The sequence below is a fragment of the Hyphomicrobium sp. B1 genome (assembly GCF_049532635.1).
Lineage (GTDB): Bacteria > Pseudomonadota > Alphaproteobacteria > Rhizobiales > Hyphomicrobiaceae > Hyphomicrobium_B.
In genome coordinates, this window is sequence record NZ_CP134871.1 from 1,234,747 (window position 1) to 1,349,414 (window position 114,668).

The 114,668-nt window shown below is 59.2% G+C and carries 106 protein-coding genes and 1 tRNA gene (2 of these 107 only partly in view); 41 read left to right on the plus strand and 66 right to left on the minus strand.

Features of this window, described 5'->3' with window-relative positions:
- The 6 genes from hsdR to RLW55_RS06085 all read right to left on the minus strand — a co-directional run.
- On the minus strand, positions 1-2,517 hold the 5' portion of the coding sequence (gene hsdR, locus RLW55_RS06060) for a type I restriction-modification system endonuclease (RefSeq protein ID WP_423415876.1). 885 nt of this gene lie to the left of the window's left edge; the window shows 2,517 of its 3,402 coding nt (coding positions 1-2,517); the start codon lies at positions 2,515-2,517; the stop codon falls past the left edge of the window.
- 112 nt (positions 2,518-2,629) lie between these two features.
- Positions 2,630-4,288: an ATP-binding protein gene (locus RLW55_RS06065; protein WP_423415877.1), complete on the minus strand. Its 1,659-nt coding sequence runs from the start codon at positions 4,286-4,288 to the stop codon at positions 2,630-2,632.
- A 175-nt stretch (positions 4,289-4,463) separates the two neighbouring features.
- The gene (locus RLW55_RS06070; RefSeq protein ID WP_423415878.1) at positions 4,464-5,897 is read right to left on the minus strand and encodes a Fic family protein; all 1,434 of its coding nucleotides are present in this window, start codon (positions 5,895-5,897) and stop codon (positions 4,464-4,466) included.
- A 139-nt stretch (positions 5,898-6,036) separates the two neighbouring features.
- Entirely contained in the window at positions 6,037-6,579 is a 543-nt protein-coding gene (locus RLW55_RS06075) for a hypothetical protein (protein ID WP_423415879.1), read from the minus strand.
- A 40-nt stretch (positions 6,580-6,619) separates the two neighbouring features.
- On the minus strand, positions 6,620-7,483 hold the full coding sequence (locus RLW55_RS06080) for a MobA/MobL family protein (protein ID WP_423415880.1): 864 nt from the start codon (positions 7,481-7,483) through the stop codon (positions 6,620-6,622).
- Complete coding sequence (locus RLW55_RS06085) at positions 7,483-7,953, minus strand: hypothetical protein (RefSeq protein ID WP_423415881.1); 471 nt, start codon at positions 7,951-7,953, stop codon at positions 7,483-7,485. The genes RLW55_RS06080 and RLW55_RS06085 overlap by 1 nt, the downstream gene beginning before the upstream one ends.
- 370 nt (positions 7,954-8,323) lie before the next feature.
- On the opposite strand from RLW55_RS06085, the gene RLW55_RS06090 reads away from it, so the two are divergent.
- Positions 8,324-10,060, plus strand: a complete 1,737-nt coding sequence (locus tag RLW55_RS06090) for a type IV secretory system conjugative DNA transfer family protein (RefSeq protein WP_423415882.1) — start codon at positions 8,324-8,326, stop codon at positions 10,058-10,060.
- Between the two features lie 9 nt (positions 10,061-10,069).
- A complete protein-coding gene (locus RLW55_RS06095; RefSeq protein WP_423415883.1) occupies positions 10,070-11,317 on the plus strand; it encodes a M48 family metalloprotease in 1,248 nt (415 codons plus the stop codon).
- Positions 11,318-11,339: 22 nt separating this feature from the next.
- Here RLW55_RS06095 and RLW55_RS06100 read toward each other — a convergent pair whose 3' ends face one another.
- The 3 genes from RLW55_RS06100 to RLW55_RS06110 form a co-directional block, all read right to left on the minus strand.
- A complete protein-coding gene (locus tag RLW55_RS06100) occupies positions 11,340-12,350 on the minus strand; it encodes a hypothetical protein (RefSeq protein WP_423415884.1) in 1,011 nt (336 codons plus the stop codon).
- A 2-nt stretch (positions 12,351-12,352) separates the two neighbouring features.
- Positions 12,353-12,994: a hypothetical protein gene (locus RLW55_RS06105; protein ID WP_423415885.1), complete on the minus strand. Its 642-nt coding sequence runs from the start codon at positions 12,992-12,994 to the stop codon at positions 12,353-12,355.
- A 251-nt stretch (positions 12,995-13,245) separates the two neighbouring features.
- Entirely contained in the window at positions 13,246-13,449 is a 204-nt protein-coding gene (locus RLW55_RS06110) for a hypothetical protein (protein WP_423415886.1), read from the minus strand.
- 362 nt (positions 13,450-13,811) lie between these two features.
- Between RLW55_RS06110 and RLW55_RS06115 the strand changes: the two genes are divergently transcribed.
- Positions 13,812-14,015, plus strand: a complete 204-nt coding sequence (locus RLW55_RS06115; protein ID WP_423416385.1) for a helix-turn-helix transcriptional regulator — start codon at positions 13,812-13,814, stop codon at positions 14,013-14,015.
- Positions 14,016-14,037: 22 nt separating this feature from the next.
- On the opposite strand, the gene RLW55_RS06120 is transcribed toward RLW55_RS06115, so the two are convergent.
- From RLW55_RS06120 to RLW55_RS06135, 4 genes are all read right to left on the minus strand, one after another.
- The gene (locus RLW55_RS06120; RefSeq protein WP_423415887.1) at positions 14,038-14,502 is read right to left on the minus strand and encodes a GIY-YIG nuclease family protein; all 465 of its coding nucleotides are present in this window, start codon (positions 14,500-14,502) and stop codon (positions 14,038-14,040) included.
- Positions 14,503-15,101: 599 nt separating this feature from the next.
- Complete coding sequence (locus RLW55_RS06125; protein ID WP_423415888.1) at positions 15,102-16,139, minus strand: replication protein RepA; 1,038 nt, start codon at positions 16,137-16,139, stop codon at positions 15,102-15,104.
- A 60-nt stretch (positions 16,140-16,199) separates the two neighbouring features.
- Positions 16,200-16,604, minus strand: a complete 405-nt coding sequence (locus RLW55_RS06130) for a hypothetical protein (RefSeq protein WP_423415889.1) — start codon at positions 16,602-16,604, stop codon at positions 16,200-16,202.
- Positions 16,601-17,305 carry a ParA family protein gene (locus RLW55_RS06135; protein WP_423415890.1) on the minus strand — a complete coding sequence of 235 codons (705 nt, stop codon included), beginning with the start codon at positions 17,303-17,305 and terminating at the stop codon, positions 16,601-16,603. The genes RLW55_RS06130 and RLW55_RS06135 overlap by 4 nt, the downstream gene beginning before the upstream one ends.
- Positions 17,306-17,799: 494 nt before the next feature.
- Here RLW55_RS06135 and rhuM point away from each other — a divergent pair, with 494 nt between their 5' ends.
- Positions 17,800-18,816 carry a RhuM family protein gene (gene rhuM, locus RLW55_RS06140; protein WP_423415891.1) on the plus strand — a complete coding sequence of 339 codons (1,017 nt, stop codon included), beginning with the start codon at positions 17,800-17,802 and terminating at the stop codon, positions 18,814-18,816.
- Position 18,817: 1 nt separating this feature from the next.
- On the opposite strand, the gene RLW55_RS06145 is transcribed toward rhuM, so the two are convergent.
- Entirely contained in the window at positions 18,818-20,098 is a 1,281-nt protein-coding gene (locus RLW55_RS06145) for a tyrosine-type recombinase/integrase (protein ID WP_423415892.1), read from the minus strand.
- Positions 20,099-20,248: 150 nt separating this feature from the next.
- Here RLW55_RS06145 and RLW55_RS06150 point away from each other — a divergent pair.
- Positions 20,249-20,320: transfer RNA gene (locus RLW55_RS06150), tRNA-Ser, on the plus strand.
- A gap of 404 nt (positions 20,321-20,724) precedes the next feature.
- On the opposite strand, the gene RLW55_RS06155 is transcribed toward RLW55_RS06150, so the two are convergent.
- The 5 genes from RLW55_RS06155 to RLW55_RS06175 form a co-directional block, all read right to left on the minus strand.
- Positions 20,725-21,744, minus strand: a complete 1,020-nt coding sequence (locus RLW55_RS06155; RefSeq protein ID WP_423415893.1) for an O-fucosyltransferase family protein — start codon at positions 21,742-21,744, stop codon at positions 20,725-20,727.
- 24 nt (positions 21,745-21,768) lie between these two features.
- Positions 21,769-22,770, minus strand: coding sequence for a hypothetical protein (locus RLW55_RS06160; protein WP_423415894.1), 1,002 nt, complete (start codon positions 22,768-22,770; stop codon positions 21,769-21,771).
- A 382-nt stretch (positions 22,771-23,152) separates the two neighbouring features.
- Positions 23,153-23,296, minus strand: a complete 144-nt coding sequence (locus RLW55_RS06165) for a hypothetical protein (protein WP_423415895.1) — start codon at positions 23,294-23,296, stop codon at positions 23,153-23,155.
- A 263-nt stretch (positions 23,297-23,559) separates the two neighbouring features.
- A complete protein-coding gene (locus tag RLW55_RS06170) occupies positions 23,560-25,854 on the minus strand; it encodes a heavy metal translocating P-type ATPase (protein ID WP_423415896.1) in 2,295 nt (764 codons plus the stop codon).
- Positions 25,855-26,043: 189 nt separating this feature from the next.
- Positions 26,044-27,045 (minus strand): cytochrome-c peroxidase, encoded by a 1,002-nt coding sequence (locus RLW55_RS06175; protein WP_423415897.1) that lies wholly within the window; start codon positions 27,043-27,045, stop codon positions 26,044-26,046.
- 15 nt (positions 27,046-27,060) lie between these two features.
- Here RLW55_RS06175 and RLW55_RS06180 point away from each other — a divergent pair, with 15 nt between their 5' ends.
- The 12 genes from RLW55_RS06180 (at position 27,061) to RLW55_RS06235 (ending at position 39,388) form a co-directional block, all read left to right on the plus strand.
- Positions 27,061-27,330, plus strand: a complete 270-nt coding sequence (locus RLW55_RS06180) for a VIT1/CCC1 transporter family protein (RefSeq protein WP_423415898.1) — start codon at positions 27,061-27,063, stop codon at positions 27,328-27,330.
- Positions 27,331-27,881: 551 nt separating this feature from the next.
- On the plus strand, positions 27,882-29,054 hold the full coding sequence (locus tag RLW55_RS06185; protein ID WP_423415899.1) for an MlaE family lipid ABC transporter permease subunit: 1,173 nt from the start codon (positions 27,882-27,884) through the stop codon (positions 29,052-29,054).
- A gap of 5 nt (positions 29,055-29,059) precedes the next feature.
- The gene (locus RLW55_RS06190; protein ID WP_414464581.1) at positions 29,060-29,851 is read left to right on the plus strand and encodes an ABC transporter ATP-binding protein; all 792 of its coding nucleotides are present in this window, start codon (positions 29,060-29,062) and stop codon (positions 29,849-29,851) included.
- 9 nt (positions 29,852-29,860) lie between these two features.
- Entirely contained in the window at positions 29,861-30,982 is a 1,122-nt protein-coding gene (locus RLW55_RS06195) for an ABC-type transport auxiliary lipoprotein family protein (protein ID WP_409561459.1), read from the plus strand.
- 766 nt (positions 30,983-31,748) lie between these two features.
- Positions 31,749-32,066, plus strand: a complete 318-nt coding sequence (locus RLW55_RS06200; protein ID WP_423415900.1) for a hypothetical protein — start codon at positions 31,749-31,751, stop codon at positions 32,064-32,066.
- A 1-nt stretch (position 32,067) separates the two neighbouring features.
- Entirely contained in the window at positions 32,068-32,436 is a 369-nt protein-coding gene (locus RLW55_RS06205) for a response regulator (RefSeq protein ID WP_409561457.1), read from the plus strand.
- The gene (locus RLW55_RS06210) at positions 32,433-34,409 is read left to right on the plus strand and encodes a chemotaxis protein CheA (RefSeq protein ID WP_423415901.1); all 1,977 of its coding nucleotides are present in this window, start codon (positions 32,433-32,435) and stop codon (positions 34,407-34,409) included. Before RLW55_RS06205 ends, RLW55_RS06210 begins: the two co-directional genes overlap by 4 nt.
- 33 nt (positions 34,410-34,442) lie before the next feature.
- On the plus strand, positions 34,443-34,919 hold the full coding sequence (locus RLW55_RS06215; protein WP_409561455.1) for a chemotaxis protein CheW: 477 nt from the start codon (positions 34,443-34,445) through the stop codon (positions 34,917-34,919).
- Positions 34,920-35,061: 142 nt separating this feature from the next.
- On the plus strand, positions 35,062-36,915 hold the full coding sequence (locus RLW55_RS06220; protein WP_423415902.1) for a methyl-accepting chemotaxis protein: 1,854 nt from the start codon (positions 35,062-35,064) through the stop codon (positions 36,913-36,915).
- On the plus strand, positions 36,915-37,400 hold the full coding sequence (locus tag RLW55_RS06225) for a chemotaxis protein CheW (RefSeq protein WP_423415903.1): 486 nt from the start codon (positions 36,915-36,917) through the stop codon (positions 37,398-37,400). Before RLW55_RS06220 ends, RLW55_RS06225 begins: the two co-directional genes overlap by 1 nt.
- 23 nt (positions 37,401-37,423) lie before the next feature.
- A complete protein-coding gene (locus tag RLW55_RS06230; protein WP_409561452.1) occupies positions 37,424-38,293 on the plus strand; it encodes a CheR family methyltransferase in 870 nt (289 codons plus the stop codon).
- On the plus strand, positions 38,294-39,388 hold the full coding sequence (locus RLW55_RS06235) for a protein-glutamate methylesterase/protein-glutamine glutaminase (RefSeq protein ID WP_423415904.1): 1,095 nt from the start codon (positions 38,294-38,296) through the stop codon (positions 39,386-39,388).
- Here RLW55_RS06235 and RLW55_RS06240 read toward each other — a convergent pair.
- Entirely contained in the window at positions 39,385-40,632 is a 1,248-nt protein-coding gene (locus RLW55_RS06240; protein WP_423415905.1) for a hypothetical protein, read from the minus strand. The genes RLW55_RS06235 and RLW55_RS06240 overlap by 4 nt on opposite strands.
- Positions 40,633-40,656: 24 nt before the next feature.
- On the opposite strand from RLW55_RS06240, the gene RLW55_RS06245 reads away from it, so the two are divergent.
- A complete protein-coding gene (locus RLW55_RS06245; protein WP_423415906.1) occupies positions 40,657-41,013 on the plus strand; it encodes a hypothetical protein in 357 nt (118 codons plus the stop codon).
- Between the two features lie 87 nt (positions 41,014-41,100).
- Here RLW55_RS06245 and RLW55_RS06250 read toward each other — a convergent pair whose 3' ends face one another.
- Both RLW55_RS06250 and RLW55_RS06255 read right to left on the minus strand, forming a co-directional pair.
- Positions 41,101-42,456, minus strand: a complete 1,356-nt coding sequence (locus RLW55_RS06250; RefSeq protein WP_423415907.1) for a putative bifunctional diguanylate cyclase/phosphodiesterase — start codon at positions 42,454-42,456, stop codon at positions 41,101-41,103.
- Positions 42,453-42,815, minus strand: a complete 363-nt coding sequence (locus RLW55_RS06255) for a response regulator (RefSeq protein ID WP_409561447.1) — start codon at positions 42,813-42,815, stop codon at positions 42,453-42,455. The genes RLW55_RS06250 and RLW55_RS06255 overlap by 4 nt, the downstream gene beginning before the upstream one ends.
- A gap of 896 nt (positions 42,816-43,711) precedes the next feature.
- Here RLW55_RS06255 and RLW55_RS06260 point away from each other — a divergent pair.
- The gene (locus RLW55_RS06260) at positions 43,712-44,002 is read left to right on the plus strand and encodes a PilZ domain-containing protein (RefSeq protein ID WP_409561446.1); all 291 of its coding nucleotides are present in this window, start codon (positions 43,712-43,714) and stop codon (positions 44,000-44,002) included.
- Between the two features lie 13 nt (positions 44,003-44,015).
- Here the strand turns inward: RLW55_RS06260 and RLW55_RS06265 are convergent, their stop codons facing one another.
- The gene (locus tag RLW55_RS06265) at positions 44,016-45,407 is read right to left on the minus strand and encodes a virulence factor family protein (RefSeq protein WP_423415908.1); all 1,392 of its coding nucleotides are present in this window, start codon (positions 45,405-45,407) and stop codon (positions 44,016-44,018) included.
- Positions 45,383-48,022 carry a bifunctional lysylphosphatidylglycerol flippase/synthetase MprF gene (gene mprF / locus RLW55_RS06270; protein ID WP_423415909.1) on the minus strand — a complete coding sequence of 880 codons (2,640 nt, stop codon included), beginning with the start codon at positions 48,020-48,022 and terminating at the stop codon, positions 45,383-45,385. Before mprF ends, RLW55_RS06265 begins: the two co-directional genes overlap by 25 nt.
- Before the next feature lie 640 nt (positions 48,023-48,662).
- Here mprF and RLW55_RS06275 point away from each other — a divergent pair.
- From RLW55_RS06275 to RLW55_RS06285, 3 genes are all read left to right on the plus strand, one after another.
- Positions 48,663-49,022, plus strand: a complete 360-nt coding sequence (locus tag RLW55_RS06275; protein WP_423415910.1) for a hypothetical protein — start codon at positions 48,663-48,665, stop codon at positions 49,020-49,022.
- Between the two features lie 211 nt (positions 49,023-49,233).
- Positions 49,234-50,322, plus strand: a complete 1,089-nt coding sequence (locus RLW55_RS06280; protein ID WP_423415911.1) for a helix-turn-helix transcriptional regulator — start codon at positions 49,234-49,236, stop codon at positions 50,320-50,322.
- Positions 50,323-50,493: 171 nt separating this feature from the next.
- Complete coding sequence (locus tag RLW55_RS06285; protein WP_409561441.1) at positions 50,494-50,763, plus strand: hypothetical protein; 270 nt, start codon at positions 50,494-50,496, stop codon at positions 50,761-50,763.
- Between the two features lie 555 nt (positions 50,764-51,318).
- On the opposite strand, the gene RLW55_RS06290 is transcribed toward RLW55_RS06285, so the two are convergent.
- From RLW55_RS06290 to RLW55_RS06310, 5 genes are all read right to left on the minus strand, one after another.
- Positions 51,319-52,221, minus strand: a complete 903-nt coding sequence (locus RLW55_RS06290; protein WP_423415912.1) for a CsgG/HfaB family protein — start codon at positions 52,219-52,221, stop codon at positions 51,319-51,321.
- Between the two features lie 22 nt (positions 52,222-52,243).
- Positions 52,244-52,609: a curli assembly protein CsgF gene (locus tag RLW55_RS06295; RefSeq protein ID WP_414464216.1), complete on the minus strand. Its 366-nt coding sequence runs from the start codon at positions 52,607-52,609 to the stop codon at positions 52,244-52,246.
- A 24-nt stretch (positions 52,610-52,633) separates the two neighbouring features.
- The gene (locus RLW55_RS06300; protein WP_409561438.1) at positions 52,634-53,146 is read right to left on the minus strand and encodes a hypothetical protein; all 513 of its coding nucleotides are present in this window, start codon (positions 53,144-53,146) and stop codon (positions 52,634-52,636) included.
- Positions 53,131-53,373 (minus strand): curli-like amyloid fiber formation chaperone CsgH, encoded by a 243-nt coding sequence (csgH, locus tag RLW55_RS06305; RefSeq protein WP_423415913.1) that lies wholly within the window; start codon positions 53,371-53,373, stop codon positions 53,131-53,133. The genes RLW55_RS06300 and csgH overlap by 16 nt, the downstream gene beginning before the upstream one ends.
- 298 nt (positions 53,374-53,671) lie before the next feature.
- Positions 53,672-54,880, minus strand: a complete 1,209-nt coding sequence (locus tag RLW55_RS06310) for a hypothetical protein (protein ID WP_423415914.1) — start codon at positions 54,878-54,880, stop codon at positions 53,672-53,674.
- A gap of 385 nt (positions 54,881-55,265) precedes the next feature.
- Here RLW55_RS06310 and RLW55_RS06315 point away from each other — a divergent pair, with 385 nt between their 5' ends.
- The 3 genes from RLW55_RS06315 (at position 55,266) to RLW55_RS06325 (ending at position 56,587) form a co-directional block, all read left to right on the plus strand.
- Complete coding sequence (locus tag RLW55_RS06315; protein ID WP_409561435.1) at positions 55,266-55,709, plus strand: YeeE/YedE family protein; 444 nt, start codon at positions 55,266-55,268, stop codon at positions 55,707-55,709.
- Positions 55,706-56,116: a YeeE/YedE family protein gene (locus RLW55_RS06320; protein ID WP_013950064.1), complete on the plus strand. Its 411-nt coding sequence runs from the start codon at positions 55,706-55,708 to the stop codon at positions 56,114-56,116. The genes RLW55_RS06315 and RLW55_RS06320 overlap by 4 nt, the downstream gene beginning before the upstream one ends.
- 186 nt (positions 56,117-56,302) lie before the next feature.
- The gene (locus tag RLW55_RS06325) at positions 56,303-56,587 is read left to right on the plus strand and encodes a hypothetical protein (protein ID WP_409561434.1); all 285 of its coding nucleotides are present in this window, start codon (positions 56,303-56,305) and stop codon (positions 56,585-56,587) included.
- A 53-nt stretch (positions 56,588-56,640) separates the two neighbouring features.
- Here RLW55_RS06325 and RLW55_RS06330 read toward each other — a convergent pair whose 3' ends face one another.
- From RLW55_RS06330 to RLW55_RS06340, 3 genes are all read right to left on the minus strand, one after another.
- Complete coding sequence (locus RLW55_RS06330) at positions 56,641-57,828, minus strand: efflux RND transporter periplasmic adaptor subunit (RefSeq protein ID WP_423415915.1); 1,188 nt, start codon at positions 57,826-57,828, stop codon at positions 56,641-56,643.
- Positions 57,829-57,842: 14 nt separating this feature from the next.
- Positions 57,843-61,004, minus strand: a complete 3,162-nt coding sequence (locus RLW55_RS06335; RefSeq protein WP_423415916.1) for an efflux RND transporter permease subunit — start codon at positions 61,002-61,004, stop codon at positions 57,843-57,845.
- A gap of 433 nt (positions 61,005-61,437) precedes the next feature.
- A complete protein-coding gene (locus RLW55_RS06340) occupies positions 61,438-61,989 on the minus strand; it encodes an NYN domain-containing protein (RefSeq protein ID WP_423415917.1) in 552 nt (183 codons plus the stop codon).
- 522 nt (positions 61,990-62,511) lie between these two features.
- On the opposite strand from RLW55_RS06340, the gene RLW55_RS06345 reads away from it, so the two are divergent.
- The 3 genes from RLW55_RS06345 (at position 62,512) to RLW55_RS06355 (ending at position 65,953) form a co-directional block, all read left to right on the plus strand.
- Entirely contained in the window at positions 62,512-63,777 is a 1,266-nt protein-coding gene (locus RLW55_RS06345; RefSeq protein ID WP_409561430.1) for a multidrug effflux MFS transporter, read from the plus strand.
- Between the two features lie 135 nt (positions 63,778-63,912).
- Positions 63,913-64,590 carry a winged helix-turn-helix domain-containing protein gene (locus RLW55_RS06350; RefSeq protein WP_409561429.1) on the plus strand — a complete coding sequence of 226 codons (678 nt, stop codon included), beginning with the start codon at positions 63,913-63,915 and terminating at the stop codon, positions 64,588-64,590.
- Positions 64,577-65,953, plus strand: a complete 1,377-nt coding sequence (locus RLW55_RS06355; RefSeq protein ID WP_414464209.1) for a sensor histidine kinase — start codon at positions 64,577-64,579, stop codon at positions 65,951-65,953. Before RLW55_RS06350 ends, RLW55_RS06355 begins: the two co-directional genes overlap by 14 nt.
- Before the next feature lie 95 nt (positions 65,954-66,048).
- Here RLW55_RS06355 and hutX read toward each other — a convergent pair whose 3' ends face one another.
- From hutX to RLW55_RS06405, 10 genes are all read right to left on the minus strand, one after another.
- Complete coding sequence (gene hutX, locus RLW55_RS06360) at positions 66,049-66,570, minus strand: heme utilization cystosolic carrier protein HutX (RefSeq protein ID WP_423415918.1); 522 nt, start codon at positions 66,568-66,570, stop codon at positions 66,049-66,051.
- A 5-nt stretch (positions 66,571-66,575) separates the two neighbouring features.
- Entirely contained in the window at positions 66,576-66,923 is a 348-nt protein-coding gene (locus RLW55_RS06365; protein WP_409561426.1) for an antibiotic biosynthesis monooxygenase family protein, read from the minus strand.
- Between the two features lie 214 nt (positions 66,924-67,137).
- Complete coding sequence (locus tag RLW55_RS06370; RefSeq protein ID WP_409561425.1) at positions 67,138-67,539, minus strand: bleomycin resistance protein; 402 nt, start codon at positions 67,537-67,539, stop codon at positions 67,138-67,140.
- Complete coding sequence (locus RLW55_RS06375; protein ID WP_423415919.1) at positions 67,536-68,357, minus strand: heme ABC transporter ATP-binding protein; 822 nt, start codon at positions 68,355-68,357, stop codon at positions 67,536-67,538. Before RLW55_RS06375 ends, RLW55_RS06370 begins: the two co-directional genes overlap by 4 nt.
- Positions 68,358-68,361: 4 nt before the next feature.
- Positions 68,362-69,447: a FecCD family ABC transporter permease gene (locus RLW55_RS06380; protein ID WP_423415920.1), complete on the minus strand. Its 1,086-nt coding sequence runs from the start codon at positions 69,445-69,447 to the stop codon at positions 68,362-68,364.
- Entirely contained in the window at positions 69,444-70,349 is a 906-nt protein-coding gene (locus tag RLW55_RS06385; RefSeq protein WP_423415921.1) for a heme/hemin ABC transporter substrate-binding protein, read from the minus strand. Before RLW55_RS06385 ends, RLW55_RS06380 begins: the two co-directional genes overlap by 4 nt.
- Positions 70,350-70,384: 35 nt before the next feature.
- Positions 70,385-70,612 carry a hemin uptake protein HemP gene (gene hemP, locus RLW55_RS06390; protein ID WP_423415922.1) on the minus strand — a complete coding sequence of 76 codons (228 nt, stop codon included), beginning with the start codon at positions 70,610-70,612 and terminating at the stop codon, positions 70,385-70,387.
- Positions 70,613-70,661: 49 nt separating this feature from the next.
- Positions 70,662-71,222: a hypothetical protein gene (locus RLW55_RS06395; protein ID WP_423415923.1), complete on the minus strand. Its 561-nt coding sequence runs from the start codon at positions 71,220-71,222 to the stop codon at positions 70,662-70,664.
- Between the two features lie 96 nt (positions 71,223-71,318).
- A complete protein-coding gene (locus RLW55_RS06400) occupies positions 71,319-71,504 on the minus strand; it encodes a hypothetical protein (protein WP_409561419.1) in 186 nt (61 codons plus the stop codon).
- A 71-nt stretch (positions 71,505-71,575) separates the two neighbouring features.
- A complete protein-coding gene (locus RLW55_RS06405; RefSeq protein WP_423415924.1) occupies positions 71,576-72,676 on the minus strand; it encodes a zinc-binding metallopeptidase family protein in 1,101 nt (366 codons plus the stop codon).
- 317 nt (positions 72,677-72,993) lie between these two features.
- Between RLW55_RS06405 and RLW55_RS06410 the strand changes: the two genes are divergently transcribed.
- The 5 genes from RLW55_RS06410 (at position 72,994) to RLW55_RS06430 (ending at position 81,165) form a co-directional block, all read left to right on the plus strand.
- Positions 72,994-76,296, plus strand: coding sequence for a DUF2126 domain-containing protein (locus RLW55_RS06410; RefSeq protein ID WP_409561417.1), 3,303 nt, complete (start codon positions 72,994-72,996; stop codon positions 76,294-76,296).
- Positions 76,297-76,438: 142 nt separating this feature from the next.
- A complete protein-coding gene (locus RLW55_RS06415) occupies positions 76,439-79,009 on the plus strand; it encodes a circularly permuted type 2 ATP-grasp protein (RefSeq protein ID WP_423415925.1) in 2,571 nt (856 codons plus the stop codon).
- Positions 79,006-79,896 (plus strand): transglutaminase family protein, encoded by an 891-nt coding sequence (locus RLW55_RS06420; protein ID WP_423415926.1) that lies wholly within the window; start codon positions 79,006-79,008, stop codon positions 79,894-79,896. The genes RLW55_RS06415 and RLW55_RS06420 overlap by 4 nt, the downstream gene beginning before the upstream one ends.
- Before the next feature lie 112 nt (positions 79,897-80,008).
- Positions 80,009-80,590 carry a cytochrome b gene (locus RLW55_RS06425; protein WP_409561414.1) on the plus strand — a complete coding sequence of 194 codons (582 nt, stop codon included), beginning with the start codon at positions 80,009-80,011 and terminating at the stop codon, positions 80,588-80,590.
- Complete coding sequence (locus RLW55_RS06430) at positions 80,587-81,165, plus strand: YceI family protein (RefSeq protein ID WP_409561413.1); 579 nt, start codon at positions 80,587-80,589, stop codon at positions 81,163-81,165. Before RLW55_RS06425 ends, RLW55_RS06430 begins: the two co-directional genes overlap by 4 nt.
- Before the next feature lie 10 nt (positions 81,166-81,175).
- On the opposite strand, the gene RLW55_RS06435 is transcribed toward RLW55_RS06430, so the two are convergent.
- The 9 genes from RLW55_RS06435 to RLW55_RS06475 form a co-directional block, all read right to left on the minus strand.
- Positions 81,176-82,156 (minus strand): beta-ketoacyl-ACP synthase III, encoded by a 981-nt coding sequence (locus tag RLW55_RS06435; protein ID WP_423415927.1) that lies wholly within the window; start codon positions 82,154-82,156, stop codon positions 81,176-81,178.
- On the minus strand, positions 82,153-83,412 hold the full coding sequence (locus tag RLW55_RS06440; RefSeq protein WP_414464194.1) for an adenosylmethionine--8-amino-7-oxononanoate transaminase: 1,260 nt from the start codon (positions 83,410-83,412) through the stop codon (positions 82,153-82,155). The genes RLW55_RS06435 and RLW55_RS06440 overlap by 4 nt, the downstream gene beginning before the upstream one ends.
- Positions 83,409-84,056 carry a dethiobiotin synthase gene (bioD, locus tag RLW55_RS06445; RefSeq protein ID WP_409561410.1) on the minus strand — a complete coding sequence of 216 codons (648 nt, stop codon included), beginning with the start codon at positions 84,054-84,056 and terminating at the stop codon, positions 83,409-83,411. Before bioD ends, RLW55_RS06440 begins: the two co-directional genes overlap by 4 nt.
- Positions 84,053-85,186: an 8-amino-7-oxononanoate synthase gene (locus RLW55_RS06450; RefSeq protein ID WP_423415928.1), complete on the minus strand. Its 1,134-nt coding sequence runs from the start codon at positions 85,184-85,186 to the stop codon at positions 84,053-84,055. Before RLW55_RS06450 ends, bioD begins: the two co-directional genes overlap by 4 nt.
- On the minus strand, positions 85,170-86,240 hold the full coding sequence (gene bioB / locus RLW55_RS06455; RefSeq protein ID WP_423415929.1) for a biotin synthase BioB: 1,071 nt from the start codon (positions 86,238-86,240) through the stop codon (positions 85,170-85,172). Before bioB ends, RLW55_RS06450 begins: the two co-directional genes overlap by 17 nt.
- A 134-nt stretch (positions 86,241-86,374) precedes the next feature.
- Positions 86,375-86,827, minus strand: coding sequence for a DUF1178 family protein (locus tag RLW55_RS06460; protein WP_013950034.1), 453 nt, complete (start codon positions 86,825-86,827; stop codon positions 86,375-86,377).
- Entirely contained in the window at positions 86,824-87,702 is an 879-nt protein-coding gene (locus RLW55_RS06465; RefSeq protein ID WP_423415930.1) for a carbon-nitrogen hydrolase family protein, read from the minus strand. Before RLW55_RS06465 ends, RLW55_RS06460 begins: the two co-directional genes overlap by 4 nt.
- 1 nt (position 87,703) lies before the next feature.
- Positions 87,704-87,964 carry a glutaredoxin 3 gene (gene grxC, locus RLW55_RS06470; protein ID WP_013950032.1) on the minus strand — a complete coding sequence of 87 codons (261 nt, stop codon included), beginning with the start codon at positions 87,962-87,964 and terminating at the stop codon, positions 87,704-87,706.
- 135 nt (positions 87,965-88,099) lie between these two features.
- The gene (locus RLW55_RS06475) at positions 88,100-88,900 is read right to left on the minus strand and encodes a ComF family protein (protein ID WP_423415931.1); all 801 of its coding nucleotides are present in this window, start codon (positions 88,898-88,900) and stop codon (positions 88,100-88,102) included.
- 80 nt (positions 88,901-88,980) lie between these two features.
- Between RLW55_RS06475 and RLW55_RS06480 the strand changes: the two genes are divergently transcribed.
- The gene (locus tag RLW55_RS06480; protein ID WP_423415932.1) at positions 88,981-89,889 is read left to right on the plus strand and encodes a methyltransferase domain-containing protein; all 909 of its coding nucleotides are present in this window, start codon (positions 88,981-88,983) and stop codon (positions 89,887-89,889) included.
- On the opposite strand, the gene mutT is transcribed toward RLW55_RS06480, so the two are convergent.
- The 4 genes from mutT to RLW55_RS06500 form a co-directional block, all read right to left on the minus strand.
- The gene (gene mutT, locus RLW55_RS06485) at positions 89,834-90,265 is read right to left on the minus strand and encodes an 8-oxo-dGTP diphosphatase MutT (RefSeq protein ID WP_423415933.1); all 432 of its coding nucleotides are present in this window, start codon (positions 90,263-90,265) and stop codon (positions 89,834-89,836) included. The two genes, RLW55_RS06480 and mutT, sit on opposite strands and share 56 nt — an antisense overlap.
- Entirely contained in the window at positions 90,262-90,921 is a 660-nt protein-coding gene (locus RLW55_RS06490) for a thiopurine S-methyltransferase (RefSeq protein ID WP_423415934.1), read from the minus strand. The genes mutT and RLW55_RS06490 overlap by 4 nt, the downstream gene beginning before the upstream one ends.
- Before the next feature lie 58 nt (positions 90,922-90,979).
- Positions 90,980-92,227, minus strand: a complete 1,248-nt coding sequence (gene argJ / locus RLW55_RS06495; RefSeq protein WP_423415935.1) for a bifunctional glutamate N-acetyltransferase/amino-acid acetyltransferase ArgJ — start codon at positions 92,225-92,227, stop codon at positions 90,980-90,982.
- Between the two features lie 94 nt (positions 92,228-92,321).
- Positions 92,322-93,242 (minus strand): peptidylprolyl isomerase, encoded by a 921-nt coding sequence (locus tag RLW55_RS06500; protein WP_409561401.1) that lies wholly within the window; start codon positions 93,240-93,242, stop codon positions 92,322-92,324.
- A 411-nt stretch (positions 93,243-93,653) separates the two neighbouring features.
- Here RLW55_RS06500 and secA point away from each other — a divergent pair, with 411 nt between their 5' ends.
- Complete coding sequence (secA, locus tag RLW55_RS06505) at positions 93,654-96,608, plus strand: preprotein translocase subunit SecA (RefSeq protein ID WP_409561400.1); 2,955 nt, start codon at positions 93,654-93,656, stop codon at positions 96,606-96,608.
- Between the two features lie 56 nt (positions 96,609-96,664).
- Here secA and RLW55_RS06510 read toward each other — a convergent pair whose 3' ends face one another.
- The 10 genes from RLW55_RS06510 to RLW55_RS06555 form a co-directional block, all read right to left on the minus strand.
- Positions 96,665-96,838, minus strand: a complete 174-nt coding sequence (locus RLW55_RS06510) for a hypothetical protein (protein WP_409561399.1) — start codon at positions 96,836-96,838, stop codon at positions 96,665-96,667.
- A gap of 218 nt (positions 96,839-97,056) precedes the next feature.
- On the minus strand, positions 97,057-97,638 hold the full coding sequence (locus RLW55_RS06515; RefSeq protein ID WP_409561398.1) for a TIGR00645 family protein: 582 nt from the start codon (positions 97,636-97,638) through the stop codon (positions 97,057-97,059).
- Between the two features lie 136 nt (positions 97,639-97,774).
- Entirely contained in the window at positions 97,775-98,779 is a 1,005-nt protein-coding gene (locus tag RLW55_RS06520; RefSeq protein WP_423415936.1) for a L,D-transpeptidase family protein, read from the minus strand.
- A 109-nt stretch (positions 98,780-98,888) separates the two neighbouring features.
- The gene (locus RLW55_RS06525) at positions 98,889-99,731 is read right to left on the minus strand and encodes a L,D-transpeptidase family protein (protein WP_409561396.1); all 843 of its coding nucleotides are present in this window, start codon (positions 99,729-99,731) and stop codon (positions 98,889-98,891) included.
- A 76-nt stretch (positions 99,732-99,807) separates the two neighbouring features.
- Positions 99,808-100,767 carry a L,D-transpeptidase family protein gene (locus RLW55_RS06530; RefSeq protein WP_423415937.1) on the minus strand — a complete coding sequence of 320 codons (960 nt, stop codon included), beginning with the start codon at positions 100,765-100,767 and terminating at the stop codon, positions 99,808-99,810.
- 175 nt (positions 100,768-100,942) lie between these two features.
- The gene (locus tag RLW55_RS06535; protein WP_024274928.1) at positions 100,943-101,890 is read right to left on the minus strand and encodes an acetyl-CoA carboxylase carboxyltransferase subunit alpha; all 948 of its coding nucleotides are present in this window, start codon (positions 101,888-101,890) and stop codon (positions 100,943-100,945) included.
- Between the two features lie 154 nt (positions 101,891-102,044).
- Positions 102,045-103,577: a peptide MFS transporter gene (locus RLW55_RS06540; RefSeq protein WP_409561394.1), complete on the minus strand. Its 1,533-nt coding sequence runs from the start codon at positions 103,575-103,577 to the stop codon at positions 102,045-102,047.
- A gap of 411 nt (positions 103,578-103,988) precedes the next feature.
- Complete coding sequence (locus RLW55_RS06545; RefSeq protein WP_414464183.1) at positions 103,989-104,921, minus strand: site-specific tyrosine recombinase XerD; 933 nt, start codon at positions 104,919-104,921, stop codon at positions 103,989-103,991.
- A 9-nt stretch (positions 104,922-104,930) separates the two neighbouring features.
- A complete protein-coding gene (locus RLW55_RS06550) occupies positions 104,931-106,838 on the minus strand; it encodes a hypothetical protein (RefSeq protein ID WP_423415938.1) in 1,908 nt (635 codons plus the stop codon).
- A gap of 4 nt (positions 106,839-106,842) precedes the next feature.
- On the minus strand, positions 106,843-106,986 hold the full coding sequence (locus RLW55_RS06555; protein WP_172636520.1) for a hypothetical protein: 144 nt from the start codon (positions 106,984-106,986) through the stop codon (positions 106,843-106,845).
- Between the two features lie 249 nt (positions 106,987-107,235).
- Between RLW55_RS06555 and aroB the strand changes: the two genes are divergently transcribed.
- A complete protein-coding gene (aroB, locus tag RLW55_RS06560) occupies positions 107,236-108,930 on the plus strand; it encodes a 3-dehydroquinate synthase (RefSeq protein WP_423415939.1) in 1,695 nt (564 codons plus the stop codon).
- A 79-nt stretch (positions 108,931-109,009) separates the two neighbouring features.
- Positions 109,010-110,317: an HlyC/CorC family transporter gene (locus RLW55_RS06565; RefSeq protein WP_423415940.1), complete on the plus strand. Its 1,308-nt coding sequence runs from the start codon at positions 109,010-109,012 to the stop codon at positions 110,315-110,317.
- A 7-nt stretch (positions 110,318-110,324) separates the two neighbouring features.
- Here RLW55_RS06565 and RLW55_RS06570 read toward each other — a convergent pair whose 3' ends face one another.
- Positions 110,325-110,621 (minus strand): BolA family protein, encoded by a 297-nt coding sequence (locus RLW55_RS06570; RefSeq protein WP_409561389.1) that lies wholly within the window; start codon positions 110,619-110,621, stop codon positions 110,325-110,327.
- Between the two features lie 153 nt (positions 110,622-110,774).
- Between RLW55_RS06570 and RLW55_RS06575 the strand changes: the two genes are divergently transcribed.
- The 4 genes from RLW55_RS06575 to RLW55_RS06590 form a co-directional block, all read left to right on the plus strand.
- Positions 110,775-111,401 (plus strand): J domain-containing protein, encoded by a 627-nt coding sequence (locus RLW55_RS06575; protein WP_414464180.1) that lies wholly within the window; start codon positions 110,775-110,777, stop codon positions 111,399-111,401.
- 94 nt (positions 111,402-111,495) lie between these two features.
- Positions 111,496-112,497 (plus strand): cobaltochelatase subunit CobS, encoded by a 1,002-nt coding sequence (gene cobS, locus RLW55_RS06580; protein WP_024274921.1) that lies wholly within the window; start codon positions 111,496-111,498, stop codon positions 112,495-112,497.
- Positions 112,498-112,543: 46 nt separating this feature from the next.
- The gene (gene cobT / locus RLW55_RS06585) at positions 112,544-114,436 is read left to right on the plus strand and encodes a cobaltochelatase subunit CobT (protein WP_409561387.1); all 1,893 of its coding nucleotides are present in this window, start codon (positions 112,544-112,546) and stop codon (positions 114,434-114,436) included.
- A 9-nt stretch (positions 114,437-114,445) separates the two neighbouring features.
- Positions 114,446-114,668, plus strand: partial view of an esterase-like activity of phytase family protein gene (locus RLW55_RS06590; protein WP_423415941.1) — the beginning only. It continues 848 nt past the right edge of the window; only the first 223 of its 1,071 coding nucleotides appear in the window; its start codon is at positions 114,446-114,448; its stop codon lies beyond the right edge, outside the window.

A 114,668-nucleotide genomic window follows, 5' to 3' on the forward strand; every position in this document is an offset into this window, starting at 1 on the left:
CTGCTCCAAGTTCTTGTAGAGGTCCACCGCGTCGAAGATGCGGAACACGTCCTTGCTCTTGCCCGGTCCGTAAAGATCCGCGCACAACCGCGTCGCCCGACCAAGCATCTGCTCATAAAGGATGCGGCTGTTCACGCGGCGCAGGAACACGAGATCGGTGATGCTCGGCACATCCACACCGGTCGTCAGCAAATCGACAGTTACGGCAATGCGCGGATTGCTGTCATTGCGGTAACTGCGGATGAGATCCTGGACGCGGTCAACACTACCGGTGATCTTGCGGATCGCCGCATCCGAGATCGGAATGCCCGCCTTCTCGTAGGCCTTCTTCAATTCGGCGACCACGATGTCGGCATGACCATCGGTGGCGGCGAAGATCAGCGTCTTCCCCGGAAAACTCGGATCAATGTGCTTCACCAACTCTTCGCACACGACCTGGTTGAAGGGTTGGGTGATGACCTGCTTGTTGAAATGCTCGACATCAAATTTCAGCTCATCGGGCGCACTCGCCAAATCAATCTGACCGGTCGCTGTGTTGAATAGCTCCAGCTGGTCGCCAGCCTTGAAAACGATGCCCTTGTCGCTCAGCTGGGTTTTGATTTGGTAAGGCGGCTCATGGTCGACGAGATACCCATCAATGACGGCCTCGCGATACGAGTAGGTGAAGATGGGATCGCCGAAGATCTGCGACGTATGGAGCGCCGGCGTCGCCGTCAGGCCAATTTTCACCGCATCGAAGTGTTCAAGCACCCGTCGGTATTTGGAGATGTAGTCATCCTCATTGCGGAACTCGAGCTCCTGCTCGGATAGCTCGCGGTCCAGCGTGTAGCCACGATGGCATTCATCGACGAGCATCAAATCATATTGGTCAATCGGCGGGACATCCTTGGGATCGCTCGCATAGAGCAACCGCTTCACCAGACCCTGGATGGTGCAGATGTGAACTTGCGTCTCGGCATCGGGCAAAACATCCTCGAGGCCTTTCAGCCCATAAATCGACGCAAAGGCTTTCCCGCTCACAACTTTCGTTGTGGTGAATTCCGCCTCGGTCTGATTGCCGAGCGCGCTCCGGTCAACGACAAAGCAAATGCGCCGGAACCGCTTGGCCGCAAGCAAGCGGTAAAGCAGCGCAATGGCCAGCTTGGTCTTGCCCGTGCCCGTTGCCATGGCGGCGAGCAACTGCCGACGGCCTGCTCCAATCCCCTTCTCCAGCGCCTCGATGGCTTTCTGCTGGTACGGCCGCAGCGGAAACCCGAAATTGAAGGGTTCCGACTTCAAACGCTCATCGGCGGCCGCGCGATCGAGCTCGAATTCAGCCTTCAGGCCATCCGGCGTGTACCAATCCGGCAAAGCCCGCCCGAGATTGGTGGGCTTGCGCGCATCGCGGAACCAGATGCCGCTTTCCGTCTCGATTTGCTTGAGATAGGGCCGGCCATTCGTCGCGAACAGGAACGGCACCTTGAATTCATCCCAAGGCCCACCAGCCATGACAACATCATCGGCGCCCTTGAAGCCTTTGGAGTAGCGTTCCGCCTGGCCCAACGCGGCCGAGACGTTCTTCCGCTGCCGCTTGGCCTCGACAACCGCCAGCAGCGTCGTTCCTACAAACAACGCATAGTCGGCGGGCCCGGTCGCGGTCGGCCATTCCGCGATCGCCATGTTGCGTCCTTTTGCCGGCCGGGCGCCGGACGCATAGGTGAGACGCCCCGTGTCGACCTCCCATCCGCGCGCCCGAAGCTGGGCATCCACAAGCCGGCGGGTGTCGGCCTCGTCGAGCGAAATCCCGCGCGCCGCCTTCTGCCCTTCCTCCACGAGCGCGGAAATCTCCGCCGGCGGCGCGGCAACAGCCTTCGCCTGCACGGCCGCCAACTCCGCCTTCACCGCTGCGGCGGCCGTGTCCGCCTCAAGCGCAAGATTTTCCCAGACCGCGCGTTCTTCCGCATCCCGTGCCGCGCGCTGCTCCGCGCTTTCGCGCGACCTGGCCTCAGCCTCGCGCGCCGCCTCAGCAAGCTGCGCCCGCGTGAGCGCCTTGTCCCGCTCGGCACGAAGCGCCGCGAGCTCATCGTGCAAGGTCTTCGTTGCAGCGGCCGGATCGGGTGGCGGCTGGAAAGGCCCAGGGTTGAATGACGGATTGCGTGAAACCGTCCTGTGAAACCAAATGCCCAACTGCCGCGCGAGCTTCAGCGCCGTGAGCGCCTCGCCGTGCGTACCCGTGTAGTCATGGGTTGCGGTGTTTCCTGCCTTGCGCAGGAAATGAAAGACATCGAGCACCTCGCGCTGCAGACCCGCCTCAAGTTTGAGGCGGCGCAGGAGGTCGGCTTGAGACTCGTCTGGCGCAACCAGCAGACCGAAGTGCGCGGCGGCACTCTTGGCGAGCAGCTCCGAATACTGCCGGAGCTTGGTCAGCGAGGTCGAAGGATCATCAGCAAAATAGCGTTCCGCCAAAGCGCCAAGCCGCACGAGCTGGGCATCGTGCGGCTGCAAGAATGCGAAATTGGTCGAGACTGTCCCCGTCATAATGAAGTCGAACTATCTCACATCTTTTACAGCCTGTCTCACACTGGCTGATAATATAAGTGATTGATAAATATGAATAGTTTATCGCCGATAATCGCCGATAATCGCCTTTTCAAGCAGATTTCGTGTAGTAGCTGCCGCGCTTCTCTCCATGCTTAACAAGTTGGCCCTCTTTTGTGAGCGTGGCTAAGAGCTTGGAAGCCTGATTTGGGTTCAAACCGCAGAGGTCGATTACCTCGTCACGTTTGATCGTTCCATGTTTTTCGACATGGGTCAGAATAAGCGCTTTCTGCCTGTCAACGCTGAGACCAGTTTGCCGGACGTATTGGACCTTCTGCCCCAGCTTGCCGTAAGCCTTCGCGCTCAAAGTATATGTGCGCCCCTTTTTGACGCCATGAGCCTCAACGAGGCCAGCCTCGACAGCATGCTCGAGAAGAGATTTCACATCATGAACGGTTATATCACCCATCGCCTGAGCAAGCTCGGCGGCATCGACGCGACGATGATGCCGAAGGGTCGAGAGTAATTGCAACGTAGGCAACGGGAGCGACTGACCGGTATCGTTTTCTTGCTCAAGAACCAATCGGAGGAATTCGAGATCGGCTTTGTCAGTGTTGAGGTCGACAACAACAGCGTCAGCTGTTGTGCGCGCATAGCTTGGTGCCGGCCGTCCGTACCGGAGCACGCCGCGATAAATGGCATCGACACCACGCCCTGTGCGTTCAGCGAGCCCTATGCGCTTGAATGCATCTGCCAAGCGGGGATTGCGAGGCTTTGGCGAAACAGTCAGCAATGTCTGCACTGTTACGCCGCTTACTAAACCCCCGGGACTCGAAATCGACAGGTTTTTGCTGTCGTTCCACTGCACGTGAATTGCTCCGAGGCGGGCATAATCACGGTGGACGAGTGCATTTACGATCGCTTCGCGAAAAACCGTGCGGTCGACGTTCGGAACCGGCACGCGGAACAGACCGACCTGGACTTCCTCCTCTTTGTACCAGGCGCGAAAATGCTGCTCGAGTTGCTCAAAGAGACGGATAAGCGGCCAACGATAGAACTCATTGACGCGGACTTGCAGGTTATCGAGCACCTGAAATGCCACTTCGTGTGTGGCGACATGCGATTTGATGAACTGTTCTTTACCGATAAGCAGTAGGCCAGTGGTGGTGGGAACGGGTCTGCCGTTAATTGATTCAATTAAGCCCAATGCCCCGTCGAGTTCGTCATCGGTCAGCTTCAAAAGACTCTTGTCGCCGTTAAAGCCTTCAATCGCACGACGAAGACGCGCGCGCTCCAAAGGATCGAGAGCATCCAGGTTCAAGTCGTTGCAAGGTTGAGCTGACCAGTCAAATGCTCCGAGTTCCCCGAGACGGCTAGGAAACTCATGAGGATGAAATGGCACGCATTCTGGTTCGCCATCAAATCTTAGGCGCCGGCGCAGAGTTCTTGCTCGCTGCGTGCTATAGATCGCGCCACCGCTTTTGGGAACGCTAATGGCGGCAACTGTTTTTCCACCCCCGATAACGGAAGTAACGGAAACGATAATTGAGGGCTGGATCCGATTTGCGAGCATTGAAGCGAGGCCATCCAGGTCGGAATGCGCAGGATGCAACCCCGACGGCACACCATTCTTCTCGATTCCGAGATAGATGATTCCGCCTTCGCCGTTTGCCATCCCGACGACCGCTTCGATGAGGTCATCATCAGACAACCTTTTAAGGTCGCTTTTAAACTCGACTGTTAATGTCTCCCTGGTTGGCAAATCGCTCATCGGGCCACCTCACTTAGCCTCGATGTTGGCGACTGTGGAGGCTGGAGGCAAGAGAGCTGCTTGGATACCATCCAGAAGTCTCCGCAACCTGCCTGCTTTTCGGAGCCGCCCTTCCCTCCGGGCGCGACAGCGGGGCGGCGACGAAAAGCGGGCGGGCCTGCTTTTTGGTGGGCCCTCACTTCACTACCCTTCCCTTGCGCTTCGCGGGCTTCTTGACCGCAGGCTTGGCGTTCCACACTTTCTGCCAGGCTTCGAATTCGCTCGGGCGCACCTGGTAGCGGGCAAAATTGCCTTCGTGCAGGCTCAGCAGCTCCGTATCCACGGCCTCAATGAACCGTTCTCGGTCGGCGGTCACGACCTTATCCCGTGCCCATTCTTCGATGGCCCGAACGGCATCCTTCTTTCCCATCGGTTTGCGGACAATGGCCGCGATCAGCTCGCGCATGGCCGTACGGTATTTGAGTTTGAACGGATCCGGCTCGCCCATCGTCTGGCGAAGGGCAACGTAGCGCGAGGCGGAGCGCTCGTATGACCATATGAAGACGTCCTTCAACGGCCCGATGTCGTTCAGTTCGTATACGGCCAAAAGCGCGCTGGTGTAGGTCTCCTTAGGAACCTCCACAAACGAGAGCGGCGCCAAGTTGTTTTTGATGAGGGGGATATTGGCTGCAAGCCGCGACGTGCGCTTGTTGACGTCAATGAACGGCTGCAGATACGGCAACTGCACCATTACGAAGAAGGCCTGCTCGAAGGGATCGTCAATGGCGCGTGCAAGCTTCAGGATTTCGTCGAAACACTCGTCAATGAGCTGAGGAACCTCCGGCGGAAGGTATACGGACGCCGAGATGCCCACCCGGTCGTGACGCAGGCGGCCGGCACCAGCGGGGTCCTTCAGGAGGTTGTTCGCCAGCAGCGCGTGCAGATTCAAAATTGTGTAGCGGTTGAAGCCGATGTCCTCCGCCGAGGAGACCAGGAATTCAATCGCGTCCTTGTGGTTGAGGATCATCTGCGCGTCTTCGGCGGCCTTGCCCTCCGCCTCTTCGCCTTGGTCGAGCAACCGCTCGGTTTCAAGCAGCGAATAGGTGTTACCCTCAAGGCGGCTTGAGTTCCACGACAGGTCGATGAGCAATCGGGCAATAATGGCCTGCGCGTATGTGCCAGCAGGCTGCGTGACGTCGGAGGGCGAGCCCACCGCGCGCAGGCGCGCGCGCTCTTCAGCACTCAGATAGAATGTCTTATTGGGCTTGTAGTTCGAAAGAAACTCACGGTTATAGGCGACGGGCTTGCGCTGCGTGGTCGGACGGGAGATCTGTTGAACGACGCGCTGCGACTCCTCGGAGAGAGACACCGAGCGATGTGATGCTGGGGACGGCGGAGGTGGCGCGTGTATCGCGATCACCTTCGCGCGATAGCGTAGTGCTCGCGTTTGTCCCTCCGGGACGATGCGGCCCTCGTCCACCAGCGCTGCAAGTCGCCGCTGCAGCGTTCGGCGTGAAAACGGAAGCTTTGCCCGCGCCGCGATCTCGTCGACGCTTCCCCCTTCGGGAAACGACGCCACCGCGCGCTCCAGCGCATCAAGATGCTCGCGTTCCTGGAGGCGGGTCCCCATGTTTGGCGCGAATGGTCCTTTCACGACAGAATCTTTCTATTCACGCCAAATTGGCATGAAAAGACAGCTCTGGCAAGTATTCGCGCCACTTTTTTGGCATGAAATGGAATTCGCGCCAAAAATCTGGCGCGAATGGGCCTTACCTAGACCTCATCCGATCCCGCGACGGAGACGGCGGATCCGGCTGGTGAGGCTCCGCCCCCACCTCCCGCGCATTCAGCTGGGTCAGGGTTAACCTGTCGGAGATGGCATACGCCTTCCCCTCCCGATCCCGCACTTCCAGCGCGGCACCGTCGAGCTCACATTCCTGCCCCTGAAAGTTGACCTGCCGCCGGGCTTCCCCGGGCACCCGCCCCACCAGCGATTCCCGCTCGCACGTCAACTCATCAAGCCGGTCCTGGACATCGAGCAACGCATCGACGCGCCGGCTCACGTCCATCACCCGCTCCGCCCAACGCTCGGTCACGCCGGGATCGGCCGGATAGGTGTGAAGGTCGTTCTGAAACAGCTCGATCGCATGCTCCCGGCCAAACTCTTCCGACCATGACAGCAGATCCGCAACCGCATCCGAGGGATCCGGCACCAGACCACCAAGCGCATGCGCGAGCTCGTCCCGCTTGGCCTCATACGCGGCGGTCTCACGGGCGAGCGCAGCAACAATGCTTTCAAGCTCTTGCACCATGCGGCAACACTAGAAAGGTTTGGCGACCCGGCCAAGGCCTCTACCGCCCCCGCCCCCCATTTTCACGGGATGGCCGCCGCACCGGCGCCGACCGCGCCTCCCGGGCCAGGATTTCCGTCAGCGAGAGTTCCGGCGCATCCTTCAGCGTCGCATTGTATTCAACCCGCGACAGCCCCTGATCGATCTCACCATACGCCACCACCCGTGTCGCCGGCATGCCTTTCCTCCGGATCGCCGGATTCCGCACCACCCGCTCTTTCGAGACCGGCCGCACCCCTCGCCCGTGCATTGCCCGCACATTCGGACCCTCATGCACCTGGGCCGGCCGAAACTCCCCCTGCTCAATCAGCCGCCGATGATCAATGCGCTCGCGCCGGCCGGCGCCCTCCAGGGCAACATTGGCGTGGGAGGCCCAAAGCTCCCGGATCATCTTCAAGGTTGTCGGCGGTCGCTGCCCGCGATGGGCCCGGAGCTTGATCTCCTTGGTCCCGGCGGAGAACATCACCACCCGCTCGCCAGTGGCCACATCGCGGTCGCGAACAAGCAGATGACAGTGAGGGTTCTTCTGGTCCTTGCCGTTGGCATGAATGGCCGCGAACCATGAGGCTCGGCCCTGCGTCAGCGCCTCCGCAAAACTCCATACAAGCTCGGCCTGCTGTTGCGGCGTCAACTCGATGGGAAGCGCCAGCACCAACTTGTCCGCCACCCGGGCATTCTTCCGATCCGCGCGTTCCTCGGCCCGCATCCACCGGATGGCCTCCCGCGCCGAGCCTGGCATCCGCGCCGCCATGTGATGCGAAACCGCACCACCCCGCATGATGTACCGGATGTGCGCGGCGGCCGTGTAGGGTTGGCGCTGGGTGGTTTTGCCGACCGGCAAGAGGCGGAGACTGTAGATCGCCATCAGCGCCCCCGCGACCGAGAGGGGGTACGGGAGGCCGGCACATGAGGCGCAGCACCAACCTCCCGCGCCAGCTGCTGGGTGAGCGTCAGCTCCTCCCTGCGCACCGAGGCGGGGGAGAACGTCGCCCGCGTCCCCGGCGGCTCCCGCAACAACCGGGAGTTTTGTTGCCGGGGAAACCGTCTCACCCGAAGGATGCGCAGACTCTTCTGCCGAAGCTCCTCCTGCACCTTCACCGCGCGCTGATAGATGAGGTGCTGCTCAACGATGCGGTACCCCGTCCGCGACAACGACCGCGCCGCTTTCAGGATGCGATGCTCCTCCCGCGTCCGACTCTTATTCACAGCTCTTCGCAGGACCGCGTCGGGAAACTGATTCAGGATATTGGGAATGCGACCATAATGAAAAACACGAATCGCCATTCGCTTTCCCGGCCGCTCGATGATTTTGATGAGCGGATATTTCTCTTCCATGGGGCGCATGTTGCCTCGCCAATTCGAGAAGCACTTTCACGACTGTCGGGCGCACGGGTTTGAGGCCGATAAGGCCCAAACCCATAAGTGCGCCCTGGGACCTGCAGACGAAACGTAAGCTGACTGCCAAAGACACGGCCGGAGATGGGACTCGACTCACGAGCGTAAGCGGAGAGCGAGTCCCGGCGGAGGCAAGAAGACGGCGTCGCGATGGCCACGGCGGCGGCAGGTAGGACGACTGTCACCGCGAAGCGGACGGTCGGCCAGAGGGGGTCCGGGGGAGACCCGCGCGGTCATCGCCGCGCGTCGCCCCCGCGCGATTGTATACGCGAGTTGCGTCATCAAGTCGGAATGCAAGTGCGGGGCGCGCATGGGACCAGTCGCAATCGCTTTCCTGATCGGGATGTTCATCCTCGCGCTGGTCGGCAAACGCCGGCGGCGAAAACAGACCGGCCGCGAAATCAACGCCACGTTGAGCACCGGCCTTCCTTCCCATGAAACCGCGCTCGGCCGGAAAGCCCGCGAGATCGTCGCCGCGCAGGAGTCGAAACTGCGCGCCCCTCCCCCCATCCACGGGTCGGCGCGGTGGGGCCATGAGCTCGATGCGGCCGCGCTGGTCAGTGAGCCGGACGCCGGCATCTCCCACACGCTCCGCCTCGGCGGCCTGATCAACGACGACGGCGACACCGGCCTCGACGTCCGCGCCCAGTACCCCGGCCACATCCTCACCGTCGCCGCCACAGGCCAGGGCAAAAGCGCCACACAGATCGTCGAGAACCTTCTCCACTACGCGGGCTCGGTGGTGGTGCTCGATCCCAAGGGCGAACTCTACGACCTCACCCACCGGCACCGCGCCCGCTTCGGCAAGGTCTGGCGCCTGGCACCCTACGCGCGCGAGGGCGAGCCTTCCGATCGATACAACCCGCTCGACGAGCTGGATGATGAGCGCGAGCTTGGCGCCCGCGCGCGCCAGCTGGCCGAGATGCTCATCGTCCGGAGCGGCGGCGGCGAGGCGCAGTTCTTCGAGAACGAGGCTGTGAACCTGCTCACCGCCATCATCGTGCTGGTGGTCGAGACAACGCGAAGGCCCGAACGGCGCGCCTTCCGCACCATGACCGAGGTCAGGCGCATCTGCAGCCTTCCGCACCTTGCCGACGACGGCAAACGGAAGCCCGGCATCCGCGAATATCTTCAGGACGTCTTCGCGGCCATGGTCAAGCTGGACAATCCCTACCTCGCGAACCAGGGCCGCACGTTCCTCGGCTACGAGCACAAGCTCCTCAGTTCCTTCGTGTCCGAGATCAACGCGAATATGGCCTTCTTTGACGGCCATCCGGGCTTCGCGGACGTGACGGGGGCGTCGGATTTCAGGTTCGCCGATTTAAGCCGCGCGCCCGCCACGGTCTATCTCACCATCCCGCTCAAGCACACCTTGATCAGTTTCCGGTATCTCCGGGCCATGATCGGCATGGCGTTCGCATCCCTCGAAGAGCAGCCCGAGGCCACACAAGCGTCGGTGCTGTTCATCCTCGACGAGTTCGCGGCACTGAGGGACATGCCCTTCATGCGCGAGGCGGTCGCCCAGATGCGGTCTTCCGGGGCGTGGTTCTGGTTCTTCGTGCAGGACGTGGCCCAGCTCGAGTCCATCTATGGCGACGCCGCCAACGTCTTTCTCTCGCAGACCGACCACCAGGTATTTTTCGGGTCGGTGTCCGACGCCAAGACCCGCGCCTTCATCTCCAAGAACCTCGGTACCACGACGTTCGCCTACCGCGATGCGCAGCTCAGCTGGTCGCAAAGCATCGGCATCAATGATGGCGAGTCGGCCGGCATGCAGGCGGGAAGCATCTCGAGCGGCCGCAACGTCGGCCAAAGCATCAACGTGGGCGATCCCGTGGTCCTCGCACCCAAGCAGCTCCTCACGCCTTTCGAAGTGGGAACGGTCCTCGGCCAACGCCGGCCGGGAGAAACGCACCCGTCCGTGAGCATCATGTTTTCGAAGCAGGCCAACGGTTTTCCGCTGCTCTTGCGCCGCCGGCATTGGAAGGCGGCCGCCGCCGACGACACGCGCCGCCGCGCAACGACCCTTCTTCCCGTCAACCTCTGAGGATCACGCATGGAAGCCGTCTTGCGAAAGCCGCCGCCGGATTGGGATCAACGGGCGGTGGCCGCGCCCTACCTCTCGGCGCTGCGCCAGCGCTTTGATCAGAACGCGATCGAGCCTTCATGGCTCGATGGTCTGTTCTGCAGCCTTTCGCAAGAACTGCGCGCCGTCTACCGCGAGCAGGACGTCGACCGCGCGCTCGAGGGATTGGATCGGCTCCTCGCGAAATACGACTCGGCCGAACAACACATGCGGGCGCAAAACCCGTCGCGGGCCTCCGCCAGGATCCTCGAATGCTGGAACCGCATCTCGCGCCGTTCCACGCCTCCGCCACCACCCCAGCAATCGTACAATAATCAAGCGGCCGTTCCGCCTGTCGAGACACCACCAACCCGCTCCAAATCGCCGCCAACGCGCCTGCGCCTCAATGGACGCGCGATGCACAAGTCGGCGTTCCCAACCTGGATCTTCCTTGTCGCCATGAGTTGGGTGGCGCTGGTCTGGGGCGCCATCATCTCCCTGCCCTTCGGCGTCGGCCTTGCGGTGTTCGCATCGATGATCGTGGGCTTCATCACCGTGCCGGCCTGGGCCACCTTATGGAGCTGGCTCGGCATGGCCGCCGCCCGCGACAGCACGCTGCGGTCGATGAACTTCAAGGAGGTGCCGCCTGACCATCCGCTGGCGGTCATTTCCGGCGCCTTTGCTCGCGACCTCGACCTCCCTCCCCCGAGGATCGGCACCATGGATGTGGCCAACGCTTTCGCCATGGGCACTCGGCGCACCGACGCGGCCATCTCCTTTGGCATGCCGCTGCTTGAGATCATGAGCCCCGACGAAGTTGCCGCCATCATCGGTCACGAGCTCGGACACGTCGTGAGCGGCGACATGCGCCGCATGATGCTGATGCGGACCTTCCAAAACGCAACGGTCTTCTACATGCTCACCCAACGCGGCAAACAATTCACGCGCTGGGTCATCTGCTGGGCGGCTGAACTCATGATCCTAGGCAGCTCAAGGCGCCGCGAATTCTACGCCGATGCCGTCGGCGCCGCCCTCGCGGGCAAAGAGGCGATGATCTCCGCGCTCCGCAAGCTCGAGAGCGCCCCTCCGCTCACCTCGGCGGAGAGAACGCACGCGCGTTTCATGGCGAGAGGGATTAAATCGGCGCTTGGGAACCTGTTCTCAACCCATCCGACGTTCGAGAGCAGAGTTCGGGCGTTGGCTGAGGAGCGTTACATCCGCCGACTTCCTCGGCGATAGGGCTCTTGCAAACGCGCAGGCCCTACAGGACGTGATTGAAGACGCTATTGGCCAATCGATATTGGATCAGCAGGAGCGTCGCGAAAATCGCGTTCTCTGTCGCGACCTTCCTGTTGACGTTCTTTTCCGACTTATCGAGATGACCCTTGTTGGCGCAAAGGTCGCTCACCCCTCTTACCGCGTAAGCCTTGACGTTCGTCGATCTACGGGAAAACTGTGCAACGGCTTTGAAGAACCCGTAAGACTCCATGTCGACGGCCAGCGGCTCTTCGGCGTTCCATTTGCACCGTTCGGTAAAGCCAGACGGGTCGTTGAGGAAATAGAAGTCGAAATCGAGCCAGTCATTCTTCTGGACGATGTACTGGGTGTAGGTGTCGGAATCGATGACCCAGTTCGATCCAAGCAATGCGCCCTGACGCAACGAAAACGGCAATTTCGGATTTTCATTCGCGTCGCTTACAAATTGGCTTCCGATATTGTCCAGGTCTTCGTGAAAAATCTGGTCTCGTAAAAACCGGATAGCGTTGTCGCCGTACACAAGGTCGCGATCGTCGAGGCCGATCTTGTCGGGGTCCTCGGGATAGGGCTTTACTCCCTTGGACCCCTTAGTGATGTGGGCATCTCGCATTGCTGAGTCGACCAAAATCGCTTTGGCTTTGTCGATATGAAGGATTTTGTCGGGTGAATAATACTTCACGAAATTGCTGACGATGACGTCGCCGAGCGCCGCGTTTTGTGAATTCAGCGATCCCGAAATGCCAACAAGTAACGCAAGCTCAGGCGGCAGAGACATGCCCTGAAGAAAGGCCGTGCCGACATGGGCAGCGCTAATGATGTTCCCCATTCCTTGAATGAGGTTGACTTCGATCCGGTCGTTCGAACCTTTGAAGCGATTGAGATTATAATTGAATTTTGTCTGACCGCGAGGAAGGTCAATTCTGGGGTCTGATGTGAATTTTCCCCATTTTTTCATTTCGTCGATGGCATAGGACATCTCCTCCGCCAAGGCTACGAAGATCGCGAACCGCGCCATTCCTATACTCTGAAGAAGGTCTCGCCCTGGATGGAAATGCTCTTCAAATCAAAATCGTCCGATATTGAGCTATAGTCAATCTGCTTGAGAATTTCGGCATCGTCAGCACTTTTCACGCGATATCGAGCAACCAGGCATCCAAAAGAAATGGAAACAACGTCGATGGGGGTCAACGTGGTATTCGCGAGCGCGTCCCTGAAATAGAGCGGTATCAAGGCTTCATGCTCATCGATTGTCAGAACGCGACCGCCATGACGACGACATTCATCTGCGGGGTCGGGCTTCGGCATAAAATCACTGAGCTGAACTGCTTGATCGGTTCTCCCGGCCGATGGAGCATGAACATCGCGTTTTGATGTGGGTCTGCCTTGAAGCCCATCAAGCTTGAACGGCTGACCGCCAAACCTTGCTTCAACAATATTGGTTGGATCATGCTCGCGCGCGAGCACGCTCAATCTGCCGCTATGTTCATTGTAAAGGACGTACGAGGCAAGTAGCGCCTCGGCATATTTCTTGACATCGGTGGGTCGCTGGTTGGCAAGCGGGATGAGCTGGGACGCCAGCCTTTCTAGATTGCGCTTATCACGATGGGAGCCACGTGGCTGGCGAGCAATTGTAATCGCGTGATCGCGACTGACCAGCATCTGAATATCCCCCGAATCAGCAAGGGAATGAAAGCAGTTCGTACACAGTGTTACAACCGGCGCACGATTATTTTGTTGCACAGTATTAAGGCAACAACAGCACTGACTTATATTTAACCGGGTGCTGATTCAACCTTTCTGAACTGCGCCAGATGAGTTCGCGAGGTTAAATTGTGGAAGGAACCGGGCGTGCCCGGTCCTTTCCAACTTATCGAGCCTACTCGGCGTGATCGCCTCGTCGGGCTTGGTCGTTACTCGGCCTGCTCGCGCGGTTCCTCCACGCGGATCACGATGCGGCCGTTCACCGGCAGCGCGTTGAGCAGGAGGTCATGCCCCTTCCCGTCTTCGTGCGGGAACAGCCGGCCGATGCGGGTCCAGTAGGACTTCTGGCCCTTGCGGCCGTCCTGCACGGCATAGGCGCTGTAGATGGTTTCGGGCTTGGTGGTTTGCGTCATGGTCGTCACTTTCGTTCGGTTTCGGGGCCACGCCTCTCGCGGCCCGTGGGCTCTTGAGGGACGGCGCCAAGGACAGGACCGACGGGCTAGAACCGCGACGCGGCGGCGAAGATGGGATGGGACCCGTCTGCAGCCGGCCCTTGGCGGTCTTGGCCGCGCCGGGCACTCTGCCCGACGGATAGCCGGGATGAGATGTGCGCTCCGGTCGAACGACGACGAACAGCAAACCGGAAAATCCGGAACAGACAACAACGGCGCCAAGCACGCGGCCACACCCGCCCTCGGCAAAAAGACGTGAAGACCCCCTCCCGACGCGCTATCGTCCGGCGTGATTTGCGAGTGAACCGTTGACCAGTCCGGAATTGGTATTCCTGCTCTCGGCCGAGGCCGCCGCCATGCTGCGCATCTCAAAGCGCACGCTCGAGCGTATGCGTGTCGATGGCACTGGACCCCGCTACCTCAAGGCCGGACCCGGAAAACGCTCCAGGGTGCTTTACAGGCAGTCTGAGGTGTTGACGTGGCTCGAGAGGCAGAGCTATGGGTCAACCTCTGAATACCCGCGCTAAGCCCCATCCATTTGAATCTGGTCTAGTCGGCGTCTTCGTCCGGCCGAACTTGGTAGTACTGCTTGGAGTCCCCCCACCGGCCGCGCTGCAAATTGAGATGTGGCTCGGAGATCGCGATCGCCACCGCTTCCATGATGTTCAAAGCACTTTCCACCGTCGCGCTTAATTTCGCGGTGTCGACGGATAGTTTGTGCTGCTGTGTCACCCACTGTGTCCCGAACCAGGAGAATCTATTCCATCGCTCGGCAAGATGGTCCGTCTTATGAGTCTTAAGGCGCTTGAAGAGACGATCATCGCCCGCACCTGTCTGCCCCACGTAGACCAACTCATAATCGGCATAGAGCGCATAGATGCCGCGTTGGTCCCTAAACTCAACGGGAACGGCACTTGGGCTTCGCGATGCGGCACCGCGCAGAGAACCGGCGTTGTTCTGCCGACCCCAAAAGACCTTGTCGATGTGCCAATGCAGTCCATAGCTCTCGATCACGTCATCCCACCTCTATTGCGCGACGAGGATGTTATATCGATGGCAGGCCTGCACGAAATACCCGTGCCCACGGACCGCCCACTTATTCCATTCGTTATTTCCAATCGAATTCGAAATCACTTTTCTGAAATGGGAATGGTCTGAAGAAAGTGTTCAGCAATGTTCGGGGATGTTCTGTTCTATATAGAGCGGCTACCGATTATGCGTGGACCCGCCGCCGATTATGCGTGGCAATGCTCCCGTTTATGCGTTGGAACCGGCGTCACCGCTACCGATCATGCGCAACGGCGCAACCGATTATGCGTGAGGCCCTCTCAAACCCAAGCTGACAGCGGAGTCCGTCAAGGGTATGGGCTACCGATTATGCGTGGTTTCTGAAGGCCTGGAGGGCGGGAAATATAACGCCCCTGCTGCTACCGTTTATGCGTGAGCGGAAATAGCAGGTGCTACCGATTATGCGTGGACGCACGCAGCCCCAACCTGGGAAGAACACCGAGCCAAAGCAAAAACAAGCACAGCCGCGCCAATGCGCATCGGCCTGCTACCGATTATGCGTGCGACAAGAGACCGGCGCGCTACCGTTTATGCGTAAACTTTTGTCACGTTTTCCGTCCCTTGGTTGGAAGCGCGAGCACCTCCCCCGCGCCTGGCGAAATCGTGACGCCGAGTTCGGTCACCTTCACCGGGAGTTTCGGAAACACTTCCTTGATCTGATCGATCTCCTGGGCGAAGTCGCGCCGGAAGTTGGTCGAGCGGCTGTAACCCGTGCCCCACTGCTCGCGCAAAGCCTCCCAGGACACGTTCAGCGGCTTGTCCAGGTTGTTGAGCCGGTAGCCAAGCCAGAACAGCATGTCGAGTTTGCGGGGCGAGCTTGAGAACGCTTTCACGGCGTGGATGTTCACCGGCAGCGCGTGCTTGGTCAGGGTCTGGTAAAAGTCCTGGCTGAAGGTCACGGTCGATGGCCACAGCATCTTCTGTTCGGGCTGCGTCGGGAACCACACGTCGATCGACGAGAACGGTTGCGTGCTCACGGTCTTGGCCCGCTCCCCGTCCCACACGCCGATTTTCATGTTGCAGGCGGCCAGCGCGTTGATCTGCTGCTTGAAGGAATTGAGCGTCCCGTTCTTCCCGCCGGTCACCGCGAAACCCATCGACTTGATGAAGCCGGTGAGGGTGTCCTCGATCTGGATGGTCGCCGACTTCTGCCGCAGCGCCTCGCTGCAGGTGTGGAGCAGCAGCAGGCGCGCCCGCGAGCCATATGGCAAGGGCTGATCCACCCATTCGCCATCGCGGCCAACCAGTTTGCCGGCGCTGACCATCAGGCTCATGCGTCCCTGGCGGCGTTGCCATTCGCGCACCGCGAGCGGTTGCGCCGTGTAAGGCAGCGAGCAAATCGCCAGCACGCTGTGAATGTGACGGAGATCCTGGCGCTGGATTCCACTTTCTTCGGCGATCTGGCGCTGGGTCGCGACGCGGCGGCGTTGGCCGGGCGGCATGGCGGAGAGTTTGTCCCGCCGCTCCTGTTCGCGGACGCAGCTTGAGATGATGCTGTCACGTAAGAACGGTGTCGCCTCGGCCACGCGCTGCACCAGATCCGCGTCGCGGACCTGGGGAAGGGTGTCGAGGCCGAAGGTCATTTGACCCCCTCCCCGTCATGGACACTTGTCCAAGTGGACAGATGTACGCTTGCGCAAGACCTACTGAACACGGCGGCCGTCCTCGCTGAAATCGATGTCGTTGACCACGAACCCATGCGCGCGCAGCGCTTCAAGGACGATGTACCGTTTCGTCGTCCCCTCCTCGGCCGCCTTCTTCGAGATGGCGGTGAAGAGATAGTCGGGCAGCTCCACCGCCAGGCGGCGAACCGGCGCCGGCTGCGAACTCTTGCGCACGCGCTTGACCACGGGCTTCGGTTCGCTGGCCTCCGCCGGAGGGGCGCTCCCCTCCTCCGCCCGCGCGGGTGCCGGCACAGGCACGGCCGCAACCGGAGCCACCGCCGGGAATGACAACGCCGGCACGTTCTTCTCGGCGGAGAACTCGTCGACGACCGACTGCATTTTCTTCAGGTCGATCGGTTTGAAGGTGGGCTTGGAGACGTTCATGCGGCGGCTTTCTGTTGGTCTTGGCTGATCGCGAGCAGCACCTCGTTCACGATGCTGTCGAGTTCATGGGCGGCTTTTGCCATCGGCGGGCGCCCTCGGTCGGCGAAGTGCGGGGGCACCCCGGTGAGGAACGATTCCGAATACGCCGGCCGGTAGTGCATCAGCGTTTCAAAGCGCGCGATGCCGTTGGCGTCGATCTGCTCCAGCATGTAGGACTGCGACCCGGCCAGGATGAAGGGCACCGTGTTCAACAGGACGCGGTGAACAATTGGCTTGCCGATGCGCACGCCGATTTCCTGCAGCTGCACGGAGAGTTTGTTCGCTTCCAGGATGTCCGGTTCGCTGAGTTGCGCCGGCGTGATCGTGAGGTTCGCGAACACCGCCAGGTGCAGCATCTGGTTGGTGAGCGTGCCGGCAAGGTCGATCAGCACATAGCCGTCACGCTTGTAGTAGACGTCTTCGACGAACGACGAGATATCGCCCTGCGGCCCCGGCTCCACCGTCAATCCGGGAATGTTGCGCGCGGTCTCGTTGGTCGCGTACCAGCGCCACAACGTCTGGGTCTGGTCGAAGTCGATGATCTGAACCTTGTGGCCCATGTGGGCCAGCGCGCCTGCTATGCTCAGGCAGGCGGTGGACTTCCCCACGCCGCCCTTGGGTGAAGCGAAGGCGATGATGGTCGGCGGTGTGTGCGTGTTCATGCCCGCATCGTGTGCACAACGCCGACGACGGTCAACGCGAAGAGGTCAAGAGGCGGGCATATAAGTGAGGGGGGTGTTGCAAATGAGGATGATGCACACTTGTCCATTTGTCCACATATGCAGATGGACAAGAGCACAAGTGCGCAGATGGACATGATGAACTCGCGCCGAAGTTTCCGCGCTTTTTGAAGATGCACACATGTTCAGGTGTGCGGATGTACAAATGCACAAAAACACAAATGGACATGTCCAACTGTGCAAGTGGTCAAGTGGACAAACGCACAAGAGAGCAAGTGTCCAAGTGTCCAAGTGTCCAAGTGTCCAAGTGTACACGTGCACATCTGGACACTGGGAGAATGCTCAGCAATCTGCGGTATTGGCCAGATGTCTAGGCCTAGTCCTGGTCTGAGCCTGCAGTTGGCTTCGTCACCGCCGGAGCGACTTTGCTGGGCACCCCCAGTTGCCCGACTCAATAAGGAATGTGACCATGGAGCATGATGAAAAAATCCGCTCCGTCCTCCAGACAGGTCGAACTTTATGTGGCTCCTTCAGGTGAGGCGTCGCTCAATGTCGTCGTGGAAGGCGAGACGGTTTGGCTTACGCAGCGCCAGATGGCGGAGCTGTTTAAAACATCGGCCGATAACATCGGTTTGCACTTGAAGAACATTTATGCCGAGGAGGAATTGGTCGAGAAGGCAACTACCGAGGATTACTCGGTAGTTCAAACTGAAGGCCGGCGGCGGGTTACGCGAACGCTAAGGCATTATAATCTCGATGCAATTTTGTCCGTCGGCTACCGCGTCAACTCCAAGCGTGGCACCCAGTTCCGCATCTGGGCGACCAGTCGGCTGAAAGACTACCTGCTGAAAGGCTACGCCCTCAACCAGCGCCGTCTGGAGCAGAAAGGCGTTGAGATCGAGCAGGCAGTCAAGCTGCTGGGCCAAACGCTGCAAGCGAACAAACTCGTGACCGATGAAGGTCAGGCGCTCCTCGACTTGGTCAGCGAGTACGCCCGCACCTGGCGCCTGCTGCTGGACTATGACGAAAACAAGCTCCCGGACGAACCGAAGCGGCCAACCAAACGCCTCGTACGCCTAACAGTCGTCCAGGCGCGTGACGTTATCGCGAAGCTCAAGGCGTCGCTCGTATCCAAGAAAGAGGCGTCCGCGTTGTTCGGCGCCGAGCGCGAAAGTGGCCTCGAGGCCATCCTTGGCAACCTGGAGCAAACGTTCGGCGGCCAGCCCCTTTATCCCAGCGTGGAGGCCCGCGCCGCGCATCTCTTGTATTTTGTCATCAAGGATCATCCGTTCAGCGACGGCAACAAGCGCATCGCCAGCTTCCTGTTCCTGCACTATCTGGACAAGGCTGGCCGCCTAGTCCGCGCTAATGGCCAGCGACGCTTCGACGACAACGCGCTGGTGGCGCTTGCATTGCTGATCGCGGAAAGCGCGCCCGGTCAGAAGGATCTGATGATCCGCCTCACGATGGGCCTGCTTGAAGACGTAGGTTAAGTCAGGGAACACCGTTTCGGTTGGTCTGTGTCTTGGCCAGCGCCTCTGCCGCCGCCAACAATGTCCGAATGCTCTCAATTCGCTTGGGGTCGCTTGCCAGAAGTTCCGCTTCGGTCTTCGGACCATCACCCATCGCCTGCGCGATGGCATCGCCAACCTTCTGGTTGAGTTGCCGGGAGGGATCCTCCGCGAGATGGGCATAGCGCGCCGTGGTCATCGCGTGCTTGTGCCCGAGGAGCTTGCCGATCATCGGCAGGGACCCACCCGCCTGCGCGGCCTCGCTCGCGAAATGGTGCCTCAAGTCATGCAGCACCACGCCGTCGAGTTCCGCCATTGCGCGGATGCGCCGCCAGGGCTTCTGCAGGTTGATCAGGTGCGCGCGGTCGAAGCGTCCCACGATGACGTAAGGATTGCCCTGCACGCGCGGGAGCTCGCGCAGCACATCGACCGCGAGGCTGTTGAGCGCGATGGTCTTCTGTCCCGTCTTGGAATCGGGAAGCAGCAGGACGCGCCGCTCAAGGTCGACGAAGGACCATTTGAGGGTGAGGATTTCACCCACGCGCGCGCCGGTCAGCATGAGAAGGCGGATCGCGGCGACCACGTACAGGCTTTCAAGACTCTCCGCCGCCACCGTCGACAGGACTTTGCCCAGCCGCGCCAGCTCATCGCGCGAGAGATACCGCTGCCGCTTGTTCTCGCGGTACTTCTGGATGCCGAAGCAGGGGTTGCTGCGCTCGGGCCGGTAGCCGTGCTCCTCGGCCCAGCTCATGATCTTGGAGAGGATCGCCACGCAATAATTGGCGGTGGAGGCCTTGCCCGCGTGTTTGGAATGAAACCGCAGCACATCGGAACGCTTGATATCGACCAGGCGCCGCGCGCCGAAGGCGGGGACCAGGTAGAGGCGCAGCAGGATCTCGTATTTGGTGCGGCTGCCGGGCTTCAGCCTTGGCCCATGGTCCAGCATGAACTGGGCCGACGCCTCTTTGAGCGTCGGGTTTTCGAGCCGCTCCCGCTTCAGGGTGGCGGGGTCCCCGCCGCTGGCGATTTGGCCCAACAACCGATGGGCCTCCTTGCGCGCGCTCTCGGCCGTCCACGGCTGGCCATGCTTGCCGATGGTCATCCAGCGCAGACGTCCATCGATCCGCTTCAGGAGGAAATAGCTTGTCGCGTCCGCCTGACGCCGGGCACCAAATCCCTTGAGATCCGTGTCGCGGAGGGTTTCCCCGACCTTCAACCGCTCGACGGCGGCCTTCGTCACCCGCGCCCGCCCCATCCTGCCCATGATCCGCCCCCCGTGTCCGCCACTGCAGAATCACTGCAGGGTTCGCCCGTAGCTAACTTCTAGCTAACATTTTGCGGCGAATTCACGACGTAAGCTGAGAAATGCTGTCGTCCTAAGACATTGTTTTATAGCACTGATTCGTAAACCTGCGGAATCCTGGCGGACGGCAAATCTGCAATCGCACTGCAGAGGTCAGGGGTTCGATTCCCCTCGGCTCCACCAGCACCATTCTCAGAAGTCTCATCGCTATCGCTATCGTCTCAACAGGTCGCTGAATTCCGCCGTTTTTCATGTAAAAACTTGATTTCTACCCCTTATTGTCAACCGATGACCGACGAAAGATGGGGAAATGGTGAGCATGGCTCACTTTGCAGTATTAACTGCTGTAGAAAAATTTATTCGCATCCGCTGGCGTGGGCAGGCCTTCAATTCCCCAAAGTGCCTCCGAATTTCGCCTGCCCAAAGCCGGACGCCGTTGGACGCTGACAAATTTTATTCCCAGCTCTCGGCGCGACACTAATACCGGCAGCGGTTCATGGGAGCCGATACTGCTCTAAAACTACCTGGGACATCTATCGAAAAAGTCGAGGATGCGGATACAGTTGAGATGTGTGCCCGGCAGAAATTTAAACGTCACCAGGAACACGATCCTGCTTGCGAAATAGTCTCCTAAAGCGATTGCTTATCTTACGTTCGCTGATCCGGGCTAGCAGGCTCCGAATAACGACTTCCTTCGCGATTAGCTGTTGATGCAAATTAACATTCACCACCTGGCTCCCCGGCGACATGTTGATCCAGGGCGTGGCCGGGTCAATCGCGGCTGCGAAGAAAGATAAGTTAGATTGGCAACCTATGAAGACGCTGCTGCGCGAAAGACAATAGGCGTCGACAATGGCCTCGACGGCTAGCCTATATGGCCCTGCCTGAGGATTTTCAGGATCGTGTATCGGTTCTCCATTTAGGCTTCGGACTGCGCTTTGGCAAGCAACACAAGCACCGAAACGGCTTTGAAAGTTCTCCAGGATATTCACTTCGTCGGTCGCAACATACAGGCGCCACGGTATCGGCACACGTCGAACTATATTTTCTACGGTGGCGCAAATGAGATCAAATGGTACCGGCGGCGCTTCGTTGAATTTGTCGGTCCCTCTTACATGAACGCCAATGCAAAATGTGTCTCCAACCTTCTCACGCCAAAGCTCTTCAACAGATTCCAGAATTTCTGAGCGAGGTCGAACATACGCTGCGATGATTTCCGACGTGCGGAAGCGATTTGTTAGTAGGCGAAGGGCCATCTCGCTGGCGAACTCTTCGGCTTCGGTCCGTTTGGGCACTTCGGTAAATCTGGATCCCATTACGAGGCCAGCAGGCCACTCGAAGTAATGGTCCCACCAATTTTCGCCACGTGCAGGATCGTGGTATGGGCCGCTATCAAATTTGATGACGGCAATTTCGTTGTTAAGTTCACACCAATCGATAGCCCCTAGAACTGAATAGACGTTGGAAAAGAGGCCATACTTACGAGAGACAATTACCTGTTGAGACACGGGGATCATCCATTTTCGTAGCCGATGATCAATATTCGTCAGTAAGCCGTTTTTTGAATAATTGCCCGCTAGGGCGCAGCGCACGGAGGCTTGACCCACTCAACAACCCTCAGCACCGTCGCCCTAGCCTGACTGCGACCGCATAAGCACTGCACTTTTGATTGCGCGGCGTATTTTTCGTCCAATCGGATCGCGCTTTCCAATGCTAGCCGGCTGGGTATTCCCTAGTGCGCTTTCGACAAGATATTGGAAATTCCAATTATGAGCTTCGCTCAGCGCAACGGATTGAAGTTGAGCAACGCCGGCGATCGCGAGAGGGGCCGTTCGATATGCAGGATCGCTTTTGGAAGTCGGTAATTCAATTTCACAAAAGCGGGAGCCGAAAATTATCTCCGAGAAAGCTGACGATGTTGTTTGCCCGAAACTATCCGAGCCGGCCATCGCTTTCATTGCCTCATTTTCTACGGACGGGCAGGCGTCTCGCGCATACAGCGCGCATTCGTTCCAGACGTCCTCATTCCAGCGGTCCGAATGTAACAAATGCGTCAGAAACGGTTCCTTTATTCTGAAGGCAGGCACCTCTTCGGAACAGGAATATGGAAATACATAATCCCACCACGGAACACCGAGTTGGAAGCGACGTATGCGATCGTTCGAGATAGTCTTGGGGACTTTCGCCGGAGTGAACGCGACGAGATCGTAGCCCAATTCGAATACGTTGCCACGCGATGCTCCGTGATCCAGCACATCCATACGGCGTGCTGCAACAATCGATTTTTGTGACTGCTGAGCTAGAATTTCTGCGCAGCCTTCGGCTGACAGCATGTAAATGTCGGCATTAACGATTCCGACTGCTTCTGCAGATGACACCGTATCTAAAATGGCGCCGAGGCTAGGGCCAAAGCGATTGGGAAAATATGCTTCGTCATTCGATACGCCTAGACAATCTATAAGTCCCAATCGATTGATCGCATCCACCTCGTCGAAACGATTGATAGATAGCGGCTGAAAACCATTTTTTCTCCAGGAGTCAATACACGATGCAAGATAGCGGATACCGAGTTCTTCGCCGGTCTTGCGGTCTTTCCGCGAAAAGACGGGTGGCACCGAGGTGATTAGCAACATGAGCAGACTAACCTATCGGTGATGAGCGGCCGCACAGCTCTCCCCAGAAGTCCGATTTGGTTTTCATAAATTGTGGAGGAAAATGCCGGTACGAGGGTGACATAGTCGGGTATCAGCGAAGGGTCGAGATGTTTATGACCCAGCCATACGGGTTCATGTCCGAGACATTGAGCAACGAACGATAGACCGCGAGCGGTATTTAAATGGTGCCCGACAGCGTCTCGAATTGCGGGGGCGACGATGGCACTCCGCGACACGGTATCGTCGCGCCGGTGGGACAAAAATTCTTTAGAATGCAGCATTCAAAAAAGACTTTTTTGTCAGAGCATAAATTAGCGTAATGCCACGCAACTACTATCTAAGAAGCGAGATCAATTCGCAATCAATCAGCAAAGGCATTCCGGAAAAAACTGTTGATGATTGCTGTCACAACAGTCGGCTGTTGGTAGCGTGTGGCGTGGTCGAGATCGCGCAGCGTACGGATCAGGCGATGCGGCTCGCCCATATTTGCCCCGAGCACGCGCATCACCTGTTGCGGTGATAGAAGAGCAGATCGTCGCCGTAGTCAGCAGCGGCACCGAGCGCGCGACCAGGTGACAAGAAGACGGCGACCGCGTTCTTCAACTTCGAGATGACTATGCTCGATTCTTTTTCATCGCGGATGCGGCCGGGCGAGGTCGATGCCGTGACGGCGATCGTTCCTAATCAATCGGTTCATGGCGTCGATTTGCCGGTGAGCGTTGTGATGAGCTTACGAGTGACTTACGGCGCTGCTGTCATTTTCCACCGTTACGCTGCTGTGTGTTCGTAGATATCTTCCTCCTGGGCGTTATGCATCCGGACGAGCGCCTCGACTGATTCAATAATTCTCTGAGCATCGCGGATGAAATACCGATCGACGCTTTCGACGTGCATGTCATCGGTCAGCCGGGACAGAAGTCGCGCCAGATGCAAAATTTCGCGATGTGCCCGGCTCATGGCCGCAAGAGCAGGATTGCCATGAAGCGAGCGATTGAGGCGAGGATAGACGACCATCTCATCTTCGCGCTCATGCTCTACAATGCGCTTCGAGACAATTTGATACGCCTCGGAAATGAGGCTTACTGCGATGTCCTTTGGTGCATCGTCGAGTTTGTCGGCAATTTCCCGGAGCCTGTTCAGCGCTTCGTTGAGAACTTCGTGGTCTTGTTCCAGTGCGCGGATTGATGAGGGTGCGAGCGCGCCTTGGACTGCAGAGCGGCCTGGAGAAAGTGCCCGTAGCGCATTCAGGATCACAGCCACATCGATCAATTCTTGCGAAATCGCGCCCGCGACCGGCGATAGCATTCCTAGGGCGGCGGCAATCATTGCGATGCCGGAGAGCGTAAGCCCGATAACAATACTCTGCAAGGCTATGCGATATGCTCTTCGTGCGATGGCTACCGCGTCCGCAACCCTGTCGAGGCGATCAACCAGGATGACAACATCTGCGGCTTCCGATGAGGCACTTGCGCCTCTTGCGCCCATCGCCACGCCGACGTCAGCCGCCGCCAGTGCGGGGGCGTCATTTATGCCGTCGCCGACCATGATGGTGGGATGCAAGCGGCGCTCCACCGCTACGGCCTCGACCTTATCGGAGGGCACCCGGTCGGCGAGTACGGCATCGATATCCAATGCCGCTCCGATTGTTTCGGCTGCATCTGCTCGATCGCCGGTCACCATCACAATGCGTTTTACGCCCGATGTCCTAAGCGCTTGAATGGCTCTTGGCGATTCACGGCGAAGTTCGTCGGAAAGAAGCAAGGCGCCGATTGGTTGGTCGTCAACAGAAACAAAGACGCTTAATGCAGAGCGCCAGGAAGCCCTTCGGAGCGCCCGCACGGCCCAGGACGGAAGTCTACCGTGTGTGAAAATAAATCTATCAGAGCCCGCCTTGACCAGCTTTCCCGCGACGCGCCCCTCAATGCCAGAACCCATCGCTTCATGGACGTTCTCTGGTCCGGTGAGGGTAATGCTGCGGGCGCGTGCAGCTGTTACGATAGCGCCCGCCACTACATTATGAGAGGCCTGCTCCAATGATCCCGAAAAACGCAGGACCTCTTCGGAAGAGAAATGGGGCGCCGTTTCTATCGCTGCCAGTCTGGCGCCGCCGACGGTCAATGTCCCGGTCTTGTCGAACATGACCGTGTGTGCGCGTGCCAATGCCTCAAGCGCGGAGCTGCCTTTGATCAGTATGCCGCTTCTCGCAGCGCGCGAAACGCCTGCTATGAAAGCCACGGGAGCTGCAAGAATGAGAGGACAAGGAGTTGAGGCGACGAGCACGGCGAGTGCGCGAACGGCATCCCCCGAAAAGAGCCAAGCGGCGCCGGCAAGTAACAGCGTGGCAGGCACTAATGCCAGAGCGAAGCGATCCGCCACACGCATAAAAGGTGCTTTTGCTGCTTGCGCTGCTGTAACCATTCGAACGATTGCTGCATACGTACTCTCGCCAGCGACAGCGCTCGCGGTCATGTCAAAGGTTTCACCTGCATTGACTGAACCACTACGAAGAGGATCATGGCGCTGGCGAATGACGGGCAATGGCTCACCCGTCACAGCTGACTCATCGATGGCGCCAACTTCCGACGTGAGAATGCCATCGACGGGAAGGACTTCGCCAGCCCGCACCAGGAGCTTATCGCCGACTGCAATTTTTTCGACCGCAATATCTTCGACGAGCTGACCTGAGTATCGATGAGCAATTCGAGGCGCGCGATCTATGAGCGTCTTTAAGTCCCGCTCCGCCTGACCGACGGCATAGTCTTCGAGCAGATTGCCGCCCGAATACATGATTGCCACCACCACGCCCGCGAGGTTCTCACCGAGCAGCAGGGCGCCGGTCATGGACAGCAGCGCGATCGCGTCGACGCCGAAGCGTCCAGCCGCGAGATCGCGGACAATCGAGATCGCAAGCCCCAGAATTACCGGTAATGTCGCAATTGCCCAGACGCTCTGCGCCCAAAAAGTTCGGCCGAAGAACCAGAGGAGCCCGCCACTAACGATGCCGGCCAATGCGATCGTAAATAGCAGCCGCCGGATCAGACGATCGGATGGCCAATTTGGCATAGGATCCTCGCCGCGCCCCAACCATTTTAGGAGATAAGTAGCAGAGTTTTTGAAGCGGGCTATTTGATCGTGCGCAATCCGTGGGCGCTCTGCCTCGTCGAAACGGCGGTGGAAAAGAGTGCTCACTCCGCCGCTATGACCTCACGTCGGAGTTTTTGAGAGCGCCTGGACGTTCTCCAGTTCTGATTCTTATGGCTGCGGTCTGGGTGTTTCCACACCACTGGGCGGGAGTATTGGGTAAGTGACGTTGGGTTGCTGGCCGGTCAGCGATTCCAGGAATGATGTGATATTGCTAATTTCCGCGTCCGTTAGGTGTTGCCCGAGTTGGCTTGTTCCCATGACGGCAACAGCTTGACGAAGATCCCACGATTTTCCTGTATGGAAGTATGGGGGTGTCAAGGTGATGTTGCGGAGCGGAGGGACGCGGAAAACATATTCATCACTGACCGTGTGCGTGACTTGGAAGCGCCCCTTATCATCTGGCGGCAGGAAATCCGCGCCAGGTTTTTCAACCACTCCGAACGGCGCGTACATTTGTCCTCCAACGTTTATGCCGGCATGACAGGACGAGCAGCCTTTATCCATGAACAGCTGCAAACCATTTCTTTGCTCCGCAGTCAGAGCTGCTTGATCGCCCCGCAAGTACTTGTCGAACGGGGCATTGGGCGTGATTAGCGTCGCTTCGAAGGCTGCTATCGCGGTCGCGGCATTTGCCATCGTGATAGGATCGCTGTCTTTCGCGAAGGCTACTTCAAAAAGCTTGCTGTATCCCGGGATGCCTTTCAACATTTGAATGGCGTGCTCGTGAGTGATGCCCATCTCGATGGGATTTTGAATCGGCCCACCAGCCTGGGCTTTCAAATCAGCCGCGCAGCCATCCCAAAATTGGGCGACGTTGAATACCGCATTCAACACCGTGGGCGCGTTTCGGCCGCCGTGTTGCCATTTGTGCCCAATCGAGTTTGGAAGCATGTCGACGCCTCCAATCCCTATTTGATGGCAGGTATTGCAACTAATGTTATGACTTTGTGAAAGACGCGGATCGAAATAGAGAGCTTTGCCGAGGTTCACCATCGCGGGCGTCGAGGCAATCCCTTTAATCGTTGGAGGGGTAAGCGGGATAGGTTCGAAGGTTGCTTGGGCCTGCTTCATGAGAGGGTCATCGGCCGCATCCGCCGCGATCACGACCACAGCGCTTGCCAGCTGTTGGTCGGAGTCGCGGCGGCAAATCCATCGGCTCAGGCTGTTGCAATTGCCGGAATTGGTGGTGTCACACCAGGCGCAATGTCCATGGCAGCCGGAGAGTACGTTTCTGTTTCCTCGCAGTCCGATATCGAGCGAGCAGATATCGCGCGCGAAAAGCAGGCGATTGAAAGCGATCGATGTCGAATACGCGGAGCTCGTCGCAATTTATCAGCATCGAGGCCTGTCTCACGACACGGCCAAACTGGTTGCCAAAGAGCTCACTCATCATGACGCATTGGCCGCCCACGTGCGCGCTTGTCCAGCCGCGACCGTCTTGGAGCCTGCTCTGACGGGAATACGTCCGAGAGGGGCGGAGACGCTGTCAGGATATGAACGGCCCGGAATAACCAGATGTCGATCGTCCCAAAGAAGAAGACGTTGTAATTTGGTCACAGGAGAGGTCTACCTTGCTGCGATGAAGACATCTTAAGTTGCTGGTTTTAATGGTAGAAATGAGCCGATAAGTAGCTTCCCCTCGGCTCCACCAAGTGCTTTGGAACCGCTGAACTATTTAGCACTTTGTCGTTCTCGACATCAGGACTTGCACTCCGCTCGCCCGGCCATCGCAGCAGCCGTATTAAGAACTTACGCTTTGTTTTCGCCATTCGCGCAAAAGGCGCGCCGGCCTCTGCACAACTCAAGTGCCATACGAATCCTACGAATTGACTCGTATCAACGGGCTCGGCGATGAGATTTTTATGTTGCCTTCGATACGCCAAGGCTGCCACCAAAAACGGCAATCGCCGAACGCATTCGAAAAACCAAACTGCAGATAGCTTCGCATGGTTGATGAAAAAGCGGACGAGGGAGTGGTCGACGGCGCATCTTCCGTGCGTCTGTTGGCGGTAAGCACTGCGGACCAGATCACCATGCTCGCGGCATCCGACCAATGGACGGCGCCGAATGCGGCCAACCTGGATGGCTTGATCAGCGCGGTTCTCGCCCGCCCCTCTCTGGGGAACGTGACGCTGGATATGAGCGGTATCGAGCGGATCGATACCTACGGCGCATGGGAAATTTCGCGCCTTCAGCGCGAACTCAGCGCGCGCGGCGGCAAACTCAAGATCTCGGCTCTGCCGGAACAATATGCTGGACTGTTCCGGGCCGTGGAGCAGGCGGCCGAACTTGCCGATAAGGTTCCCTCACAGCCGCGCAAGGAATTTACGGGCCTCGCTGCCATCGGCCAAGGGATGGCCAACTATGGCCGGGGCTTCGTGCTTCTGCTTAACATGATCGGTGCGGTCTGCGCTGCGGCCTTTCGGGCGATCCTGAAGCCTTCAACGTTTCGCTTCACATCGACGGTCCATCAGCTCGACCGCGTCGGCTGGCAGGCGATCCCGATCATTTTTCTGATTACCTTTTTGATCGGCAGCATCATTGCCCAGCAGGGCTTCTTTCATTTCAGAAAGTTTGGCGCCGACGACTATGTCGTCGATATGGTCGGCATTCTTGTTCTTCGTGAAATCGGCGTTCTCATCGTCGCAATCATGGTGGCGGGGCGATCTGGCAGCTCTTACACTGCCGAACTCGGCTCGATGAAGATGCGCGAGGAAATCGACGCGCTCAGAACCATGGGCTTCGATCCGGTCGACGTGCTCATTCTTCCTCGCATTGTCGCGCTCGTCATTGCGCTTCCGCTGCTGACCTTCATCGGCTCGATGTCGGCCCTTTACGGTGGCGAGCTTGTAGCGTGGCTATATGGCGGAATGAGCCCCGAAATTTATGTCGCCCGCTTGAAGGAAGCGATCTCGATGACGCACTTCAAGGTCGGCATGATCAAAGCGCCGTTCATGGCGTTCGTGATCGGCATCGTAGCGTGTACGGAAGGCCTGAAGGTTGGAGGGAGCGCCGAATCCCTCGGGCTTCGGACGACGGCATCGGTTGTGACCTCGATCTTTCTCGTCATCGTCCTTGACGGTCTGTTCGCTGTCTTTTTTGCATCGATCGGTATGTGATGAGAATGGCCTCTCCGAGCAAAGTGCCCGTCATTAGCGTTCGTGACCTGGCCGTCGGGTTCCGAGACCGAATGGTCCTGGATCATCTGTCTCTCGACGTCCGTCCCGGGGAAATTCTTGGCCTCGTCGGCGGCTCAGGCAGCGGCAAATCCGTCCTGTTGCGCACCATTATCGGCCTGTTGCCGAAACAGTCGGGATCAATCGAAGTTTTCGGACATGATGTTGACCACGTCGACGATGAGACCCACCGTGCGCTGCAGCGGCGATGCGGCATCCTCTTTCAAAACGGCGCGCTGTATTCGTCGCTCACCGTAATACAAAACGTGCAGTTTCCGATGCGCGAGTTCCTGCACTTGCCGGAGGATTTACTCGATGAGATCGCGGCGACCAAGCTCGCGATGGTTGGACTGTCCCGGCTCGACGCCAACAAGCTGCCGTCGGAGCTTTCGGGCGGCATGACGAAACGCGTCGCCATGGCTCGCGCGCTTGCACTCGATCCCGAGGTCGTTTTTCTCGACGAGCCGACTTCAGGTCTGGACCCCATATCGGCGGGTGATTTCGACTCGCTGATCCGAACGCTGCAGCAGACCCTTGGCCTGACCGTGTTCATGATCACGCATGACCTCAACAGCTTACACACCGTATGCGATCGCATCGCCGTATTGGCGGATGGCAAGATCGTCGCCGACGGTCCACTCTCGGCTATGCTTGCGAGCGAGCACCCTTGGGTCAAATCGTACTTCCGTGGCCAACGCGGACGCATGCTGGAATCTTCACGCCAACAGTCATCTGGTTGAGACGCCGTTATGGAAATTCGCGCGCGATACACGCTGATCGGACTCTTCACCCTCGCGACTGTCGCGGCGGCGTTCGTATTTGTCTACTGGCTCAACCACGCAGGCGGCTTGGCCCAGCAGGCGCTTTACCGCGCACGTTTCGAGACACCGGTCTCTGGACTTCTCAGAGGTTCGGCGGTTCTCTTCAATGGTATCCGCGTCGGCGAAGTTGTCGCGCTCGAGTTGGCAGCCGACCATCCCAAGCAGGTCACGGCTCTGATCTCCGTTGACAGTACGACGCCCGTTCGTTCCGACACGAAGGTCGGTATAGAATTTCAAGGCCTTACCAGCTCGCCCGTCCTGGCATTGCGCGGCGGCGCACCCGATGCCCCCCCCGTCACATCAATCGACCGGCAGCCGCCACTCCTTACCGTCGATCCAAACGACACGCAAAGTCTCACGGAATCGGCGCGAGATATCCTTCATCGGATCGGTGCCGTCATTGATGAAAATCGCGAGCCCTTCAAATCGCTGGTCGCGAACATCAACACGTTTTCGGCATCGCTCGCGAAGAACTCCGATAAGGTCGATGGCATTCTGTCCGGTCTGGAGAAGATGACAGGTGGTGGCAAGAAAGCCGACGCACCCATTGTCGATCTCGAAGCTCCCAAAAAATTTCCGGGCCTCGGCAAGATTCCCGAGGGCCAACTCGTCGTGCCGGAACCAGATATCGTGGGCAGTGTCTTCAATGATCAGGTCGCAATCATGACGCCAGCGGGCGAGCGCTCGAACGCAATCGCCGCCCGGTGGCCGGATACTTTAAGCCGGGTCGTGCAATCGCGCGTCGTGCAGAGCTTTGAAAATGCCGGATACCTGAAGGTCCTTGGACGCCAGCCGGACACGCTCGAAGTCGATTATCAGCTCATCTTGGATTTGCGTAACTTCGAGATCGTGGCCTCGGACACGCCATCGGCCGAGATAGCATTCTCAGCAAAGGTCGTCGGCAAAAACGGACAGATCCTAGGCGCACGCATATTTAAAGCGAGCGTACCGGCGACGATCACCGATCAGGCTGGAATATCGGCGGCACTCAATCAAGCGTTCGACAAGGTCGCGTCCGAACTTGTCGTCTGGGTCTGCAGCGTCGCCTGAGCGCAGCAGCGCGACTTCATTCGCGCGCCCGAGCTAACGAGATTTAGTCGACGCCGCTCGACTGCCCATCTGATCCGAGTGTGATCGGAATCGGCGACAAGAATTATGCGAACTTACGACGTTATAGCGCTTACTATTGAGCACTATGGCGACTAGAAAATTCAGTATCGCGGCAATGCCAAGCACCACATTCAGCCAACCGCAGATCGCCGATCCCGCACAGGGCCGCGGCGATTGATGAGAAATACCGTCTGCCCGATTGTGCGTCGCTGAATTCGTCCCCCTGAATCCAACGGACACCACACGAATCCCATTTCTATATAATCGGCAATCTCTGAGCCCTTTCCTGGAAACCTGTTTGTCCAGTTTGGGCAACTCGTCAGCTCAGCGATTTAAGAAGCGGGAGAGGCCGATTTGTGCTGATTTTATAGACGATGCAACTCGCGCGTATGCGGAATGGCCTTTTTGCTTCGAATGGCAGGTGAACATCACGCAGCGAACGAAGGCGCCCCATCCCATAAGGAAAAAATTTTTCCATTATTATATTGAAAGCAGGCCAGCCGAATTTGAAATATTGATGGCAAATTGGGAACTGCGCCGTCCGAATATTTTTCAAATACGATATTGGTCTTTAGTTTCAATCCGATATTTTTGGCGTTAGGCCATCATTAACACCTCACCTACATATAATGGCCTAGGCTTATTGTCGTTCAATAAGTCATGAAAGCGGGGCGGAGTTTTTGCTGCGGCAGCACTCCGGGGGGAAATGAGCGAAAATTGCAATTCGACGCTGGATATTTCCGGTCTGTTGACAATCCGAACGGTCAGCGATGCGAAAAACGCAATTCTGAGCTCCATAAACGATAGCGAATCACTCGACCTCCTGATCTCCGAAGAGTCCGACATCGACATTGCCGGAATCCAACTCATCGTCGCCGCGCGGCTCTATGCGCAGGGCGCCTCCAAGCAATTATCGCTCGCCGCTCCGATTTCCGGGCGTGCTTTGAGCCTGATGGATCGAGCGGGACTGCTCGCTGAAATGTCGGCTGAAAATCGCCGGTTCTGGTTGCACGAGGGAGCCTGAAATGTCCGCGTCAATTCTCACGGTAGACGATTCATCAAGTATACGAGTCGCGATCAAGGTGGCGCTGACAGGGGCCGGTTATCAGGTCAGCGAGGCGGTCGACGGGGCAGATGGTATTAAGAAAGCCAATGCTGGAAAGTTCGACCTCATCATCACTGACTTGAACATGCCCATCATGGACGGTCTGACGATGATCGAGGAGCTACGCAAAATCCCGGCGCACAGCGGTGTGCCGATCATTTTTCTCACCACGGAATCCGACGCAGCACTCAAACAACGAGCCAAGTCCGCAGGTGCCACTGGCTGGCTGACGAAGCCCTTTCAAGCCGACAACCTTCTGAAGATCGTCAAGAAGGTGCTCGGACAATGACGTCGAATACGGATGCAATTGCAACATTTCGCGCGGAGGCGGACGAGCTTTTGGATCGCATTGAGCTTGGCTTGCTCGATTTGTCGAGGAAGCCCGGTGATCGCGCGCTCGTCGATGATGTTTTTCGCAGCCTTCACACCCTGAAGGGCTCTGGCGCCATGTTCGGATTCGATGCACTTGCATCGTTCACGCACCATTGTGAATCGGCATTCGATCAGGTCCGCAAGGGTGAGGTCACGGCTACGGCGAACCTCGTCTCGGTTGTTCTGGCTGCGCAAGATCACATGCGGGCTTTGCTCGAAGGAGCCGAAACAGCTAGCGAGGCGACAGGCCAGGAGCTGCTCCTCCGCCTGGAGCAGGAAGTGAAGATGGCAGGACATGCTCCGCCTCCGGAAGAACCCGAGAAAACGTCTTGGGAGATTAATTTCTCGCTGCCGCCGAATGCGTTGGTCAACGGTTGCAACCCGCTGGCGCTTCTGGCCGAAATGCGCGATCTCGGCGAGTGTAGCGTTGCGGCGGATATTTCGGAAATCCCGGCTCTCGACGCGCTGGTTGCGAACGAGTGCTACATCACGTGGAACGTCAAACTTCTCACCGATAAGCCGCGGACGGATATCGAAGACGTCTTCATGTTCATTATCGATGATATGAAGCTCGATATTCGTCAGGTCGAAGCAGACAAAAGCAGCGAACCGGTTCAGCCGGAAATGTCCAGCGATGCCGCACCATCCTCCGATGCGTCGCAGACGGATAAGCAGCGGCCGTCGACCGTTGCCGATACGCGCCAGGCAGCCAAAAGCTCTGAAAGCGTTCGCGTCCCTGCTGAACGGCTGGATGAGCTCATGGATCGTGTCGGTGAACTCGTCATCGCGCAATCGCGTCTCAGCCAGATTGCCGCCGCTAGCCCGGACCTCAATCTGCGTGCCGTCTCAGAAGACATAGAGCGGCTCTCCAACGAGCTGCGCGATACGATGATGGTGCTTCGCATGGTTCCCGTCGGAACCCTGTTCGGCCGCTTCCGTCGCCTCGTGCATGATCTCGCACGCGAGACGGGCAAGACGATCGACCTGACGACCGAAGGCGAAGGAACTGAAGTAGACAAGACCGTTATCGAGCGGCTGGCGGACCCGCTCGTGCATCTCGTCAGAAACTCCGTCGATCACGGTCTCGAAACGCCGGAAAAACGCAAGGCGGCCGGAAAACCGGAAGCAGGTAAAATCAGTCTCGCGGCGCGCCATGCAGGCGGCGAAGTCATTATTTCCATCACGGACGATGGTGCCGGCATCGACCGGGTGCGCGTTCGAGCCAAGGCCGAAGCGCAAGGCTTGATTATGCCGGGTGCCCACATCGGCGATCACGATCTGCTGCAAATGATCTTCCAACCTGGCTTCTCGACCGCGCAAGCCGTCACCAATCTCTCCGGCCGCGGAGTCGGCATGGACGTCGTCAAGCGGACGGTGGAAGCGCTGCGCGGATCGATCGATCTCAGCAGCGAGCCGGGCGCAGGCTCGCGTATCTCGCTTCGCATCCCGTTGACGCTTGCCATCATCGACGGCCTTTTGGTTCGAGTCGGCACGGGACGCTATGTCATTCCGCTATCCGCGGTCGAGGAATGTCTCGAATTGCCGGTCGAGCAGGATTTGCGCTCGCGCGGCAGAAGCTTCATCTCGCTGCGCGATACGCTCGTACCGTTCCTCAGGCTTCGCGAAATTTTCCAGACAGGAACACAGCCGGATCAATTCCAGAAAATCGTGGTCGTTTCGACTGGGGCCGAGCGCGTCGGATTGGTCGTCGACCAGATCATCGGTGACCATCAGACTGTGATCAAGGCCATGTCGAAGCTGCACGAAGACGTCGCGATGTTTTCTGGCGCGACGATCCTCGGCGACGGCTCGGTCGCGCTCATTCTCGATATCGCGCATCTGGTGGCGACTGGGCAAATGGCCGAGGCGCAGCTGCGCAAGGCCGGTTGAGCACGTCCGACATAACGACGAAGGCATTCGGCTATGACGCAAGAAATTGAAGTACTGACGTTCGATCTCCAAGACGAGACGTTTGCCTTGGAGGCAAGCATTGTCCGCGAGATCATGGACATGCCGATCGTGACGATTGTGCCGACGGCTTCAAAGCTGGTCGGCGGCGTCATAAACTTCCGCGGCAAAGTCATCCCCCTCGCGAATCTGCATATCGCATTCGCAATGGAAGCCGGACCGCAGACGATCGACAGTCGTACTGTCGTGATCGAACTCGATATCGATGGTGTCGCGAGCTTCATCGGACTTCGGACCGACCGCGTGAACGAAGTTACGACACTTGATCTTTGCCGCAGCGAGCCGCCGCCGAGCGTGGGCATGCGCTGGCGATCTGAATACGTGAAATGCGTCGTCAAGCAGGGAGGCGAGTTCATCGTACTTCCTGATCTTCAGAATATTTTCTCGATCCATTCGGAAACGACGGGAGGATCGCTCAAAGCAGTCGCTTGAGCCGTATTGGAAGGCCCTGCGCATGGAAGCGCCGGCAAGACTCATGACGAGTTCCGTTCGATAGCAGCGGTGAAGCTATCGCAATCCGTTCATGAAGTATGAGGGAAAGCCGCAAGGTCTTCCCAAGCCAAGGGGCAGTTCGATGCGATTTACGATCAAGACCAAGCTCGCCGTTGCTTTTACAATCGTGACCCTGCTGTCATGCGTTATGGCAGGTCTGGGCATATACCAGCTATCGCTTCTCAATTCGCAGGTTACACAGATCGTCGAAGGCCCGGCGGCGCAAGTCCAGCATGCCGACGACATAGAGATTAGTGCCCTCTATATGATCCGCGCCGAAAAGAATATCATTGCCGAAACGGACCTTCAGAAGCTCGCGGCAATGCGCGAAGAGCTCAATAAATATCGCCAGAAGGTCTTGGATGCCGCGGAGCAGGTCAAGCGCGTAGCTGGGCCGGAGGTCAAAGAAAAACTCGCTCAATTCGACGCAGCATGGCGGGAATGGGTTCCGGTGCAGGAACAGGCGCTGCAATTCGCAGCGGAAAATACGTCAGAATCTCGCGCCAAAGCCCTTGCGATCTCTGCGGGTGAAGCCCGCAACAAAGCGAAGGCAGCCTTTGCGATCATTAACGCCATCCAGGACATTGGCGACCGCGATATGACGCAAATCGCTGGCGAAGCTCAATCAGAATATCAGACAGCACGCATGGTGCTTCTTGCGACCGCCGCATTCATCTTCCTGCTGTCGGCCAGCGCAGGTATTTGGATTTCTCTCGGTGTCTCTCGTGGACTGAGCAAGGGCGTCCAGCTCGCGGAAGCCGTCTCGATCGGCGACCTTGATCAAAATGTCACCGTCGCGACCAACGATGAGATCAAAGACCTCATCGATGCGATGACGCGCATGACCGCAAACCTTCGTGAAACTGCAGGCATCGCAAATCAGATCGCAGGCGGTGATCTGACGGTGCAGCCAAAGCCGCTGTCGGACAAGGACACGCTGGGCCATGCTCTCGAAAGCATGGTCGAACGTCTGCGCGGCGTCGTGTCGGATGCGATCGTCGCGTCGAGGAACGTTTCGGCTGGCAGCCAGCAGCTCTCTTCGGCCTCGGAACAAGTCTCCCAGGGCGCAACCGAACAGGCCTCTGCGGCGGAAGAAGCATCAGCGTCGATGGAAGAAATGGCGGCGAACATCAAGCAGAACGCCGACAACGCCGCCCAGACCGAGAAGATTGCGCGCCAATCGTCGAAGGACGCTGAGGCCAGCGGCGACGCGGTAACCCGTGCGGTCAATGCGATGCGCACCATCGCTGAAAAGATCGGTATCGTTCAGGAAATCGCTCGTCAGACCGATCTTCTGGCTCTCAACGCAGCGGTCGAAGCCGCGCGCGCTGGGGAGCACGGTAAGGGCTTCGCGGTTGTTGCGTCCGAAGTGCGCAAGCTTGCGGAACGCAGCCAGACGGCGGCCGCGGAGATCGGATCGGTGTCCGGCGACACCGTGAAAGCGGCGCAGGAAGCTGGCGAAATGCTGACACGCTTGGTTCCGGATATCCGTAAAACGGCGGAACTCGTTGCTGAGATCAGCGCCGCGTGCCGTGAACAGGACATCGGTGCTTCGCAGATCAATGAAGCGATCCAGCAGCTTGATAAGGTCACGCAGCAGAACGCCGGCGCATCGGAAGAAATGTCGGCGACCTCTGAGGAATTGGCGGCACAGGCCGAAGAGCTTCAGCAGAGCATCGCGTTCTTCCGGACCGACGACTCGAACCGCTCGTCCGAGTCTGCGAACGTCCGCTCGGTGCCTGCCAAGCGGATCACATCGGCGAAGCCGTCGGCCGCTCAGAAAGCGCTCGCCAGAGCTTCCGCTGAGAAGAAAGCGACGTCGTCCGCGCCGCGCAATACCGTTGCCGAACTTCAGTCGCGTGTGAAGGGCTTTGCCCTAGACCTGAGCACGGGTGGCCCTGACGCGGACGATGCAAACTTCCGGGAGTCGGCGTGATGACCAGCGCTGGCTCCGAAGCTCAATATGTGACGTTTAGCTTGGCCGACGAAGTTTTCGCGGTCCCCGTCAGGGAAGTGCGGGAGATCCTCGATTACCGAAAGGCATTCAGGATTCCGCACGGTCCCGACTATCTCCTTGGCCTCACCGACGTTCGGGGCCAAGGCGTACCGACTATAGATCTGCGCCAGCGTCTCGGGCTGGCACCGACGGAGCCGACGCCGCACACGCGCATCCTCGTTTTGGATGTGGCGCTTGCGGGGCGAGTTCTATGCCTGGGTCTTGTGGCGGATCGGGTCTTTGAAGTAACGCCCTTCCACAGCAATCAGATCGAAGCGGCGCCGGACATCGGCGTTCGCTGGCGCTCGGACTACATCGCCGGTGTGGTCCAGCGCCCCGAAGGATTCGTCGTGCTGATCGATCTGCCAAAACTGTTCTCGTCATCGGAGTCGGCGATGCTTTCGCAAACTGCGGCCGCAGCGTAACCAAGGTCTACGGAGCTTTTGGTATGACTTCTCTAAGCCACAGCGTCGACCGCGGGCAAGATACGCGGCTGCGCAACGATAACCTGAGCAAGCGCAACTTCGATCGCTTAGCACGTTTCATAAATGGGTATAGCGGCATCCGCATGCCGCCGACCAAAGTGACGATGCTTGAGGGACGGCTCCGGCGGCGCTTGCGCGTCACCGGCCACGACTCGTTCGACAGTTATTGTCACTTCCTTTTTGATGAAGATGGCATCGAGTCCGAAGCCATTCATCTGATCGACGTCGCGACGACGAACAAGACCGATTTCTTTCGGGAACCAAACCACTTCGCTTACCTAGTCGAAAATGTTCTGCCGGCGATGATGCAGCGAGACAAAGGTGAGGTTCGCGTTTGGAGCGCGGCTTGCTCTACCGGCGCCGAACCCTACACGTTGGCGATGATCCTTGAAGACTTCAGGCAGAGCTATCGGCTAGGATATTCGATCCTCGCGACGGATCTAAGCACCGAGGTTCTGTCGACCGCAGTTCGCGGCATCTATCCCGAAGAGATGATGGATCCGGTACCCCCCGTCTTGGCGCGGAAATACGTGCTGCGTTCGGTCCGCGGCGATCGGCAGGTTCGCATGCACCATTCGCTCAGATCGAAGATCGGTTTCGCGCGGCTGAACCTTATGGACGATAGCTACGCAATTGGTGCACCGGTCGATGTTATCTTCTGCCGAAATGTGCTCATCTATTTCGAGAAAAAGGTGCAGGAAGCCGTTCTATCGCGGCTTTGCGATTGTCTCGCGCCGAACGGCTATCTGTTCATTGGTCATTCCGAATCCATTGGCGGATTTTCACTTCCGGTCAAACAGGTCGCAAATACCATTTTCCAGAAGACGCGATAGATGCCTCATAAAAAGATACGCGTTCTGATTATCGACGACTCAGCAAGCGTGCGTCAGACCCTGACGGCGGTGTTGAGCTCGGACCCGGACATCGAAGTTATGGGTGCAGCCTCCGACCCGATCGCCGCTGCGCGTCGTATCCAGGATGAGGTACCCGACGTCATCACGCTCGATGTCGAGATGCCGCGTATGGACGGCATTACGTTTCTCAGAAAGCTGATGGCGCAGCGGCCAGTTCCGGTCGTCATGTGCTCTTCGCTGACCGAGGCAGGATCGGAAACGCTGATGCAGGCGTTGGAGGCAGGCGCCGTCGACATCATCTTGAAGCCACGCATCGGTGTTGCCGATCATCTAGCCGAAAGCTCGCTTCGAATTTGCGAAGTGGTCAAAAGCGCGGCTTTGGCGCGGGTCGGCGGACGACGGCCGCGCGATGCGATGGAAGTCAGAATGGGAGGGCCGGAAAAGAAGCTGACGGCGGACGCGATGCTTCCGCCGCCGTCCGGCCGCGCGATGGCGAAAACGACCGAAATGGTCGTGTGCATGGGTGCTTCGACCGGCGGAACGGAATCGCTGCGCGTCGTCTTGGAAGCCATGCCCGCAAACGCGCCGGGCATCGTCATCGTGCAGCACATGCCGGAGAAATTTACTGCGGCCTTTGCCAAACGTCTGAATTCACTCTGCGCCGTCGAAGTGAAGGAAGCGGCCGACGGCGATGCCGTGCTGCGCGGCCACGTCCTTATTGCGCCGGGCGACAGACATATGATGCTGGAACGGCACGGCGCGAGATATTTCGTGTCCGTCAAGAGCGGCCCGCTGGTTTCTCGCCATCGCCCGTCGGTCGACGTGCTGTTTCGGTCGGCCGCGCAATCGGCTGGTTCCAATGCCATCGGCGTCATCATGACAGGCATGGGCGACGATGGTGCGCGCGGGCTCCAGGAAATGAAAGCCGCAAACGCCTTCACGATTGCCCAAGACGAAGCGACGTCGGTGGTCTTCGGCATGCCGAAGGAGGCCATCGCACGAGGTGCAGCCGCTAAGGTGGTGCCCCTGAATGCGATAGCAAGCGAAGTGTTGCGAGCGGCAAGCCGTAGCTAAGCGGCACGCGCCGAGACAGCCGCGTCGGGCAAACAATGTGCGTGTACGTCTCGCTCTCTCGCCATCGTGTAGGTCGCAGCGATGGTATCGAGAAGGCTTTTCAGCGGATCAAGAATATCCGCGACGTCAATATCCTCTTCACCGGCAAGCAACTGAAGTGACGCCGCGGAAGTCGACAAGACGTTTCCGAGTTCGGCATCGAAATTCAACTCGGTCTCGGCTTTCGCAAGGGAATCAACGACGTCCTTTCCTTGTCCCATGATTGTCGCGAGCCGAGACTCTGCAAGATCGGCAGCGTGACGCAAACGTGCGGCTGCGCCTTCGAGCTTGGATTTCGGGCTAGTCTCCGCGCGGTCCGTGTTCAAATGCGCCATGTCCTCGCCGAGGGAACGAAGTGCCGCGAGTGTCACATCGGCAATGGAATCGAGCTTTTTGGCGTAGAGGCGCAGCTCGATGGCGATGACCTGGAGCGGCTTTCCGGCGTCGCCCATCCGCGAGCAGCTGACCGTCGTGTTGAGTGCCATGAATTGCACGTCTTCGCGAACGCTTTTGATCGTATCGATACGCCGCAGCAACTCATCGACCGTCCGAGCTGTCGCGGATCGGACATCATTGGCTGCCGCGACGGCTTGCTCCATGTCTGTGACGAGGATCTCGGCATCAGCAACGCTCCGCTCGAGAGATCGAAGATTGTTATGGCTATCTGATGAACCTTGCGTTTGCTGGAGGCGCAAAAGAGATTGCGCATCGGCTGCCATTTCCGCCATGTTCGCGAGCATCACGTGGGAATCGCGCTCGAAGTCCTGGGCCGTATCCGCGAGTTGCGCGGCGAGCAGACGGCAGATGAATTGGGTAAATCGCTCTCTCGCGTCGTCCGAAAGGCCGTCTTGCGCTAAGCGAGAATCAGCTTCGGTCAGGAGGTTGAGCCCATTCTGAATGTGCTCGATGCGCTGCCGCGATATATCTCCAATTTGAAGCGAAGATAGCGCATCGACAACCTTGAGCTGGATATTTTGCGCAAGTGCAGAGGCTTCACCGGTCATGTCGGCGATCTGCTTTTGATGCACCCGGATCGCGGTCGCATCGTCCGCCAAATGATTGGGAACAGCCGGAACCATCGCGGAGACTTCTTCGGCGAGGCCAGATTCAAGTTTCAGCGCCGCGCGGACCTGATCCAGCAGACCGTTGAGCCGCATATCGATGTCATTGAGTTCGGTGCCGCCAACCTCGATTCTGGTCCGCATTTCCTGAGAAAAGGCGTGAAACTGTTGAGCGTCTTGCTGATCGTCGGCAGCAGTGATCTTCAAGTTGAGGGCGAAGACCAGAAGGTAGCGCAGGAGGCTTCGCATATCTTCGATATCGCGCAGCAATTCTGCGCTTCGGCATTCCAGATCGCGCAGCTCTTGCTCGCGCTCGCTGAGCATATGCGGCAGAGACCGCAGCTCTTCGGCGGCGGCGGAGAGTTCCCGCGTCGCTTCTCCAACGGCTTCGCCGTCAAGAAGGGTACTCAACTGCTGGAGGTATTCGAGCTGTTGACTGATCAAAGAGACGGCGGATTCGAGTATCGTTCCCGCGCGCGAGAATTTCCCCTCGATCTGGCTTCTCGAAGTTTCCAGATGGCCTAAGATTGCCTCAATCATCGAAATGCGGGTGTCCAATTTGGTATGACGGACGAAAGTTTGCGTGTTCGGCACAAGCATGTTGCGCACGAGTCAGACCATAACTGGCGATGTATGATTGGAGACTTTACCGGTGACGGCGGCGTAATGTCCCGCCGGCATCGGCTTGCCGATGAGGTAGCCCTGGATCTGCTGGCATCCGAGCGTTCGCAGAAGCTTCAGTTGTTCTTCTGTTTCGACGCCTTCAGCAACGACGGTCAAACCCATCGCGCGCCCAAGCCCAAGCACGGAATCGACGATTGCAGCCGCATTCGAATTGCGAACCATATCGAAGACGAAACTCCGATCAATCTTGATGCGGTCGAATGGGAAAGCACGGAGTGTACCAAGAGATGAATAGCCGGTGCCGAAGTCATCGAGCGCAACGCTGACGCCGAGGTCCTTAACCCCGGTGAGAACCTTCGACGCGTAAGCGAGATTCTGGATGAACAGGCTCTCGGTCACTTCGATTTCAAGGCGTTCCGGCGCCAAACCGGTTTCGATGAGCGCGTTTCTGACGACTTGTACGAAATCGCCGCGTTCGATTTGCACGGGCGATACATTAACAGCAATGCGAAGACCATTTTTCCACGAGGATGCCTCGTGGCAAGCCTCACGCAGGACATAAGCGCCGATGGCGCCGATGGCTCCGGATGCCTCGGCCGCGGGGATAAAATCGGCGGGAGACACCGGACCAAAATCGGGATGCTGCCAACGCGCAAGCGCTTCAAATCCACTGATGGCGGACGTTGAGGCTTCCGCCTGCGGTTGAAAGGCGAGGGAAAGCTCGCCCCGTTCCAGCGAGAGGCTGACGTCGTGTTCGAAGATGAGACGCCTGTGCTCTGTATTCAGCATCTCAGGGGAAAACGCCGTGACCTCGTCGCCGATTTTCTTGGCGTGATGCAGCGCCAATTCGGCCGCGGCGATTAGCTCCTCATGATCGGCCCCGTGGATGGGAAAGTGTGCGGTGCCGACACAAGCCGTGACGCGGATCGTCTTGCCGTTTTCGAGGACGTGGGGCTCGCGCAGCGTGTCAACGATGTGATGCGCCTTCGCGCTGAACTCGCAGTCCGGTTTATCGCTGGGGGAGATCAGCAAAAATTCGTCGCCGCCCGTGCGCACGATCGTGTCAGTGTCGCTAGAGATCGCACGCAGCCGGTTGGCGATGCGGCTGATGATGACATCTCCGACCGCCTGGCCATGCAACTTATTGACGGCGCGAAAATCGTCGAGGTCAATGTAGAGAATGCCGACGGTCTGCCCGTCCGTTGTCGCCTGCTCAAGAATTCTAGCGAACAATTCCTTGAGCGTTCCGCGATTGTGTAGACCGGTTAGTGGGTCACAAATCGCCAGCTGACTGAGACGAACGATGAGTTCATGCTCACATTCTGAGCCGGAGAGTTCGGTCATTTCAAAAACCCACGCGCGATATCGAGAAGCCCCTGTGCACTGAACGGCTTAGTAATCCACGCCGACGCTCCGGCGGCACTGGCTTCTTTGCGTGCCGCCTGATCGGACTCGGTTGTCAATACGATGATGGGCAGACCGTGGTAGGATGGTCGCGCGCGTAAATGCCGAATGAACGCAAGTCCATTCATTCGTGGCATATTGAGATCGGTAACGACGATGTCGATGAGATTGGAAGTCGCCTTTTGAAGGCCCTCTAGTCCGTCGGATGCTTCTATGATGTCGAATCCGGCGCTTGCGAATGTTACCCGGATCATCTGCCGGACGCTTGGCGAATCATCGATCGCGAGCAGTGTCGGCATAAGCTTCCCCACCATGACGCAAATTCTCACGCACGATCGCAATGCTGCGGCACGACGCGTCACTGCTTGCACGTAGTTCAATAGTACGCCACAGGAGTGAAAGATCGCTTAATTTGCCACATTTCGAAATGGCGCTTGAGAACCGGAATTTTAAAATATCGCTACGACTTTTGAATAATAAAAATCGGCATAAAGCGGTTTCGAGGAGCACTAAGCGAACAATCGCCATGCGCTTTTGAAAATGGCGTCTTTTTGAAAGACAATTATCGCGATGGAATGCCAGTGATCAGCATTCGACGCAAGCGCGATCGAGACATTGCAATTACACCATTGGCAAGATTCAGTGTGCGCATCTCAGAGAGGAGATTCTCGCGATCCGTCTTGCTCGCACGTGGCGAATTACTTCCGCAGGCTCTATTCGCCTGAAATGCATCGAATGATCTCGCGATTGTCTTCCCGACAAAAAAGGTTGCCGCTTGCAAATGTGAGTTTCGCCTTCTTATCAATCGGAATGCAGCGAATGACTGAGTCCGTCGCGACGCTCAATTTCCATGCAGGCGCTGCGAGCCGACCTTGGGGGGCAATGCGTGATCGGATGGAGCGGACAAATCTCAAGCGAGAAAACTAGGCGTTAATTTCCTAATAGTTGTCGCACGCGTTGCTTTGTCGAATATTGGCTCATCTGACGCATTGCGGGCCTGGGCTATAGCACGCAAAATAAACATCATTCGTTTTTGCGCCAGCAGCTTCGTAGGGCAATGACAGCACTGGTTTTTCAGGCCTGCAATCGAACTGCTCCGTCTCGAGCAGTTACCATCAACAGAGATTGTGCTCGTCGGCTTGGCCCTGAGATCGGTAAATGTTCCATTAAATTTCTGATTTTTTGAACATTCGCCATGCGCAAGGAAGAACGAAAACCCGTAAGTCGTCCGGCGAAAATCGAACTCGGCGAGGGTCAGGTCTTGACGTGCCGCATCGCCGATACCTCGCGCGGCGGAGCGTTGCTGCTGGTTGAAAACAGCGAGTGGTTGCCGAAATCATTCGTCATCCACGATACGTTCTCTGGCAGTCGCCGTCGTGTGCGCGTCAAGTGGACGTCCCCCAATCGCGCCGGGGTTCAATACGTCGATGCCGCCATCGCCGTGCCGGCTGCGCGCCGGTCAGCCGGCTTCGGCAAGCGGATATAAGCAAACGTCTGGGTCAATGCTGTCTTTCGGCAGCTGCCCAGCGGTCCAAAATGAGCTTAGCGATCTCTAAGTACGCGCCGCCGAAATGATGGCCGCCGGTTCTTTCAATGAGCGTCGCGCCTTTGAGTTCCGACAACGTACATCCGGTATCGCCATCCGCTTTCTCTTCGACGCTGAAGATGCACGTTACCTTATCCTTGGGTAACTCGGCCATGAACGGACGCAGGCTGATGTCGGCGGATGATGGAATACCGAGCCAACCTGCCATCGACATTTCGAGACGCCCAACCGGCTCCGGCGCCATCAGCACGATCAGCTTGACCTGCTTTTGCAGATCGGGATCGAGCTTCGTCCAGACCATTGGAATGGTTGCGGCTCCAAATGAGTAGCCGATCAATGAAACATCCTGGATATGCCACGCCCTTCTATAATAACGCGCGATGCGATCGAGATCGTCGGCGATCGTTTGCGGGTTCTTCTCGCTCCAGAAGTACCGCAGGGTATCGAGGCCGATAACGGAGATGCCGTTCTTCGACAGTGTCTCGCCGATTTGCTTGTCGATGTCCCGCCACCCGCCATCCCCCGAAAGAAAGATCGCAATACCCGTAGGGTTCTTTGCGGGAAGTTCGGTCAGCGGCAGATCGCTAATGGAGGCTTTCGGCACGAGGGTCATGTCGAACACGGCTTTGACCGCTAACGATAGGGTTGAACCATCGGTCGCCTCTCCCTGTTCGATCGAAGTGCCGGGGTTGACCGCGACGAACGGTTTAAGAGCGGTACTCGCCGGATCCTGGGTAAAGAGTGCCCATTTGCCGTTGAGCTTGATCGGCCCATATTCGAACGCGCCATCCTTGTTCCCAAGAACCGGCGCGCCGCTGCAAAAAGCAGCCTTTGATGTGAGCGAAGGCGAAAATCCGGAACTCAGCGCCCCGGACACGCTGTTCGGCGGTGCTTGCGCCAGAGTGAGATACGCGATCGTGCCGGATCGCCCGAGGCCGAAGAAAACCGGCGATTCCCACGCTTGCATGCCGAGCGCACGTTCGGACAGTCGCACGAGATCTTCGATGTCGCCGAAGAGTTGATTGCATTGGCCCGCCGGGAGGGTCGTATTGAGAATGCCACGCATCACGCCGGCGTCGAGAATTGCGACCGCCGCGCCTTGGCTCTCGAGCGCGGCGGCTATGGGCTTGTAGGAAGGCGACGCTGCATCGGGATCAGCCATCAGAACGACAAAGGCGGAAGGTGCATTGCCGGACCACAGGACCGGGACATTGCCAAATCGCTTTTGCGCGATGGTTTTCGTGTCGGCAGACGCAGGCGTTCCGATAGAGATAATCACACAGAAAATGCCGAAGGCTGCGGCCAACACGCGAGCGATGCCTAGATGGCGCGATCTTTGGACCATTCTTTATTCCCGTCGGATGTTGAGCGCCGTGCGCTGGCGCTGATGAGGGAGGCGATGTCGAAAAGAGTTTGCGGCAGGCGCAACCCGTGCTCGTAGGCGAGGTATTTCGTGCGCCACTCCGGCTTGAACTTGCTTTTGAAAATACGGACCCCCTCGAAGTGATAGAGCCGGTCGCCGTATCGGAAAAACAAACCGGCGAGACGAGCCCACCGCGATGCCAGTCTGTGATCGGGAAGGCCCGAGAGCGGCGCCATCCCGAGATTGAACCACTTATAGCCTTCGGCCTTCGCCTGCTCCAAAAGCTTGAGCACGAGATATTCCATCGCCCCCTCCGGGGCGCCGGGAACCTGGCGCATCAAATCCAGCGTGCACGCAGAAGCCGGCGTGTTCCGCCAGAGGTTCGCGAATGCCACGATGCGGTTTTCATGACGAAGCACCGCAATGTCGTGGCGTTCGACATACTCGGGATGCCAAAAGCCGAGAGAAAAGCCCTTCTCGCGATGTCCACGCTGGGCGAGCCATGCGTCCGATACGCGCTTTAACGCCGGAAGGAATTTCGACACGATCGCGGCGGGCAAGATTTCGAATTCGATATTGGCCTTTTCGGCACGCGTTTTAGTTTGACGAAGCCGTTTTCCAGCCTTGCCATCCAGCGTGAACGTCTCGAGATTGACCCACGCTTCCTCTCCGAGCTTGATCAAGGAAAAACCGGCATCGAGATAGATAGGCAGATGATCCGCAGTGATCTGATAGAAAACCGGAGCCCCTTTCTGCTCGTCGGCGCTTTCCTTGAACCGCCAAACGAGATCGATGAGGTCGGCGCTGTTGTCCGCAATCGGGTCGCCCATCGCGACCCACGTCGATCCGCGGACGCCATACATCACGAAACCGTTGCCGCTCTGCGAAAACAGAAAGCGCTTGTCTCCGGTGAATGCCAGCTCGGCCGTGACTTGCGAGGAGTGATGTGCGATTTCTTTCGCACGCCGAAGTTCTGCGGCTGAGGCCTTGCGGCTGATGTTCGGCGCTTTGTGGAGCAGCTGGTAAGAGGCGATGATCATCACGATGATCGCGGCGCCGAGCGTAGCACGCAGAAAGCGCGAGGCATCCTGATGGTAGGCGAATTCCCACCACAGCGAATTGTCGTAGGGCACGCCGCGATAGATGGCCAGTCCGATCAGGATCGACGCGCCGATAGCGATCAACACCGCAAGAATTGCTGATGCCGAGAGCCGGCCTGAAAGTACGCCTCCCTTGCGGTAGAACTCCCGCCGTCCCGCAATCAGGATCAAGGCCGCCGCGAGACACGCGAGTGCCTCGATGAAATCGAAACCTTTTGTGATGGAGAAAACAGCGCCGCTGAGCAGCAGGACGATTGCCAGTTGCCACGCTGAACGTAGCCGGTGCGCCAAGCCGTTTGCGATCAGGAGAAGAACAGTTCCGACGAGGCTCGCGATGAAATGCGAGGCCTCGACGAACGGCAACGGCAGAAAATCGCGAATGAGCCACAGGCGGTGAGCGGGAAGCGTTCCAGAAATCACCAGGATCAGCCCGCCGGAAAAGGTCACGATGGCTGCGAGCGGCGGAATGATCGGTTCGATGATCGTGGCGGAGGTGCTGTCGTCCTCATGCGCCAAGCCACTTCGGCCGCGCATCTCGTGCACCATCAGCATCGTCAGCGCGACAATGACCGGCGCGATGTAATAAAACAGCCGGAAAAGCAGGAGCGAACCGACGAGTTCGCCGCTCGGATGCTGCGTCACGCCGAGTAGGATGACGGCGTCGAATACGCCGAGGCCGCCCGGTACGTGACTGACGACGCCGAGCACGGTCGCGAGGGCAAAAACAACGAAAAAGCCCGGCATCGTGATGTGCAGATCTTGGGGCAACAGCACCCAAAGCGCCGATGCCGCCGCCGCAACGTCGAGCATGCCGACGAAGATTGCCCCGATCGTTGCGCGCGTGCCGGGGAGCGGCAGCCGCCAATTCCCGATTTCGATCCGGATTGGACGGATCGACACGTAGACGAGCCAGAGAGCAATGACGGCCAGGATCATCGTTCCCGCCAGCCGGCATGTGGGCACGCTCAGGTGCACCAGTGCGGAGACGAGCTGCGGATCGACCGCGAGGCAGATCCCGGCAATTGTCGCAAGACCTGCCCAGAAACTTAGCGCACAAAGCATTACGATGCCGAGGACGCGGTCGGTATCGACGCCCCAGACGCGATAGAGCCGCAGCCGGACTGCGCCGCCCGTGAGAACGCCGAAGCCGAACGTAAAGGTCACGGCATGGCTGATGAAAGACGTGATCGCCGCAATGCGTAGCGGGACTTGCCTGGCGCCGACAACCCTGAGCGCGATGAGGTCATAGCCTACCAGCGCCCCATAGGAGAGGACAGTAAACAGTCCGGAGAGCGCCAGATGCGAAAGCGGGAACGTTGCTATCGTGTGCCGGACCTGCGGCCACGAGATCTCTTCGAGGTTCCGATAAAGGACCGTCGCCGCATAAGAGAACGCCGCGAGCGCGACGATGGCGCCGACAACGGACCAATCGATGCGTTCGAGAAGTCTTGGGCTGGGCGCCGTCGGCTGTGGAGCCTCATTCTGCGTCTCAGCCATTGTAAAGTGTACCATTTGAAAGGGAAGATTGATCCGCACCGGTGCTAGCGCGGGGCTCGGAGCCGGAAAAGTTAGGCATTGGTAATCTTGAAAGAAACGCTCTTCTTACGTTATCGGCAATCTCGACAGGCCGGCCAATGGTGGACGTGCAAAGCTAAAAGGCCGCACATTCAGCGCATTGGCGATCAGGCGGCCGGGCGGGCTCTGCTGGAACGAAGGTACAAGCTCCTCCGCTATCCCCTCTTCCGAAAACGATGCCGTGGCGCACGCCGCCGCTACGACGCTCCAGGAACATAATCCGCAGACATACCAGTTTCCCGACGCCATCGTCTCACTCTGCGTTCCCGTCCCATCCGCCGACTGTCGATCAATCAACGCTCAAATCACGGAGGTCCCTGCCAGCGGCCGACGTGATTCGATGCGATAATCAACAGAAGACGACAGCCTTGCAGTAAACCGCGAGTTTGTCGTTGCGCTTCGGCCCAAGGGGGCGAATATTTTGGCCGCTCCGCTTGAGCGTTCAGCGCTTGGACATATATCCCCCTCTTGCGTTCGATCTATTGAGATCGTGCAGCGCATGGACGTATCTTTATCGTTGTCGGTCACGTGCTTCGACGGCGATGCCGGGGGAACAGGGCGAATGCGCAGCCGGGATTTGATTTCCGTATTTTTGCTGGCAGCTGCTGTGGTGTGCATCGCGCATCCGAGCATGGCCAGACATCGGCCCAAAGCTGTCTCCGCCACCAATGACGATCCCTGCGCGGCGCCGCAGGACTATGTGCGCCAACGCATCAATAAGATCAAAGCGCTTCAGGCTGCAGCGCCGGCTACGAACAGCAACCTGTTCGATTTGCTTGGCGGCAAAAAAGACGTCGACCCTCAAAAGTCCGTAGAGATATCGAACCTTCGCTATGAGGCAGATGGCGTCAACGCCCTGCTTGCGGCTGGGGGATGCCAGGCCTTCAACCTGGATCAAGAACTCTTGCAGAGTTCAAAATAGCGCTTGCGCCGGAGCAGCGTTCGGAAAGTCCCCCGCAAATGTGCGTTCACGGCGCAATTTCGGTGAGCTGTCTCAGTTACATAGTTTTTCATATTTCGAGAATGACGCGAAGACTATTGCCAACTGAGAATTGGACGGTCAATCTCTCTAATATTCATATTTGGGCTCAGACCGAGCGGCATTTTTTATTCTATCTAAAGTCACGCTAGCCATGACGATGAGCGCCTTCGTTGCAGAGGAGCTGCCGGCGTTGCTGGATCTCCTCTACGGCGCAGCCCTAGACGGAGATCAGTGGCCGGTATTTCTCCAGGGGCTGATGAAGCCCTTTGATGGAGCGAATGGCATTCTGCATTTCTTCGATATCGAAACGCAGACAACGCCGCTGGCGCATCCCTTCGGGCTCGAGGCCGAATATCTTATCGGCTACCAGGAGCACTTCGCGAGCTGCAATCCCTATCCTATTCAATCGTTCGCCAAACTACCTTTTCTCCAAGTGGTTCCGGCAACGACGGTGCTGAGTAGAGAAGAAGCGCTGCGCACCGAATTCTATAATGATTGGATGAAACCTCAGGGTATTAGTCCGGATCATCTCGGGTGTATGGTCCATAAGGATATCCAGCAAATGGTGATCCTCGCGATCGCCCCCAAAGAAAAACAGCTGGAGCGGAACAACGATCGCTACGTCAAACAGTTTGAAATTCTGGCGCCGCATATAAAACGCGCCGTCACCCTTTCGAAAGTCAGCGGTGTGGATCCGATCCCGGGTGGTCTGCCCGCACAATTCTCGTGCGCCGCCATGCTGATCTCGCAAACTCGCGCCGTTAAGGCCGCAAATCCGCCCGCGGAAAGCCTATTGCGGGAGGGATTATTTTTAACGGTCGATCCGCTGGGTAAATTGCGAGGAAGAGACAGTGATATCCAGTCCGCGCTTGTCGCTGCAATCGACGCCGTGTTTATTCGTCGCGATCCATTCGGCGGTCCCGTCCACTGCCGGTCGTTCACGACGGGAGATCGGGTGTCGCTTATTGTTTTAAAATTACCAATGATTGCCATGCCAATGGCCCTTGTTCTCGTTATTGTGCAGCCAAGTAACAGTGCATCTCGTTTTCCAGAACAATTCACGACTGCCGAAGCGCGGTTGGCTGACGCTCTATTGAACGGTCAATCCCTCGCAGAGTTTAGCGAACATGTCGGTGTATCGATCAACACAGCACGTAAGCAGCTCGCAGCGTTGTTTGCGAAGACCGGAACGAATAGACAGGCGGCGCTCGTCGCCTGGCTTCTGCAACGAAATTCATAAAGGCGACAAATTAATTACGCTAAAAGTATAGGGTTCCGAATTTCGATTGAAGTGAGATAATTTTATCGAAGGGCACGAGAAAGAGAGAGATCGGATGGCTTCCATCCGGAGCGTCTGAGCTGTGCGAAGCTACGATTGAACATATCTTGAAGCGTGATTGTTAATCCATAAATGGCGATTCCACCTAATTTTTTGAGTTCTTCTCATTGCCTGATACGCGACAGCGTCGTGCCTTCTGTACCATTTGAAGGAGATATTATGTCAGATGATCGACTCGACTTTCTCGCCCTCTGCCGCGCCGTGGAAGAAGGCGCGCACACTGATCTTTCTGAGGCCGACCGTGAGCTTTTGATCGTCCTTCATAAGGCGTTGAGCGGATTGAAAGTTGCGGTTGAGCGAGCGCTTTTAAATTCTTCGATGGAAGAACATATCTCGAATTAATTCCGCGCTGCCGAAGGGCGCGGATAGGGGAATGGGGCGTTGACGAAAGACGCCGCGCTCCGATCACGCAACGATCACATTGAAAGCCGAGACATTGGGCAGGCTCTAGCTGTGTGACGTGATCGCTTTGATGCGTGCCCAGGCCACTGCTATCAAACCGTCACGTCGTTGGCCTACTCAGTTCGGATGAGGCTTGAGAGCGAATCCGATGAGATATTGGAAACAGTTTGTGGCAGGAGCGCTCGTTGCAACTGCGATGGTTGCCCGGCCCACGTCCGGTATACAAGCAGAACCACCCGGCGCGCGTCTCCAACGAGCCGGATCGGAAGTTTACATCGAGCAGCCTCCGAAGAACGCATTTGAAAAGAGTGATCCGACCCTTCGCAAAGGCGCCCAGGACGGTACGGGAGACGGCAACCTGAAGCCCGCAAAAGGTCCAGAACAGCCATCTGCCAGACAGCCCGAGGCATGCGATCGCGAAAACACGCCCTCGCAGGCGTGCTACGCCGCGACACAGCAAGCCCGCCCGATCCCGAGATAGCGTAAAAACCAGCCTCAACTTTTTGGAGAGGACATCACGTTCGGCGCAATGGCAACGGCCTGTTGCTGGCGGTCGAGTTCGCGCATAAAAGCAGTTCCCGCGGCGCGATCCCTGAATTCCCAAAGGTGCTTCTTCACGCCTTCAAATATAAGGGCATAGACAGCAAGCTGAATGCCATCGCGTACCGCCAGCGTAGCGGGCGCGTTCTTGGTGAATCCCAGTTCGGCCTGCAGAAGCTGATCGACGGCTGCATATTGGAACGCCGAGCCGTGGACGAGCACGGAATAAAGCGTTTTGGTCGTCGTGACTGAGGCGAGAACGCGACCTGACTGGACGCTGACGGCGCGCAGCGCGACGGTGATGACATCGCGGCGATACTGCATGTCCCCGCCAATGCCGAGATAAGTCGCGCCTATGCCGCCGTTCGTCTCATCGGTATCGTAGCCGATGATGCCACCTTCCAGGATGATCCCGGCAAAGCGCAATGGTGACAGTGCTTTGGCCTTATTGCCGTCAAGCGCGGCGCGAGTATTCTGTATGATCTGCCGTTCCTGTAGCAGCGGCTGTAAATCGTTGCGCTCGACGACGTTGAACCATCTGCCGTCACCGGCTTTCGTCAGGACGTCGATCAAAACCGCACCGCCGCCCTGCGTGAGCGCTCGCGAAAATTCGGCAAAATTATCGTTCGACTTGTTTTGCCCCGTCAGGTCGGGAAAGTCGTAGACGGAAACGTCGAGCCTTCGCACCGGCGGCGGAAGCGCATCGAGCGCGATGCCGGATTTGGTATCGGGAACGAGCCTTGGCGCTTGGTCCAAGCGATCGTCAACGCTGCCCGTAATTGGCGAAATAGTGGTGCAGCCGCAGAGACCCAAGGCAAGCACGCCTGCTGCTACGAAACACGCTTTACGATAAGTCACAAATGCCCCCGGCCGATACGCGTTACGGAATGTTGTGGCTGTTCGTCGGGAGTGTCTGCTGCTGCGTGCCGCCTGTCGCCCCGTTGCCTCCGCTCCCGCTTTGGCTGCTGCCGCTTCCCCCGATCACAATGACGGAGCCGTCGCCGCCGCCAGCGCCGATGTTGTTCAGCGAGTTTTCGAGGCCGGAGAGGTCAGGGCCGGCGGCGCCCGATTTTGTGCCCAGTCCCTGCGCCTGGGCCTGTGAGAGCAGATAGCTGCCATTGAGCGGATTACCGCCAAAGGTGGGATTGGCGGGATGATAAACCAATTGAGTGGCGCCGCTGTCTCCAGCGAGACAAACCAAGCTCAACACCATGCCGACGGTACGCATAACAATCTTCAGCATCATTGAATCCGTTTCTGAGAAGGTCCGCTATTTTTTGATGAGGAGTGCACCATTCGGCAGACGGGCGATGAGCACGTTGGACGGCGCTGCGCCCTTCGGCTGCAAAACGCCGACCGAAAGGCTTTGTGTGTTGACCAGATAAAGGTTCGAGACGTCGTTGCCCGCCTGCAGTACGCCGACAGCGTTGCGAGAACCGCCGAGAACGCCGACATTCGAAAAGTTGTTTTGCCCGGCCTGGAACTGCGCGACGGCGTTGTTTCGTCCGGCCTCGAGCGTCAGCGCGAGGTTGAGGCTTTTGCTGGGTGTGGCCATTTCCGGCGTCGGAACATACGCTACCGAACCTTGCGTATAAGGAGAAGCAGGCGCGACCTGAATTGGCTGCGATGCCATACGCTCTGTTGTCTCTGTTGCTGCTTGACGGATATAGGCGCCGTCAGCGTGGGCCGACGACTGTGGGCCACAAAGCGCCAGAGATACGGCGACAAGAACGGACGCGGCGCGAAGCATGCGCAAAGGTTTGGTCGTCACGGTGAATGGCACGATACTCTCCCTGCATTCGTTTCGATTGAAAGCCGGGCGCTGTAGTGCCTGATCGCCCCGCCATCCAGGACCGTCGTCGTCAGAACGCTGTCGTGACCCTGATTGAGGGCGAATTCGCCGCTCTGCGCATTGTCGCTGCTGCCGCTCTCGCCGCGCTTGCTGACGATCAGGTGATACTGCCCACTGACCGGATGGTGTGAATGCGCGATGGCAGTGAGCCAAAGCATTCCGTTTTTGCTTTCGCTCCGGATCTCGCATGTCACCGCGTTATCTGCCGCAGATGTCGTCGCGCTCGCATGAACAACGCCACCGATCACGAGTAAGGCCGCAAGACAATTCAGGCCGCCATATTGTGACAGCATTCCGCATACGGCGGATTCGGAAGTCTGGTCTTTTCGAAAACGGAACATGAAGCCAACAACTAAACTGATAGCATAGGGTTCGTTTTTCGATCCGGCTTGGCTGCCATTTGCGCAGCAAAGATAAGACAGCGGACGAATGTCCGCTGTCTTACCGATCCTGAGACTACTTCTGGGAAACGATCGCAGCGTTGTGGGCGCCGTACTGAGCAACGAGCGAAGCGTTCACGACGCTGGCCGAGCCGCTATAGGCCTGCGACGTCAGTGCGTAGTTGCCGTTGCCGACCTGGAACGTTGCCTGCGTGTTCGCGGCGCCCGCAACGGTCGGAGCATCAGCCGTCGTTTGGGCCACAACGGCTTGGTTGCCGGCGCCTGTCTGCGCGGTGAACGACGCGTTGGTATTGCCTGCCAGCGGATTCGCCATCATCTGGTTGGTCAAAGCGACGTTCTTCACGCCCGACTGAAAGGTGAAGGCATTGTTGACTCCGATGGTGGAAGTCGGCGCGTTCTGCTGCGAGGTGATTGCCGAGTTCTGGCTGCCGTACTGAAGCGTACCCTGCGTGTTCGCTGCATTGGCCTGAGCGACGATCGCTGAGTTCTCTGAGCCGAACTGGCCCGTGAACGACGCATTCGTCTGGCTGTTGCTTGCGCCGTTGAACACGGTGCCGCTCTGCGCCGTAACCGCTTCATTCTTGGAACCGGCCTGAACCGTGAGCGCCTGGTTGCCAACGCCGCGAAGCGAACCGCCACTCGCATCCTGGCTGGTGATCGCCGAGTTGGCATCGCCGGTCTGGAAGGTCGCGGCCGAGTTCTGCCCGCCTGTGCTGAATACGCCGGTCAGGCTGTCGGTGTGGTCCTGTGTCGTCTGTGAGGTCAGCGACTGGTTTTTCGAGCCGAACTGGCTGGTGAACGAACCGTTGGTGCTGGCGGCGACGACTGAGTTGTCGGTCTGCGCCGTAATGGCGGTGTTGCCTTTGCCGACTTCCAAAGTGGCCTGGTTGTTCTTGCCACCGGTCTGACCGGCAAGTGCGCTATTGCCTTCGCCGACCTGGGTCGTGAACGAGGCATTGCCGACGGCAATCGCCGTCGCCTGGCTGTTCGGAGCATTCGTGCTCTGGATCGTCGTCGCGACGTTGTTCTTGCCGAACTGAGCGACGCCAGAGGCATTGCTGCCGTTGGCATAACCGTTGGTCTGCGCCGTGATGGCCGAGTTACCCGTGCCGACCTGCTGGGCGGCTTGAGTGTTGTTGCCGTTTTCCTGCGCAACTGTCGATGTGTTCGAAGAGCCGATCTGGTCGATGAAGGATTCGTTGTCGGCGGCATAGGCCGACGAAGCGCTCGCCAGAACGAGCGCCAGTGCTGCCACTTTGTTCATAGATGATGTTCCCCGTAGCTACTCAAAATACGGAGCAGGTCCGTCTGCAGCCGATCCCCTCCACGCCAGCGTTAAAACATTCTTAACCCTACGCTTTAATGACGTTCAGTCCCAGGGACCGCGATTGGGATCAATACAAAAATGTAAGAAAAATAAGGCCTTACCCGGCCATTTCATCAAGGAACTGTCATGGAGATGAACGCTTGCGATGCAACCGCGAAGGTTTGGATCCGATGCCGCTGTGGGCGCGGAGCAGAGTCTCCCATCGTCACAAGCGCAATGCAAAGTCTGACGGCTATCACACGTGGGCCGGAAGACACATCGCATTGCGCCAAATCATGCCTATCTTCCGCACGGGAATCACGATCGAAAAAAGGATTGAGCATTGCCAATCGAGACGGAGTTCACGCCGATCGCATCGGCGGTAGGCGGAGCATTGATCGGCTGTGCTGCCGTTCTTCTCATGTTGATGGGTGGCCGCATCGCCGGCATCAGCGGAATGTTGAGCCGCGTGCTCGCACCGGGGCGTGAAAGCAAGCCGCTTCAGGCACTGGCGTTCGTGGTCGGATTGATTTCAGCGCCGATCGTTTGGATGGCAGTATCCGGTAGCGCGATTTCTCAAACCATCACCGATAACCTGCCGCTTGCGGCGATTGCTGGTTTGCTCGTTGGCTTCGGCGCGGTGTACGGCGGCGGATGTACGAGCGGCCACGGCGTCTGCGGCCTGTCAAGGCTTTCGCCTCGCTCCATCGTGGCAACCACCGTTTTCATGACGATGGCGTTCGCTGTCGTTTTCATTGTGCGCCATATGATCGGAGCCGGCCAATGATTGTGCTGGTCAATCTGCTCGCCGGTCTCGTGTTCGGTTTCGGTCTCATCCTGTCTGGCATGGCCAACCCGGCAAAGGTCCTGAACTTCCTCGACATCGCCGGTCATTGGGATCCGAGCTTGGCGTTTGTCATGGGTGGCGCCGTGATCGTCACCGCTATTGGCTATCGCCTGATCTTCCGCCGCGCAAAGCCTGTGCTCGATGAGAGCTTTCATCTTCCGACCGCCCGGCAGATCGATGGTAAGCTTGTCCTCGGTGCGGCTGTCTTTGGGATCGGCTGGGGACTGGTTGGCCTTTGTCCTGGCCCGGCGCTCGTATCGATCGCGCTCGCGTCTCCGGCCATCTTTGTTTTCGCGCCGGCGATGTTGATCGGAGTGGCACTCGCCGCATGGCTGAAACGCGCATGATCTTGCATCGCCTCGCCACTTGCTTCAGAGTGACATCTGCCATGACGTTGCTATTTGAGCGTGGTCCAATGTCACGAAGACGATCTTGTCTGCACGCCGTGTCGTACGCGAGGATATGAAACATCAGCGCGTCCAAGCGAAATCCAATGACCAATCGTTGGAGATGCGAACGGTTGGAGCTCGACGATGAATGCTTCTGATCCCTCCGAGCACCATGAGGGCGCTCCGCATCCGCCGCCCGGCACCGACAACACCGGTGTGCTGGTTTTAGGACTCCTGGCGATCGCCGCATTCTGCGGCTGGTACCTGATCGTTCGCGACCGCGCGAGCGATACAAAGCCATTGCCCGTCGTTCAAAAACCGATTATGCCGCCGTCGACAACCGACACGTCCGCGGAATTTCCGGGCCACAAGCACTATAGTGTTCTAAGCCCGCTTCCCGACCAAGCCGACGCAACAAAGCAGCGCTAAGCTTCGCAGCAGAGCCAGGTGTCTAGCAACGCTTGTGCCGAGCTTGGCTGAGCTTAATTGACCGTCGTGCTGCCGGTCTGGAGCGCAGCTTTGTTGGCTTGCGGCGGCGGCGCCGTGAGTGGCTGCACCGGCGATCCTGGACCGATCTTCTGCAGATTGCCTGTAATCACGAGATCCTTCTCGTCCAGTCCAACCACGCTGACGAGATCGCCTTCAGTCGGCCCGAGCGTCACCAGCTTTTGCTCGGCAATATTCTTTGGCCCGACAACATAAACGTATTTGCCGAGCTGGCTTGAACCGATCGCCGTTTGCGGAACCATCAGAGCATTCGGGTTTTCACCGGCGTGTACATGGATGCGAACATATTGACCCGGCAGCAGTCCATAGTCGGCGTTCGCAATCGTCGCTCTGGCAGTCAAAGTGCCCGTCAAATGATCAACCGCATTGTCGACGAACGTGATCTTGCCTTTATGCGGCGGCTTGCTGTCGCCCGGCACGAAGACCTCTGCCGCTATAGCTCCGCTCTTGCGCACCTTCTCAATCGTATCGAGGTCCGTTTCCGACGGGTTGAACGTGACGTAAATCGGATCGAGTTGAACGAGCGTGTTGAGCGGCGCACCCGCGACGCTGATCAGCGTCCCGATCGGCGCTTGGTTCTTGCCAAGCCGGCCTGAGAACGGCGCACGGATTTGCGTGTACTCGAGATTGAGTTCGGCGGTGCGAATGGCTGCATCGTCGATGTTGATTGCAGCCTCGCTCTGGCGCAACGAACTCGACCGCTGGTCGAATGTATCTTTGGCGAGCCAGCCGCTTTTCGTCAGCTCGGTTCCGCGTTGCAGATTTGATTGGGCGTAATCGCGCGCCGCAATATCCCTCTGCTTTTCGGCCTTAGCCCGGTCGAGCGCAGCCTGATAGTCGCGTGGGTCGATCGTATAAAGCAGCGTGCCTTCCTTGACGTCAGAACCGTCAGGCACGTGCTGTGCTTGAAGGTAACCGGAGACGCGCGCTTGCAGCGTGATGTTATTGATCGACTCGGTCCGCGCCGGATAATCGAGATAGATACTGACCGGACGCTTCACAACCGACGCGACCGGAACCGGCATGACGAACGCACCCTGATGCGGCGGGGCGCCGGTGCTTTCAACCTTGGCAAGGAGCTTTGGGATCTCCGCCCGATAGGCATAGGCCGCTACGCCACCGATGGCGATCAATCCGAGAAGAGCTGCTTTCCAAACGCGCATCGCGAATCCCTTATCTATTCGGCAGCAACGGGGGCTGAAGGACCATGTGGCGTATGGGTCTCGCCGGACGCATCCGCATCGCGGCCCTCGCGCCATTTTTCGATGGTGGCATAGAAGACCGGCACGAACAGCAGTGTCAGCAGTGTTGCCGCCAGCATGCCGCCGAATACGGTCGTACCAATGGACTGCCGGCTCGCGGCCCCCGCGCCAGAGGCAATCATCAGCGGTACGACGCCGAGGATGAAGGCGAAGGCGGTCATCAGGATCGGACGGAGGCGAAGGCGACCCGCTTCCATCGCCGCCTCGACGATCGACAGACCTTCGAGCCGTCGCCGCTTGGCGAATTCGACGATCAAAATGGCGTTCTTTGCCGATAGCCCGATCAGCATCACGAAGCCGATCTGCGAATAGACGTCGATCTGCATATGGCGCACCCAGATCGCGAGCAAAGCGCCGAACAGAGCGAGTGGCACGGCTAGCAGCACCATGAATGGCATAGACCAGCTCTCATACTGCGCGGCGAGGATTAGGAAAACGAATACGCTCGCGAGCGCAAACACCATAATCGCGATCGAACCGGCTTTAAGCTCCTGGAACGTGATCCCGGTCCATTCGTAGCTGAAATCGCGGGGCAACGCCGTTGCCGCTGCTCGCTCCATGGCAGCGATTGCTTGGCCCGTACTGTAGCCTGGCGCCGGCCCACCATTGATGAGCGCCGACGCATAGTTGTTGTAATGCGGAACCGTTTCCGGTCCGACGATCGGCTTCAAGGTTCCGAGCGTGCTGAGGGGTACCATGCCGCCGGTATCGTTGCGCACGTAGAGCTTCGACAAATCGGATGCATTAGCGCGTGAGGACTTGTCCGCTTGCAACGTGACCCGGAATGTTCGCCCGAACAGATTGAAGTCGTTCACGTAGAGTGAGCCGAGATAGATCTGTAGCGTGTTGAACACGTCCGGCAGGCTGAGCCCCAGAAGCTTCGCCTTCGAACGGTCGAGGTCGTACTTGAATTGCGGCGTTGACGTCGAGAAAGACGAGAACAACTGCTGCGCATCAAGCTCCGGCTGCTTGCGAGCTTCTGCAATCAAAGCCTGTGTCGCATCGTTGAGCGCCTGGCTGCCTCGGCCAGTCAAATCTTCCACCTGGAACTCAAAACCGCCCGTCGTGCCAAGACCCGGGATCGACGGCGGATCAAAGCTCAGCGCAATCGCCTCCGGGATCATCAGCAACTTGGGGCGAACCGCAGCCACGAGATTGGATGCGCTCTGCGACGGTGGCCGCTCGTCCCAGGGCTTCAAGATAGCGAACTCGACCGCCGAGTTCGACTGTGCGGCGTTGGTCAAAAAGTTGAGACCACTAATCGAACCGACGATATCGACGCCCGGCGTTGCCTCCAGAATGTCTCGGACTTTTTTCGCAACCTCGTCGGTGCGTTCGAGCGAAGCTCCATCCGGCAACTGGACGACGACGAAGAAATAGCCCTGGTCTTCGACCGGTAGGAACGTCGAGGGAACGCGCTGAGCGATAAAATACGTTGCGGCCAGGATGCCGGCGAACAGCATCAGCATCACCCAGCGAATACGAATAAGGAAGTGGACCAGATGGGCGTAGCCGTGCGACATGCGGTCGAAACCAGCATTGAACCAACGGAACAGAAAGAACGTCGACGCAGGCTTATGCCGCAGAAACGCTGCTGCCAGCGCCGGACTGAGCGTCAGCGAGTTGAACGCCGACAGACCGACCGAGATCGCAACCGTCAATGCAAACTGGTTATAGAGCCTGCCCGAGACGCCCGGAATGAACGCCACCGGAATGAAGACGGCCATCAGCACGCCGGTTGTCGCGATGATGGGGCCTGTCACCTCAGACATCGCCTTTAGAGCAGCGTCCATCGGCTTCAAACCGTTCTCAAGCTGGCGCTCGACGTTCTCGACCACGACGATGGCGTCGTCGACGACGAGGCCGATTGCGAGCACCATGCCGAGCAGACTCAGCATGTTCAGCGAAAAGCCGAGCGCCTCCATGATGACGAGAGTCGCGATCAACGATACCGGGATCGCGATTGTCGGAATGATCGTCGTGCGCCAGCTTTGCAGGAAGATGTAGACGACGAGCACGACAAGGAACAGTGCCTCGAGCAGCGTGAACACCACGTCATGCATGGCGGCCGAGACGAAGCGCGTCGTGTCGTAGTGCATCGCGTAGGAGATGCCCTTCGGAAACCGTTTCGACAGCTCCTTCATTTTGGCGAGCACGCGCTCTTGCAATTCGAGCGCATTAGAGCCCGGCATCTGAAACACTGCCAGCACCACGGAGGGGTCTTTGCCGAAAAATGCCGTCGAGGAATATTGCAGCGCACCTAGCTCAATCCGCGCCACATCTCGGAGCCGAACGATTGCGCCGGTCGTTGGATTGGCGCGCAATACGATATTGCCGAACTCTTCCGGATTGCTGAGGCGTCCGGTGGCGTTGATCTGCATCTCGAACGGCGTGCCGGGCGGCGCAGGCGATTGTCCGATCTTACCGGCCGCGACCTGGATGTTCTGCTCAGCGACCGCATTCTGAACATCGACCGCCGTAATGTTGAGCTGCGAGAGCTTGTCGGGGTCGAGCCACACGCGCATTGAATAGCGGCGCTCGCCGAAGATCTGCACGTCGCCGACACCCGGCAACCGCTTCAGCGGGTCGACGATCTGGAGATAGGCATAGTTGCTGAGTGTGACGGGATCGACCGAGTGGTCGGGCGACGTCAGGTTGACGATCAGCACGAAATTCGGATTTTGCTTGCGGATCGTAATGCCGGCCTGATTGACGATCGGCGGCAGCTGCGATGCGGCTTCCGAGACGCGGTTCTGCACGTCGACCGCGGCAATGCTGAGCGGATAGCCGACGTCAAAGGTGATCGTGATCGTCGATGAGCCGTCGTTCGAACTCGACGACGACATGTAGGTCATGCCTTCAACGCCATTGATCTGCTGTTCGAGCGGCGTCGTAACGGTATCGGCGACGACTTGCGCGCTGGCACCCGGATAGATCGCGCTCACGACCACCTGTGGCGGCGTAACATCCGGAAGCTGCGAGACCGGCAGCAGGAAATAGCAAATCGCGCCCGCTAGAACCATGATGACGGCGATCGCCGAAGCAAAGATCGGTCGGTGTATAAAGAAGTTGACCATGCGTCGTCCGTGCTGAAGCGCGGGAGCAATCAATCGCTATTGGTCCGGCTCTTCTCCCCCAAAGCCCGAGACGCTTTTAAAAACCTAAGTGACCATTATCTCAAGCGCGTATTCGCGCGATTTTGGAGCAAGTTTCCCAAGCGAACTATGAGTTTATCGAAATTACGGAGGATGGCTCCGGATTTCCCAACAATCTCCGTGGCTTCGAATCAGCGTCCGGAAAAGAGCCCGTTCGCCGCCACCAGCGAGCGTGGCGATATGTCATAGCAATAAGCCGGGTCTCGAACCCGCGGCCGCTTTTACTCGCTTTGTGAATTATCCGCGTGGTGACGATCCAGGACGGCAGGTTTGGGCAGCTGCTCGCCGATACCGATGGAAAGCTCAGGGCACGAATTTGGCACGCCAACTGGATCGTCGCCGCGGGGCAATCGCGTCAATGAAGGTCGGGCGCTTCGTTGTGCGTTCGCGCAACCTCTTTTTCGAGATCGGCGAGATCTAGGAACTGATCCGCCTGACGGCGCAGCTCGTCGGCAATCATGGGAGGCTGCGTCTGCAATGTGGAGACAACGCTCACCCGTTTGCCCATCTGTTGGAGAGCTGCGACGAGACTCCGGAAATCTCCGTCGCCGGAAAAAATGACGATATGATCAAGATTCTCCGCAAGCCGCATGGCATCGACGGCCAACTCGATATCCATATTGCCTTTGATTTTGCGCCGACCCGAGCCGTCCACAAACTCTTTCGACGGCTTCGTGACCATCGAAAACCCGTTGTAATCAAGCCAATCGACCAGCGGGCGGATAGAGGAATATTCCTGGTCGTCGGCCAGCGCCGTGTAATACAGCGCCCTCACCAAGAGAACCTTGTCGCGGAAAAGCCGGAGCAATCTTTTGTAATCAATATCGAAGCCCAGCGATTTTGCTGTCGCGTAGAGATTGGCGCCATCAATAAATAAAGCTACCCGCTCAGTCGGATAGAAATTCATTCGCGCCTTCCAGATAAAAATGCGGTCGGGATCGAGCGCCAGATATTTTGAGTAGCAGACCAGAATGTCAATCCATCTGGGCTTTCTACCGACGCTATTATAGCCTAATTCACGCGATCTGTGTCTGATACTCTCGAACAGAGCGCCTTTGCATATAATCAGTATGCGTCATTGTTAATCGCAGATGAACGAACGAAATTTCCGACGCTAAACAAAGGAGGCCCTCTGCGATTGGGACGTAGACTCCGCATCGACCGGAGCGCCTGATCGCTCATTTCGGCTCAGAAGTCCGCGCGTGCACTGCAATCAAGGTGTCGACCGCGCCGCGCCTGCATTCAAGGCGCCTGCGCCTCAAGAGACTGCACCGCGTCCCTCTCATGTTCAAACATCAGGATGACTGAGCGGAATCGGCGTGCTACCCACCGCCCGCAACCCGGCATCAAGTCGACGTCCCGTCGCATTTTGGCGCCACGTCAGGCGTCCGCGGGGCTTGGTCGGGAAAATCAATTCAGGGAATAAGCGATGTCCACATCAGAGCGCGGAACGCAGACGCTGGCGTCGCGCCAGGACGAACCGTCCGAGCCGCTATCGATCTCTTTCTTCGAATTCGTCTGTCTCTGCGCGTGCCTCATGGCCATGACGGCGCTCGCCATCGACATCATGCTACCGGCCCTTCCCGAGATCGCCTCATCATTTGGCGTCGCCAGCGAAAATGACCGGCAACTTATCGTAGTTCTTTATATGGCTGGTTTCGCCGTCGGGCAGATTTTCTTCGGTCCGCTTTCGGATCATTATGGCCGCAAGCCGATGTTGCTTCTTGGACTTGCCGTTTTCATCCTCGGCACGATCGCGGCTCTGTGGGCCAAGTCATTCGAGATGCTGTTGGCGGCACGCCTCATTCAAGGCGTCGGCGCGGCTTCGCCCCGCATCATCGCTATCGCGGTGATTCGCGATCTCTACGCCGGCCGGCAGATGGCTCGCGTGATGTCGTTCGCGATGATGGTGTTCATCACCATTCCAGTCCTCGCACCGTCGGTCGGGCAGGCGCTCGTCCATGTCGGCAATTGGCATTGGATCTTCATCGTGCTTTTCGTGATGGCCGTCGGCGCTGCAATCTGGTCCGGCCTGCGGCTGCCCGAAACGGCACGTCCCGCGCTGGGCGTCGAACGGCCATTGACGTTGGTCCAAGCGCTGCTGGCCGCGCTTTTGAACCCTCTGACGGCTGGCTACGGCGCGGCTGGCGGCTTCATGTTCGGGTGTCTGCTTGCCTATGTGGCGAGCGCCCAGCAGGTGTTCGTTGATGTATTCGGCATCGGCGATGAGTTCCCCATCGTCTTCGGCGCTATCGCGTCAGCGATTGCCGTTGCGTCGTTCGTCAACGCACGGTTGGTCGGCCGCCTCGGCATGCGCCGCGTCTCGCATACAGCGCTGGTCGGATTCATCGCCGTGTCCTTGTTGCTCGCTGCCGCATCGGCGTTCGGCACGGCAGGTTTCGCGACGTTCGCTCTTGCCGTCGGATTGAGCTTTTTTCTCTTTGGTCTGATCGCGCCGAACTTCAACGCGATCGCCATGGAGCCTCAAGGACATAACGCCGGCATGGCCTCGTCCGTTATTGGGGCGCTCGGTACGGCAATCGGTGCGCTTGCTGGCGGTCTGGTCGCAAGATCCTTCGACGGCTCGATCTTCCCGATCTCTGCTGGATTCGCCATCTGCAGTCTCATCGCGGGTGTGCTCGTTCTGAGCGTCGAAGGGTTCTCCGGCATGTTTGGTCGCAACCGGGCGGCGTGAGGGTGCCTAAAATTTCTGTAACGCACGCCAGAATGCGTCTGCGGGCTTGGCCTCGTATGCTGTCCTGTACTACATGCTGGCGCGAATGAGGTTTATGCTGTTGGCCAAATTCGCGAGCTGCGAGGCGAGACGAGCATGAGAATTCTGCTGCTTGAAGACGATCAGAACACCGCAGCGTACATTTTGAAAGGCCTCGAAGAAGAAGGCCACACCGTCGATCATCTGGCGGATGGTCGCGACGCGGTCGCTCAGGCCGTCTCGGAAAATTACGACGTCATCATCCTGGATCGCATGCTTCCGAGCCTTGATGGCTTGGCGATCATCAAGACCATCCGCAGCGCCGGCCGTGGCGTACCGGTTCTGTTTTTGACGGCCCTCGGCGGCGTCGATGATCGCGTCGAAGGCTTAGACGCCGGCGCCGACGATTATCTGGTGAAGCCCTTCGCCTTCTCCGAGCTTCTCGCGCGCGTCAACGCGCTGGCACGTCGCCCACATACGAAGGGCGAGGAAACGCGGCTCAAGGTCGGCGATCTTGAAATCGATCTCGTCAGTCGAAAGGTGACGCGCGGTGGCGATCTCATCGATTTGCAGCCACGCGAATTTCGCCTCCTTGAGGTTTTGATGCGAAATCGTGGTCGTGTCGTGACGCGCACCATGCTGCTTGAACGTGTCTGGAGCTTCCACTTCGATCCGAAAACGAGCGTCGTCGAAACGCATATTTCGCGCCTCCGAGCGAAGATCGATAAGCCCTACCGCAAAGAATTGATCCATACCATCCGCGGGAGCGGCTACACGGTCCATGACGGTTCGTGATCTTCTGAAGCGTACGCCGTTTCGCTTGGCGGCAACATTTTCGCTGTTTTTCATCACGACGATCCTGGCGCTTTTCACCGTCGTCTATCTCGTTGCAAGCGCGCGCCTCGTCGCCGACATTCGCGATCGCGTCGAGACCACACTCGATTCTCTCGCAGCTCTTGATGGCGAGCGCACATTCGACGATCTCGTCGGTCTCGTCGCGAGCGAAAGTGAATCGGTGCGCGATCCCGATTTCATCATGGAGCTTGTCGACAAGAAGGGGAATTTTCTGGCGGGCAATGTCCGCGGCGTCAAAGATTCGAACCAATGGATGACGCTCAAGCGCTCAGACCTTTTCCTCACTCTGGATCGCGGCGAACCGGATGACGAGTTCCTGGCGATCTGGCGGCCGCTGGTCAAAGGTAAACTGCTGGTCGGAAGCGACAACAGCGAAGTCAAGCAGATGAAATCGTTTCTGCAAAAGCTGCTCGGCTACGGTCTGCTTGCAGCTTTCCTGGCTATTGCGCTGTGTGCGACTTATTTCGCGCGCGAAACGCAGCATCGCATCGACGCATTCGCGCGTCCGCTGGCGCGCGTATCGAAGGGCGAGGTCACGGCCCGCGTTCCGACATCCGGCCAGCAGGATGATATCGATCAGGTCGCGATGCAGGTAAACGGGATGCTCGGAAATCTGCAGCGGCTGATTGAAAATGTGAATCAATCGTCGTCCGACATTGCCCACGATTTGAAAAAGCCGCTCGGGCGATTGCGCCAGCGCCTCGAGGACGCCAGCCGCGGCTCGGGCGATAAAGCGGAATTTCAGGGTGCAATCGACAGCGCGCTCGACGATATCGACTCGATCTCCGAAACGTTCGACGCGCTTTTACGCATCACACAGATTGAGGCTGGCGCTCGCAAATCTCGCTTCGTCACGCTCGATCTGGCGCAAGTGCTGGCTGACGTCCGCGATGTCTACGACATCGTGGCCGAAGATGCCGGCGATCGGCTCGCATATACGTCGGCGTGCTCTGGTCCGACGCATGTTCGTGGTGATCGCGAGCTTCTCGTGCAGCTCTTTGCCAATCTCATCGAGAATTCCATCCGTCATTGCCCGCCGGGCACCGAGATAGCGATCCATCTGACGTCGGAACCTGGCGCGTTTGTCGTGAATGTCTCCGACACGGGTCCTGGCATTCCGGAGCACGAGCGCGAAAATGTCTTCCGCCGTCTTTATCGCCTTGAGCGGGCGCGATCGACGGATGGCAGCGGTTTAGGGCTCAGCCTTGTCGCCGCGATCGTGGAACTGCACGGCGCAAAAATCGATCTGTTGGACAATGCGCCGGGGCTTCGGGCCGAAGTGCGATTTCCTATAGCGTCCTGAGTGCTGAGAGCGAACGCTAAAATTAAAATCGGACGGCGCATCTCCCCCATGCGCCGTCCGACGTCCCCCCGGCTCATCCAGTTGTCCGATTGTCGTCAGCTGGTGAGTTCGGTCTTCAGCGCATCAAAAAGCTTCACCTGCTCTGCGACCAGTTCGCGCTTCTCGTCGCGACGAACGAAGATCTTGAACATCGCCTCTCCCGCCGCGTTGAAGAATTGGATCGAGCGCGATTGGCGCCCCGTGAATGGCCGCATCACGAAGGCGATCGACGTGCAGTTCTCGATCTTGATATGGCCGCCGATCGGGCTGTCGCCGTGTAGATTGAAGTACCCCCGCCCGACGGAGCCGGGTGGGATAGGTCCTTCGCATTCGAGCACGATATCTGGCGTGTGCACGATGAAGACCATCGGACCCCACGATGTGAGGGCACCAAGGATTTTCTCGAACGCACTTCCGGGAACGATGGCGCGATGCCCAGCAGGCAGCGCTTCCACCACATCGAACGTGCTCACGCCATACTCGCGCGCTATCTGTTCGAGGATGCCGTCCGCATTCTTGGCGAGCCGCTCCCGTAGCGGCTGGCGCGCCGGGGCATCCGATGTCAGAGCTTCGCTCATAATACTTATTCAGCCGCAGCGAGAACGGATTTCGTGCCGTCGGATGCAACTTCCTGGATGACCTCGAAGCCTTCGAATTCAGGGTGTCCGAGATAAAGCTTCTTTGCCGTTCCGGCGCCCGAGTGCGATTTCCGAAACGATTCCGATTTCGTCCAGGCATCGAAGTCGGCGAACGAACGCCACATCGTGTGCGAGGAATAAAGGACATGATCATCTTTGGTCGGACCACGAAGCAGATGGAAGGTGATGAAGCCCGGTTCCTTGTGCAGGTTTACCTCGCGTGACAACCAAACTTCCTCGAAATCCTTCTCTGCTCCGTGTTCGACTTTGAAGCGGTTCATTGCGATGTACATGTGATCACCTTCATTGACATGTGAGCAGCGGGCCGGGAGCTGGGGTTTGTTGGCGAACCGGCCCGCTGCTTATGATCTCAGAGCGGCGAGACGGGAAGTCAAAAGCTCTAAGACGCATATTAGATCGAAATTCGTGTGATGCGAGAGGCAAGCGCCCACTGCGGGTGAACGCTAAAATTATATACATAAATAGTCAACATTATCCGCATGCGATTTAAGCGTTGAACGCGATGTGACTCGGCAGCATTTGGCCGATGTTGAGAAGATTGCCGTCGTCGTCGATGAAGTGAAATTCGCGCATGCCCCACGGCTTGTCTTCGACGGTCGAAAGGCGTTTCGCACGCCCGTTTTTGAACGCGGCATGCCAATCGTCGACGTCACTCACGCGAATGTAGGCCGAAACGCAGTGCGGCTCGGGAATATGTGTCACGCTGGACATATGAAGCTCAACTGTGCGCCGGCGCAGAATGAGATAATTATGTGCAGCGTTCACAACGCTGAAGCCCTTGCTGGCGTACGTCTCCGAAGCGCGCGCGATGTCTGTCGAAATAAGAACAGGAATTGCCAACGGTACGGCTACGCCAACGTGGTGAAGTTCGTCCGGCAATGTCATCATTGTGTTGCGGCTCCGGTTCCCAGTCTACGGGCGATCGCTGCTGGCAAAACCAACCGCCTACCGTCTCGCGATGCCTCGATCTGCAGTCGACACCCGAACGTGTGACTGAGAAGCTCTTCATTCAAGATGTCGTCCGGTGTACCGCGCCCAACAATTCGGCCGTCGGCCATCAGCACGACGTCATCTGCGAACGCTGCGGCAAGATTGAGATCGTGAATGACAAGCAAAACGGCACGTCCGCTTTGCGCTTGTTTTTTAATAAGGCTCAGAACGTCGCCTTGATGCTTGAGATCGAGGCTCGCTGTCGGTTCATCGAGAAGAAGTGCGGCAGTTTCGCCCGGTTCGCGCGGTGCCGTGCCCAACTGGCATAAGGCGCGCGCGATATGCACGCGCTGCTTCTCTCCACCGGAAAGCTCATGCAGCATACGGGCTTCGAAAGCAGCAAGACCAACGGCGCGAAGAGCTTGGCGCGCGGTCGTCGCAGCTTCCGTGTCGCGAACGCCAAAGCCGGGCACCGTTGCACCCAGCATCACGACTTCAAGAACGGTGAAGGGAAACGACAGGCTGGTCGATTGCGCTACGACCGAACGCCGCGTTGCAAGACGTGCGACGGAAATACGACGGATGTCATCGCCATCAAGTAGAACCGCACCGACCGTCGGGCGCAGTTCGCCCGCCATGACGCGCAACAGCGTCGATTTTCCTGCGCCATTCGGACCGATAATCGCCGTCAGGCGGCCGGGCGCGATGGCTAGAGAAGCATCGGCAAGAAGCGCCTTAGGGCCACGTTTGACCGTGATGTTGCGGGCTTCGAGCATGACGTCACTCCAATTCTCGCACGCCGCGCCGCAGAACGAGATGAAGGAAGACGGGCGCACCGATGAATGCCAAAACGATTCCGATTGGTAGTTCCGCGGGTCTTACGATCATCCGCGCAACGATGTCGGCAGCGATTACAAGCGCAGCGCCGAGCACGGCGCTGCCGGGAAGCACGACACGATGATCCGGTCCCGAAATCAAACGCATGACATGCGGCACCACGAGGCCGACAAAGCCGATCACGCCCGCAACGGCAACCGACGCGCCGACCGCCGCCGCCGTCGCGGCAATGACAAGCCGCTTGGTGCGCTCGGTGTCGATGCCGAGATGCATGGCTTCCGCTTCGCCGAGCAGAAACCCGTTGAGACCGCGCGTCAGCCGCGGCACCAAAAGCGCGAGCACGACGGCAAACGGCGTGACGGCAAGAACCTTTTGCCAGCTCGCGCCAGAAAGCGATCCCATCTGCCAAAGCGTCAGATCGCGCAGCTCGCGATCATCGCTGACATAGACGATGACGCCGCTGATCGACGCCGCAAATGCACCGACTGCAATGCCAGCAAGAAGCAGTGTCCCGACCGCAAGCTCCCCGTGGCGCGACGCAATTACGACGAGAATGATGGTCGTGAGCAAGCCTCCGAAAAACGCTGCAATCGGCAACGCATAAATTCCAAGGGGCGCTACGATGGGCGCTGCGATGCCGTGTCCGAGTACGATCGCCGAGATCGCAAATAGCGCGGCTCCCGACGACACGCCGATCAGGCCCGGATCGGCGAGGGGATTGCGGAACAGGCCCTGCATCATGGCGCCTGATGTCGCTAGCGCCGCGCCGACGAATGCAGCGAGTAACGTCCGCGGCAACCGCAGATCAATGAGCACGAGGCGATCGCGTGTCGCGGCAGCATCCGTCGTCAAGCCAAGCGATGCTTCGAGTGCACGCGGCAATGCCTGAAGCGAAATTCCGGTTGGCCCGATGGCGAGTGAAAGTACTGCGACCACCACGAGTACAGTCGCGAGCGCCAAAAAAACTTTACCGCGTGATGGTCTGACGGTCGCTCCTACCCAGGCAAGCTTGGTATCGAATGTCGTCACGGCGTTGCGGCCGCGTGACCGCCCTCTGTGTAAATCGCCTTCATCAGGTCGCGCGCGGCCGAAGGGGCTCGGGGTCCGAAGCCAAGCAGATATAGCCCATCCATTGCGACGAGGCTCTTTGTTTTGGCAGCAGGTGATTGGCTCAGGCCTGGGAGTGACAACGCTTGGCTCGCATTGTGATCGTCCGTCGTGCCTCGACGCATCATCACGACGACGTCTGGCGCAAATTCCGTCAATTGCTCGTCGCTGACCGGTTTGAAACCGTTTACTCCCGCCGCCGCGTTGTCGACGCCCGCGAGCTGCAAAATGGAATCGGCAGATGTGCCGGCGCCGGCCACTGTTGCGCGGCCGTTTTGAATGGCGAGAATGAACAGCGCTTTCTTGCGGGTTTTGATCTGCTTTCTATCATTCTCGAGCGCTGCGAACTCAGACTCAACCTTCGACGCCAGCGCCTTCGCTGCATCATCGGCGCCAACCACGCTTCCGATATGGCGGATCTTGGCGGGTACGCCCTCCGCCGACGGCTTGTCGGCGATGTCGACGTAACGGACGCCGCTGCTCTTCAATGCGTTGACGACTTCTGGCGGCCCGGCGCCATCTGAGGCGATGATCAGCGTCGGACTGACGGACAGAGTGCCTTCCGCCGAAAGCGCGCGCATATATCCGACAGATTTCTTCTCCTTCAGAGCCTCGGGCGGAAATTGGCTCGTCACGTCAACGGCGACAATCTTATCCTGCTGGCCAAGGTCATAGAGAATTTCGGTTATGTCGCCGCCAATCGATAAAATGCGCTGCGTTCCGACCGGTGCATCAGCTGCCATCGCGCGATGAGAGAACGACGTCGTGGCCGCAGCAGCGAGTGCCACGCCAGCCATGATGAAAAGTCGTGTTGCCACGCGCATGTGAACAAGTCCTGTTGATGGGCCGCTGAACCGATTTATTTCGTCAGAATGAGCTTGCCTGTCGATGTGATCCGCAGGCGGTATGCTTGTTCGCGATGAATGAGCACCGCCTCGCGGCCGCCCTTGAGAAGTTCATCCACACGATAGCGGATGGAGGGCTCGCTTGCATCACGATGATGGCCTTCGGGCGCTGGCAAGCAAGTCTCAACGCCGGGTTCGCCTTGTTGCAGAACAGATCCGGCAAACGGCTTTTTGGACGGCATTCTCTCATTCAACGGGACAAGGTTTAAAACAACCACGACGATCTAGGTTTTAGTGCAGATAGACAGCCTGAACGGTCTGCGCTTGCAATTCCGGAGCGTCCGATTCGCTATCGACCCGCGTGCTCGCAAGCTGCATTTGAAGGGCGGCGAGAGAGCGAGCAGCGGATTGTGTCCGCGTCGATGTCTGAGGCTTGTCGAGCGCCAGCATCAATCCGCGTTGAACGCCATGCTCATCGCGCGTGCGCACGGCCTTTAGAAGACCTGCGACGGCAAGTTCATCGGGGGACACATGCTGACAGCCGACGCTGAGGTAGGAAAAACCGATCTTCCGTTCAGCGCGAAGTGCCCGAAGTAATGACGTCACGCGTGCGACCAGAAGCGGCCCATCGCCCATTCCAAGATTTTCTTCCGAGATCTTGATGGCTATCTCCCAGGGCTGCGCAGAGCCGCTGGTGTAGACTTCGCAAACTGCGCGAAAGACATCGAGCGTAACGTTCTCGACCGAAGAAAATCCGAGTTCACTGCGAAGGGGAAATCCGAGCGCATGTCCGGCGCACACATCTTCGCCGTCTTGGGCATGGGTGTTGGGTTTGGAGGTCTTATTCCGCATTGCTGTTCATCCGCGGGTTAGGAAGGGAGAGGAGGGCTTGAATGGTCGCGTCGAACTACTCAGCGAGGCGCTGCGACCGGCAAACGTCGCTGGCGGCTATGATGCCGTCTCGTCGGACGTGTCTTCCGATAGATCTGACAACATGCGGTCGAAAGCAGAGACGTGCCCCGTCGCGAAATCCCATATCATTCCGACGGAGGCTGAAAACATCGAAGCGGCGAGCGCAGCGTTGGACGTATCGCATACGTCAAACTGCTCACCGGCGAACTGTGAGCGCTTCATGTGGCTTCTCTCCAAAGTATCGGGGTTCAAGGCCCCGCAAATGGCAGATGCGCCATTAAGCTAATGTATACTTATGGAGTCAAGTTTAATGTTTGAGCATTCTCTGATGCGGCCTGCTCTTGCGGCTGTTGCTCGATGCGCTCGTGGATCATGCGATGAACGAACGCCAGCTTGTCGTAGGCAGGCTCGGGAATGACGAATGGATAGAAATCGTCATGCCCCATGCTTCGGCTGAGACTGTTCATGGCGATGGTGAGTGGAATCCACCGCGCCATCAGCGCCCCGAACGTCACGCTGGAATAAATATCGTCTCGAATGTCGAGGCGAAGGCCATGTCCTTCCATGCCTTCCGCAGCAGCGGTATCGAGCGCATCGACCATATGAAGATAATGCGCCCACGTCTCGGCCCAATCTTCCCAAGGGTGGGCGCTGGCATAGGCTGACACATATTGCTCTTGCCAATCGGCCGCTGGACCGTTGGCGTGGTGGCGGGCGAGTGCTGCATCATAATCGTCACGTTCGTCGCCAAAGATTTCGCGAAACTCTTCAAGTCGTCCCGCTTCTTCGACGAGCACCATCCAATAGTAATGGCCGCTTTCGTGGCGAAGATGGCCAAGCAGCGAGCGATAAGGCTCATCGAACTGCTGGCGCTGCCGTTCCCGTTCGACCGCATCAGCTTCGCTGACGTCAATGGTTACGACGCCATCGAGATGACCCGTCAGCGCATTGCGGACGAAGTCGAATGTCAGCGGGCCTTTTGTCGAAGCTGAGCCGTCAAACGGCAGACCGAACCGCAACAGCGAATACACCAGACGCTTCTTGGCGTGCTCGATCGCGCGCCAAGCGAGCAGGCTGCCGGGTTCGGAGAGATTGGGAATGATGCGATTGAGGTCGCAGGCCTTGCAGAAGATATGGCTTTCACTGTCGGGCGTCAGCCAATTGCAAACGCCGAATTCGGCATTGGCACAGTAGCGCAGCGCAACGTCGTCTGGACCGGCATTGAGCTTGCGGAAGATTGGAACGTCAGGTGTGGTTTCGCTTAAGCCCGCATCCGCGATCGCCACGATCGCCTGCTCGGCGCTATCGAAGCCAAGCGTGCTGCCGCACTTCACGCACGTCACGTTCTCGAAATAAACGGTGTTTCCGCAGTTCGCGCAGGCAAAATTCTTCATTCTGGCGACCGCCAACTCCTGAAGGGGAATGTTTGCCTTTCCGGCATGGCACCAAAGCACTCGGCGGCGACGTCACGGCTTCCGTTCAAGCGATTTTGCGGATAAGTCACGCCGTTGCCTTCATAAAACGCAAGGGGCCGCCAATTCTTCAGCATTCTGCCCAAACGTCCAGCAGAATTTTAGGCTGCGCAGTTTTTAGGCTGCACCAAGCTTGTACCACATCTATCGGACCGCTAACGCAGGTAGACGTATTTCGTTGCCAAGCGCTCGTCTGACGGGCGTCCATCGCGAGATCAAACAGGGATAATGCCTCATCCATGGTCCTCCACGTCGCGCTGACCCATAAAACGAGCTACCGCTACGATCGAGGTGTCAACATGGGGCCGCAAGTCGTGAGGCTCCGTCCGGCGCCGCACTGCCGAACCCCCATTCTCAGCTATTCGCTGACCATCACGCCCAAGACGCATTTTCTCAATTGGCAACAGGATCCATTCGGCAATTTCCTGGCGCGCGTCGTGATGCCGGAGGAGACGACGGAATTTTCCGTCACGGTCGACCTTGTCGCCGACATGGCGGTAATCAATCCGTTCGATTTCTTCATCGAGGAAGCCGCCAAGGACTGGCCGTTCACCTATGACGACCACCTGAAGCAGGAGCTCGCGCCCTATCTCGTTCCGGACGCCGTTGGCCCGAAACTCAAGCGCTATCTCGAAAAGGTCAGTACCAAACCGCAGACGACGATTGATTTCATCTGCGATCTCAATCGCATGGTGCAAGGCGACGTCGGCTATCTGATCCGCATGGAGCCCGGCGTCCAGACGCCCGAGCAGACGCTGTCAAATGCTTCAGGCTCCTGCCGTGACAGCGCCTGGCTGCTGACGCAGATCATGCGCAACGTCGGCCTCGCCGCGCGTTTCGTCTCCGGCTACCTGATCCAGCTGAAGCCCGACGTGAAGCCGCTCGACGGCCCTGCCGGCACCGATACCGATTTCACCGATCTGCATGCTTGGTGTGAGGTCTACATCCCCGGCGCTGGCTGGATCGGCCTCGATGCGACCTCAGGCCTTCTCGCAGGCGAAGGCCATATCCCGTTGGCTGCCACGCCGCATCCCATCAGCGCTGCGCCGATCACCGGCAGTCACACCAAGGCCGAGGTCGAATTCGACTTCGTGATGGCGGTGACGCGCATTCGCGAAACCCCGCGCGTCACGAAGCCCTACGACGACGAAACCTGGAAGACGATCGTCGAAACCGGAAAAGCCGTCGACGAGCGCCTGACGAAAGGCGACGTTCGCCTCAGCATGGGCGGCGAGCCAACGTTCGTTTCGGCGGACGACATGGAAGGCGCAGAGTGGAACACGGCTGCTGTTGGGCCGACCAAACGCCGCTATGCCGACGAACTCGTTCGCCGTTTGCAGCAACGGTTCGCACCAGGCGCGATGCTGCATTATGGCCAGGGCAAATGGTATCCTGGCGAGCAACTGCCGCGCTGGGCTTTTGCGCTCTACTGGCGGGGCGACGGCCAGCCACTCTGGGAAAATCAGGATTTGATCGTCAGCGAAAGCGTCGCCCGCCCGGCGATGCCGGAAGACGCTGACAAGCTGATGCGCGGTGTGTGTAGGCAACTCGGCCTGCCCGAAGACAGCGCCATGCCGGCTTATGAAGACCCGGCGCACTTTCTTCTGGTGGAACGAAAACTGCCGATCAATGTCACGGCTGAAGACAATAAACTCGAAGACCCGGCTGAGCGTGCCCGCATCGCCCGCGTATTCGATCGCGGTCTTGGCGCGGTCGCGAGTTATGTGCTGCCGATCCAGGCGTGGCAAACAGCCGATAGAGGCCGCCGCTGGGTCACCGAGCGCTGGGCGCTCCGGCGCGATCACCTTTTCCTCATTCCTGGCGATTCACCGGCAGGGTTCCGCCTTCCCCTGCAGTCGTTTCCGATCGTCTCTCCGCTCGACTATCCGCATGTGATCGAGCGCGATCCGATGGGCCCGAACCGGCCGCTTCCTGAACGCACAATCCTTTTGCAGCAGCGCCGCGTTGTGACGCTCGAAGCACCGCCCGTAAGCCAGCAAGCTAGCGTCGCGCCGGAAATATCGGGATCGGTCCGCACGGCCTTGGCGATCGAGCCGCGCGGCAACGCCGTCTGCGTGTTCATGCCGCCGCTTTACGATGCCGAAGACTACGCCGCGCTGGTCGCGGCTGTCGAAGAGGCCGCCAAGCAGACCGGCGTGCCAGTGCAGATCGAAGGCTACAATCCGCCGCCAGACGCGCGCCTCAATGTGATCAAGGTGACACCGGACCCAGGCGTCATCGAAGTCAACATTCATCCTTCGACGAGTTGGGAAAGCTCGGTCGCGATCACGACAGCCCTTTACGAGGAAGCGCACAACGCTCGTCTCAGCGCCGAAAAGTTCATGCTCGATGGCCGCCACACCGGAACCGGCGGCGGCAATCATATCGTGCTTGGCGGCATCACGCCCGCCGACAGTCCGTTCCTGCGCCGCCCCGATCTGTTGGCATCGGTCGTCACCTACTGGCAGAACCATCCGGCGCTGTCGTACTTCTTCTCCGGCATGTTCATCGGTCCGACGAGCCAGGCGCCGCGCACCGACGAAGCACGCCACGAGTCGCTCTACGAGCTTGAGATTGCGCTTTCGCAGGTGCCGAATCCGGGAATGGGCCACATCCCACCGTGGCTGGTGGACCGCCTGTTCCGCAACCTGCTGATCGACGTCACCGGCAACACTCACCGCGCTGAGATCTGCATCGACAAGCTCTACTCGCCGGATGGGCCGACGGGCCGCCTGGGCCTCGTCGAGTTCCGCTCGTTTGAAATGCCCCCGCACGCCCGCATGAGCCTGGCGCAGCAACTTTTGCTCCGCGCCTTGATCGTTATGTTCTGGGAGAAACCCTACCGCCAGAAGCTCGTTCGTTGGGGTACAGCGCTGCACGATCGTTTCATGCTGCCGCACTACATCTGGGCCGATCTTTCATCCGTCGTCACCGACCTCAAAGAGGCGGGGCTACCGATCGAACTCGAATGGTTCCGCCCGCATTTCGAATTCCGCTTCCCGCTTTTCGGCACCATCACCGCTGACAACTTGACCTTGGAGCTGCGTCAGGCTTTGGAGCCATGGCACGTCCTCGGCGAGGAAAGCACTGCGGGCGGCACAGCCCGATACGTCGATTCTTCACTCGAGCGTGTCGAGGTGAAGGTTAAGGGACAGACTGGCGACCGCCACGTCGTGACCTGTAACGGCCGGCCTCTGCCGCTTACCGGCACGGGAAACTGGGGCGAAGCCGTCGCAGGCGTTCGCTACCGCGCCTGGTGGCCGCCGTCCGCGCTTCATCCGACCATTCCGCCGCACGTGCCGCTGACGTTCGACGTCGTCGATACTTGGTCCGGCCGCTCGATTGCGGGCTGCCGCTATCATGTCGCCCACCCCGGCGGCCGCAACTTCGAGGTGTTTCCGATCAACGCCTACGAAGCCGAGGGCCGCCGCCTCGCCCGTTTCGACGCCGAAGGTCATACGGCAGGTCCGATGCACGTCAGGTCAGAGAGCGTTAACCCGGATTACCCGGCGACCCTCGATCTTCGGCGCAATCCGGGCTGAAAATCGCCATCGGAAACGTTTCCACAGCGGTTCCCCTCCGCATTTGCCGCAGAGCCTCGCTTGCGGACGGCGATTCGGCACATGATAGTGTGTGTCGTTCAATCGGTGATTTGGGGGACCGTCGCGGCGTGGACCAGTCGGAATGACGACAGCAGCGGCAATGAAAGCAGAGCCATTGTTCAACCTTTTGAGCGCCTACCGGCGCCAGGAGGTTTCAGGATTTGACGAGCTGCTGGAAGACGGCGGGGCGATCCGCGAGCACTGGCGTCCGCTGCTCGATGGCTTGGCGCAGCTGACCGACGCCGAACGCGAGTTGCGCTCAGCGCGCCTCGCCCGCCGGGTCCGCGAAACGGGCATCGCCTACGATATTTTCGCCGACCCCAACACGTCAGCACAGCGCTGGTCTCTCGATCTTCTCCCTGTCGTCATTTCGGCAGGCGAATGGCGGGGCCTCGAACGCGCACTCATTCAGCGTGCACGGTTGTTTGACGCCATTCTGAATGATGTCTACGGCGACCAGAATTTGGTCCGCCAGGGTCTCATTCCCGCCGAACTGCTATTCTCCGATCCGGCCTATCTCGTCCCCTGCAAAGGCGTGCTGCCGAATGCGGGCGGGCTGATGTTCTATGCCGCCGATCTCGCGCGGGGCGAGGATGGCCAGTGGCGCGTCATCGACAACCACACCGAGACGCTGGCCGGCATTGGCTTCACGCTCGCCAATCGCGTCGTTCATACCCACGTCGCGGGCGATATCTTCAAGGACTGCAACGCCCGTCGCTTGGCGCCCTATTTCCAAGAGCTGCAATCAACGCTGACGCTCCACAGCGGTCGCGAAAACGCGCGCATCGCGCTGCTGACGCCGGGACCGCATCACGAAGACTATTTCTCGCACGCCTATCTCGCTCGTTACCTCGGTTATCTGATCGTCGAAGGCCACGATCTCAAAACCAGAAATTCCCAGGTCTATCTCAAGACGCTCGAAGGACTGAAGGAACTCGATCTGATCGTGCGCTGCATCAGCGGCAAATCGAGCGATCCGCTGGAGCTTGATCCGACGGGTTTCATCGGTCCATCCGGTTTGCTCAGGGTTTGCCGTAAGTCGCCGCATCTCGTCGTCAACGCCATCGGGACCGCGCTGGCGCAAAACCGTGGTCTCGGCCCCTATCTGCCGCAACTCGCGCAGCATATTCTCGGTGAAGACCTTCAGCTCCAGGATGCGCATCGCCGCTGGCTCGGCAACGCCGATGCCCGTCAAGAGCTGTTTGCGAACCCCGAACGCTTCACCATCCGCAAGGCGCAGGAAGGAACCGGTAGGCCGGGGCAGGCCGCGCTGGGTTGGGAAGCGCGGGCGCTCTCGACATCGGAACGCGAAAAGATGCGGCACGAAATTGCGTTGCATGGCGCGACGCTCGTCGCCGAAGAAAAGATCGGGTTCAGTTCGTCCCCAGTCTACGCCGACGGCGGCCTTGTCCCCAAGCCGTTCGCAATACGCGTTTACATCTCCCGCACTTCGTCGGGCGAATATCAGGTGATGCCCGGTGGCCTTGCGATGTGCGTCGCTCCGGGCCGTGCCGTTGCACTAAGCGCCCCTGACGGGCAGACACGAGACGTTTGGGTGATCGGCGAAGGCGAACAGGCGCCGCACATCAGTCTCTGGCGCCCAACCCTCGCGACCGCGCGGGTCGAGAGATCGCAACGCGTTATCCAAAGCCGCGTCGCCGACGACCTCTTTTGGCTTGGCCGATACAGCGAACGAGCCGACTGGACGATGCGCGTGCTGCGCGGCGCGCTACGTCGCGTGGAAGAAGACAGCGGGCCAGATACTGGCCAGCGTGCCGCACGCAAATGTCTTGAGGTGCTCCTCGGCAAAGACCTGAGTTCCGTTATCGGCAGTCGCGAAACGCCGCCCGACGATGAAATCGAGCGTCTGTGCCGGCGCCTCATCACGACGGGCCTCGGTTCGCGCACGCTCGAACGCACGCTCGACGGGCTCTATCGGGTTGCGCACCTTGTCCGTGACCGCCTCTCGCTTGAAGCCTGGCAGACTTTGAGCAAATTCCGCGGCGGTGAGCCTTGGCGCAAAGCTCTCAACTCGGCCCACCCCGTCGAAATTCTCGATCTACTGGATGAGGGCATCACCGCCGTCGCGGCATTCAACGGTTTTATGCATGAGAACATGACCCGCAACTTCGGCTGGTCGTTCCTCGACATGGGACGGCGCATCGAACGCGCGCAAAATCTCAGCGAAGCTATTCTGACGCTCTTCATCCCGGTGTCCGATCCGGAAGAGACGTCGAGCAGCCTGCTGCTGCTGCTCGAACTCGCGGACAGTTTTATCACCTATCGCTCGCGCTATCGACTCGATCCGATGCTGCCGTTGGTCTTGGATTTGCTGTTGCTCGACGAGACAAATCCGCGAAGCCTTGCCTATCAGCTCTCAGCCATCGCGCGCCATCTCGAAAGCCTGCCGGATTCGTCACAAGGTGCGGGTTTACCCGACGACCGCCGTCTTATCATTGCGCTTCTGACATCGATCCGTCTGGCCGACGTCGAAGCCATGGCAAAGGAAGAAACAGCCAAGACGCTCGAAAGCCTGCTGATGGATCAGCTTGACATGCTGCCTGAGCTATCCAATGCGATCTCGCGCCGCTACTTCAACGTTCTCGATGAAGCGCCCCATCGGACGCATACGAGGGTTGGTCCCTCGATATGATCTTCGATATCGTCCATAAGACGCACTACCGCTACCGGTCGACCGTGGTGCAATCGTTGCACCTTGTGCACATGTCGCCGCGCGCGATGCCTGGGCAGATCGTTCGCAATCACAGTCTGCTCGTCGAGCCTGCGCCGGCATCGCGACAGGAGCGCATCGACACATTCGGCAACGTTGAAGTCGTTCTCGATATCGAGGAACCGCATCAGGAGCTGGTGCTGCTCGCACGCAGCACCGTCGAGAAATCGCTGCCGCCGCCCGTCGATCTGACCGCAACGACGCCGTGGGATGCGCTCGATCCGTGTCTGCACGAAGCGGCACAGCAGCGCGATGTCGATATTTTGATGTACCGCTGCGCCTCGCGCTTGACGACGCCGACATTGGAAATCGCTGACTATGCAGCTTTCTCGTTCACGCCGCTGCGGCCGGTCCTCGAAGGTGCAATGGATTTCGTCATGCGGATTTACAACGATTTCAAATTCGATCCGCATGCCACCGATGTATCAACGCCGGTCACGCAGGTCTTCGCCATGCGTCGCGGCGTCTGTCAGGATTTCGCGCATCTGGCACTCGCGGGTTTGCGCGCGCTTCGCATTCCGTCGCGCTACGTCAGCGGCTATCTCCACACCCATCCGCCTGTGGGACGTCCAAAGCTGCAAGGCGCCGATGCTTCGCACGCGTGGATCTCGGTCTGGTCGCCGGAATACGGCTGGGTTGGTCTCGATCCGACCAATGGCATCATTGTCCGCGACGAGCACATCACGGTCGCATTCGGCCGCGATTACGATGACGTCAGTCCGATCAGCGGCGTCTTGCGCGGCGGCGGCGAACATGCCGTCAGTGTCAGCGTCGATGTGAACGTGGTCGCCGGCGCAACAGCAGACTGAACCGCAGTCCCGCCGCCCGGTTCCTTTTTTGTGCCCTCTTGAAAGCGCTCGCCTGTGCTTGCATGTGTCGCCCAAGGGGTGATGCGCGCACATCGCGCAAGGCGGGAGCAATATGCACATTCGCGACACATTGGACGGTTACGGGCTTATTTCGCGCCTGTTTCATTGGTTTATGGCTGTTGCGATCGTCGCCATGTTCGCCCTCGGCCTCTGGATGGTCGGACTCGACTATTACAGCCCCTACTACAATTCTGCGCCCGACATTCATCGCAGCGTTGGAATGGTTCTATTATTTGCGCTGATCGTTCGTCTGATCTGGCGCATGGTCAATCCAAAGCCGTCCGGCGCCGAGCTTTCGCCGCTTGAGCGAAAAGCATCGTTCGCAGTGCATTGGGGCTTCTACGTACTGTTATTTGTACTGCTGATCAGCGGCTACCTGATCTCGACGGCGGATGGCGCCCCCGTCAGCGTCTTCGGCTGGTTCGACGTGCCCGCAATTACGAAGCTGCCCGGCCTCGAAACGCCCGCCGGCAATGTACATCGCATTCTCGCGTATGCCGTCATTGCGCTCGCCGTCATTCACGCGCTCGCGGCATTGAAGCATCACATTATCGACAGAAGCGCGATCCTGACCCGCATGTGGTCTGGCCCAAAGAGTTCATCACGCACCTTAGAAAAGGGAAATCAGCAATGAAGGTTAAATACGCAGCGTTCGCCGTATCGTTGGCGGCGGTTGTGATGTCTGCCCCGGCGATGGCTGCCGACTACAAGATCGACACCGACAATGCGCACGCATCGATCACGTTCAAGGTCAACCATCTCGGCTTCAGCTGGATCATCGGCCGCTTCGACAAATTCTCCGGCACGTTCGCGTTCGACGATAAGAACCCCGACGCCTCGAAAGTGAAAGTCGATATCGACACCACCAGTGTCGATACGAACCTTGCTCTGCGCGACAAGCATCTGCGTGGCGCCGACCTTCTCGACACCGACAAATATCCGACCGCCACGTTTGAAAGCACAAGCATCAAATCGACAGGCCCGAACAAGGCAACCGTCACCGGCAATCTCACGCTGCACGGCGTCACCAAGGAAGTCATAATCGATGCCGAGCACGTCGGCGGCGGCAAGGATCCCTGGGGTGGTTATCGCGATGGTTTCACTGGCACGACGAAAATCACGCTCGCTGACTTCGGTATCCTGCGCAATCTCGGGCCCGCGACGAAGGACGTCGAGTTGATCCTCAACATTGAGGGTATCCGTCAGTAACGGCGGAAATCTACCAACGGAAGACGGCGGCGCCGCCGGTCAATCCCGCGCCCGCCGCCGTCATCAACACGACGTCGCCCTGCTTATAGGGCCGCGCTTCGGCCGTCGCCGACAGCGTAAACGGTATCGTCGCGGCCGAGCTGTTGCCGAAGTTCTCGATTGTCGAACGCAGACGGTTAGCGGGAATGTCGAGTTGGTGCGCAATGGTGGTCATCATTCGCGCATTGGCTTGATGCGGAATAAGGTCGGTCACCGCCGACGGCGCGAGCCCCGCTTTTGCAAGCGAACGTTCGGCGCAGTCCGTCATGATAGCGACGGCGCCCTGATAGACGGCCTTACCGTCCTCCATCATCATCAGCACGTCCTTCGGATCGGTGATCTGGGAAAATGGCATCCTGCTGCCGCCGCCCGGAATCTTGATCAGATCGTAGTGCTGACCTTTCGACGCGAGATGCGCGCCGATAACTCCAGCATCGCGACGCTCAGTCGGCGCCAGCAATACCGCGCCGGCCGCATCCGCGAACAGCACGCTACTACCCCGATCGCTTTCATTGATGCGGCGGGAAAGAATATTCGCCGCGATGACGAGCACCGGAATAGCCTGCGTGCGCACGAAACTATCGGCAAGCGTCAGCGCGTAGAGAAAACCCGCACATGCGCCCGCCATGTCGATTGCACCCGCATTCGAAAGCCTGAGGCGATGCGCAACAAGCGGCGCTGATGGTGGTAGCAAATGATCGGGCGTAGACGTCGCAAGCAGCAGCAACCCGACGTCGTCCCGCGACATGCCGGACCGTGCCAGGGCCATATCACCGGCTTTGATCGCAATATCGGAGAGCGCTTCGCCCTCGGCCGCGTAGCGCCGCGCGTCGATACCGGTGCGCCGTTTGATCCAGCCGGCTTCGAGACCGAGTCGCGCTTCGATCTCGTGGTTCGGCACGACGCGCTCCGGCGCATAATGCCCGTGCCCGACGATGGCGACTCCGCTCATGCCAGCACCTCATCGACGGCCTCGCTGAGGGCATTGTAGACGAATCTAAGTTCGTCCTTCGTCGTGCAATAGGGAGGCATGATGTAAACCGTCGAACCCAGCGGGCGAAGCAGGACGCCGCGCTCCAGTAATCGCGCTCTGAGCTTCAAGGCAACGTCAGCCAGATAGCCAGGTTGAAGGTCAGCAAGCTCGAACGCCGAAATCGTTCCGAGCTGCCGCAAGTTCGCAAAGCGCGGATCGGTTTGCAGTTCGTTGAGACACAAAGCCTGATTTTGGGAGAGTGCAAGGATGCGCTCCAGCACGGGCTCGGTCCGCCAGATTTCGAGATTGGCCGCCGCCGCGGCGCAGGCGATCGGATTGGCCGTGTATGAACTAGAATGAAAAAACGTCCGCGACCGATCTTTCGAAAGATGCGCGTCGTAAATCGCAGTCGTCGAGAGCGTCACGGCAAGCGGGATTGAGCCGCCTGTCAGCCCTTTCGCGACGCAAAGGATGTCCGGCGAGATGCCGGCCTGTTCGCACGCGAAAACGGTGCCGGTGCGCCCGAAGCATGTCATGACTTCGTCGGCGATGAACAGCACGTCGTGCGCTTTGCAGATGCGATGCATTTCTTTCAGAGTGTCGGCGTCATAGAACAACATCCCGCCCGCGCCGAGCACTAGAGGCTCACAGATAAAGGCCGCCACGTCGCCTTTGCGGCATGCGATCTCGAGCGCATCGAACGTCGGTTGCGCGTGATGCGGTTTCGGATAGGGGATGCGGCCGACCTCGAATAAAAGTGGCTCGTAGGCCGCGTTGAACACTCCGCGCGCACCCGCCGACATCGTGCCGATGGTATCGCCGTGATAGCCGTGTTCAAGCGCCAGAATGCGCGTGCGCTTGGCGCCGATATTTTTCCAGTAGCCGAGCGCCATTTTCAGCGCCACCTCAACCGACGTCGAGCCGCTGTCGGAAAAGAAAACGTGCGACAGCCCCGGCGGCACGATTTTCAACAATCCCGCCGCGACGGCCTCCGCCGGCGCGTGCGTGAAGCCCGCGAAAATCACCTGATCCAGCGCCTCCGCCTGCTCTCGCATTGACGCGATGATTTTCGGATACCGGTGCCCGTGCGTGATAACCCACCACGACGACACGCCGTCGAAGATTCGTTGCCCATCGTCGGCTTCGAGCCACGCGCCTTCAGCGGCCCGAATGCGGCGCATATCGGGTTCGAGCGCATGTTGCGTGAACGGATGCCAGATCGGTGACGCGGTCATGGGCCGACCGCCCCGATGTCGAGGACGTCGGCAACGGAGAAATTCTCGGCGAATGCGCGTTGCAGGCTGTAGGCGTCGAGCTTGGCAAGCCGTGGGAGGCGGCCCAGGCGCCGAACGCCTCCAAATGATGTGATCGCTTCTTCGCTATTGCTATTCGCGTCGCCGATGAATGCAACGCCTAGAATAGGAATCGCTCGGCGCTTCAACGCTTCGATCGACAACAACGAATGGTTGATCGTGCCGAGCTTTGTCGATGCGCACAGGATCACGGGAAGACGCCACTGCGCCAAAAGATCGACCTGCAGAAGTCGGCGCGTCAGCGGCACCATCAATCCACCCGCTGTCTCGACAACGAGCGGTGTCGGCAGCCCAAATGGCGATAACTGTCGGGCATCGATCTCGACGCCGTCGATTTCTGCGGCGAAATGCGGCGATGCGGGCGTGTTCAGCCGATAGACTTCCGGCAGGATGTGCGACTGCGCAAGATCGGTCACGCGGCTGACGACATCGGAATCCGTCTCACCTTGAAGGCCCGACTGCACCGGCTTCCAGTAATAGCCGTCGAGCGCGCTCGTCAGCGCCGCGGAAAAAACGGTCTTGCCGACATCCGTGTCGGTGCCGGCGACGACGATGCGGATGGTCATGCTGCATTCTCCGCTTCAGCCGCCGCGAGATCGTCGATGAGGCGCGTAATTTCAAGCTCGGAAACATTGAGCGTAATCGTGAGTCGAAGCCGTGACGTGCCTTCCGGCACGGTCGGCGGACGGATCGCGCGGATGTCGTAACCCCTGGTCTTCATCGCTGTCGCAAGCGCCATCGCCGTGCCATCGCTGCCGATGATCAATGGCTGGATCTGCGAGCCTGAAGCCGCAAAGCGCGTTTTCGTCGTCAGTTCCCGCGCGGCAAACCCGACGAGATCGTGCAAGCGCTGCCGCCGTTGCGGATCGTTGCGGCAAATGTTGAGCGCTGCGCGCACGGCGGCAGCCATCAGCGGCGACGGTGCCGTCGCGTAAATAAAGGCTCTACCGCGATTGACCAGAAAATCGCGAATAGTGCGCGGCGCTATCACAAGTGCGCCCGTCGCGCCCAACGCCTTTCCGCACGTATGCACCGTGACGACGTTTTCGCGGCCTTCGAGATCGGCGGCGAGGCCGCGCCCATCTGGACCGAGCACGCCCGTGGCATGTGCTTCGTCCACGATCAGCATCGCGTCATGACGATCCGCGATCGCCGCGAGCTCAGCGATGGGCGCGCGATCGCCGTCCATGCTGTAGAGGCTCTCGATCGCAATCCACGGCTGCCCGGTGCCGCCTGTCGCGCGCCATGCCGTGATCGCATCGTCAAAACCTTGCGCATCGTTATGGCGCACGGCCTTTGCCTCAGCCTTCGACAGCCGCATGCCTTCATGCGCGCTGGCGTGGATCAACTCATCGTAGACGATGAGATCGCCGCGTGCAGGCAACGTCGAAAAAAGCGCGGTATTGGCAATGAAGCCGCCGCCGAAATAAAGCGCGGTCTCGCCGCCGAAAAAGTGCGCCGCTTCCTGCTCTAAAAGCTCGTGCTCAGCGTGATTACCGCGCAACAGACGCGATCCACCCGCGCCGACCGGAACGCCACGCGCAATCGCCGCTTCGACGGCGTCGGCAAGCGCGCGCGATTGCGCCAAGCCGAGATAATCGTTCGACGTGAAGTCCAGTCCGTGCGCGGGTTCTAGCGTTCTCAGACGCCCACGGCGGGAGAGCGCGTCGAGCGCACGCTCATGATTGCCTGGCATCCTGATGTCCCGCGCACGTCGCGGGCTCGTGCTCCGGAGACGTGTCGATATCGAGTTCAAGCGCCGAAAGTCCGAGCTTGGCAAAAAGTTTGCCGTCTTTGTCTTCGCCGGGATTGTCGGCGGTCAGCAGCGTTTCGCCGACGAAGATTGAGTTTGCGCCCGCAAAGAAGCACAACGCCTGCATCTCATCGCTCATGTCGGTGCGCCCGGCCGAGAGACGGACGAACGACTTCGGCATCATGATGCGGGCGACCGCGATGGTGCGCACGAAATCGATCGGATCGATCTGTTTTGTATTTTCGAGCGGCGTTCCTGGAATGGCGATCAGCATGTTGATCGGCACGCTCTCAGGATGTTCGTCGAGATTGGCGAGCGTCACCAGCATATCAACGCGGTCCTGGCGCTCTTCGCCCATGCCGACGATGCCGCCCGAGCAAACCTTCATGCCCGCATCGCGAACGCGCGCGAGTGTGTCGAGCCGGTCGGCGTAAGTGCGCGTCGTAATCACCTTGCTGTAATAGGCTTCCGACGTATCGACGTTGTGATTGTAGTAGTCGAGGCCCGCATCGCGTAGCTTGACGATATCGTCATCCGTCAGCATGCCAAGCGTCATGCACGTTTCCATGCCGAGCGCTTTGACGCCTTCGACCATCGCGATGACGACGTCCATGTCGCGGCTCTTGGGGCTGCGCCAGGCCGCGCCCATGCAATAGCGCGTCGCGCCCGCCGCCTTGGCTTTCTTCGCTTCCGAAATAACCCGCTCGACTTCCATCAGCTTCGAGGCTTTGAGGCCGGTCTTGTGATGGGCCGACTGGCTGCAGTACCCGCAGTCTTCCGCGCAGCCGCCGGTCTTGATCGACAGCAGGCGACTCATCTGGACTTTATTGGGATCAAACGATGTCCGGTGGACACTTTGGGCGCGGAAGAGCAAATCCATGAACGGCAGCTCGTAGAGCGCCAGCGCTTCTTCACTCGTCCAATCGTGACGGATTGTGGGACCGGCGCGGTTGGCAGCGCGCACGGACGGATCGAGTCGGGCAACGGTCGAGGTCATTCAGGCGTGATCTCCGTAGGGCGTACTGCCCTATCGGAAGATGTTTGCACCGCTTCCGGCCTGTCTCGCAACCGTCAAAATGCCTCCCTGATCGGCGAACTACGCCGGGAAAAGGGCAAGCATCGGTTCGGTGGTTAATTTAGCTCGTCCGGAGGCGTCGGCAGAATGCCGAACGGCACGCCGTCTTCTGCAAGCTCCTGGGCCTCTTCGAGCGTCGAGCTGCCGCGGATTTGGCGCTCTTCTGTCTCTCCGAAGTGCATTTTACGGGCTTCTTCGGCGAAGCGCGGCCCGACGTCCTCAGTATTGGCAATAATCTTCTGAGCGAAGGCCCTGAGCGCCTCGCGCACCGCAGCGCCGTTGCCGCCACCCCCGGCAGCCGCTGGACTGGCGTCTTGCGTCGATTGTGCTGGGAGCGCCGCACGCTTGGTGACGACAGAAGGCGCCATCGGCAGCTTGCTGACTTCGATCGAACCGCAGTGCGGACAGGCGATTTCACCCGAGCGAGACTGCGCGTCGAAGTCGGCGCTGGCGCGAAACCAGCTCTCGAACTCGTGCCCGGAGGCACATCCTAGAAGATATTTGATCACTGCTCGTGTACCAAGTGCGGCGATTTCGAAGGTGTCGCGACGACGACATCGAAATCACGGTCATGCATCAACGACGGAATTTTCCGCCGGATCTGGTCCGCGTAGGCGGCGTCGATATCCGCAATAATGACCTGGGGATCGACGCCCGCTTCCGCAAGGATTTCGCCCCACGGTGAGATGATAAGGCTATGGCCGAACGTCTCCCGACCATTCTCATGCAAGCCGCCTTGGCCCGCCGCCAGGATAAACGTGCCCGTCTCGATAGCGCGCGCTTGCAAAAGTGTGTGCCAGTGGGCTTCGCCGGTGGTCCGGGTGAAGGCGGCTGGTCCGGCAATGAACTTGGCCCCGGCCTTGGCGAGAGCACGATGCAGCGCCGGAAAGCGTAAATCGTAGCAAATCGTCAGGCCAAGGCGGCCCCACGGCAGATCCGCCAGCATGGCGCTCGGACCCGCTTGATAGTTCGCGCTTTCGCTATAGATCTCGCCGCCGCCGAGGTCGACGTCGAACATATGGATCTTGTCGTAGCGCGCCGCGACGTTGCCGTCCGGCGCAATGAGATAGGACCGGTTCGCCAATCGTCCCTCGGCAACCTTGACCGCCATCGAGCCGATGTGCAGCCAGATCTTCTGCTTGCGGGCGGCGTCGGTGAAAGCCTGAAGGGCAGGATTGCTCTGCTCTGGCTTCGTCTCGGCCATCAAGCGCGGCTGGTCGAGTTCCATCAACGTCGTGCATTCCGGCGTCTGGATGTAGACCGCGCCTTTGCTGGCCGCTTCCTTGATGAGCGAAACGGCGTCAGTGACGTTGCGTCCGACGTCACGGCCTGCCCGCATCTGGACGAGCGCCGCGCGAAAAGCCGTCTTGGACCCGGATACCATCTCAGGACGCCGTCAGCAGCGTATCAAGGCGGCCCGATCGATCGAGATCGTAAAGGTCGTCACAGCCGCCGACGTGCACGTCGCCGATCCAGATTTGAGGGACTGTCCGCCGGCCACCCGAGCGCGAGGTCAGCTCCGCACGTAGATCGCTCCGTCCAGTCAGGTCGACCTCTTCGAAGGCAGCGCCTTTGCGGCGCAACAAATCCTTCGCCATATGGCAAAAACAGCAATTTCCAGCCGTGTAGACCGTCACCTTCGGCATTGCTCGGCGCCTCTCACTACGCCATTAAAAATCATTCGAATCAAAAGTAGCGCGTTCGCGAGGTCATGCAACCTTGCTTTGCAGTTTTGCGCCGCTGTGCCGCGCCTATGTCACGCCCTTTCCAGTTTCAGAATATCATTCTGAAACAATAGCAAGTGCGAGGACATCCACGCGCCGTGCACCGGCACGTCTGAGGGCGATTGCGGCGGCTGAAGCCGTCGCGCCGCTCGTGATCACATCGTCGATCAGAACTATGGCTTTTCCGGACACGTTCGGCAATTCGTTGGCGGGAACACGGAAAACACCTGACACATTTTTAAGGCGCTGCGCCCGGGTTAGTCCAACCTGGTGTCCCGTCGAGCGGCGGCGGACGAGTGCGAAAGGATTAACTGGCTTGCCCGCGCGCCGACCGGTTTCCGCGGCCAGAATCTGCGCCTGGTTGAACCGCCGCGACAGCAGCCGCCAGCGCGCGAGTGGCACAGGTACCAGCACGTCGGCGTCCGCCAGCAACTCTTCGCCCGCCACCGCCAGCCAGCGTCCGAACAGCCGCCGCGCGTTATGGCTGTCGTGGAATTTGAAACTATGAATCAACAGCCGCATCAGCCCATCGAAGCGGGCAACGGCCCGCGCCCTGTCGTAGTCGGGTGGATCGGCGATGGCAGCCGCCGAGAGCATCGGTCCGCCGGTGTCTATTGCCAGCGGTACTCCGAGCCTGTCGCACAGCGGTGGCCGGATGAACGCGACCTGCCGCCAGCATGATGGACACAGGGCATCGTGGTCCATAATGCGCGTCTGGCAGCCGAGGCACAGTGGCGGCAGCAGAACATCGAGAGCGGAGCGTCCGAGGTGCTTCAGACCACGTGCGAACGCCCAGCGACCGTCGTGGCGCGATGCCTCCGCGGGGTCCTCATACGCAACCGGCTGACTATTCGACATTGCGCAACTCTAGCCCAACGCGCTAACGCGGGCGAGAGGAACCGGGCCGAGGTTCTCGCGACGCCGCGGAAAGAGACAAAATGGCTGTAGCGCCCCGTATTTTCGACCGGACTTTGCTCCGCGCCCGCCGCGATCGCATCGCCAGGGTGTGCGCCGACCAGCCGCTTCCCGATTTTCTGCTGGAACGCGTCGCCGACGACTTTGCCGAACGCCTCATCTTCGTGCGCCGGGAGTTCCCTGTGGCCGCCAGCCTAGGGGCCTATCATGGACTGTTGGCGGCGCGGCTCCGGCAGCTTCCAACGATCGGCCGGATCGTCGATGTCGAACCGGCCTACGATGCGCTTTCGCGCGGGAAAGACTGGAAGGTCGTCGCTGACGAGGAAGCATTGCCGTTCGCTCCAGCCGCTCTCGATCTTGTCGTCTCCGGGCTGTCACTGCAATTCGTCAACGATCTGCCGGGCGTGCTTGTCCAGATCAATCGCACCCTGAAGCCGGATGGCCTGTTTCTCGGTGCGCTGCTCGGTGGCGAAACGCTGAAGGAGCTGCGAGAAGCCTGGATTTTGGCGGAGGACGAAGTGCTCGGCGGCGCTTCTCCCCGGGTCGCGCCGTTTGCCGATGTCCGTGACCTGGGTGGCCTGCTTCAACGCGCGGGTTTCGCGTTGCCTGTCGCCGACAACGACATCATCGAGGTGACGTACGCGTCGCCACTAGCGCTGATGCAGGAACTCAAAACCATGGCCGCCAGCAATCCGCTGGCCGAACGTCGTCGCACTCCGGTGACGAGAAGCCTGCTCTTGCGTGCAGCCGAGATTTATCAGGACCGCTTCGGCCTGCCGAATGGCCGCATCCCGGCAACGTTCGAGATCGTCACGCTGACAGGTTGGGTGCCGCACGAAAGTCAACAGAAGCCGCTGCAACCTGGCTCCGCCAAAGTCAGCCTGACCGAGGTTTTGAAACCTCGGCCAAAAGATCCCGGAGCCACGGAATAAGGGGCTCGTCTGCAGGGGGCATCGGATAGCGGCTGAGTTCGATGCCGCGGACCCACTTCACCGTTTGACCTTCGCGCGGACTGATCTCGCCGTCCCATGTTCGGCAGAGATAGAGCGGCATCAGCAGGTGAAACTTTTCATAAGCGTGGCTCGCGAAGTTGAATGGCGCGAGACACGTCCGACAAAGCTCAATGTCGAGTTCTTCTTTGAGTTCGCGGCAGAGCGCGTCCTCCGGCGTTTCTCCCACCTCTACCTTACCGCCAGGAAACTCCCACAGCCCGGCCATCGACTTGCCTTCAGGGCGCTGGGCGATCAGCACGCGATTGTCGTCGTCGATGAGGGCGACGGCGGCAACGAGCAGCAGCGGTTTCGTCATGCCTGCCGCCTCAGCAGATAGGCGACCTCTTCGAGCCGTGTCACGCCGCGCTTCTTGAGATTGTCGCTGGCCGCAAGGCCATCGCGCACTTCGAGAATGTCGATGTCGTATAGTTTGCCGTAAAGCGAACGCACCTCTTCCTGAGCTACGGCAAACGGCGGCCCTTTGATCTCGCCTTCGGGATATTCGATGGAGATCACGAAAATTGCAGCCTCTGGCGGTAGCACGCTCGCAAGCTTTTCTGCGTACTGCGGCCGCATCTCGGGCGGCAGTGCAATCATCGCGGCACGGTCATAGCAAACGGCAACGCCGCGAAGGGCATCCGCGGGCAGAGCGAAGAAATCACCCTGATAGATCTTGTAAGGGCCTGCCTCGAAAACATGAAACGGCCCGCTCGGCGTGACCGCAGGCGTCAACCCGCAGTCTTTGAAAAAGTCCCGAACCGCCAATTCGGAAAGCTCCGCGCCGATCACCTTGTGACCCTGCTCGGCAAGCCAAACCATGTCGCGCGTCTTGCCTGAAAGCGGGACGAACACGATGCTCCCCTTCGGCAGCGACAGCCCTGGCCAGAACTGCTGCAGCTGAGCGTGAATATGCGATTGGTGAAACCCGATCTCGCCGCGCTGCCAGCGCTCTTCCCAGAAACTGTGTTCCATCGTGCAATCGGTCCTTTCCTGGCACACACCTGTCAGGCTTGACCTGCTCCGTGGCGCCCTAGCTGCGGTAGTCGGCGTTGATCGACACGTATTCGTGAGTCAGATCGCACGTCCAAACGCGCGCCGCCGCCTTACCGACGCCGACGTCGGCGCGAATGACGATCTCGGCATTCTTCATGTAGGCCGCAACCGTCTTTTCGTCATACTCTTCGGCGCGCTCGCCGTCGCGTGCGACGCAATGCGGACCAAACCAGATCGTCAGCTTATCGCGGTCTGCGGCTTCGCCCGATTTGCCGACCGCCATGACAACGCGGCCCCAGTTCGGGTCTTCGCCAGCAATCGCCGTCTTGAGGATCGGTGAGTTGGCGCAGGCCAGCGCAATGGTCCGCGCCGCATGCCAGGACTTCGCGCCGGTAATTTCGAACGTCACGAACTTCGAGGCGCCTTCGCCGTCCTTCGCGACCTGGATCGCGAGATCGCGCATCAAATCGTGAAGCGCCTCCGAAAACGCCTGCAGTTTTTTCGAATTCGCCTTCGTCACAGGCTTCTGCCCGCGCGTCTCTGCGGCGCCCGTCGCAAACATCAGGCAGGTATCGCTGGTCGACGTATCGCCATCGACCGTCATGCAGTTGAAGGTCGTCTGGGCATGCTCTGCCAGGAGTTCCTGTAATGCATCGGAAGAAATGGCGGCGTCTGTGAAAATGAAACACAGCATCGTCGCCATGTCGGGAGCGATCATGCCCGCGCCCTTGCAGAAGCCATTGATCGTTACCTCGACGTCACCAATGAGCGCGGTCCGCGTCGCAAGCTTCGGATAGGTGTCCGTCGTCATGATCGCGCGCGCTGCCGCCTCGAAAGCGTCAGGCTCGGCGCGCTTGGCAAGATCGGCGAGAAGATGGGCGAACTTTTCTGCGTCCAGCGGTTCGCCGATGACGCCTGTCGATGCAACGAAAACTTCGTGCGGCTTGCATGCGACTGCGTCGGCGGCATGCGCGACGGTGACGTCGACAGCCTCGGCGCCCTTCTTGCCGGTGAAGGCGTTGGCGTTTCCAGAGTTGACGACCAGCGCCCGCGCCGTGCCTTTCTTCAGATGCTTACGACACGCAAGCACCGGTGCGGACGCCGTTTTCGATTGCGTCAGCACGCCCGCGACCGAGGTTCCCTCGGCAAGCACGGTGAGCAGGAGGTCGGTGCGGTTCTTATAGCGAATGCCCGCTTCGGCGGTCGCAAACGCGACGCCCTCGATGACAGGCAGTTTTGCAAGACTTGCGGGCGCGAACGGGGAAACGCTCGTGACTTTGCCCATGAGGGAACCTCCAGCTGAGTAAGAGGCTCCCTGAAACAGATCGGGCTGCCATAATCAAGCAGCCCGTCTGAATTCTTTTCGGTGATCGAAGCGGTTAAGGCTTCGGCGCGTCCTGCGGCGGCGTATCGACCGCCTTCGGTTGCGATTGCTTCTGGATCATGGCTTGCCGCTCGTCGATCGCCTTCTTGATTTCCGGATCGACGACATCGACTTTCGCGCCCGACCGCAGCGAGACGGCTGTTTGCTGCGCCTTCCGGAGCAGCAGTGACTGGATGATGCGATCCTTGACGATGTCGAACGCTGGCGGCTGCTTAACGCGGCGATCCTCAAGTTTGACGAGATGCCAACCGAACTGGGTCTTCACCGGGTCCGAAACCTCGCCCTTCTTGAGCTTGAAGACGACTTCTTCAAACTGCGGCACCATCTGCCCGTGGCCAAAGTAACCGAGGTTGCCGCCATCGTCTTTCGAGCCCGGATCTTTCGAGTTTTCTTTGGCGAGCTGGGCAAAGTCGGCGCCCTTGTCGATTTTTTCCTTCAAAGCTTTGGCTTCTGCTTCGGTATCAACAAGAATATGCCGTGCCGATACTTCCTCTTCCGGCTTTAAAAGCTTGACTTGCTCATCGTAGATCTTGCGCGCGTCGGCGTCAGTCACGCCCGTCTTGATGACTTTTTCGAAATAAAGCTCACGCAGCGCACGGCGCTTCAGGTATGTGAGGCGGGTCTGGAAATCAGCCGACTGGTCAAGCTTGTCCTTCTCGGCAGCCTCGGCAAAGAGCTGGTTGTCGATGAGGAATTCGAGCAGAGATGCCCGCTTTTGCGGCCCCGGCATCGTGCCCATATCGGAGCCGATTTCGCTTTCCGCGACCGCCAGATCGCCTTCCGTGATCGGTTTTCCGTCAATCGTTGCAATGACTTTATCCGGCGATGCCGGCGCTTTGTCGTCGGCCGCGGCTGCCAGCGGCAAAGCTGCGCCTGCGAGCGCGAATGTGAAAATAGCCAGGGCAATGCGCTTCATCGGCGTTGGGCTCCGCTGTGGGTTTGAAGTCGAAATAATGGGCCGTCTCATAAGCTCATTCAGGCACGACGGCGTAACCGCACGCGGGCGGCCAATAAGCGCGCCTCGATAGCGGTCCGGAGGCCGAAAACCAAGTTAAAAGTTGGGAGGGTGCCAGGAAATCGCCATCCTCTGCCATCGCGCACAGAACATTGACAGTCAGGGGGGCGAGTTCTTATGTCTCCCGCTAATCGGATCGGGTCTTGAGCCCATCACGACCGCGCGTTTAGCAGCGCCGAGGGAATGTTGACGCAGGCGTGGCGGGGCACCCCTTGCCGCGCATTTTTTGCTGAATGCTGCCCGGCGCTTGAAACTGAGCCTGGTCGCGCGCCTGCGTGGCCAACACGAATTTTGTAGGGACGGAACTTAAAGATGCTCTCGTTCGGTGGTCTCGCTTCGAAAATCTTTGGCTCTTCCAACGAGCGGAGGGTCAAAGGCTTTCGCTCGCGAGTCGCAGCGATCAACGCCCTCGAACCGGAGCTGCAGAATCTTTCGGACGAGGAGCTTCGCGCCCGCACCGAAATGTTCCGCAAGCAGCTTGCCGAAGGCGCATCACTCGACGATCTTCTGGTCCCCGCGTTTGCAACGGTTCGCGAAGCTGCCAAACGAACGCTCGGTCAGCGCCACTTCGACGTCCAGCTGATCGGCGGTATGGTGCTTCACCAGGGCGACATCGCCGAAATGAAGACCGGCGAAGGTAAGACGCTCGTCGCGACTGCCCCAGTTTACCTCAACGCTCTGGCGGGCAAAGGCGTCCACGTCGTCACCGTCAACGATTACCTCGCCAAGCGCGACGCTGACTGGATGGGTCAGGTCTATCGCTTCCTCGGGCTTACTGTCGGTGTCATCATCCATGACATGTCGGACGAGGATCGCAAGGCCGCTTACGCCTGCGATGTGACATACGCCACCAACAACGAACTCGGCTTCGACTATCTTCGTGACAACATGAAGATGAACTATTCCGAGATGGTTCAGCGCGGCCATGGCTACGCCATCGTCGACGAAGTCGACTCGATCCTGATCGACGAGGCGCGCACGCCGCTGATTATCTCCGGGCCGCTCGAAGACCGCGCCGACCTTTATCAGTCGATCGACGAGCTGATGAAGCTCCTCGTGCCCGAAGACTTCGAACTCGATGAAAAGCAGCGCCAGGTTTCCTTTACGGAAGCCGGTAACGAAAAGATGGAGCGTGCGCTCGAAGACGCGGGCCTGCTCAAAGGCTCGCTCTACGACATCGACAACGTCACGCTCGTCCACCATCTCACGCAGGCGCTCAAAGCCCACAAGCTGTTCCAGCGCGACAAGGATTACATCGTCAAAGGCGGCCAAGTCGTCATCATCGACGAATTCACCGGCCGCATGATGCCGGGCCGCCGTTACTCGGAAGGTCTGCATCAGGCGCTCGAAGCCAAGGAGCACGTCGAGGTTCAGCCCGAGAACCAGACGCTGGCGTCGATCACCTTCCAGAACTACTTCCGCCTCTACAAGAAGCTCGCCGGCATGACCGGCACGGCGATGACGGAAGCCTCCGAATTCCTCGACATATACGGCCTCGAAGTCATCGAAATCCCGACCAACCTTCCCGTCAGCCGTCTCGACGAGGACGACGAGATCTATCGCACGCAGCGCGAGAAACTTGCAGCGATCGTCCAGTCCATCGCCGAAGCCATGAGCCGCGGTCAGCCGATTCTCGTCGGCACGACGTCGATCGAGCGCTCAGAGCAGCTTTCCGAGCTTCTGAAAGACAAGAAGTACATCAAGGGTCTCGCTAAGCAGCTCGAGGAGCAGGCCGCCAGCCTGAAGCCGGGCAAGGAAGAAGAGCTGCGCAAGCACTTCACCGATATGGCGGCACTGCTGACGAGGCTCGTCAACGACGCCAAGGGCAACGAGTATCCCATCCCGCATCAGGTGTTGAACGCTCGCTATCACGAGCAGGAAGCCAACATCGTTGCGCAAGCCGGTCAGCCCGGCGCCGTCACGATCGCCACCAACATGGCCGGTCGCGGCACCGACATTCAGCTCGGTGGCAATGCCGAATTCCGTCTTCGCGATTGGATCGCAGAGGAAACGGCGAAGGGCACGCCGCCAGATGAATCGGCGATCTCGGCGAAGCGCGATGAGCTTGTTGCCGACGTTGCCGACAAGAAGAAAAAAGCGCTTGAAGCGGGCGGCCTCTACGTCCTTGCGACCGAGCGCCATGAAAGCCGCCGCATCGACAATCAGCTGCGCGGCCGCTCGGGCCGTCAGGGTGACCCTGGCCGTTCGAAGTTCTACCTCGCGCTCGATGACGATCTGATGCGCATCTTCGGCTCGCAGCGCATGGACAAGGTGCTGCAGACGCTCGGCCTCAAAGAAGGCGAGGCGATCACGCACCCTTGGATGAATAAGTCGCTCGAAACCGCGCAGAAAAAGGTTGAGCAGCGCAACTTCGACATCCGCAAGCAGATTCTGAAATACGACGACGTGATGAACGACCAGCGCAAGGTCATCTTCGAGCAGCGTCTCGACATCATGGGCCAAGAGGACGTTTCGGAAACCGTCCACGAAATGCGCAACGAGCTAATCGACGTGCTTGTTACGCGCTTCATCCCGCCGGCTGCCTACGCTGAGCAGTGGGACGTGAAGGGCCTCATCGAGCAGGTCAACGCCATCTACGGCATTGAGCTTCCGATCGAAGCCTGGGCGGCCGAGGAAGGTATTGCCGACGAAGAAATCGGCGAGCGCATCAAGGCCGCGGTTGACGCCAAGGTTGAGGCCAAGACCCAGGAGATGGGGCCGGAGCTTTATCGTCAAATCGAAAAGATGGTTCTGCTGCAGACGCTCGATCATCTCTGGCGCGAGCATCTCGTTACGCTCGAGCATTTGCGCCAAGTGATTGGCTTCCGTGCTTACGGCCAGCGCGATCCGCTGAACGAGTATAAGTCCGAAGCGTTCATCCTCTTCGAGAACATGCTTGGCCACCTGCGCGAAAACGTGACGGGTCAGCTCATGCACGTGGAGTTGGCGCCGCCTGAAGACCAGCCGATGCTGCAGCCATACGAACTGCCGCCGATGGAAGCGCACCACATGGATGCATCGTCGGGCTATGACGATTTCGTCGAGCGCGATCCTGAGCTAGCGATGGCCGACGCCGCGATTGCAGGCGCCCGCGCTCGTCGCGATACGCTGCCTGAGCCCGAGAAGCGCGCCCCGCTCCAGAGCCGCCGCAGCGATGGCGCCGTCGATCCGAACGATCCCGCCACCTGGGGCCGCGTCTCGCGCAATGCACTCTGCCCGTGCGGCTCAGGCAAGAAATACAAGCACTGCCACGGCAAGATGGACTGACGAGCAATCCCTTTTTGCGAGATAGCTCGCCTTGAGCGGCGATGCGATATGAGAGTTTAGCGCGCGTCGTCACCGGGTGATCGAAGGATCGCACGGTGTTTGCGGAGGCGATCCGCTTTTTCTGCGCGCAGCGGTCCGTCGCCGTCTTCGCCCTTCATGAGTTGGACAAAGATCACGACGGCGGCTGCAACCTGGAAACCCAGAACGATCTGCAGGGGGAGCAAGTTCATCGGCGTCTCTCCGTTTGTGTCAAACAAACGGCGGGCGAGGCACCGTGTTCCGGACAGGGACACGAATGGCTGTGGACAAACAACTCGCAGGAATCCGCCCAGGACGAAATTACCAGGGCTAAATTAATTGACGCCTGGTGAAGCCGGTGCGAGTTTCGAAGGGAAAGCGGGCTAGCCTTCTAGCCGTTATGAGCTAGCCCATTTTTAGGCCCCGAAGATCAGTGCTCGTTTGTTTTTGCGGCGGCCTTCTCGGGAGCTTCGCTGGCCTCGCCATGGTGTCCGCCAGCGATGCGGTCGGAAAGCGCGAGCAGAACGCTCGAGACGACGAATACCAAGTGGATGATGACCAGCCACATCAGCTCCTTCTCGCGTTCGGGCGTAACCGTGCCGAGCGACATGAACTGACGCAGAAGCTGGACTGCAGAAATCGCCACGATCGACGACAGCATCTTGAGCTTTAGCGCCGAGAAGTCGATGGTGCCCATCCATTCCGGGCGATCGTCGTGGTTGGAGTGATCCATCCGCGAGACGAAGTTCTCGTAGCCGGAAAAGATCACGATAATCAGCAGCGACCCCGTCAGCGTCAGATCGACGAGCGTCAGCAGTCCAAGAATGACGTCCGACTCTGTTGACGTGAACGCACTCTCTGCGAGGTGCAGTAGCTCCATCAGGAATTTGATGAGCAGCACGAACAGCGAAATGGCTAAGCCGAAATAGAACGGTGCAAGCAGCCAGCGCGCGCTGAATAGCATGTTCTCCATAAATATCTCGACGCGCTTCACGACGCTCTTTTCAGCCATGCGTAGTCCTCGCTCCTGTGTCATCCGGTGAACCACGGGTGCGACGGCAAATGCTCATCGCACCCATTATGCAATGGTTATAAAGGCCAAGTAAGGCTTCAGGATAACGGGCGCAAGCGTTGGCCTTCGCAGCCGACTATCGGACGAGAGGCCACGAGAACATTGGTGGCGGGGTGTCGCTTTCGAGGCTCGTCTGGATTTGCGGAATAGGCGCCGACTTCGACGCGGCCGCTTGCGTCACGAGTTTCGGCATCACGGCCGTCGGCGGTGGCAGGCCGTTGAGCCATTGGTCCTGTTCTCGGATGGACGCCAGCGTCGGTTCGCAGACGTCCAGCGGCCCAGGCAGAGCGCCGCGAGGTGTCTCGCTGAAGATATACCGACCGCTACACACGCCGACCGACGGCGGCCGACGGGTCCGTTCGAACAGGTCGTAGCCGTCTTTGAGGTTGTTCCAGAACGCTTTCCACGGCGAGCCGCTTTGCGCGATCATGTTCTCGTTCGTCATGCGGAACGGCAGCACATGCACCGGCACGAGCGTCTCCCCCGCATCGATTGCCGCGAGCGTCAGCTGATGAATTTCTTCCGACACCGGATTCGTCATCGCAAAGCAGCCAACCGACGAGCATCCGCCGTGAATGAGGATGTCCGAGCCCGTGCGCGCCTGCGATTGGTCGAGAATGTTCGGATATCCGATGTCGATGGAAATCGGCCAGCGGCCGACATGACGAGCTTGTGAGCGCGAGACGGTGTAGAACCCTTCCGGCGCCTGCCGGTCGCCATCGCTCAATTTCGGCCCGAGCGTTCCCGACCAGTGGCAGATGGGATAGGTCGCAAACAGGATGAAGGGGCCATCCTTGCCCGTCTGCTTCCAGATCTCCAGTTCGGACTCGGCCTTGAAGATGCGGATCATGATGGGAGACGCAAGCGTCACGCCTTTGTCGCGCAGGCGTTCCTGCAGCACCGCGACGTTGGGCGTTCCGGGCAACGGCAACGCACCGGTCGCCGCAGCACGCTGTCGCTCGACCCGGTCCGGGGCAACGTCCTTAAGCTCGATTGTCAGCGCGTAAGCGTGCTGAACGCCGGCGAGGCTGAGCACCATCGCCGCGACAAGTCTGAGACGCGATAAATCGAACGACACCATAGAATTTGCGACCGGCTGACTCCTGCGCGAGCCGCACACTATCGCCGGTCAAGCGCGATTCTAAGTGACTTTGTGCAACACTCGGCCCGAGAAGTGAGGCTATGTACAGCTAGCTTTTAGCCTGCTCGGCTGTGCACTTGTCATCAATCGAATCATCCCCAGTCGAGCCGGCATCGCCGGGCGCGAACCGATAGGCGCCGTTGCAGACGCTGACCTTCGGTGGCCGCCCGTCTGCTTGGAATAGGTCATTTCCTTCTTTCAGGTTTTTCCAAAACGCGATGTTGGGATTGCCCGCATACCGCGCCATCGCCTCATCAGACATCCGGAATGGATAAACCTGCACCTGAAAGCGTTTTTGCCCGTTCTGCAGCGCCGCGGTGACGAGCTGCCAGATTTCCTGCATCTGCGCGTTCGTCATCGCAAAACAGCCGATGGACGCGCAGCCGCCGTGCACCATGATGAATGAACCCGTGCGTCCGTGGGACCGATCGAAGGCGTTCGGATAGCCAAGATTGAACGAGCGATACCAACTGCTGTTCGGATTGAGAGCCGTCTGGTCGACGGTATAAAATCCTTCCGGCGCCTGTACGTCGCCTTCGCGATGTTTCGGCCCGATCCGCCCCGACCACCGGCAGATCGGATAGGTCGCGAAGCGATGGAACTCACCGTCGCGCTGCATCCAAAGCTCCAGCTCGAATTCGCTCTTGAAGATCCGGACTAGGATCGGCGCGCCTTCTTTGACGCCGGCCTTCGCCAGCCGTTCCGGCAATTGCGCAAGATCGGGCTCGCCAGGCATCGGAAGGCCAAGGCTCCAACGCGTCAACCGCTGGCCGCGTTCATAGGCGATCAGCGCTCGGTCGCCATCCGGCAGTTTCGGCAGCCACGACGGCATCGTCGTGAACGCAGCGATCCCTGCCGCGAACAACGCCGCGACAAACAGAAAGATTTTCAAGGCACGTCTTTTGCGGGGCTTCTGCAACGTTGGCTCGCTTAACGTTTGGGACCGTTATCGAATGCCTCGCGGAGGCTCAGTTTGCGTTGGCGACCGGCGCCGTAACGGCGGCCGCCTGTGTGCTCTGACGCGCTTTCGCCTTGTTGATATCGGCCAGCGTCGGCTCGTTGTCGGGATCGGCAATCCCTTTCAACTTGTTACCATGCGCAACGTCAACCCCGTCAGGCTCTGGCAGCGGCTTGAACGCCGTCACGATTGGCCGTGCGAGCGGTGGGCAAGGGCCGGCCGGATCAGGACGGTTTCGCGACACCGCATCGACGACATAGCGCCGTTCGCAAACTGTGATGGCGGGCGGAATCCGGTACTTCTCGAAATAGTCGTAGCCCTGCTTCATGGTCTTCCAGAAGCCGTACCACTTGTTGTGCTTTTCTTTGGCCATCCGCGCGTCCGTCATCCGGAACGGATAAGCATGGAGCTGAAAGCTCGGCTGCCCGGCCTTCAAGGCTTCGCGCGTCAGTCCGTAAATCTCTTCCATCAACGCGTCGGTCATGGCGTAGCAGCCCGCCGACCGGCAATTGCCATGCACCATGACGGAATCACCCGTCCGGCCCCACGACTTGTCGTAGGCGTTTGGATAGCCAAGGTTGAACGACAGATAATACTTGGAGTTCGGATTCATCAGAGCCGGCGTGATGGTATAGAAGCCTTCCGGCGCTTGTCGGTCGGCATAACGCTCCTTCGGCCCGATGGCGCCTGACCAATTGCAGATCGGATAGGTCTTGAAATGGTAGAAGCGCCCGTCGTCCCGCTGCTTCCAGACCTCAAGCTCTGACTCTTCCTTGAAAACCCGGATGAAAACCGGCGAGCCCGGCTGCATTCCTTTTTTCGCGAGAAGCGCCAGCGTGTCCTTGGACAGCGGCACGTCGGCGGGCGGCGGAATCGTTGGCGTATTCGAGCATGCGCTAAGCGTCACGGTGGCGATGATAATCGCCAGCCGCATAACCATCCGTAGCGCCGAACCGATGCTGGTCCCCACCAATGCCCCGTTCCCGTTCCGATTGACGTCCCCGCCGCTGCAATCAGGCGGACCATACGCACAAAGAACTCGAACGCCTTAGTGAGATTTGAACGATGGTCAGTCAACTCAAGTATCGTGTCGAAATGCGGCGTGCTGGGGGCGCCGCACCGGCGTTGCCTAATAGCCTCACAAACTAGCGACCGATCGACAGAAAGCGGTCGTGGCGCTGCGCGCGAATATCATCGGACGACTTTCCGTCGAACTCCGAGAGCATCCGCGCAATGGCATTGCCGGTGGAAATGATCACCGATTCGCGGTCGCGATGCGCCCCGCCGGTCGGTTCTTTCACGATGGCATCAATGACGCCCAATTGGTCGAGGTCCTGCGCCGTGATCTTCATATTGGTCGCGGCTTCTTCTTTTTTGTTGCTGTCGCGCCAGATGATCGACGCCGCGCCTTCCGGCGAGATGACAGAATAGATCGCGTGCTCCAGCATCAGGATCCGGTTCGCCGTCGCAATGGCAATTGCGCCGCCCGAACCGCCCTCGCCGACGATGACGGCGACAATCGGCACGCCGAGCCGCAGGCAGCATTCGGTCGAACGCGCGATGGCTTCCGCTTGGCCGCGCTCTTCGGCGCCGATGCCGGGATAGGCGCCCGGCGTATCGACGAACGTGATGATCGGCAGGTTGAAGCGGTCTGCGAGTTCCATTAACCGCACGGCCTTGCGATAGCCCTCAGGCCGCGCCATGCCGAAGTTGTGCTTGATACGCTGTTCGGTATCGGCGCCCTTCTCGTGTCCAAGCACCACAACCGAACGGTTGCGGAATTTGCCGATGCCGCCGACGATGGCTTCGTCCTCGGCGAAATAGCGATCACCTGCGAGCGGCGTGAAATCTTCGATGAGGCCGCCGATGAAATCCAGCGCGTGCGGCCGTTCCGGATGGCGCGCAACGAGCGTCTTCTGCCACGGCGTCAGCTTCGCATAGGTATCAGCAAGCGCTGCTTTCGCTTTTTGCTCAAGCTTCGTGATTTCGTCCGTGATCTGCGGACCCTTGCCGTCCGTCTGCAAGGCCTTCAGTTCGGCAACCTTGTTTTCGAGCTCAAGAATCGGCTTCTCGAAATCGAGATAGGTACGCAATGCGGTGGTAGCGTTCACTGAAAGCTTTCCTGCCTGTGCAACTGAAGCGTGCGCCCTCGCCGCTTCACGCGCGACATTCGCCATGGCTGGCTCCGGGTGTCAAGGCGACAGACCTTCCCGACCGCTGCTTAGGCGTAACCGGCGTTGTGAATGCTTAACTTTCGCCTTCCGAGAGCCGCCTGACAATAGGCGCAACGGCGAACATAAGGGCCGCCGCCGCCGCAACCAAGCCGGCCTGCGCCAGGAACGAAAGCGCGAGCGCATCCGGGTCGCTGGTCGTGAAGGCGCCGCCGATGTCGCCCGCAATTTTATCGCCGAATGCCGTCGCAAGGAACCAGAGCCCGAGCACCTGTCCGGACATTTTTTGCGGCGCAATCCGCGTCATCGTCGAAAGTCCGACCGGGCTCAGCATCAGCTCGCCAACCGTAAACAGGAAATAGAGACCGAGCAGCCACATCGGCGACACGCGCCCGTCGGCGGCATAGTTGGCGGCCGGAACCATCAGCAGGAAAGACGCGGCAAGAAACGTTAGTCCAAGCCCGAATTTGACGGGCGAGGACGGCTGATGCGCGCCAAGCCGCATCCAGAGCGCCGCGACGAACGGCGTCAGCATAATGACGAAGATCGGATTGGCGGACTGGAACCAGGACGACGGGAAAGGCATGCCGATGAATTCGTTGCGCGTCAGCGTATCGGCAAAAAGCGAGAGTGTCGTACCGGCCTGCTCGAAAATGGCCCAGAAAATCATGGCGGCGAGAAAGTAGACGCCGACCGCGGCCATGCGATGCGCATCGGCGTTCCGACGTGTCGCACCGTAAGCAATGCCGACCAAAGGAATGATGATGAAGAACCAGCGGAGCCAGCGGAAGCCATTGACATCGGAAAGAAACGCCAATGCTAGCAAGCCAAGGGTTACAGCCGCCATATACCCCGCCTGCTGGCGGAAAGAGGATGATGTTTCACTGGCGACCACGCCGGGGTCTTTGAGATGGCGCATGTTCCGCGCAAACAGGACCATCGAGATGGTCATGCCGACGCCGGCAGCACCGAAGCCCCAATGCCAGCTTTGCGTCGGGTCGAAACCCATCGCCGAAAGCCAGTCCTTGAAGACGCTGCTCTGGGCCAAAAAGCCGGTGACGAGCGGAGCCAGGAACGCGCCGACGTTGATGCCCATATAGAACAGCGAGAACCCCGCATCGCGGCGGTCATCGTCCCGGCTGTAGAGCGCGCCGACGAGGGCCGAGATGTTCGGCTTGAAAAGCCCCGTTCCGATCGCGATAAGGGCCAGGCCGATATAGAACGTCGTCAGCGATGGCCACGCCAGCGCGTAATGTCCGGCTGCGATCGTCGTTCCGCCGATCAGCACGGAACGCTTCGCCCCGATGATGCGATCGGCGATAAAGCCGCCGGGCAAAGCCAGCAGATAGACCGCCATGCCATACGTACCGTAGATGCTTCCGGCTGATGGCGTCGGGAAGCCGAGGCCGCCTTGCGATACCGGCGCGACCATGAACAGCACGAGCAGAGCGCGCATGCCGTAATAAGAAAAACGCTCCCAAAGCTCGGTAAAATAGAGGGTTGAGAGCCCCTGTGGATGTGAACCGAGTCCAAGCCACGAGCCGCGCGCGGCCGGTAGGATTGATGCCAGAAATCCGGCGGGAGCGCCCTGGTTGTTATGCGACGACATCAAGCGCCTTTCGCAACGCTCGTCATTGTGCCGGTTCGCTCAGGGGGCGCCGTGGCGACCATGGTCGGCATCGGTCTTCGAATGGCCGGACGGAATTTTCTGATGTCCATCGGTCCGCTCCCGTTCGCAAAATAGCACCCTCGCTTTGCTCGTGCCCCCCGTGCGTGGCGCCGCGATCCCGTTATGACGGCGTCAAGCACGTTTGCGCGCGCCGACGTCTGGAAACGCCACGGCAGGACGCGATCAGCGTTTATAGAAGATCTGCGCGCGATCGCTACGGTTGATACCAGTGGCGAAAAACGTGTCGCGGGTTTCGACGCTGACGCAGCGGCACGATGGCAGGTCCGGTCGAGGCGGCTCACTGGCGTCTCCCATGCGGTCGGCGCTTTAAGGCATTAGAGCCCTGGCGCGCTACGTCTTGTTCTTGGCGAGCGGGTGATGCGCATTGACGAGCGCTTTCAGTCGCTCTTGCAACACATGCGTATAGATCTCCGTGGTCGAAATGTCAGCATGGCCGAGCAGTTGCTGAACCGCGCGCAGGTCCGCGCCGCGGTCGAGCAGGTGACTCGCGAACGCGTGGCGCAGGACATGAGGTGAAACGCGTTCGGCCGCGATATCCGCCGCGATGGCGACATCCTTCAGGTCCTGTGCGAAACCTTGCCGCGTCACATGTCCGAGCGCCGCCTTCGAAGGAAACAGCCACTCGGAATTATCGAACCGGCCGGATACGCCGAGGAAGGCGTCCAGCGCTTCGCGCGCGGTGGCGTTCAAGGGCACCATCCGTTCTCGTCCGCCTTTACCCTTGATGGTTAGAACGCGCGTATCGCCGCGAAGCACGCTCCGTGGCAGGCCCACAAGCTCCGAGACGCGCATTCCGGTCGCGTAAAGAAGCTCGAGCAAGCAGTGAAACCGCAGTGCGCGAAATAAGGCATGCCCTTCCACACCATCGCATTGCTTCTGCGAGGTCTCCAGCAGTCTGTCGACCTCGGCGATGCTCAGGACCTTCGGCAGCGCGCGCTGTTTTTTGGGACCTTGCAGTCCGGATGTCGGATCGAGTGCAATAGCGTCTTCGGCCAGAAGAAACCGATAGAATTGCTTGATGGCCGAAAGCCGCCGCGCCCGCGACGTCGGCGCTTGTCCTTCGCTGGCCAGATGGCCGAGATAGGCTTGAACGTCGTCCGAGGTCGCATTTCTCGGCATAACGCCCCGGCTTGGCAAGAAACTGAGGAAGCCTTCAAGATCGGCGGCATAAGCCTCAATCGTGTTGGGTGAAGCGCCACGCTCGGCCGACAGCATCGCGAGAAAATCCGCGACGTCGGTATCGCGCACCGCGGTAGACGTCATGACCGCCCCTCAATTCGTCTCGGTACGCGGCCATGTCGGCAGCAGGGCTTCGAGCCCGAGGCGGCGCGCGTCGGCCTCAAGTCCGGCGCGCTTCAATGCCCGGATGCTGTCGCCGAGCGCGATCAGATTGGCGTCGGCCGCGCCGTTCGGGCCGAGCGCCTTCATGACGAGCAGCACCGTATGGCCGAATTCCTGTTTCTTCGAAGCGATCTGCAACTCGGTCAGCACGCCGGTTTCGGGAAGATAGCCGCCCGTCGGCTGTGAAATCGTATTGGCCGCCTGCCAGAGTGGAATGGGCACGAGGTAATCGAGCGCTTCCATCACGGTCGTCAGCCGATATAGAGCCGCAGGCGGAAACCGTCCGTTGGCGGCGTAATTTTCCAGCGCGGAGAAGCTTTGCCCTCGGTTCGGATCATGCGGATCGGCGATGTCGATCAGTGCCCGCCAGTGGCCGAGACCCGGTCCGCCCGACTGATCCGCGATCTGAATCCAGTTACGCGACATGTCGAAACGGCTCGACGCCAGCCCGATTTCGACGCCCGTTTCGGCAAACCAGCTCACTTCCGGAGCCGGTTGCAGATCTGCCGTTGCCTGCGCGATCATTTGCGCGCCGATCATGCCGAGGCCTTCGTGCTTCATGTCATCGAGAAAGGCACGAATGAGCCGTGCTTTGCGTGCCGGCGTTCGTTCGTCCTCGGCCGCCTTGAACAGCGCAGCGCGTCGCGCCACGCCTTGCGGACCACGGCCGCTTAACAAATCATCGGGCGGCATCTTCTCGGCATTGACGCGGTAGATCCCTGCCAGCATTTGCGGCGTCAGCGCATTGAGACGCGCCGCCGCTTCAGTTGCGGGAAATCCAAGATCGACGGGGGTTGAATGATCGGTAGCCAGCGCCACGAGCAGAGCCGGCTCGCCCTTTTCCAACACGAGTTTGTGCGGCAGCCCGCCGACCTTTTCGGCAATCCGATAGTCAAGCAGGGTGATTTGTTTGACGTGCGTGTAGCGCGGCTTGGACCCGATCGAGAATGCATCGAGCGCTTCGAGGCCGGGTGAGGTCTCGACTCCTTCCTCGCGCGCCATGTCGGCCGCCAGCCCCGCCGCCGACTTGTCGCCCTGAGATTCGGAGCAATATCCAGCCATCAGGATGACTTGGCCTTTGAGGCGCGCTGGAATCTCACCCTTCAGCTTGGCCGATTGCGCAACCAGTTGGCATGCCTTGTCCGGATGCCCCGCAGCCAGCTCGTTGCGGGCTTCGAGCGACACCAGCAGCGGATTGTCCCCCGGCGGTTGCTTTGCGATTTCGGCCGCGGCGGCGCGCGCCAAGCCCGAGCGGTAGAGCGCTTCGAGTCGGAGCGCCATAAAGTTGGAGTTCGAGCCATCGCCCGACGGCGACGTAATGAGCCTTTTCCAAAGATCGTGCAAAACGGGCGAGCGCGGCGGAATTTCAATCGTTGCGATCAGCTTTTCCAACGCGGCGACGTCCATGCCCCCCCAAAGCTCGTACGGCAGTCCTGAGCCGTCGTTCGACATCACGGGAGCGAGACTGCCCTTGTCCACGGCCGGCGGAATAGCATCGCGCATCACCGAATTGCCCGAACCCGAGCCAGACGACCGGCTTGGGCTGGACGGGAAGCCGGGCATGGAACCGGAATTTCCGCCGCTACCGGAGGGCCGCGACCACATATCGTCGTCCCCGCCGCCAGAGGGCGAGCCCAGCGGCTGAAGATAGCTGCGCTTGTCAGGTGGAGGTGAATAAGCATCGTCGTGCGCCGGCTTTTTCCGGCTGCTCGTCGCTGGCGCGGCATAGGAATCGTCTTGCGCGCTTGCCGGCAGCGCGGCGGCAATAGCGATCGGCAAAAAACCGGCAAGCACAACGCTGCGCGCCGCCGCTATCGTCTTTCGGTGTGTATGCACCATGGCTCTACCGCCGGATTTTCACGTCTGGCACGGGCTTGCTGATCATCTGCTGCTCCGGCTCGAAGCGTGTCGCGAGCACATAGAGACCGCCGAAAACCGCGGCCGCGAATGCGCAAAGTACGAACAATAGCCGGAAAAGGCTCGGCATTTCTTTACCCCGTTCCGGCCTTTAGGTGAGCACCCTTGATGGCGTGATTATGACTCGGATTGGCATTTTAACGGAACCCCCCTTGCGTCGAAACGGCGTCTGTTTCCGATCCACGGCAGGCCTGAAGTATGGTTCCAATTTGCGAACGATTTTGGTTCATGGCATGAGGGCGCGGAAATGACCTTTCCGCTACGAGACAGTCTGCCCGAAGCTAACCGATTCGCCGTTGATATCGGCGTCGAGACCCCCATGACGGAAGCGGAAGCCATAGACCTTGCGAAGAAGCGCATCGGCAAGCGCCCGATTGTGCTCGTCGGCCTTATGGGTTGCGGCAAGTCGTCGGTCGGCAAGCGCCTGGCGTTTAAGCTCAGTCTGCCGTTCGTCGATGCCGACGAAGAAATCGAGCGCGCGGCCGCCAAGACGATCAACGATATTTTCACCGACCACGGCGAAGACCATTTCCGGGATGGCGAGCGCAAGGTCATCGCCCGCCTGCTTGGCAACGGCGCGCAGGTGCTTGCAACCGGCGGCGGTGCCTTCATTCACGCTGAAACTCGCAAACGCGTTAAGGACACCGCTTTTTCCATCTGGTTGCGTGCCGAATTGCCCGTACTGATGCGCCGTGTCATGAAGCGTGACACCCGGCCCCTGCTGCGCGGTGGCAATCCGGAAGCCACGATGCAGAAGTTGATTGAAGCGCGTTACCCGATTTATGCAGAAGCCGATATGACAGTCGAAAGCCGCGACGAACCACACGACATCATCGTCAACGAAATCATCACCCGGCTCGCGACCGGCGCAGACGGCGCGCCGCCTACGACGCTTGAGGCTAACCCCTCCAAGACCGTTCATGTCGAGCTGGGCGACCGCTCTTACGATGTTTTGATCACGCGCGGCGTTCTTCGCGACGCTGGCGCGCTCATCAAGGCGCGCTTTGGCCCCGTCAAATGCGGCGTCGTGACGGACGAGAACGTGGCGCGCTACCATCTTACGACGCTTGAAAATAGCCTCAAGGCTGAGGGCCTGTTCGCCGGTTCGGTCGTCATGAAACCGGGCGAGGCGACGAAGAGCTTTCGCAACCTCGCAGACCTGTCCGAGCGTCTCCTGGAGCTTGGCCTCGAACGCGGCGACCTTGTTGTGCCATTTGGTGGGGGTGTGATCGGCGATCTCGCGGGCTTTGCCGCTGGCATCCTGCGCCGCGGCGTCCGCTTCGTTCAGATTCCGACGTCGCTTCTCGCGCAAGTCGATAGCTCCGTTGGCGGCAAGACCGGCATCAACACGCCGCAAGGCAAGAACCTCATCGGCGTTTTCCATCAGCCGAGCCTCGTCATCGCCGATACGTCCGTGCTGAGCACGCTACCCGCGCGCGAGATGCGAGCCGGATACGCCGAGGTCGCCAAGTATGGCCTTCTCGGTGACGCCGAGTTCTTCTCCTGGCTTGAGGCGCATTGGCAGTCGGTCTTCGGCAACAACGGTCCGGCGTTGACGACGGCCATCGAAACGAGCGTGGCCGCCAAGGCCGCCATCGTCGCCCGCGACGAAACGGAGACCGGCGACCGCGCGCTCCTCAACCTTGGGCACACGTTCGGTCACGCATTGGAAGCGTGGACTGGTTACTCCGACCGCCTGCTGCACGGCGAAGGCGTGGCCATTGGCATGTGCATGGCTTTTCGTCTGTCAGAAGAGCTGGGTCTTTGTCCCGCCGGCACGAGCGCCCGCGTCACCAACCATCTGAAAGCCGTCGGCCTACCGACGCGGATCGCCGATATTCCCGGCGGCAAGGCCGATGCTACAGAATTGTTGCGCCTGATGGGCCAGGACAAGAAAGTTAAAGCCGGGAAGCTGACGTTCATTCTTGTTCGTGACATCGGTCAGGCTTTCGTCACTCGCGACGTCGCACCGGAAACCGTGCTGGCCTTCCTCGGCCGGGAAATCAGTCTATAGAGCATATTAAGTCTCTGCCCTGCATCTGTGCTAGATTGCTGCCTCCCCTGGGCAGGAATAGCGGACACCATTACCCCCGATGACCGTAATCATAAGCTTTCTGGCAATCCTTTTGCTGATTGTTCTGTCGGCGTTTTTTAACGTCAGCGAGACCGCGCTGACGGCAGCGTCGCGGGCACGCATGCATGCGCTCGAAGAAGACGGCAACGTTCCGGCCGCCCTCGTCAATAAGGTGCTGTCGCGCCCCGAAAAGATGATCGGCACAGTCCTGCTCGGCAATACGCTCGTCGACGTGCTGGCTGCAGCCCTTGCCTCCAACATCGCCGTGCATCTTTACGGCCAGGTCGGCGTCGCCTACGCGACAGCCATCATCACGATCCTGATCGTTATCTTTGCTGCCGTGCTTCCGAAGACGTACGCGCTCGCATATGCCGATCGCGTCGCGCTTGTCGTTGCGCCGCCCATGCAGGGCCTGATCTACGTTCTGACGCCCTTCACCAAAGCCATAGAATTCATCGTCCGCCACATCCTGATCCTGACGCCAGGCAAAGCCGACGATGCCGCCAATATTCTCGCTGCGCACGAAGAGATCCGCGGCACGATCGATTTGCAGGCAAAGGAGGGGACCGTCGCCAAGGGTGACGCCGAAATGCTCGGCGGCGTTCTGGATTTGCGCGATCTCCAAGTCGCCGACATCATGGTTCACCGTACCAAGATGGAAACCATCGACATCGACGAGCCGCCCGCGAAAATTCTCGATCAGTTGATGCGCTCGCAATATACGCGTGTGCCGCTGTGGAAAGACGAGCCGGAGAATATCGTCGGCGTTCTGCACACCAAGGATCTTCTGTTGGCCCTGTCGCGCCACGGATGGGATCCCGAGAAGCTCGATATCATGAAGTCAGCGTCCGAGCCCTGGTTCGTTCCGGACACCACGACGCTGAAAGACCAGCTCAACCAGTTTCTGAAAAAGAAGATTCAGATGGCCCTCGTCGTCGACGAATACGGCGAAGTGCAGGGCCTGATCACGCTCGAAGACATTCTGGAAGAGATCGTCGGCCAGATCACCGACGAGCACGACAATCCCGATAGCCATATCCGCATGCAATCGGACGGCACCGTCAACGTTGACGGCACCGTTGCAATTCGCGATCTCAATCGCCATTTAGATTGGGATCTTCCCGACGATGAAGCGACGACGGTTGCGGGTCTCGTGATCCACGAGGCGCAAACGATCCCGGAGCCAGGACAGGTGTTCACCTTCCACGGTTACAGGTTCGAGATTTTGCGTAAAAGCCGCAACCGGATCATGGCGATGCGCATCAAACCGATCGCATCGGCAACCCCGCCGAATTCAGGCTCGGCGTCCGCACGGCCGAGCGGCTGAAGCTTATTCAACCGTGTGAGGCAGCCGTTTTGGGGAGCGCTTCGCCCGGCGCGATGGTCGAAAGTGCGAGCGCGTGCACGCCGCCGGCAAGTTCGTCTTTGAGCAGATCATTCACAAGGCGATGCCGTTCGACGCGTGACTTGCCGGCAAACGCCTCGGAAACGACAAGAATTCTAAAGTGGCTCTCGCCCGTGCCCGGAGAATTGCGATGGCCCGCGTGGAGTTCGGACTCGTTGATAACGTCAAGCCGTGTCGGCTTGAGGGCGATCATGAGCTTTTCGCGAAGTCGGCCAGTAACGGACATCTTTTTCTCTCATGGTGTCTTTCGTGCTGCTTTGGTGCGATGGGGCACACGGACGAAAGGGCCTATTAATGGATTGACTGCACAGTCACGACGGAAATCAAGAGTTTTCTTGCCGCCTTGTTTCGGCGCGGCCTAACCCTCATAATTCATGCAATGAAACTGGAATCAAAATACTTCGACAGCATCCGCGTCTCTTCGAAGCGCCAGACGAGCGCCAAGAGGGAAACGCACGCGCCCGTGTGTCAGTGGAAAGGTTGCGACAAGCCCGGCGTACATAGGGCGCCAAAGGGCCGAGGCCGCGACGGCGAATATTTCCAGTTCTGCGTGGATCATGTCCGCCAGTACAATCAGGACTACAACTATTTCGACGGCATGAGCGACGCCGAGGTCAGCAATTTCCGCAAGGACGCCGCGACCGGCCATCGCCCGACCTGGAAGACCGGCGCCAACGCCTGGGCCCACGGCACGCGCGATGGCTCGCAAGACGCCGACGCTGCTGCCCGCGTCAAGGCAGGCACGCAGCGCATGAACCGCAAGGTCCGCTCGTCTCGGACGGCCACGGCGCCGACGTTTCAACGCCAGTTGAAGCCGCTTGAGCGCAAATCGCTGAAAGTCATGGATCTCGGCGAAGACGCGAGCCGTGAGGATATCAAGTCGCGCTTCAAGGAGCTGGTGAAAATTCACCATCCTGATGCGAACGGCGGCGATAGCAGGTCTGAGGAAAAGTTGCGTGAAATCCTCCAAGCCTATAACTATTTAAAGCAATCTGGCCTGGTCTAATCCTCCGAGCCTCTGAAGCAGGTGCACCCGCCGAGGTCGCCCCTGTTCGAGGCCTTAGCGGCAGCTGGGCGATTTGATCGGGAATCCAATGGAAATGCGCACGTCTACAAGCGCGAACGGCGCGGCTGCCGCCAATCTACCGGACATGAAGCTGTCCGTTCGCCAAGTTTTCGGGATCGATAGCGATCTTGAGGTGCCGGCCTATTCAAAGCCGGAAGACCATGTCCCGGAAATCGATCCAGATTATTTGTTCAATCGTGATGTCACCCTCGCGATCCTGGCGGGCTTCAAGCACAACCGCCGTGTGATGATCCAAGGCTATCACGGCACCGGCAAATCAACTCACATTGAGCAGGTCGCGGCGCGCCTCAACTGGCCGTGCGTGCGCGTCAACCTCGACAGCCACGTCTCGCGCATCGATCTCGTCGGCAAGGATGCCATAGTCCTGAAGGACGGCAAGCAGGTGACGGAATTCAAGGAAGGCATCCTTCCTTGGGCGCTGCAGAACAATATCGCGCTGGTGTTCGACGAATACGATGCCGGCCGCCCCGACGTCATGTTCGTCATCCAGCGCGTGCTCGAAGTCTCGGGCAAGCTGACATTGCTCGATCAGTCGAAGGTCATTCGTCCGCATCCGGCCTTCCGCCTGTTCGCAACGACGAACACGATCGGCTTAGGCGACACATCGGGCCTTTATCACGGCACGCAGCAAATCAACCAAGGTCAGATGGACCGGTGGTCGATCGTTGCGACGCTGAACTATCTTCCGCACGATGACGAAGCCCGGATCGTGCTGTCGAAGGTCAAATCATTCGCGAAGACCGACGCCAAACGCAAGCAGGTCTCGCACATGGTTCGCGTCGCGGACCTGACACGCTCGGCCTTCATCAATGGCGATCTGTCCACCGTGATGAGCCCGCGTACGGTCATCACCTGGGCCGAGAATGCAGATATCTTCGGTGATATCGGCTTTGCATTCCGCGTCACCTTCCTGAACAAGTGCGATGATCTCGAAAAGCCGCTCGTTGCGGAATTCTATCAGCGCTGCTTCGGCGAAGAGCTTCCAGAAAGCACGGCCAACGTCGCGCTGAGCTAATCTCTCCTCCCCCTCGTGGGGAGGGCAAAAGAGCGACACGAAGTCCATGACGTCTCCAACCAAACGCCGGGAAGCACCGTCCGAGCCGCTGAAACGCGTCCTCGGGCCGGCCGTGCGCGCCATTGCGGGTGATGGCGAAGTCGAAGTCGATTTCGGCCCCGGTAAGGGCGACGTGTCGGGCAAGGCCGTGCACCTGCCGGACTTGCCGCGTGCTCCATCCGCGAAAGACGTCGCGTTGGCGCGTGGCTGGGCCGATAGTCTTGCTCTGCGTATCGGCTGTCATGACGCCAAGGTTCATCGCCGCATCGCGCCGCCTGCCGGTCCCGCCCGTGCCGTCTTCGAAGCCGCCGAACGCGCACGCGTCGAAGGCTTGGGCTCGGCTCGCATGCCCGGCATGGCGGCCAATCTCACCGCGCGTCTGGAAGACCACTACAGTCATGGTCGTTTTCGGTCCGTCGCAACGCGCGCCGAAGCTCCGCTCGAAGATGCGCTCGCGCTTCTCATTCGCGAACGATTGACCGGCCAAGCTCCGCCTGCATCGACGAAGGGCCTCGTCGACGTCTGGCGTTCCGTGATCGAAGGGCGTGGTGGCAAGCTTTTGAACAAGCTGGAGGCGCTCTCGGAAAACCAAGAGCAATTCGGCCGCCAGATTCGGGATCTTCTGAAGATCCTCGAAATGGCCGAGCAGAGCGACGAGCCGCAGCCGAACGACGACGAGGAAGAAAACGACGAAGGTTCGGCCGAAGGCGGCTCGGAAGATTCCGACGAGCAAAGCGAGGACGCGACCGACGGTCAGGATCAGGAAAGCGAGGAGAAGCTTTCCGAAGGCGATCTCTCAGAGACCGAGGAAACGATGGAGCAGGGTTCGACCGAACCCCAAGACCTCGACGACGGCGAGATGAACGAGGAAGAGACGCCTGCGCCCTGGCGTCCGAACATGACGGTCCTCGATAATCCCGAGGCCTTCGGCTACAAGGTCTTTACGCGCGCCTATGACGAAGAGGTTAGCGCCGAAGAGCTTTCGACGCCGGAAGAATTAGAGCGTCTGCGTGCCTTCCTCGACAAAGAGCTGAAAACGCTTTCGGCTGCCGTCGCCAAGCTTGCCAATAAGCTGCAGCGCCGTCTCTTGGCGCAACAAAATCGCGGCTGGGATTTCGATCTCGAAGAAGGCCAGCTCGACGCTGCGCGCTTGACGCGCATCATCACCGATCCGACCGGCGCGCTGTCCTTCAAGCGTGAGCGCGACACTGATTTCCGCGATACCGTCGTGACATTGTTGCTCGACAATTCCGGTTCGATGCGCGGCCGGCCGATCATGGTCGCGGCTTGCTGCGCCGACATTCTCGCGCGCACACTGGAGCGTTGCGGCGTCAAGGTTGAAATCCTGGGTTTCACCACCAAAGCTTGGAAGGGCGGGCAGTCGCGCGAGGAGTGGCTGGCGGCAGGCAAGCCGCCCGCGCCGGGCCGCCTCAACGATCTTCGCCACATCATCTACAAGACGGCGGATGCCCCGTGGCGACGCGCCAAAAACTCCCTCGCCCTGATGATGCGCGAAGGTCTTCTGAAGGAAAATATCGACGGCGAAGCATTGGCCTGGGCGCATGCTCGCCTTGTTAATCGGCCCGAGCAGCGCCGCATTCTGATGATGATCTCCGACGGCGCGCCGGTCGACGACTCGACGCTCTCGGTGAACTCAGGCAGCTACCTCGAACAACACTTGCGCCAAGTGATCCACGAGATTGAAAATCATTCACCGGTCGAATTGATCGCCATCGGCATCGGTCATGACGTGACGCGCTATTATCAGCGCGCCGTCACCATTACCGATGCGTCGGAACTGGCCGGCGCGATGACGGAGAAACTCGTCGAACTGTTCGATGAGCATCACGAAGCCGACAAGGCGGCCGCCACGCGCCGCAAGCACGCGCGCGTTCATTGAGGGCTATCGGTGGCGGCGCTTTTTCTCCGACGATTTGCAGTCGCGATCGCCGTTTTAAGCGTTGGCGCGAGTTCGGTTCTGGCGGACGAGAAGCCAGACATCTCGACATTGAAGTCGGCACCGATCACTGTCGAAGCTCGGCCGATTTCTACGTTTTCGCGCACCGGTGAGGACCGGCCGCTCGGCAAATTGAAGTTCGTGGGCGGCCTCGTCCTGACGTCGCCGTCACCCT

What these genes read in the sequence shown, in the direction of transcription:
- RLW55_RS06065 (WP_423415877.1), bottom strand. Translation starts at nt 4,288, where the DNA reads ATGAGCGATTTGCCAACCAGGGAGACATTAACAGTCGAGTTTAAAAGC.
- RLW55_RS06070 (WP_423415878.1), bottom strand. Translation starts at nt 5,897, where the DNA reads ATGGGGACCCGCCTCCAGGAACGCGAGCATCTTGATGCGCTGGAGCGC.
- RLW55_RS06075 (WP_423415879.1), bottom strand. Translation starts at nt 6,579, where the DNA reads ATGGTGCAAGAGCTTGAAAGCATTGTTGCTGCGCTCGCCCGTGAGACC.
- RLW55_RS06080 (WP_423415880.1), bottom strand. Translation starts at nt 7,483, where the DNA reads ATGGCGATCTACAGTCTCCGCCTCTTGCCGGTCGGCAAAACCACCCAG.
- RLW55_RS06085 (WP_423415881.1), bottom strand. Translation starts at nt 7,953, where the DNA reads ATGGAAGAGAAATATCCGCTCATCAAAATCATCGAGCGGCCGGGAAAG.
- RLW55_RS06090 (WP_423415882.1), top strand. Translation starts at nt 8,324, where the DNA reads ATGGGACCAGTCGCAATCGCTTTCCTGATCGGGATGTTCATCCTCGCG.
- RLW55_RS06095 (WP_423415883.1), top strand. Translation starts at nt 10,070, where the DNA reads ATGGAAGCCGTCTTGCGAAAGCCGCCGCCGGATTGGGATCAACGGGCG.
- RLW55_RS06100 (WP_423415884.1), bottom strand. Translation starts at nt 12,350, where the DNA reads ATGGCGCGGTTCGCGATCTTCGTAGCCTTGGCGGAGGAGATGTCCTAT.
- RLW55_RS06105 (WP_423415885.1), bottom strand. Translation starts at nt 12,994, where the DNA reads ATGCTGGTCAGTCGCGATCACGCGATTACAATTGCTCGCCAGCCACGT.
- RLW55_RS06110 (WP_423415886.1), bottom strand. Translation starts at nt 13,449, where the DNA reads ATGACGCAAACCACCAAGCCCGAAACCATCTACAGCGCCTATGCCGTG.
- RLW55_RS06125 (WP_423415888.1), bottom strand. Translation starts at nt 16,139, where the DNA reads ATGACCTTCGGCCTCGACACCCTTCCCCAGGTCCGCGACGCGGATCTG.
- RLW55_RS06130 (WP_423415889.1), bottom strand. Translation starts at nt 16,604, where the DNA reads ATGAACGTCTCCAAGCCCACCTTCAAACCGATCGACCTGAAGAAAATG.
- RLW55_RS06135 (WP_423415890.1), bottom strand. Translation starts at nt 17,305, where the DNA reads ATGAACACGCACACACCGCCGACCATCATCGCCTTCGCTTCACCCAAG.
- rhuM (WP_423415891.1), top strand. Translation starts at nt 17,800, where the DNA reads ATGATGAAAAAATCCGCTCCGTCCTCCAGACAGGTCGAACTTTATGTG.
- RLW55_RS06145 (WP_423415892.1), bottom strand. Translation starts at nt 20,098, where the DNA reads ATGGGCAGGATGGGGCGGGCGCGGGTGACGAAGGCCGCCGTCGAGCGG.
- RLW55_RS06160 (WP_423415894.1), bottom strand. Translation starts at nt 22,770, where the DNA reads ATGTTGCTAATCACCTCGGTGCCACCCGTCTTTTCGCGGAAAGACCGC.
- RLW55_RS06165 (WP_423415895.1), bottom strand. Translation starts at nt 23,296, where the DNA reads ATGCGCGTGCTCGGGGCAAATATGGGCGAGCCGCATCGCCTGATCCGT.
- RLW55_RS06170 (WP_423415896.1), bottom strand. Translation starts at nt 25,854, where the DNA reads ATGCCAAATTGGCCATCCGATCGTCTGATCCGGCGGCTGCTATTTACG.
- RLW55_RS06185 (WP_423415899.1), top strand. Translation starts at nt 27,882, where the DNA reads ATGGTTGATGAAAAAGCGGACGAGGGAGTGGTCGACGGCGCATCTTCC.
- RLW55_RS06190 (WP_414464581.1), top strand. Translation starts at nt 29,060, where the DNA reads ATGGCCTCTCCGAGCAAAGTGCCCGTCATTAGCGTTCGTGACCTGGCC.
- RLW55_RS06195 (WP_409561459.1), top strand. Translation starts at nt 29,861, where the DNA reads ATGGAAATTCGCGCGCGATACACGCTGATCGGACTCTTCACCCTCGCG.
- RLW55_RS06200 (WP_423415900.1), top strand. Translation starts at nt 31,749, where the DNA reads ATGAGCGAAAATTGCAATTCGACGCTGGATATTTCCGGTCTGTTGACA.
- RLW55_RS06205 (WP_409561457.1), top strand. Translation starts at nt 32,068, where the DNA reads ATGTCCGCGTCAATTCTCACGGTAGACGATTCATCAAGTATACGAGTC.
- RLW55_RS06210 (WP_423415901.1), top strand. Translation starts at nt 32,433, where the DNA reads ATGACGTCGAATACGGATGCAATTGCAACATTTCGCGCGGAGGCGGAC.
- RLW55_RS06215 (WP_409561455.1), top strand. Translation starts at nt 34,443, where the DNA reads ATGACGCAAGAAATTGAAGTACTGACGTTCGATCTCCAAGACGAGACG.
- RLW55_RS06220 (WP_423415902.1), top strand. Translation starts at nt 35,062, where the DNA reads ATGCGATTTACGATCAAGACCAAGCTCGCCGTTGCTTTTACAATCGTG.
- RLW55_RS06225 (WP_423415903.1), top strand. Translation starts at nt 36,915, where the DNA reads ATGACCAGCGCTGGCTCCGAAGCTCAATATGTGACGTTTAGCTTGGCC.
- RLW55_RS06230 (WP_409561452.1), top strand. Translation starts at nt 37,424, where the DNA reads ATGACTTCTCTAAGCCACAGCGTCGACCGCGGGCAAGATACGCGGCTG.
- RLW55_RS06235 (WP_423415904.1), top strand. Translation starts at nt 38,294, where the DNA reads ATGCCTCATAAAAAGATACGCGTTCTGATTATCGACGACTCAGCAAGC.
- RLW55_RS06240 (WP_423415905.1), bottom strand. Translation starts at nt 40,632, where the DNA reads ATGCGGACCAGAATCGAGGTTGGCGGCACCGAACTCAATGACATCGAT.
- RLW55_RS06250 (WP_423415907.1), bottom strand. Translation starts at nt 42,456, where the DNA reads ATGACCGAACTCTCCGGCTCAGAATGTGAGCATGAACTCATCGTTCGT.
- RLW55_RS06255 (WP_409561447.1), bottom strand. Translation starts at nt 42,815, where the DNA reads ATGCCGACACTGCTCGCGATCGATGATTCGCCAAGCGTCCGGCAGATG.
- RLW55_RS06260 (WP_409561446.1), top strand. Translation starts at nt 43,712, where the DNA reads ATGCGCAAGGAAGAACGAAAACCCGTAAGTCGTCCGGCGAAAATCGAA.
- RLW55_RS06265 (WP_423415908.1), bottom strand. Translation starts at nt 45,407, where the DNA reads ATGGTCCAAAGATCGCGCCATCTAGGCATCGCTCGCGTGTTGGCCGCA.
- mprF (WP_423415909.1), bottom strand. Translation starts at nt 48,022, where the DNA reads ATGGCTGAGACGCAGAATGAGGCTCCACAGCCGACGGCGCCCAGCCCA.
- RLW55_RS06275 (WP_423415910.1), top strand. Translation starts at nt 48,663, where the DNA reads ATGCGCAGCCGGGATTTGATTTCCGTATTTTTGCTGGCAGCTGCTGTG.
- RLW55_RS06280 (WP_423415911.1), top strand. Translation starts at nt 49,234, where the DNA reads ATGACGATGAGCGCCTTCGTTGCAGAGGAGCTGCCGGCGTTGCTGGAT.
- RLW55_RS06285 (WP_409561441.1), top strand. Translation starts at nt 50,494, where the DNA reads ATGGCGATTCCACCTAATTTTTTGAGTTCTTCTCATTGCCTGATACGC.
- RLW55_RS06295 (WP_414464216.1), bottom strand. Translation starts at nt 52,609, where the DNA reads ATGATGCTGAAGATTGTTATGCGTACCGTCGGCATGGTGTTGAGCTTG.
- csgH (WP_423415913.1), bottom strand. Translation starts at nt 53,373, where the DNA reads ATGCTTTGGCTCACTGCCATCGCGCATTCACACCATCCGGTCAGTGGG.
- RLW55_RS06310 (WP_423415914.1), bottom strand. Translation starts at nt 54,880, where the DNA reads ATGAACAAAGTGGCAGCACTGGCGCTCGTTCTGGCGAGCGCTTCGTCG.
- RLW55_RS06320 (WP_013950064.1), top strand. Translation starts at nt 55,706, where the DNA reads ATGATTGTGCTGGTCAATCTGCTCGCCGGTCTCGTGTTCGGTTTCGGT.
- RLW55_RS06325 (WP_409561434.1), top strand. Translation starts at nt 56,303, where the DNA reads ATGAATGCTTCTGATCCCTCCGAGCACCATGAGGGCGCTCCGCATCCG.
- RLW55_RS06330 (WP_423415915.1), bottom strand. Translation starts at nt 57,828, where the DNA reads ATGCGCGTTTGGAAAGCAGCTCTTCTCGGATTGATCGCCATCGGTGGC.
- RLW55_RS06335 (WP_423415916.1), bottom strand. Translation starts at nt 61,004, where the DNA reads ATGGTCAACTTCTTTATACACCGACCGATCTTTGCTTCGGCGATCGCC.
- RLW55_RS06340 (WP_423415917.1), bottom strand. Translation starts at nt 61,989, where the DNA reads ATGAATTTCTATCCGACTGAGCGGGTAGCTTTATTTATTGATGGCGCC.
- RLW55_RS06345 (WP_409561430.1), top strand. Translation starts at nt 62,512, where the DNA reads ATGTCCACATCAGAGCGCGGAACGCAGACGCTGGCGTCGCGCCAGGAC.
- RLW55_RS06350 (WP_409561429.1), top strand. Translation starts at nt 63,913, where the DNA reads ATGAGAATTCTGCTGCTTGAAGACGATCAGAACACCGCAGCGTACATT.
- RLW55_RS06355 (WP_414464209.1), top strand. Translation starts at nt 64,577, where the DNA reads ATGACGGTTCGTGATCTTCTGAAGCGTACGCCGTTTCGCTTGGCGGCA.
- hutX (WP_423415918.1), bottom strand. Translation starts at nt 66,570, where the DNA reads ATGAGCGAAGCTCTGACATCGGATGCCCCGGCGCGCCAGCCGCTACGG.
- RLW55_RS06365 (WP_409561426.1), bottom strand. Translation starts at nt 66,923, where the DNA reads ATGTACATCGCAATGAACCGCTTCAAAGTCGAACACGGAGCAGAGAAG.
- RLW55_RS06370 (WP_409561425.1), bottom strand. Translation starts at nt 67,539, where the DNA reads ATGATGACATTGCCGGACGAACTTCACCACGTTGGCGTAGCCGTACCG.
- RLW55_RS06375 (WP_423415919.1), bottom strand. Translation starts at nt 68,357, where the DNA reads ATGCTCGAAGCCCGCAACATCACGGTCAAACGTGGCCCTAAGGCGCTT.
- RLW55_RS06385 (WP_423415921.1), bottom strand. Translation starts at nt 70,349, where the DNA reads ATGCGCGTGGCAACACGACTTTTCATCATGGCTGGCGTGGCACTCGCT.
- hemP (WP_423415922.1), bottom strand. Translation starts at nt 70,612, where the DNA reads ATGCCGTCCAAAAAGCCGTTTGCCGGATCTGTTCTGCAACAAGGCGAA.
- RLW55_RS06395 (WP_423415923.1), bottom strand. Translation starts at nt 71,222, where the DNA reads ATGCGGAATAAGACCTCCAAACCCAACACCCATGCCCAAGACGGCGAA.
- RLW55_RS06400 (WP_409561419.1), bottom strand. Translation starts at nt 71,504, where the DNA reads ATGAAGCGCTCACAGTTCGCCGGTGAGCAGTTTGACGTATGCGATACG.
- RLW55_RS06405 (WP_423415924.1), bottom strand. Translation starts at nt 72,676, where the DNA reads ATGAAGAATTTTGCCTGCGCGAACTGCGGAAACACCGTTTATTTCGAG.
- RLW55_RS06410 (WP_409561417.1), top strand. Translation starts at nt 72,994, where the DNA reads ATGGTCCTCCACGTCGCGCTGACCCATAAAACGAGCTACCGCTACGAT.
- RLW55_RS06415 (WP_423415925.1), top strand. Translation starts at nt 76,439, where the DNA reads ATGACGACAGCAGCGGCAATGAAAGCAGAGCCATTGTTCAACCTTTTG.
- RLW55_RS06420 (WP_423415926.1), top strand. Translation starts at nt 79,006, where the DNA reads ATGATCTTCGATATCGTCCATAAGACGCACTACCGCTACCGGTCGACC.
- RLW55_RS06425 (WP_409561414.1), top strand. Translation starts at nt 80,009, where the DNA reads ATGCACATTCGCGACACATTGGACGGTTACGGGCTTATTTCGCGCCTG.
- RLW55_RS06430 (WP_409561413.1), top strand. Translation starts at nt 80,587, where the DNA reads ATGAAGGTTAAATACGCAGCGTTCGCCGTATCGTTGGCGGCGGTTGTG.
- RLW55_RS06435 (WP_423415927.1), bottom strand. Translation starts at nt 82,156, where the DNA reads ATGAGCGGAGTCGCCATCGTCGGGCACGGGCATTATGCGCCGGAGCGC.
- RLW55_RS06440 (WP_414464194.1), bottom strand. Translation starts at nt 83,412, where the DNA reads ATGACCGCGTCACCGATCTGGCATCCGTTCACGCAACATGCGCTCGAA.
- bioD (WP_409561410.1), bottom strand. Translation starts at nt 84,056, where the DNA reads ATGACCATCCGCATCGTCGTCGCCGGCACCGACACGGATGTCGGCAAG.
- RLW55_RS06450 (WP_423415928.1), bottom strand. Translation starts at nt 85,186, where the DNA reads ATGCCAGGCAATCATGAGCGTGCGCTCGACGCGCTCTCCCGCCGTGGG.
- bioB (WP_423415929.1), bottom strand. Translation starts at nt 86,240, where the DNA reads ATGACCTCGACCGTTGCCCGACTCGATCCGTCCGTGCGCGCTGCCAAC.
- RLW55_RS06465 (WP_423415930.1), bottom strand. Translation starts at nt 87,702, where the DNA reads ATGGTATCCGGGTCCAAGACGGCTTTTCGCGCGGCGCTCGTCCAGATG.
- grxC (WP_013950032.1), bottom strand. Translation starts at nt 87,964, where the DNA reads ATGCCGAAGGTGACGGTCTACACGGCTGGAAATTGCTGTTTTTGCCAT.
- RLW55_RS06475 (WP_423415931.1), bottom strand. Translation starts at nt 88,900, where the DNA reads ATGTCGAATAGTCAGCCGGTTGCGTATGAGGACCCCGCGGAGGCATCG.
- RLW55_RS06480 (WP_423415932.1), top strand. Translation starts at nt 88,981, where the DNA reads ATGGCTGTAGCGCCCCGTATTTTCGACCGGACTTTGCTCCGCGCCCGC.
- mutT (WP_423415933.1), bottom strand. Translation starts at nt 90,265, where the DNA reads ATGACGAAACCGCTGCTGCTCGTTGCCGCCGTCGCCCTCATCGACGAC.
- RLW55_RS06490 (WP_423415934.1), bottom strand. Translation starts at nt 90,921, where the DNA reads ATGGAACACAGTTTCTGGGAAGAGCGCTGGCAGCGCGGCGAGATCGGG.
- argJ (WP_423415935.1), bottom strand. Translation starts at nt 92,227, where the DNA reads ATGGGCAAAGTCACGAGCGTTTCCCCGTTCGCGCCCGCAAGTCTTGCA.
- RLW55_RS06500 (WP_409561401.1), bottom strand. Translation starts at nt 93,242, where the DNA reads ATGAAGCGCATTGCCCTGGCTATTTTCACATTCGCGCTCGCAGGCGCA.
- secA (WP_409561400.1), top strand. Translation starts at nt 93,654, where the DNA reads ATGCTCTCGTTCGGTGGTCTCGCTTCGAAAATCTTTGGCTCTTCCAAC.
- RLW55_RS06510 (WP_409561399.1), bottom strand. Translation starts at nt 96,838, where the DNA reads ATGAACTTGCTCCCCCTGCAGATCGTTCTGGGTTTCCAGGTTGCAGCC.
- RLW55_RS06515 (WP_409561398.1), bottom strand. Translation starts at nt 97,638, where the DNA reads ATGGCTGAAAAGAGCGTCGTGAAGCGCGTCGAGATATTTATGGAGAAC.
- RLW55_RS06520 (WP_423415936.1), bottom strand. Translation starts at nt 98,779, where the DNA reads ATGGTGTCGTTCGATTTATCGCGTCTCAGACTTGTCGCGGCGATGGTG.
- RLW55_RS06540 (WP_409561394.1), bottom strand. Translation starts at nt 103,577, where the DNA reads ATGTCGTCGCATAACAACCAGGGCGCTCCCGCCGGATTTCTGGCATCA.
- RLW55_RS06545 (WP_414464183.1), bottom strand. Translation starts at nt 104,921, where the DNA reads ATGACGTCTACCGCGGTGCGCGATACCGACGTCGCGGATTTTCTCGCG.
- RLW55_RS06550 (WP_423415938.1), bottom strand. Translation starts at nt 106,838, where the DNA reads ATGGTGCATACACACCGAAAGACGATAGCGGCGGCGCGCAGCGTTGTG.
- RLW55_RS06555 (WP_172636520.1), bottom strand. Translation starts at nt 106,986, where the DNA reads ATGCCGAGCCTTTTCCGGCTATTGTTCGTACTTTGCGCATTCGCGGCC.
- aroB (WP_423415939.1), top strand. Translation starts at nt 107,236, where the DNA reads ATGACGGAAGCGGAAGCCATAGACCTTGCGAAGAAGCGCATCGGCAAG.
- RLW55_RS06565 (WP_423415940.1), top strand. Translation starts at nt 109,010, where the DNA reads ATGACCGTAATCATAAGCTTTCTGGCAATCCTTTTGCTGATTGTTCTG.
- RLW55_RS06570 (WP_409561389.1), bottom strand. Translation starts at nt 110,621, where the DNA reads ATGTCCGTTACTGGCCGACTTCGCGAAAAGCTCATGATCGCCCTCAAG.
- RLW55_RS06575 (WP_414464180.1), top strand. Translation starts at nt 110,775, where the DNA reads ATGAAACTGGAATCAAAATACTTCGACAGCATCCGCGTCTCTTCGAAG.
- cobS (WP_024274921.1), top strand. Translation starts at nt 111,496, where the DNA reads ATGCGCACGTCTACAAGCGCGAACGGCGCGGCTGCCGCCAATCTACCG.
- cobT (WP_409561387.1), top strand. Translation starts at nt 112,544, where the DNA reads ATGACGTCTCCAACCAAACGCCGGGAAGCACCGTCCGAGCCGCTGAAA.